This is a genomic window from Caballeronia sp. RCC_10 (assembly GCF_041360715.1).
Classification (GTDB): Bacteria; Pseudomonadota; Gammaproteobacteria; order Burkholderiales; family Burkholderiaceae; genus Caballeronia; species Caballeronia grimmiae.
In genome coordinates, this window is the sequence record NZ_JBFUPT010000001.1 from 226,781 (window position 1) to 340,455 (window position 113,675).

A 113,675-nucleotide genomic window follows, 5' to 3' on the forward strand; every position below is an offset into this window, starting at 1 on the left:
TCGGTGCTCTTGAAGTCTTCGATGCCTTCCAGAAAGCCCGTGTGATTCAGCGCCTGCACTTCCGCATAGCCGAATTCGCGCACCTTGCCGAGTTCGACCTTGCCGCCGAGCTGGTCGGCCATCGTCTGCATGCCGTAGCAGATGCCGAGCACCGGCACGCCGAGGTCGAAGACGATCTGCGGCGCACGCGGCGACTTCGCCTCGGTGACCGAGTTCGGCCCGCCCGACAGGATGATGCCCTTCGGCGCGAACTCGCGGATGAAGGTTTCGTCGACGTCGTACGGATGAATCTCCGAGTAGACATGCGACTCGCGGATGCGCCGGGCGATCAGTTGGGTGACTTGAGAGCCGAAATCGAGAATCAGGATTTTGTCGTGCATGGCTGCGGGCAAAGGCTAAGTGAACGAATGAGGTGTGTGCCGACAAGCCGTGCGTTCGCGCGGCTTGTCGCCAATAAATCGACGGCCGGCGCGAAGGCCGACCGTACTTGTGTTTCCTGCTTGCGCGCGTCGATTCGACGGCCTGGCCGTCCGCGCCGTGAGTCTGTGCGTGCGCGCGTTCAGCGCGGTGCTCCGCTCGCCGGATCGGGAACGACGCGCCCCGTCAGCGGATCGACGCGCCGGCCCGTGGCCGGATCGATTTCCCCGCTGATGACCGGATCGATGCGTTTTCCCGTGACCGGATCGATTTCGCGGCCCGTCTGCGGATCGAGCGTGCGGCCCGTCACCGGATCGACCATGCCGGCTTCCGTTCGCATGCGCGTGGCCGAAGCTGGCGCGGCGGCATCCACAGGACGGCCCGCCGGATCGACCGCGCGGCCGGTGACCGGATCGATTGCGGTGACGTCGGGAGCGCGTGCCATCGGACGAGCCGCGGTATCCGGCGGCGTCGGGACGGTGACGACAGGCGGGCGCGTTGCATCGCGCGTTTGCGCGGCCTTCTTCTCCGCGCGTTCCGCCGATGCCGCGCCGACCGCCGCCGCACGTTCGCGCCGCCGCACCGCCGACGCCAGCCGCACACTGCCGAGCCCCAGCACGACGAGCACGATACCGATGAGCGCCGCGCTCACCTGGCCGAAGCCATCGACCTGGGGCGTGCGCAGTCCCAGCAGCCAGACCAGCGCGATGACGCCCGAGAGCCACTCCACATGGCCCGACGCCTTCGCGGCCGCCGCGGTCAACGCGCCGTCGATCGCCGCGTGCAGCGACAGCCACGCGAACCCGATCAGCGCGACGCCCAGCAACTGCCCGGCGAACGCGGGTTCGACGCGCATCGCGCCGAGTTGCAGCGCATCGAAAAGACCGGCCCAGGGCGTCAGCAGGAACAGCACGCCGAACACCACGAAAATCAGGGCATTGACGACGAGCACGGCGCGCAGCAACGGTTTCATGATGGGTCCACCAGGGTTATCGACGCACTCACCGACGAATGAGCCTGCGCATTAATCGACGTGATAATTCGGCGCTTCCTTCGTGATCTGGACGTCATGCACGTGCGATTCACGCATGCCGGCCGCCGTGATCTGCACGAACTCCGCCTTCTCGTGCAGTTCCGCGATGGTGCGGCAGCCGCAATAACCCATGCTCGCGCGCACGCCGCCGACGACCTGGAACAGGATGGCGTTCACCGAGCCCTTGTAGGCCACGCGGCCTTCGATGCCTTCCGGCACGAGCTTGTCGATGTTCGCCGAGTTGTCCTGGAAGTAGCGGTCCGCCGCGCCGTCCTTCATCGCGCCGACCGAGCCCATGCCGCGGTACGCCTTGTACTGGCGGCCCTGGAACAGGAACACGTCGCCCGGCGATTCCTCGGTGCCTGCGAGCATGCTGCCCATCATCACGACGTTCGCGCCTGCCGCAAGCGCCTTCGAGACGTCACCCGAGAAGCGCACGCCGCCATCCGCGATGACCGGCACGCCGCTGCCGCGCAGTGCTTCCGACACGTTCGCGATGGCCGTGATTTGCGGCACGCCCACGCCCGCGACGATTCGCGTCGTGCAGATGGAGCCCGGCCCGATGCCGACCTTCACCGCATCCGCGCCGTATTCGACGAGCGCCTTGGCCGCCGCCGCCGTCGCGATGTTGCCGCCGATGACCTGTACGCGCGGATAGTTCTGCTTCACCCAGCGCACGCGCTCGAGCACGCCCTGGCTGTGACCGTGCGCGGTATCGACCACGATGACATCGACGCCCGCCTGCGCGAGCAGATCGACGCGCTCTTCGTTGTCCGGACCCACGCCCACGGCCGCGCCGACGCGCAGCTTGCCGTCTTCGTCCTTGCAGGCGTCCGGGTTTTCGGTCTGCTTGGTGATGTCCTTCACCGTCATCAGGCCGCGCAGCTCGAATGCGTCGTTGACCACGAGCACGCGCTCGAGGCGATGGCTGTGCATCAGCGCCTTGGCTTCGGCGAGCGACGTGCCTTCCTTGACCGTCACGAGACGCTCGCGCGGCGTCATGATGTTGCGCACCGGCTCGTCCAGCCGCTCTTCGAAACGCAGGTCGCGGTTCGTGACGATGCCGATGAGTTGCGCGCCCTCCACCACCGGGAACCCGGAGATGCCATGCTGCTGCGTCAGCGCGATCACGTCGCGCACGCGCATTTGCGGCGGCACGGTGATCGGATCGCGGACGACGCCGGATTCGAAACGCTTGACCTTCGCGACTTCGCGCGCCTGTTCTTTCGCGGTGAGATTCTTGTGGACGATGCCGATGCCGCCCATCTGCGCCATTGCGATGGCGAGCCGGCCTTCGGTGACCGTGTCCATGGCTGCGGACACGAGGGGCATATTCAGGGAAATGTTGCGAGTCAGCTGGGATTTCAGGCTGGTGTCGCGCGGGAGAACGCTGGAGAACGCGGGCACGAGGAGCACGTCATCGAACGTGAGTGCTTTCTGGATCAGACGCATGGCAAATCCTATGGGCGCAAAAGCAGATTATACCGATAGTTCCCCGGGTTTTCACTGTCTGGACAGCAGCTTACGTGATTCCCCTGCAAAGATCGGGCCTCGATGCGGCGGCGTCGCGGTGCAGCTTTCGACAAGACGCCGCGCCGGGGGTGCGTGCTAACCTGCGCCGTCGATTGGATCAAGGCAGGGAGTCGGGCAATGCAGCGCGGTGTGATGTACGGAATGCTGGCAGGGGCCATCTGGGGTTTCATTTTTCTCGCGCCGCGCCTGTTGCCGGACTTTTCACCGCTGACGCTGAGCGTCGGGCGCTACCTGATGTACGGCGCGGTGTCGCTTGCCGTTGCGCTGCCGTTCGCACGGCGGCTGCTGGCCAAGCTGACGCGGGCCGATCTCATCGCGCTGGTCAAGCTTGCGCTCGTCGGCAACCTGCTCTACTACATGCTGCTCGCGAGCGCGGTCCAACTCGTGGGCGTGGCGCCGTCGTCGCTGATCGTCGGGATTTTGCCGGTGACGGTCACGCTCGCCGGACGGCGCGACCACGGCGCGATCGAACTAAAGCGCCTCGTCGCCCCGCTTGCGCTGGTGGTTACGGGCATCGCGTGCATCAACCTCGACGTCTTCAGCGACGTGCTTCTCCATCACACCGACGCGCCCGCCACGAGCGTGTTGACGCGCGTCGCCGGGCTCGCGTGCGCAGTCGGCGCGCTGGCTTCGTGGACGTGGTACGCGGTCGTCAACGCGCGCTATCTGCAGGCGAATCATCACTTCGACGGCAACGAATGGTCCGTGCTGTGGGGCATCGTGACGGGCCTGCTCGGGGCGATGCTCGGCGCGGTCATGTGGATGCTGCCTGCGGGCACGGTCCAGGCGAGCGTGCCGGATGCGCGCTGGCACGTGTTCTGGATCGTATGCTTCGCGCTCGCGACGGGGGGATCGTGGCTCGGCAACATGCTGTGGAACGCGGCAGCGAAACGCTTGCCGCTGACGCTGTCCGGCCAGATGATCGTGTTCGAAACGCTGTTCGCGCTGCTCTACGCTTTCATCTACGACGGCCGGTGGCCGCGTGTGCCGGAATTGTTGGCTATCGTGCTGCTGGTCGTGGGCGTGAGCTGGTCGGTGCGGCAACATAGCGTCGAGCCGGCTGCCGCGCCCAAGGAAGCGCCGGCGCATTGAAGCGGCGGTCGATCAGCGCGAATCCTTCGACTGCCACTTCCGGCCTTCGATTGATCCGGACTTGCGCGCCTTGTCGACGCGCCGCTGGCGCGCGGTTTTCGGATCGACCTTGAGCGGCCGATAAATTTCCACGCGATCCAGATCCGTGAGCGTGGCGTCCAGCGGTTTGAGCTTGCCGAACACGCCGACCTTCTGCGTCGCCAGATCGATTTCCGGGTGTTGCTTCAGCACGCCGCTCGCGTCGATCGCCTCGCGCAGCGTCGCGCCGTCGCCGATATCGACGTGCGCATAGAAGCTGTCGCCGCCGGGCAAGCCGTAGCAAACATCGATACGCAGGTTCATTTCTTGCCGTAGCGCTGGTCCGCGCGCTTGACGAAGGAGTCCACGAAGGTGTTCGCGATATGACTGAACACCGGCCCGATGAGCTTCTCGAGAATCAGGTTCGAGAACTCGTAGTGCAGCGCGAATTCGATCTTGCATGCGTCCGCGCGCAACGGCGTGAAGCGCCAGTAGCCCGTGAACTTCTTGAAAGGGCCGCTCAGGAACTCCATATCAATGTGCGTCGGGCGTTTCTGCACATTGCGCGTAGCGAAGTGCTGCTTGATGCCCTTGAAGCTGATGTCGATCTTCGCCTCCATGCCGTTCTCGTCCTGGCGTCCGATCTCGACACCGCCGCACCACGGCAGGAAGTTCGGGTAGTCGGCGACATCGGTGACGAGGTCGAACATTTCTTCCGCCGAATGACGGATCAACACGGTTTTCTGAACGTCGGCCATAAGGGCGCAGCGGGTGGCTTGTTGGGGTGGCGGCGAATGCGGCCCGCGAAGACGGCTTCGTCTGTCAGGCGGCGCGCTGCTAAAATCGTGATTTTAAACGAGTTGGGCACTTTCCATTCATGAGCATCATTGACAACAGAAAAGCGTTCTTCGATTACTTCATCGAAGAACGCTACGAGGCCGGTCTCGTGCTCGAAGGCTGGGAAGTCAAGGCGCTGCGCGCGGGCCGCGGGCAGATCAAGGAAGGCTATGTCGTCATCAAGAACGGCGAACTGTTCCTGATCGGCACGCACATCAGCCCGCTGCCCGAAGCTTCGAAGTTTGCGAATCTCGATCCGGTGCGCACCCGCAAGCTGCTGCTGCATCGTGAGCAGATCGACAAGCTCATCGGCAAGGTCGAGCAGCGCGGTCATACGCTCGTGCCGCTCAACTTCCATTACAAGGAAGGCCGCGTGAAATGCGAGATCGGCCTGGCCAAGGGCAAGAAGCTTCACGACAAGCGGGAAACCGAAAAGAAACGCGACTGGGAACGCGAACGCGCCCGTCTGATGCGAACGGCAGCGCGGTAATACAAGTCGGGGCGCTATCGAGCGCCCCGATTGCTTTCAGGCTCCGTCAGCTCTTTCGGATGAGGCCGCCGCCCTCGCCCTTCACGATCGCCAGCGCCGACGCGATCATCGAACTCATGTCCGACATGTTGCCGGGCACGATCAACGTGTTGCCGGCCTTCGCGAGGTTGGCGAACGCCCCGACATACTGCTCCGCCACCTTGAGGTTCACGGCCTCCATGCCGCCCGCCGTCTGAATCGCCGCGCCGATCTTCTCGATGGCCTGCGCGTTCGCTTCGGCGACCGCAAGAATGGCCGACGCTTCGCCCTGCGCCTGATTGATCGCCGCCTGACGCTCGCCCTCGGACTTCTGAATCGCGGCTTCGCGCGCACCCGACGCCAGATTGATCTGCTCCTGCTTGCGCCCTTCCGATGCCGCGATCAGCGCGCGCTTCTCGCGCTCGGCGGTAATCTGCGCCTGCATCGCGTGGAGAATCTCCTTCGGCGGCGTCAGGTCCTTGATCTCGTAGCGCAGCACCTTCACGCCCCAGTTCGACGCGGCTTCATCGAGCGCATTCACGATGCTGTGGTTGATGTACTCGCGTTCCTCGAAGGTCTTGTCCAGTTCGAGCTTGCCGATGACCGAGCGCAGCGTCGTTTGCGAAAGCTGCGTGATGGCGATCACGAAGTTGGACGATCCATACGACGCCTTCATCGGATCGGTGACCTGGAAGTACAGCACGCCATCCACCTGAAGCTGCGTGTTGTCGCGCGTGATGCAGACCTGACTCGGCACGTCGAGCGGAATCTCCTTGAGGATGTGCTTGTACGCGATGCGATCGACGAACGGCAGCACGATATTGAGACCCGGCGTGAGCGTCCCGTGATAGCGGCCCAGCCGCTCGAGCACCCAGGCGTGCTGCTGGGGAACGATCTTGACCGTATTTACAACGATCACGATGGCGATCACGAGCAGGATGGCAGCGAAAATCATGATGTGGCTCCTTCAATTCTTGTCGATAAAACGGTGTTCATCGCTTGGCCGCGACCACGAGCCGGCTGCCCTCCAGCGCAGTGATGCAGTACAAGCGAGCGCCTTCGGACTCGCCCGGCGCCAGTTCGACGTCCCACTCCGCCCCGCGATACATCGCGCGGGCGCGGCGGTCATGCCATTGCGCGACTTCCACTGTCGCGCCGATGTCGAGGTTGACGGCTGTATCGCGTGAAGCGTCGCGCCGCTTCCAGCTTCCGAAGCGCGAACGCCGCAGGAGGACCACCGCCACCAGCGCCACGAGCGCCGCGACGCCCAACTGCACGTGCAACGCAAGCCCCACGGCGAACGCGATGCCTCCCGCCAGCAACCCCAGCGCGATCATCAGCAGATAGAACGTGCCGGTGAACAACTCCGTGACGATCAACACGCCCGCCGCGATCCACCAGATCAGTCCATTCAACGCCATGCCAGTCTCCAAACAAAAACACCCCGGACGAAAAGGTCCGGGGTGTTTTTTATAGCATGCCGCACTTATCCGTAAGCAAGCGGAAAGGCGCGGTTACGACTCATTTTGACAAGGTCTTTGCCAACTGCTGCCATGTGTCGATGATCGTGTCCGGGTTCAGCGACATCGATTCGATGCCCTGCTTCGCCAGCCACTCGGCGAGATCCGGATGATCTGACGGACCCTGACCGCAGATGCCGACGTACTTATTCAGCCGCAGACACGTCTCGATGGCGCGCTTCAGCATGAACTGCACCGCCGGGTCGCGCTCGTCGAAGTCGGCGGCGAGCAGTTCCATGCCGGAGTCGCGGTCGAGCCCGAGCGTCAACTGCGTCAGATCGTTCGAGCCGATCGAGAAGCCGTCGAAGCGTTGCAGGAACTCTTCAGCGAGGATTGCGTTGGACGGCACTTCGCACATCATCACGAGCTTGAGGTCGTTGACGCCGCGCTCCAGACCGAACTTTTTCAGCAGTTCCACCACGCGATCCGCCTGCTTCAGCGTCCGCACGAACGGCACCATGATCTGGACGTTGTCGAGGCCCATCTCTTCGCGCACCTTCTTCAGCGCGATGCATTCCATATGGAACGCCTCGGCGAAGTCTTCCGCGATATAGCGCGACGCGCCACGGAAACCGAGCATCGGATTCTCTTCGTCCGGCTCATAGCGCGAACCGCCGATCAGCTTCTTGTACTCGTTCGACTTGAAGTCCGACAGACGCACGATGACGGGCTTCGGATAGAACGCCGCCGCGATCGTCGCGATGCCTTCCGTCAGCTTGTCGACGTAGAACGCACGCGGCGACGCATGACCGCGCGCCACGCTTTCGACCGCCTTCTTCAGGTCGGCGTCGATGTTCGGGTACTCCAGAATCGCCTTCGGGTGTACGCCGATGTTGTTGTTGATGATGAACTCGAGCCGCGCGAGGCCGACGCCCGCATTCGGCAACTGCGCGAAGTCGAACGCGAGTTGCGGATTGCCGACGTTCATCATGATCTTGACCGGAATCTTCGGCAGTTCGCCGCGCTGGACTTCGGTCACTTCGGTTTCGAGCAGGCCGTCGTAGATCTTGCCTTCGTCGCCTTCCGCGCACGACACGGTGACGAGCGCGCCGTCCTTCAGGAGGTCGGTGGCGTCGCCGCAGCCGACCACCGCCGGCACGCCCAGCTCACGCGCGATGATCGCCGCGTGACACGTGCGGCCGCCGCGATTCGTGACGATGGCCGCTGCGCGCTTCATCACCGGTTCCCAGTTCGGGTCGGTCATGTCCGCGACGAGCACGTCGCCCGGCTGCACGCGTTCCATCTCCGACGGATCGTGGATCACGCGCACGGGGCCCGCGCCGATCTTCTGGCCGATTGCGCGGCCCGTGGCGATGACGTTCGACTGGCCCTTCAGCTTGAAGCGCATCTCGGCCTTGCCCGCAGCCTGGCTCTTCACCGTTTCCGGGCGCGCCTGAAGAATGAACAGCTTGCCGTCGCGGCCGTCCTTGCCCCACTCGATGTCCATCGGACGCTGGTAGTGCTTCTCGATGATCACCGCATACTTCGCGAGCTCGATCACGTCTTCGTCCGAGATGGAGAAGCGGTTGCGCTGCTCGTGCGCGACGTCGACGGTCTTAACGCGGCCCGGCTCGCCCGGCTGCGTGAATTCCATCTTGACGAGCTTCGAACCGATGGAGCGGCGGATGATCGGATACTTGCCCTGCGCGAGCGTGGTCTTGAAGACGTGGAATTCGTCCGGATTCACCGCGCCCTGCACGACGGTTTCGCCGAGCCCGTAGCTCGACGTGATGAAGACGGTGTCCTTGAAGCCCGACTCGGTGTCGATGGTGAACATGACGCCCGCAGCGCCGACGTCCGAGCGGACCATGCGCTGCACGCCCGCCGACAGCGCGACTTCGGCGTGGGTGAAGCCCTTGTGGACGCGATAGGAGATGGCGCGGTCGTTATAGAGCGACGCGAAAACGTGCTTCATGCGATCGAGCACGTCTTCGATGCCGACCACGTTCAGATAGCTTTCCTGCTGGCCCGCGAACGATGCGTCGGGCAAGTCCTCGGCGGTCGCGGACGAACGCACGGCGAACGAAAGCTCTTCGGGCGAACCCTTTTGCAGGACTTCGAATTGACGGCGGATTTCGTCTTCGAGACGCGGCTGCATCGGCGCGTCGACGATCCACTGCCGGATTTCCTTGCCCGCTTCGGCAAGCGCCTTCACGTCGTCGACGTCGAACGTCTCGAGACGTCTGGCGATGCGATCGGTCAGGTCGTTGTGCTGGAGGAAGTCGCGGAATGCGAGCGCGGTCGTGGCAAAGCCCGTCGGCACGCTGACGCCGGCTTCGGAAAGCTGGCTGATCATTTCGCCGAGCGACGCATTCTTGCCACCGACGATTTCCACGTCGGTCATTCGCAACTGCTCGAATGGAACTACATACGCCTGATCCTTTGCGACATCGTTCGCAACATTGACTGCGTTAGTCATACAAGCCCCTAAGGTGGATGGAATTCACGATCGCACGAGTGGGCTCACATGCGGCGGCGCTCATTGGAAGCACCGCCGCATCTCGTACAACCTGTTTGATAAGCCTTCGCGAAAGACATGCGCTCGTGCGGACCACGCACGGGGCAAAGAGAAGCGGCCGTCCGAATGTGCTCTAAAACGTGGATTTCTGCCAGAAATTCCACGAAATGACCGCGATTCGACCAAAATCCGACTCAAATTGTCCGCAATTGCTTATCGAACAGGTTGCCGCTATTCTACCGTGTCGATTATCGAATTTGTCTTAGCAGGGACAGTAATTCCACGGCAAAATCGAGGTGTTTCACGCCTCTTGGTTCGCCTGCGCACATGCACGGGCCGCTCAATGTAACACAGCGGCTTGCACCCGCGCCGCGTCGCCGGCGTTACCGTTTGAGCACGTTCAATGCAACACGTTCCCTTCTGATCACCCGCCGATGCCGCCCTCCGTATTCATCGTTTCCGACGGTACCGGGATCACTGCCGAAACCTTCGCGCATTCGATCCTCGCCCAGTTCGACCAAAAATTCCGGCTCGTCCGCGTGCCGTTCGTTGATTCCATCGACAAGGCGCATGCGACCGTCGAGAAGATCAACGAAGCCGTATCGCTCGACGGCCGCCGACCGATCGTCTTCACGACGCTCGTCGACAGCGCGTCCAATGAGATCGTCAAGCGCTGCAATGCGCTCGTGCTGGACATGTTCCAGACCTTCATCGAGCCGCTCGAGCACGAGCTGGAGATCAAGTCGACGCACGCGATGGGCCGCGTCCACCAGAACGCCGATACCGAGGAATACAAGAATCGGATCGAGGCGATCAACTTCTCGCTCGCGCACGACGACGGGCAGTCAAACCGCAATCTCACCGAAGCCGATGTGATTCTGGTCGGCGTATCGCGCAGCGGCAAGACGCCGACGAGCCTCTATCTGGCGATGCAATACGGCGTGAAGGCGGCGAACTATCCGCTGATTCCGGAAGACTTCGAGCGCGGCAAGCTGCCCACGCCGCTGCTGGATCATCGCGAGAAGATGTTCGGGCTGTCCATCGACCCGCAGCGCCTGGCTGAGATCCGCAACGAGCGGCGGCCGGGCAGCAAGTACGCCGCGCTGGAGAATTGCCGCTACGAAATCAACGAAGCGGAAAGCATGATGAAGCGTGAGGGCGTCAAGTGGCTGTCGTCGACGCACAAGTCCATCGAGGAAATCGCCACGACGATCCTGCAGGAGATCAAGCCGGAGCGGCCTTCCTACTACTGATCAGGCGATCAGGCGCGCTGCTGGCGGCACTGCTCGAATAGACAGATTGCCGCCGCAGCCGCCACATTCAGCGATTCCATGCCCCCTGGTTGCGGGATGGTCACGCGATGCGTCACGGCATCGCGCCAGACCTGCGACACGCCCGCGCCTTCGTTTCCGAAGACCCACGCAAGCGGCGACGAGAGATCGCAATCGTAGATGGCCACGGCGCCGTGCGAATCGGTGATGGTCACCGGCACGTTGAGGCGCGCGATGAGATCGGACGGTTCGACGTCCTCGAAGATATCGAGCAGAAAGTGCGCGCCCATCCCCGAGCGCAGCACCTTCGACGACCACGCATACGCCGTCCCCGGCGCGCAGAACACGCGCGTGACGCCTGCCGCCGCTGCGCTGCGCAGAATGGAACCGACGTTGCCCGCGTCCTGAACGCCGTCGAGAACCACGCACGTTTCACTCACGCGTTCGGGCAACGCCGCGCCGATCTTCTCCACCAGCAGCAACATGCCGACGCCGTGCACGACGCTAGAAAGCTGGCCAAAGAGCGCATCGGGCAAGACGACCACACGCCTTTCCTCGATGCGCGCGACGATATCGCGCGCTTCGGCATGCGTCAGCGCGCCTTCCGTGACGACGCAGGTTTCCGGCTGACCGGCGGTATCGAGATAAGCGGCTGCGAGATGCAGACCTTCGAGCAGTGCGTGGCCGCTTCGCCGCTGCTGGGCGGTGGAGCCAGCGAGCGCCTTCAGACGCTTGTAGAGCGGGTTGTCCCGCGAAGTGATGGATTTCACGTTGATTCGGTGCGGTCGGCGGTCAGAACGCGAGGGCATCCGAGTCCCCGCCGAGCGTCTCGGCGGCGTGCAGCACCTCGGGCGCGATGTCCGGCAGCACGGAGCCGAAGAACAGGGTATGCGCTTCCCGCACCGGCGCAAACGACCGGCGATGATGCTCGCACGGCCCATGCTCGCGCAGCGCCTTCAGATGCTGTGGCGTGCCGTAGCCCGAATGCGTGGCGAAACCGTACACGGGATATGTCTCGTGCAGTTCGACCAGCATGCGGTCACGCGTGACCTTGGCGAGAATCGACGCGGCCGAGATTTGCTTGATGAGCGCGTCGCCGCCGATTACAGCTTCACTGCGGATCGACAGCGTCGGGCAGCGGTTGCCGTCGATCTTGACGAGCGTCGGCGCGACGGCCAGCCCTTCGACGGCGCGCTTCATCGCGAGCATGGTCGCGTGCAGGATGTTGATGGTGTCGATTTCCTCGACGCTCGCCGACGCGATGCAGTAAGCCAGCGCGCGATCGACGATCTTCTCGTACAGCTCCTCGCGCTTCTTCGCGCTCAGCGCCTTGGAATCGTCGAGGCCGTTGATGCGCGGCCTGGCTGGATCGAAGATCACCGCCGCGGCCACGACCGGCCCCGCCAACGGGCCGCGCCCGGCTTCATCGACGCCGCAGATGATGTCCAGTGGCGAGCTGAAATCGAGCCCGTTCTGCGTTTTCTGTTGACTGGCCTGACGCGCCATTACCGCGCCCCTCGTGTTTCCAGCACCCGCGCGACCGCTTCGGCCGCTCGCTGCGACGTATTCTGGCGCAGCGCGATGTGCATATCGGTGAAGATTTCGGTCAGGGTACGGCGGTTCGCGTCGTCGTTCAACTGTTTCAACGTCGCCTCGGCGAGCGCTTCGGGCGTCGCGAAATGCTGCAGGATTTCCGGCACGACGAAGCGCCCCGCCAGAATGTTCGGCAAGCCGACATACGGCAGATAGCCCTGCCGCTTCATGATCTGGCCCGTGAGCCAGGGCACCTTGTACGAGATGACCATCGGCTTCTTGAGCAGCGCCGCTTCCAGCGTCACGGTCCCGCTTTTGACGAGGATGGCGTCGGCGGCGGTCATCGCGGTTTGCGCGCGGCCATCGGTGATGGTGAGCGACAGATGCGGATGCGCGTCCACGAGCGGCTGCAGCAATTCACGCAGCGCCGGGTTCGCCGCGGGCATCAGGAAGCGCACGCCCGGCTCGCGAAGCTGCATCAGCTCCATGGCATCGAAAAACGTCGGCCCGATCAGCGCGATTTCCGAGCGCCGGCTGCCGGGCAGTACGGCGATCACCGGACCACCTTCCGCGATACCCAGTTCACGCCGCGCGCCCGCGACATCCGGTTCGAGCGGGATGTCGTCGGCAAGCGGATGGCCGACGTAAGTCGATGCGACGCCCGCTTTTTGCAGCAACGCGGTCTCGAACGGGAACACGCACAGCATGTGATCGACGGCCTTCACGATCTTCTTGATGCGCCCACCGCGCCACGCCCAGATGGACGGACACACGAAGTGCACGGTCGGAATGCCCGCCTCGCGCAGCGGCTGCTCGAGGCCGAAGTTGAAGTCGGGCGCGTCGACGCCGATGAACATCGACGGCGGCTCCGCCAGCAACTGGCGCTTCAGTTCGTTGCGAATGCCGAGAATCTCGGGGATGTGCTGCAGCGCTTCGACGTAGCCGCGCACGGTCAGCTTGTCCATCGGCCAGTGCGCCTCGAAGCCCGCCGATGTCATGCGCGGCCCGCCGATGCCGCTATAGCGCGTGTCAGCGGGCAGGCGGGCTTGCAGACCCTTCAGCAGCGATGCCGCGAGCAGATCGCCGGAGGGTTCGCCCGCGACCATCGCGATGCGCGGGGCAGTGGTGATCAACGTCATCGAAATGCGCGTTCAGCGGATGATGCCGCGCTGCGACGCCGCGATGAAGTCGGTGAAAGCCTTCACGGGCGCGTCGCCCTCGCCGCCCGCCACGCTCAGGTCGCGCAGCTGCGCCTTCGCGTCTTCGAGCGACAGGCCGCTCTTGTAGACGATCCGGTATGCGGTGCGCAGCGCGGAAATCGCCTCGGGCGTGAAACCGCGCCGGCGCAAGCCTTCGACGTTGATGCCGTGCGGCTCCGCCTTGTTGCCGGCGGCGATCACGAACGGCGGCACGTCCTGCACGAGCGCGGAAGCGCCGCCCAGCATCGAATGCGCGCCGATGCGCACGAACTGATGCACGCCCGACATGCCGCCGACGATCGCGTGATCGCCGACCGTCACGTGCCCCGCCAGTTGCGCGTTGCTCGACATGATGACGCTGTTGCCCAGCCGGCAGTCGTGGCCCACGTGAACGTAAGCCATGATCCAGCAATCGTCGCCGATGGACGTCAGGCCCTGGTCCTGCACCGTGCCCGTATGCAGCGTCGTGAATTCGCGGATGGTGTTGCGGTCACCGATCTCGAGACGAGTCGGCTCGTCCCTGTACTTCATGTCCTGCGGCCGCCCGCCGATCGACGCGTAATGGCCGATGCGGTTGTCGCGCCCGATCGTCGTGTGGCCCTCGATCACGCTGTGCGAACCGATGGTCGTGCCCGCGCCGATGACGACGTGCGCGCCGACGATCGCGTACGGCCCGATCTCGACGGAATCGTCGATTTGAGCGCCCGGCTCGATGATCGCGGTGGGGTGAATGGTGGTCATGCGCCTCGCCTCTGAATGCTGTGTGTCGCCACGCCGTGTTGCGAACGTGCTGCGTTCCCTACGCTTGCGCCGCTTATGCGCTGGCGTCCGTGTTCTTCACGGTACACATGAGCTCGGCTTCGGCGGCGGTCACGCCATCCACTTCGGCGCGCGCCTTGAACTTCCAGATGCCTCGCATGTACCGCTCGAAGTTGACGTTAAGAATCAGTTGATCGCCCGGCTCCACCACACGCTTGAAGCGTGCGCCGTCGATGCCGACGAAGTAGTACAGCGTCGTCGACGGGTCGTGCGGCTCTTCTGCGAACGTCAGCAGCGCGGCGGTTTGCGCGAGTGCTTCGAGAATCAGCACGCCGGGCATCACGGGCCGCGTCGGGAAATGTCCCTGAAAAAACGGCTCGTTGATCGTCACGTTCTTCAACGCTTTGATGCTCTTGTGCGGCTCGAGTTCGAGCACGCGATCCACGAGCAGGATCGGATACCGATGCGGCAGCAGCGTGAGGATCTTGTGGATGTCGAGGTTGATTTTTTCTGTGCTCATGGTCGTTCTGCTCGCGCGCGTGTCCTGCGCGGTAGTGACTGCGGGCGTCAGACGCCCGCTTCAAATTCGTGCTTCCAAGGCCGTTCGGTTCGAACAGGCACCCGGTTGCGACTTGATGCTGCCGGGCGTTCAGGCCTCGCCGTTGTTCTTGTCGGCCAGCGCCGTTTCCAGTGCCTTGATCCGGTCGCGCAGCTTGTCCAGATTGCGTACCAGCGCGGCGCTCTTGTTCCAGTCCGCGTGGCTGACGGCCGGAAACGCGCTCGTGTACATGCCGGGCTTCGTCAGAGACTTCGATACACCCGATTGCGCCGTGACGATCACGTAATCCGCCAGCGTCACGTGACCCGCGATGCCTACCGCTCCGCCGATCATGCAATGCTTGCCGATGTTCGTGCTGCCCGCGATGCCCGCGCAACCCGCGATCACCGTGTAAGCGCCGATGCGGCAGTTATGGCCGATCTGCACGAGGTTGTCGAGTTTCACGCATTCTTCGATGATCGTATCGGCCATTGCGCCGCGATCGATCGTCGTGTTCGCGCCGATTTCGACGTCGTCGCCGATCTGCACCGCGCCGACTTGCGGGATCTTCACCCAGCTTCCGGTGCGCGCATCGCCCTCGCCGACGAAATCGGGCGCGAAGCCGAAACCATCCGCGCCGATCACCGCGCCGGCATGCACGATCACGCGCGCGCCGAGCCTGCAACCATGATAGACCGTGACGTTCGGATACAGATGGACGTCGTCGCCGAGCGTGACGCCCGCGCCGACGGATACGCCGGCATCCAGCCTGGCGCGTTCGCCGACGACCGCGCCCGCCTCTACCGTCGCGTGCGGCCCGATCACCGCGCTCGCCGCGACCTTGGCGGCCGGATCGACGTACGCGCTCGGATGCACGCCCGGCTTCGCCTTCGGAGCCGACAGTTCGATGAACGCCTGCGCCACGCGCGCAAAATACGCGTAAGGATTAGGCGTCACGATGAAATTGCTGCCTTCACGCGGCGCCGCGAGTTTGTCCAGATCCGCCCGCGAAATGAGGACCGCGCCCGCGCGGGTCGACTCGACCTGCGGCAGGTATTTCTGATTCGCTAGAAACGCGAGTTGCGTCGGGCCGGCCTTGTCGAGCGGTGCGAGGCCTTCGACGCGATGCGCGCCTTCACCCACCACCTCGCCGCCAAAGCGCCTGACCAGTTCGTCGAGCGTGATCGCCATGCCTGATGCCATGCGTGTGAAGACTCCTCGTCAGTTCGAGCTCGTGCCGCCGCTCTGGCTCGCCGCCGCGAGCGCCTTCAGCACCTGATCCGTAATGTCGATACGCGGACTCACGTACACCGCTTCCTGCACGATCAGATCGTAGTGCTGTTGTTCCGCAATCTGCTTGATGACCTTGTTCGCGCGATCCAGCACCGCCGCGAGTTCCTCGTTGCGGCGCTGGTTCAGGTCTTCGCGGAATTCGCGCTGTCTGCGCTGAAAGTCCGCGTCGAGCTGCGCGAGATCGCGCTGACGCGCTGCGCGGTCGGTCGGGGCCATGGACGGGCCGTTCTTGTCGATGTTGTCCGACATCGACTTGAGCCGCTGCGCCATGTCCTGCAAAGCCTTGTCGCGCTTGGAGAATTCCTGCTCCAGCTTGGACTGGGCCGCCTTCGCCGCCGACGACTCGCGCAGGATGCGGTCGGAGTTGACCGCAGCGATGCGCGCTTCCTGCGCGTTCGCTTTCGCGACGGCACCGAGGCCGAGAAACATCGACAACGCAAGCGCCAGCGCCATATGTTTCGAGAGCTTACCGGTTCGCAAAGTGTTCCTCACGTTACGTCGAAATGAATGAAGTCCGCGTTCGCAGCCTGATGCAGGCGCTTAAAACGCCGTACCGATCTGGAACTGGAACTTCTGATACTGGTCGCCATCGTGTTTCTGCAGCGGGAAGCCGAGGCTCAGCTTGAGCGGGCCGATCGGCGAAATCCACGCAAGACCCACACCGTAGCCGTAGCGCAGACCGTTCGCGCCGCCGCTCGTGCCACCCTGGTTCGGATCGCCCCAGACGTTACCGGCGTCGAGGAAGGTGAAGACGCGCAGCGTGCGGTCATAGCCCGTGCCCGGCAGCGGGAACGTCAACTCGATATTGCCGACCGCCATGCGCGAGCCGCCGATCGGGTCGTTCGTCTTGGTGTCGCGCGGGCCCAGCGAGCTCGGCGAGTAACCGCGCACCGAGCCGATACCACCCGCATAGTAGTTCTTGAAGATCGGGTACGTCTGACCTTGCAAGCCCTTGCCGTAGCCGCCCTGCAAGTTGAAGCCGAGCACGAAGCCGCGCGCGAACGAGTAGTAATACTGGAACTGCGCGTCGAACTTCGCGTACGTCGTGTTGCCGAGCGGCGTGCCGTATTCCGCATTGGACTGCAGATAGTAGCCGCGGCTAGGCACGAGCGCGCTGTCGCGATTGTCGCGCGACCAGCCGATCGTCAGCGGATAGTTGTTCACTACGCGGCCGAATTCCTTCACGTAGTTGATGTACGACTGCGGCGTGGACGAATCGACGTCCATCGTATTCTGTTCCGCGCCGACGCCGAAGAACACCGTGTCCTGCTCGGAGAACGGGATGCCGAACTTCGTGTCCGCGCCCATCGTCACGATCTTGAAGCTCGAATCCGTCGAGTAGTAAAGCGGCTGATACGTGCGGTAGTACGCGTCGGTAATGCGCTTGATGCCGTCGATCGTAAAGTACGGATCGACCTGCGTGACCGTCAGCGTGCGGTAAGTCTTCGCGGTGTTCACGTTGACCGCGAGGCTGGTGCCCGAGCCGAACACGTTGTCCTGCGAGACGCCCGCCGAGAGCACGACCTTGTCCGTCGACGAGAAGCCCGCGCCCAGCGTGATTGCACCGGTCGGCTTTTCGGCCACCTTGACGTCGACATCGACCTGGTCGTTCGTGCCTTCGACCGGCGTCGTGGTGACGTCCACGTCCGTGAAGTAGCCGAGACGATTGACGCGGTCCTTCGACAGCGCGAGGCGGCTCGAGTCGAACCACGAGCTTTCGAGCTGGCGCATTTCGCGGCGCACCACTTCGTCGCGGGTGCGCGTATTGCCGACGATATTCACACGCCGCACGTACACGCGGCGGCTCGGCTCGACGTTCAGCGTCAGCGCAACGGTGTGATGCGCCTGGTCGATTTCCGGCTGCGCGTTGACCTGAGCAAACGCGTAACCATATTCGCCGAGCTTGTCGACGATCGCCTTCGTAGTCGCCTGAAGCTTTTCTGCCGAGAACAGCTGCCCGGACTTCACCGTGATCAGCTTGTTCAATTCGGCTTCGCGGTTGAGCAGATTGCCCGACAGCTTCACGCTGCTGACCTTGTACGGCTCGCCTTCGTGCACGGCGACCGTCAGGTACATGTCCTTCTTGTCCGGCGAGATCGACACCTGCGTGGAATCGATGCTGAACTCGAGGTAACCGTGATTCAGGTAGTAAGAGCGGACGTTTTCGAGGTCGCCGGTCAGCTTTTCCTTCGCGTAAAGATCGCTCTTCGTGTACCACGAGAACCAGTTCGGCGTAGACAGCTGCATTTCGCCGAGCAGCGTGCCCGAGCTGACCGCCTTGTTGCCGACGAAGTTGATCTGGCGAATCTTCGCGCTCGGGCCTTCGGCGACCGAAAAGAGAATCGACACGCGATTGCGGTCGACCGGCGTGACCGTCGTGGTGACTTCCGCCGCGTAATAGCCGCGCGTCAGATATTGGCGCTTCAGTTCCTGCTCGGCCTTGTCGAGCAGCGACTTGTCGTACGAGCGGCCCTGCGACAAACCGACCGAGCGCAGCGCCTTGGTGATGGTGTCCTTGTCGAACTCATGCAGACCGGAGAACTCGATGTTCGAGATGGCCGGACGTTCCTGCACCTGCACGACCACCACGTTGCCCTCAGTGGCGATCTGCACATCGTTGAAGAAGCCCGTTGCGTACAGCGCGCGAATCGCTTCGGAGGCCTTGTCGTCAGAGAACGTGTCGCCTTGCTTGATCGGCAAATAGGCAAATACGGAGCCCGGCTCGATCCGTTGAAGACCTTCGATACGGATATCCTGGACGACGAACGGCGTGGTGGCGTGTGCCGCCATGCCCGTTGCGGCGAGCGCCGCGGCCACAGCCGACTTAGGAACAAAGCGATGAGGTTTGAACAACGTGCTTCCCCAGTATTTAAAGCTGCATTCGTTCCGGCGGTCGCTCGTATCGCGACGCCAGAGATTATCAAAGTGGATCAAAAACGGATGAGGCGAGTCAGGTCGTTGAACAGCGCAATCATCGACAGAGCGACGATGCAGACGAGGCCCGCCCGTTGCAGAACCAGCTGCCAGCGATCGGACACCGCCTTGCCGGTAACGGCTTCAACCAAATAATATAACAGATGCCCACCGTCCAAAACGGGAATCGGTAACAAGTTCAATACACCGAGACTGATGCTAACGAGGGCAAGGAAAGAAATAAATGCCGTCGCGCCGAGACGCGCGCTCTTGCCGGCGTAGTCCGCAATGGTCACCGGTCCTGACAGGTTCTTGAGCGACGCTTCGCCGACGATCATCCGCCCGAACATGCGCAGCGAATAGACACTGATGTCCCACGTGCGGTTCACGCCGAGACGCAGGCTTTCGACCGGACCATAGCGCACGTCGACGGTCGGCAACTGATTGGCGAGCGCAGCGCCGATGCGGCCGATGTCCCGCCCCGTCGATGCATCGCGCTTGACGTCCGGCACGATCTGCACCGTATCGCGCTTGATCTGGCTGCCTTCGCCGCGCTCGATGACGAGCGCGACGGGCTTGCCGCCATGCGCCTTCACGTAGTCGATGAAGCGCGTCGCATTGTCGACCCGGCGGCCGTCGATGGCGCGCAGTTTGTCGCCGGCGATGAGCCCGCTTTTTTGCGCCGCGCTGCCCGCCTCCACGCCCGCCACCGTCAGCGTGCCGCCGCCCGGCGTGAAGCCGAGCTTGTCCATGAAGTCCTGCTCGGCGTCCGCTTCCGTGATGCCTGTGACGGTCAGCGGGAAATCGAACGTGCCTTCGCGGGTCTTCGCCGTCAGCACGATCCGCCGATGATCGAACGACGCATCGAGCAGTTTCCAGCGCAGATCGGACCACGAACGAATCGCCTGCGTGTCGCCGCCCTGCGAATTACGCATCGAGAGGATCTGCTCGCCGCCCTCGAAGCCGGCGCGGCCGGCCGCCGTACCGGCGGCCGGCGTGGCGACGATGGCCTGCGGCTCGGTGACGCCGCCCGCGAATACCGCCGCAAAAAGCGCGATGGCCAGCAGGAAGTTCGCGATCGGGCCCGCCGCGACAATCGCAATGCGTTTCAGCACCGGTTGGCGGTTGAACGCGCGCGGCAGGTCTTCCGACGGAATGCTGCCTTCGGTTTCCCGCTCGTCCAGCATCTTTACGTAGCCGCCGAGCGGCAGCGCGGAAATGGTCCATTCGACGCCGGTCTTCTTGCTGACCCAGCGCACCAGCGGCTTGCCGAAGCCGACCGAGAAACGCAGCACCTTGACGCCGCACATTCGTGCGACGCTGTAGTGACCGAATTCGTGGACGACGACGAGCACGCCAATCGCGACGACGAAGGCGACGATTTCGGTCAGGAAGTTCATGACGGCCTCAATGGGCGATGGGTTCGGCGCCCGGCGCGCGCGCGGTGAGCGCTTCGACGAAGTCGGATGCCAGACGGCGCGCGTCCGCATCGGCGGCGAGCACGTCGTCGAGCGATGCGGCGCTGGCGTTCGGCAGCGCGTTCAGCACCCGCTCGACCACGCCGCCGATCGCCATGAAGCCGATACGGCGCGCCAGGAACGCTTCCACGGCGATTTCGTTCGCCGCGTTCAACGCCGCGCTGGCGATACCGCCCGCCTCGAGCGCGTCGATGGCGAGCGCAAGGCACGGGAAGCGCGCGAAGTCGGGCTTTTCGAACGTGAGCGACGCGATCTGCGCCAGGTCGAGCGGCGCGACGCCCGAATCCACGCGCTCCGGATAAGCCAGTGCATGAGCGATCGGCGTACGCATGTCGGGATTGCCAAGCTGGGCGAGCACCGAGCCGTCCGCGTAGGAGACCATCGAATGGATCACGCTTTGCGGATGAATCAGCACTTCGATGCGCGAGCCCGGCAGATTGAACAGCCAATGCGCCTCGATCACTTCGAGGCCCTTGTTCATCATCGTCGCGGAATCGACGGAGATCTTGCGGCCCATCGCCCAGTTCGGATGCTTGCAGGCTTCGTCGGGCGTGACATCGACGAGCGTCGCCGGTTCGCGGGTGCGGAACGGCCCGCCCGACGCGGTCAGAATGATCTTCGACACCCCGCCGTGCAGTTGCGCCTCGCTGTCCGTGCAAACGGGCAGGCACTGGAACACGGCGTTGTGCTCGCTGTCGACCGGCAGCAGGATCGCGCCGTTGTCGCGTACGGCGTCCATGAAAATCTGGCCGGACATGACGAGCGCTTCCTTGTTCGCGAGCAGAATGCGCTTGCCGGCGCGCGCTGCGGCCAGCGTGGGCGCAAGGCCCGCCGCACCGACGATCGCCGCGACCACCGTATCGCATTGCGCGGCGCGAGCGACGTCCACCAGCGCGTCGGGGCCGTGCGTCACCTCGGTTTTGCTGCCCGCCGCGCGCAACGCGGCAGCGACGCGCGAAGCCGTGTCGGCATCGCCGACGACGGCGACTTCCGGCTGAAAGCGCAGACATTGGGCGACGAGTTTGTCGCCGTTGCGGTGAGCGGTGAGCGCATAGACCGAGAACCGGTCCGGATGCCGCGCGACGACGTCGAGCGTGCTGTCGCCGATCGAGCCCGTGGAGCCGAGCAATGTAAGACGTTTTTGCATGGAATCTTCTCTGGCCGATCAGCCCAGCATGAGCAAGGCAATCGGCAATACAGGCAACAGTGCGTCGATGCGATCGAGAACGCCGCCGTGACCCGGCAGCAGCCCGCTCGAATCCTTGACGCCCGCCTGACGCTTCAGCAGCGATTCGAACAGATCGCCGACGACGCTGAACGCGACGAGCACGGTCAGCGCGGCGAGCGCGCGGACCCAGCCGAGATGTCCGACGAAAGCCGTGAACAGCGTCGGTGCGTAGACGCCTGTCGCGGCGGCGATGGACCCGATCGCCATCAAGGCGACCCAGCCGCCGAGTGCGCCTTCCCAGGTTTTGCCGGGGCTGATCGACGGTGCGAGCTTATGACGGCCCAGTGCTTTTCCGGCGAAGTATGCGCCTATGTCGGCCAGCCAGACGACTAGGAGAAGCGATAGCACGAACGCCACACCCATCATGCGCGCCTGAACGACCGCATGCCAGCAGGCGACGAACACGACAATTCCCGCGAACAGCAGAAACCCGCGCCACGCGCCGGCCGCCAGAACCGGCTTGCGGAAGAGCGCATACGGCCCCGCCAGCACCCAGAAGATCGCGGCCATCTGAAAGAGCGGTTTCGGAACGACGACGTAGGCGCTGAAAATCAGCGCGAGTCCCGCGACGAGCGCATACGCGACCGGACCGGCGCCGTTGAGCTTCAAGAGCCGGCCCCACTCCCACGCCGCGAACACGACGACGAAGCCGATGAGCGCCGCAAACGCCCCAATGGGCGCGAACAACGTGACCGGCACGAGGACCGCAAGCAGGACGATTGCCGTGATGACACGGGTCTTTAGCATGAAAGGGTGTCGGCCTTCTGCGATTGGGAAGCGAGTTGCGCGCTCGTGCGGCCGAAGCGGCGCTCACGGCCGCCATACGATGCGATCGCGCGATCCAGCGCGGCGGCATCGAAGTCGGGCCAGTAAATGTCGGTGAAATAGAACTCGGTGTACGCGAGTTGCCACAGCAGAAAGTTGCTGATGCGCTGCTCGCCGCCCGTGCGGATAAAAAGATCCGGCTCGGGCGCATAGGCCATCGCGAGATGCTCGGCGAACGATTCGTCATCGACGCGCGCGGGAGCGCCTTGTTCGAGCGACTGCGCGATGAGCTTCTTCGTCGCCTCCATGATGTCCCACCGTCCGCCGTAATTCGCAGCGATGGTCAGCGTGAGGCGCGTATTGCGTGCGGTCTTGGTTTCGGCGCGCTGGATGAGCGCGCGGATGCGGTCGTCGAACATGGAGACGTCGCCGACCACGCGCAGACGAATGCCGTTCGCGTGCAACTTGCCGATCTCGCGCTCGAGCGCGGTGACGAACAGGCGCATCAGGAAAGAGACTTCGTCGGTGGGACGGCGCCAGTTTTCCGAACTGAATGCGAACAGCGTGACGAATTCGACGCCGCGTCGCGCGCAGCTTTCGACGGTGGCGCGCACCGCATCGACGCCGCGCGTGTGACCGGCGACGCGCGGCAGACGCCGTTCGGTCGCCCAACGGCCATTGCCGTCCATGATGATCGCGACGTGGCGCGGGACAGCCGCGACATCGGGCACGCGAACGGTAGAGCTGGTATAGGTCATGGCCGCTGAATCTTGTTATCGACGGGGGTGAAACGCCAGCCCGGAGTCACGGGGACACGAGCTGGCAGGACCGGCTACGGCCTCACACCGTCATGATTTCGGCTTCTTTCGTCTGAACGAGCTTGTCGATTTCGGCGACGAACTTGTCGGTGAACTTCTGGACGTCATCGCTTGCGCGGCGCTCGTCGTCTTCCGAGATTTCCTTGTCCTTCACGAGCTTCTTGAGTTGCTCGTTCGCGTCGCGGCGCAGATTGCGCACGGCGATCTTCGCGGACTCGCCTTCGCTCTTGACGACTTTCGTCAGTTCGCGACGGCGCTCTTCGGTCAGCGCGGGCATCGGCACGCGGATCAGGTCACCCTGCGTCGCCGGGTTCAGGCCCAGATCCGATTCGCGGATCGCCTTCTCGACGACCGGCACCATCTTCTTTTCCCACGGCTGCACGCCGATCGTGCGGGCATCGACGAGCGTCATGTTCGCGACTTGCGAGATGGGCACGTTCGAGCCGTAGTAGTCGACCTGGATGTGGTCGAGCAGGCCGGTGTGCGCGCGGCCCGTTCGAATCTTGGCGAGATCGGCCTTGAATGCTTCGATCGACCGCTGCATCTTCTGGTCGACGCCCTTTTTAATGTCAGCCACACTCATTTGAACCTCCAAAACCTTGGTTTACTGGTGATGCAGGCGCCTTCGCGATCTTCCGGCGCGATTCACGCCGGGTGCGGGCGGCGCCCGGTTACGCAAGAGTTTACACGTGGACGAGCGTACCTTCGTCGTCGCCTTGCACGATGCGCTTCAGCGCGCCCGGCTTCGTGATCGAGAACACGCGGATCGGCAGCTTCTGGTCGCGGCACAGCGCGAATGCGGTAGCGTCCATGACCTGCAGATTGCGGCCGATCGCCTCATCGAAGCTGATCGTGCTGTAGCGCGTGGCGCTCGGATCCTTCTTCGGGTCGGCGGAGTATACGCCATCGACCTTCGTCGCCTTCAACACCACTTCGGCGCCGATTTCCGAGCCGCGCAGCGCGGCGGCGGTATCCGTCGTGAAGAACGGGTTGCCCGTGCCGGCCGCGAAGATCACGACCTTGCCCTCTTCCAGCTGGCGAATCGCACGGGGCCGGATGTACGGCTCGACCACCTGATCCATGCGCAGCGCCGATTGCACGCGCGCCTCGATACCCGCGTGGCGCATGGCGTCCTGCAGCGCGAGTGCGTTCATCATCGTGGCGAGCATGCCCATGTAATCGGCCGTCGCACGGTCCATGCCGGCTGCACCGCCCGCGACGCCGCGGAAAATGTTGCCGCCGCCGATCACGACGGCCAACTGTGTTCCCAACCGCACCACTTCAGCGACGTCCGCCACCATCCTTTCGATCGTTGCGCGATTGATGCCGAAGGCATCGTCGCCCATGAGGGCTTCGCCGGAGAGTTTGAGGAGTACGCGTTTGTAGGCTGTGGGCATATGAGGTTCCGATCGCGCCGAGGAGGGTTGCAACAACGTAGAACTGTAGGGGTGAAACATTACTTACCGCAAGCGGCCCGCATCGCGTCGACGGGCGCGGCGCATACGGGAAAACCCGAACTTGCCGCGCCCGCCTCGCTGCGAACCGGATCGCAAATTTCGATGCGGCGACAAGTCGCCGCCGGTACAACGGGTGATGCACGGCGCGCATCGTCGTTCGACGACGCGCGCCACGGGCCAGTTATTAGCTCTGCTTGGCCGCCGCGACTTGCGCAGCAACTTCAGCCGCGAAGTCGTCCTGACGCTTCTCGATGCCCTCGCCCACCACGAACAGCGCGAACTTCTGCACCGACGCGTTGGCTGCCTTCAGCATCTGCTCGATCGTCTGCTTGTCGTTCTTCACGAACGGCTGGTTCAGCAGCGACACTTCCTTCAGGTACTTCTGGATCGAACCGTCGACCATCTTCGCGACGATCTCAGCCGGCTTGCCCGATTCGGCTGCCTTCTGCTCGGCGATGCTGCGTTCCTTCGCGATCAGATCGGCCGGCACTTCGTCCGACGACAGCGAGACCGGCTTCATTGCGGCGACGTGCATGGCGACGTCCTTGCCGACTTGCTCGTCGGCGCCGGTGAATTCGACCAGCACGCCGATGCGCGTGCCGTGCAGGTACGCGGCCAGCTTGTTCGCGGTCTCGAAGCGCACGAAGCGGCGGATCGACAGATTTTCACCAATCTTGCCGACCAGCGCGAGACGCACCGCGTCGACCGTCGTGCTTTCCAGCGGCAGCGCCGACAGCGCGGCCACGTCAGCCGGGTTGCTCTTCGCGACCAGTGCCGCGATGCCCTTGGCGAACGCCATGAAATCGTCGTTCTTCGCGACGAAGTCGGTTTCGCAGTTCAGTTCGACGAGCGCGCCCACGCCGCCTTCGACGTGCGCGACGACGATGCCTTCGGCCGTCACGCGCGATGCCGCCTTGCTCGCCTTGTTGCCGAGCTTCACGCGCAGCAGCTCCTCAGCGCGCGCCATGTCGCCGTCGGCTTCCGTCAGCGCCTTCTTGCATTCCATCATCGGCGCATCGGTCTTCGCGCGCAGTTCTGCCACCATGCTTGCGGTAATTGCCGCCATCATTCGCTCCTTGAGTCTGTTTGATACGTGCCGCCGGCAGAAAGCGCCCACGGCTGAGGTGTTTCAGGATCGCGCCGGCTTAAAAAAAAGGGGCCTTTCGCAAAGCCCCCTTTTGCACCGGCCACAGGGCTCGATTACGCCTCTGCGTTGACCTCGACGAACTCGTCGCCTTCGCCGCTGCGCACGGCCTGAACGACGTCGTTCACCGCGTTTGCACGGCCTTCGAGGATTGCGTCGGCCACGCCTTCCGCGTACAGCGCAACAGCCTTCGACGCGTCGTCGTTACCCGGGATGACGTAGTCGATGCCTTCCGGCGAGTGGTTCGTGTCGACCACGGCGATGACCGGAATGCCGAGCTTCTTCGCTTCGGTCACGGCGATCTTGTGGTAGCCGACGTCGATGACGAAGATTGCGTCAGGAATGCCGCCCATGTCCTTCACGCCGCCGATCGACTTTTGCAGCTTGGCGATTTCGCGTTCGAACAGAAGCGCTTCCTTCTTGCTCATGCGCTCGGTTTCACCCGATTCCACGGCCGCTTCCATGTCTTTCAGGCGCTTGATCGAAACCTTCAGCGTCTTGAAGTTGGTCAGCATGCCGCCGAGCCAGCGGGCGTTGACGAAAGGCATGCCAGCGCGCGCTGCTTCTTGCGCGATGGTGTCGCGCGACTGGCGCTTCGTGCCGACGAAAAGAATCGTGCCGCGGTTCGCTGCCAACTGGCGCACGTACTTCAGCGCGTCGTTGTAGAGCGGCAGGGTCTTTTCGAGGTTGATGATGTGAATCTTGTTGCGATGACCGAAGATATACGGGGCCATCTTCGGGTTCCAGAAGCGCGTTTGGTGACCGAAGTGGACACCGGCTTCCAGCATTTGACGCATCGTGACTGCCATGAAAATTCTCCGCGAGGGTTGGGTCTTAAGCCGGCTGCCGCATCCCGCGCTCTATGGACGCGCGAGACACCCTGGGTGCGCCGGCTTGAGTTTCAAAAAACGTCGGCGGTTTGTGAATGACCGTGTACCGGCCACAACCGACGCTTCCAAGTCTTCGGTTCGGTCAAGCGCCTGCTGACGAGCAGGAACGACACAGACCGAGACTTAGCCCATGAGTATAGCATGTGACGATTACGGGGCTCAAGCCGCGCGAAGCCCCGCTCGCGCCTCGTCACCGCCCCGGCAGGCAGGCCGCGGCCCGCCCGATGGCCCTGCGGTCCTTATCTCAAAGGTGCGATAATGCCGGTTTGGCGGCTTCCGCCCGCCCTTCACGCAATCCGCGCATCACGAGCCAACCCATGTCCATTACGCTGAAAAACGATCACGATATCGCGCAGATGCGCGTCGCCTGCAGGCTCGCCAGCGAAGTGCTCGATTTCATCACGCCGCATATCGTTCCGGGCGTGACCACCGAGGAACTCGACCGCCTGTGCCATGACTTCATGGTGAACGAACAGGGCACGGTTCCCGCCCCGCTCAATTATCAGCCGCCGGGTTATCCGCCGTATCCGAAGGCCACCTGCATCTCGGTCAACGACGTGATCTGCCACGGCATTCCGAGCGAGAAGGTGCTGAAGAACGGCGATGCGCTCAATATTGACATCACGGTCATCAAGAACGGCTATTTCGGCGATACGAGCCGCATGTTCATCGTCGGCGAAGGGTCGATTCTCGCGAAGCGCCTCGTGCAGACGACGTTCGACTGCATGTGGCTCGGCATCGACCAGGTGCGGCCGGGCGCGCATCTCGGCGACATCGGGCACGCCATCCAGAAGCACGCGGAAGCGCAAGGCTACAGCGTCGTGCGCGAATATTGCGGCCACGGCATCGGCCAGGTGTTCCACGAAGAGCCGCAAGTGCTGCACTATGGGCGTCCGGGCACGGGCATCGAGTTGCAGGCGGGCATGATCTTCACCGTCGAGCCGATGATCAACGCCGGCCGCCGCGACATCCGCACGATGCCCGACCAGTGGACCGTCAAGACACGCGATCGCAGCCTGTCGGCGCAATGGGAGCACACGGTGCTCGTCACGCCGACCGGTTATGAAGTGCTGACGGTATCGGCGGGGACGCAGGCGCCGTCGCAACTCATCGCGGCCACGGCCTGATTCCCGGTGTTCCTCGCAATCGCCCCTTCCTTCACGCCGATCGAATCGACTCATGAGCGTTCCCGTCGTCGCCGCCACGCCCTGCGAAACGCTGCGCACCGTCTATAAGACGGCGAAGGCCGCGCTCATCGAACGCTTCAAGATTGCCACGACCGTCGAACCGCTGATGCACGCGCTGGCCCGCATCACCGACGACGCCCTCAAGGGCGCCTGGTCGGCCTGCGAGATGCCGGCGGACGCCGCGCTCGTCGCGGTCGGCGGCTACGGGCGCGGGGAGCTGGCGCCCTATTCCGACGTCGACATCCTCGTGCTGCTGCCCGATGCCCCCGCGCACGCCGACGACGCCGCGCTGAACGCGCGCGTCGAGCGGTTCATCGGCATGGCGTGGGATTTGGGGCTGGATATCGGCAGCAGCGTGCGGTCGGTGGGGCAATGCATCGCCGAGGCGGGCAACGATGTCACCGTGCTCACGTCCCTGCTCGAAGCGCGGCGCATCTGCGGCGACACGCGGCTCTTTCAGCGCTTCTCGGACAAATACGGGCAGACGCTCGATCCGCGCGCATTCTTCCAGGCGAAGGTCCTGGAGATGCGGCAGCGCCACGCCAAGTTTCAGGACACGCCGTACAGCCTCGAGCCGAACATCAAGGAAAGCCCGGGCGGGCTGCGCGACCTGCAGCTGATTCTCTGGATCACGCGAGCGGCGGGCTTCGGCTCGAGCTGGCGCGAACTCGATGCGCGCGGTCTCGTCACCGAACGCGAAGCGCGCGAATTGCGCCGCAACGAAGCGTTCCTCAAAACCTTGCGCGCGCGCCTGCACGTGGTCGCGAAACGCCGGCAGGACATCCTCGTTTTCGATTTGCAGACGCCGCTTGCCGAGAGCTTCGGCTTCAAGGCGACGGCCGCGAAGCGCGCCAGCGAGCAGATGATGCGCCGCTACTACTGGGCGGCCAAGGCGGTCACCCAGCTTGCGACCATCCTCATTCAGAACGTCGAGGCGCAGCTTTTCCCATCGACATCGGGTATCACGCGCGTGCTCTCCGACCGGTTCGTCGAGAAGCAAGGCATGCTCGAAATCGCCGACGACGATGTCTTCGAGCGCGAGCCGCACGCCATTCTCGAAGCCTTTTTGTTGTACGAACAGACGCGCGGCGTGAAGGGCTTGTCGGCGCGCACGCTGCGCGCGATCTACAACGCCCGAGAGCTGATGAACCGCAACTGGCGGCGCGATCCCGAGAATCGGCGGCTCTTCATGGAGATCCTGAAGCAGCCCGAAGGCATCACGCATGCGCTGCGGCTCATGAACCAGACGAGCGTGCTCGGGCGCTATCTGATCAACTTCCGGCGCATCGTCGGCCAGATGCAGCATGACCTGTATCACGTCTACACGGTCGATCAGCACATCCTGATGGTGCTGCGCAATCTGCGCCGGTTCGCGATCGCCGAACACGCGCACGAATATCCGTTCTGCAGCCAGTTGATGGGCAACTTCGAGCGCCCGTGGGTTCTCTACGTCGCCGCGCTGTTTCACGATATCGCAAAGGGCCGCGGCGGCGATCATTCGACGCTCGGCATGGTCGACGCCCGCCGCTTCTGCCGCGAGCACGACATCGGCGGCGAAGACACGGAGCTGGTCGTATGGCTCGTGCAGCAGCATCTGACGATGAGTCACGTCGCGCAGAAGCAGGACACGAGCGATCCCGAGGTCATCAAGCAGTTCGCGTCGATCGTCGGGACCGAGCGGCGGCTGACCGCGCTGTATCTGTTGACCGTTGCCGACATTCGCGGCACGAGCCCGAAGGTCTGGAACAACTGGAAAGGCAAGCTGCTCGAGGACCTGTTCCGTGCGACGCTCGCGGTGCTCGGCGGCGCGCAGCCGGACGCGCATTCGGAACTGAAATCGCGACAGGAATCGGCGCTTGCACTCCTGCGACTGGAAACGGTGCCGGAAGGCGCGCAGCGCCGGCTTTGGGAGCAACTCGACGTCGGCTATTTTCTGCGGCACGATCCCGCCGATATCGCGTGGCAAACGCGCGTGTTGTACCGGCATGTCGAGAGCGAACAGCCGATCGTGCGTGCGCGGCCCTCGCCGATCGGCGCGGCGCTGCAAGTGCTCGTGTATGTGAAGGACCGGCCCGATTTGTTTGCGGGCATCTGCGCGTATTTCGACAGGAACGGCCTGTCCGTGCTCGATGCGCGCATCACCACGACGCGTCACGGCTACGCGCTCGACAACTTTCTCGTGGCGCATCCGGACCATGATGGAAGTTATCGCGATATCGCCAATCTCGTCGAACAACAATTGAGCGGACGGCTGACGGACGAAAGCATCTTGCCGGAGCCGTCGAAGGGCCGCGTATCGCGGCTCGTCCGCACTTTCCCGATCACGCCGCGCGTGGACTTGCGTCCCGACGAGCGTGGCCAGTACTACATCCTGTCCGTGTCGGCGAACGACCGGCAGGGCCTTCTTTATTCGATCGCGCGCGTTCTGGCGCAACACCGGATCGGCGTGCAGGCGGCGCGCATCAACACGCTCGGCGAACGTGTCGAAGACGTGTTCTTGCTCGACGGCAAAAGCCTGTCGTCCAACCGTACCCAGATCCAGGTCGAAACCGAACTGCTGCGCGCGATCGCAGCCTGAGACTTTATGCGCGTCAAACTGACAGCCAAACATCCGCGTCCGACATCAACGACGCGATCGCCGGTCCGTTCCGGCAGTTCCACCGGACGCAAGACCGTGCGCGAGACTGCGCCGGAGCAGGCGCTGGTCAAGCGCGGAAAGCCTGCCGAGGCGCGGGCGACATCGGCAAAACGTGGCGATGCGTCGGGAGAGCGCGGTTCGTTTAAGCCGCGCGGTGACGATTCGCGTTCGGGCCTCGGCGATCGCGGTCCGCGTGGCGATGAGCGACGTCCGTTCAAGCCGCGCGGTGACGATGCGCGTCCGAGCTTTGGCGATCGTGGTCCGCGTGGCGAAGAACGTCGCACATTCAAGCCGCGCGGTGACGATTCGCGTCCGAGCTTTGGTGATCGCGGTCCTCGTGGCGAAGAACGTCGCACATTCAAGCCGCGCGGTGACGATTCGCGTCCGAGTTCTGGTGATCGTGGTCCGCGCGGCGGTGATGCGCGCCCGAGTTTTGGTGATCGCGGTCCGCGTGGAGACGAGCGACGTCCGTTCAAGCCGCGTGGCGATGATTCCCGTCCGAGCTTTGGTGATCGCGGTCCGCGTGGCGAAGAACGTCGCCCGTTCAAACCACGCGGCGACGACTCCCGCCCGAGCTTTGGTGATCGCGGTCCGCGTGGCGAAGAACGTCGCCCGTTCAAACCACGCGGCGATGATTCGCGTCCGAGCTTTGGTGATCGCGGTCCGCGTGGCGGTGATGCGCGCCCGAGCTTTGGCGATCGCAGTCCGCGCAGCGACGAACGTCGCCCGTTCAAACCGCGCGGCGACGACTCCCGCCCGAGCTTTGGTGATCGCGGTCCGCGTGGCGAAGAACGTCGCCCGTTCAAGCCGCACGGTGACGATTCGCGTCCGAGCTTCGGCGATCGCGGTCCGCGTGGTGATGAGCGACGCCCGTTCAAACCGCGCGGCGATGAATCGCGTCCGAGCTTTGGTGATCGCGGTCCGCGTGGCGAAGAACGTCGCCCGTTCAAACCACGCGGCGATGATTCGCGCCCGAGCTTCGGCGATCGGGGTCCGCGCAGCGAAGAACGTCGCCCGTTCAAACCGCGCGGCGATGATTCGCGCCCGAGCTTCGGCGATCGCGGCCCGCGTGGCGAAGAACGCCGCCCGTCGAAGCCGCGCGGCGATGATTCGCGCCCGAGCTTCAGCGATCGCGGCCCGCGCAACGACGATCGTCGCCCGCCCAAACCACGCGGCGACGACTCCCGCCCGAGCTTCAGCGATCGCGGCCCGCGCAACGACGAACGACGCCCGTCCAAACCGCGCGGCGATGATGCGCGCGCAAGCTTCAGCGATCGCGGCCCTCGCAGCGACGATCGTCGCCCGTCCAAACCACGCGGCGACGACTCCCGTCCGAGCGTCGACACCCGCACCACGCGCAACGCCGATCCGCAAGCACCGCATACCGATCACGCCCCCCGCCCCCACCAGGACGGCCTCGTCCGCCTGTCGAAGGTCATGTCGGAACTCGGCCTATGCTCGCGCCGCGAAGCCGACGAATGGATCGAGAAAGGCTGGGTGCTGGTCGATGGCCAAGTGATGGACACGCTCGGCACGCGCATCCGCCCCGGTCAGAACATCGAAGTCCTGCCAGCCGCGCATTCGGCGCAGTCGCAACTCGTCACGATCCTGCTGCACAAGCCGGTCGGGTACGTGTCGGGGCAAGCCGAGGACGGCTACGAGCCGGCGGTCACGCTCGTCAACCCGTCGAATCACTGGGAAGAGGACCGCTCGGGCATCCGTTTCACGCCAGGCCATCTGCGCACGCTCGCACCGGCCGGACGTCTCGACATCGACTCGACCGGGCTGCTCGTGCTCACGCAGGACGGCCGCATCGCGAAGCAACTGATCGGCGGACATTCCGAAGTCGACAAGGAATACCTCGTGCGCGTGCGATTCGGCGAGCACGCCACCGACATCGACCGACAGTTCCCCGAGGAAAAACTCGCCTTGCTGCGACACGGCCTCGAACTCGATGGCGTCCCGCTCAAAACCGCGCAAGTCAGCTGGCAGAACGGCGAGCAGCTTCGCTTCGTGCTGCGCGAAGGCAAGAAGCGGCAGATTCGCCGCATGTGCGAGCTGGTCGGCCTGGAGGTGATCGGGCTGAAGCGCATCCGCATGGGACGCGTGATGCTCGGCGCGCTGCCGCCGGGACAGTGGCGCTATCTCGCGGCGAACGAGGGCTTCTAACCCGCTGGTCCGTGCTCGCAGCGTCGCAAAATCGCGACACTCGACGATAAAAACGGCGCGATCGGTCATCCGGTCGCGCCGTTATTTTTTGTTCGCTTTTTGGCTAAAGAAAATGACTTGTCGATCCGTTAGGCAGGATATGCGCGAGGACGCAGATTCCGGCAGACGCGCGGGGTTTCAGCGGGCGATGGATCGCTCTCGCTCGAGCAAAAGCATTCGGCATTGAACGGCAAGGAGGACATCGTCATGGCAGTAGAGATCATCGTTCGTGAGACGAAAACCGGACTGGAAATCGTCAGCGGCCGCCGACGGCTCCACGCGCTGCTCGCCCTGCAGGATGAAGTGGTCGTGACGAGTCCCGGCATCGGCGAAATGGTGATCGCCCGCTTGCCCGATGGCCGCCTGCAAGGGTCCGCCAAACCGGAGCACGTCGCATTGTTCCGGCGGCACGACACGAGCGGCAATCCGAAAACGTTCGCGTAATAAAAAACCCGCTCGCAACGAGCGGGTTTCGGCGCTTGAACCGGCCATGCGACGATGCTGGCGCGGCTTCGGCGTTCAGTCGTCGCGCGCCGGATCGAGTCCGGGAAACAGCACGTCCGTGTAGCCGAACTTCGAGAAGTCGGTGATGCGCATCGGATAGAGCTTGCCGATCAGATGATCGCACTCGTGCTGCACGACGCGCGCGTGGAATCCGTCGGCGAGCCGTTCGATCGCCTGGCCGTACTGATCGAAGCCCTGATAGCGGATCATCGAGTACCGCTGAACCGCGCCGCGCAGCCCCGGCACGGACAGGCATCCTTCCCAGCCCTCCTCCATGTCGTGCCCGTTCGGCGTGATGATCGGGTTGATGAGCACCGTCTCCGGCACGGGCGGCGCGTCGGGATAACGCTCGGTATGCCCGAAGCCGAAGATGACCACCTGCAGGTCGACGCCGATCTGCGGCGCGGCAAGACCCGCGCCGTTGGCGTCGCGCATCGTGTCGAACATGTCCTGCACGAGCGTGTGCAGTTCCGGCGTGTCGAAATGTTCGACAGGCTGAGCGATGCGCAAAAGCCGCGGATCGCCCATTTTCAGGATTTCTCGGATCATGGAGTGACTCCTTCCAATAGCTTCTTCATGCCGTCTTCGTCGACAACGGGAACCCCGAGTTCCTCCGCCTTCGCGAGCTTGCTGCCCGCGTCCGCGCCCGCCACGACGTAGTCGGTCTTTTTCGATACGGAGCCGGCCACCTTCGCGCCGGCCGCTTCGAGCATTTCTTTCGCTTCCTCGCGCGAGAGCGTCGGCAGCGTGCCCGTCAGCACGACCGTCTTGCCCGCCAGCGCGCCCTGCGGCGCACGCGGCGCGGGCGGCCCTTCCGGCCACGACACCTTCGCGCGCAACTGCTCGATCACGTGCTGGTTATGCGCTTCGCTGAAGAAATTGTGAATGGCTTCGGCGACCACCGGGCCGACATCGTTGACTTCCAGCAATTGCTCGACGGACGCCGCGATGATTGGGTCCAGCGATCCAAAATGCTTCGCGAGATCCTTGGCCGTCGACTCTCCCACATGCCGAATGCCGAGCGCGTAGATGAAGCGCGCGAGCGTCGTGTGCCTCGCCTTTTCGAGCGAATCGAGCAGGTTCTGCGCGGATTTGTCGGCGAAGCGATCGAGCGCCGCGAGCGTCGAGAAGCCCAGATTGAAGAGATCGGCCGGCGTGCGAACCAGATTCTCTTCGACTAGCTGGTCGATGATCTTTTCGCCGAGGCCGTCGATGTCGAGCGCGCGGCGCTGCGCGAAGTGCCACAGCGCCTGCTTACGCTGCGCCGGGCAGAACAGGCCGCCCGTGCAGCGCGCGATGGCTTCGTCCGGCAGCCGTTCGATCTTCGAGCCGCACACCGGGCATTCGGTCGGCATGACGAACTCGCGGGCATCGTCGGGACGCCGGTCGAGAATCGCGCCGACCACTTCGGGGATCACGTCGCCCGCGCGCCGCACGATGACCGTATCGCCGATACGGATGTCCTTGCGGCGCACTTCGTCCTCGTTGTGCAGCGTGGCGTTCGTGACCGTCGCGCCGCCGACGAATATCGGCGCGAGGCGCGCGACCGGCGTGATCGCTCCCGTGCGGCCGACCTGCACGTCGATCGCGAGCAATTGCGTCAGCGCTTCCTGCGCCGGAAACTTGTGCGCGAGCGCAAAGCGCGGTGCGCGCGAGACGAAGCCGAGCTTGTCCTGTTCATCACGACGATTAACCTTGTAGACAACGCCGTCGATGTCGTACGGCAGCTTGTCGCGCTTCTCGCCCGTCTGGCGGAAGAAGCCGAGCAAGCCTTCCGCGCCCTCGACGACCGCGCGCTCCGCATTCACCGGCAGCCCCATTTCCTTGTACCAGTCGAGCAGCGCGGCGTGCGTGTCCGGCATTTCCGCGCCTTCGAGCACGCCGATGCCGTACGCGAAAAACGACAGCGGCCGTTGCGCCGTCATCTTCGGGTCGAGCTGACGCAAGCTGCCCGCCGCCGCATTGCGCGGATTGGCGAACTCGCGGTGGCCGGCATCGCGCTGGCGTGCGTTCAGGCGATCGAAATCGCGCTTGAACATCAGCGCTTCGCCGCGCACGTCGAGCCGCTTCGGCACGTTTTTGCCCTTGAGCGTCAGCGGAATCGAGCGGATGGTGCGCACGTTCGCCGTGACGTCCTCGCCGGTCGCACCGTCGCCGCGCGTGGAGGCCTGCACGAAGCGGCCATCGTCGTAACGCAGGGAGATGGCGAGACCGTCGAACTTGAGTTCGCACGCGTACTGCACCGGCGACACGCCCAATGCATCCGAGACGCGCTTGTCGAATGCGGCGATGTCCTCGTCCGCGAAGCCGTTGTTGAGCGACAGCATCGGCACGTCATGGACGACCGGCGTGAAACCCTCGGCGGCCTGCCCGCCCACGCGCTGCGTCGGCGAGTCCGGCGTGACGAGCGCCGGATGCTCCGCCTCGATGCCCTGCAGTTCCTTGAACAGCGTGTCGTATTCGGCGTCCGGCAGTTCCGGCTGGTCGAGCACGTAGTATGCGTAGTTCGCGCGTTCCAGCTCCGTGCGCAGCCACGCGGCGCGCTCTTCCGGCCGGTCGGCGCTGGGCACGGCGGCCTGGGACTTCGCGGTGGCGGCGGATTCGGCTTTGGTCTTGGCGGACATGCGGCTTCTTGTAGAGAAAGGTAAATCAGTCAATCGACCGGTCGATTGTCTCAGAAGATCGGAAAATCGTGGCATCGGCCGGACGGCATAGGCCGATTGGACGTGCGGTCGCGCGCACCAACGGAAAGCGCCCCACGGAAGGGGCGCAGTCGAAGCGAACACGCGCGCCGCCGATGCAGCGCGTCGAGGACAAGGACGGTTACTGGCTGAAGAGCCTGCGCGTCGCGGCCGAGCCTGCCGGAATGCCCGCTTGCTCGAGCTTCGCGTACAGCGTCATCAACTGCTTTTCGATGGCGAGCAGCGCCGATTCGGGCAACGGCCGGCGCTGATCATCGACGACGCGCGCCCCGATGCGCTCCGACAGCGACTTCGCGTAGTCGCACATCAGGCGGAACGGCAGGATGTCCTCGTCCGCGACCGGCACGTCCAGCACCAGCGTGATCATCTGGCCGCCCTTGTAGGTGAGGTCGTCGCGCAGGAAATTGGTATCGCCGAATTGAAGCATGAACACCGGGTTCTGCTTCGCGTCGAGCTTGACGAAGCGCGTGCCGTCGCGCGACAGCAGCAAGCCGTCCTGCGACGCGACCGCCTGCACGTAGTTGGCCGACCACGGCGCGCCGTCGGAGAGAATGTTGATGGACAACTGCGCGTCGCACTGGGCGGCGAAGGCGTCGAGTTCGCGCGCCATGCCGACGGTTTCCATCATGTCGGGGAATTCGGGCGCGCCATCGACGGCGTCGGCGAGACGCTGCACGCCGGTCACGAACTCCGAGAATTCCAGTTCATTGAGCGGGCCGCTGCGATTCGCGAGCTGCGCCGCCGCGCGCAGTTCGTCGTAGCGCACGCCGTGGCGCAACAGTTCCCACGTGCTCTCGCCTTCCGGCTTGCCCTCGATCGTCACCGGCTTCGTCCCCGCGCGACGCAGCCGCTGCGCGAGCGGAATGACGCGGTCGCCCGCGATGGGCGCGGCGAGCCGCACCGGCACCACGCAGTCGATGCGTCGATCCACCACCGCCGGCGGCGTCGACGAAATGGTCGTCGCGGCGGGCATCACGGGTTCGTTGCGCTCGTCTTCGTCGATGATCGCGGATTCGTCGGCGACACCGTTCGCAGACGTGGCCTCGGCCTGCAGGTCGACGGGCGTATCCGCCGGAGCAACGGGCGGCGTCACAACAGCGTGCGTCTCTTCGGATGCCGCCACGCCGCCGAAACTCGGTTCGACACGCACATCGCGCGGCGCTTCGTCGACCGCATCGCCTGCCACCGGCTCACGTCGCGCCGGGCGCACCGGCTCGATGAACGGATGCTCGTCGTCGGTTTCCTGGCGGGCGAGCGCATCGGCGGCTTCATCAGGCATCGGACGCGGCATCTTGCGCCGCACCTTCGCGCTTTGCCACGCGTTGTACACCACCACACCGCCCACTACCACGGCTCCCGCTCCGATCAAACCGAGTGTCAACTCGTCCATGCACGCTCCACATTCTTTTGAGTTAGGAAGCGCCGCGCGATCTGTCGCACGCATCTGCCGCGTTCCGGCTTTCGCCGCCGCCTGCCCGATGCGCGCCACTCCGCGCCTGCGCGCCTGGCCGGGACATCGCCCGGCCGTCGTTCAATCATTCAAATTCGCATGACGCTACGGCGTCAGCCATTCTGCGCAAAGCCCGCAGCGGCTTCCATGTCCACCGCCACGATGCGCGATACGCCCTGCTCCTGCATCGTCACGCCGATCAATTGCTGGGCCATCTCCATCGCAATCTTGTTGTGCGAGATGAACAGGAATTGCGTCTTGACCGACATCGCCCGCACGAGATTCGCGAAGCGTTCGGTGTTGGCGTCGTCGAGCGGCGCGTCCACTTCGTCGAGCAGACAGAACGGCGCGGGATTCAACTGGAACATCGCGAAGACGAGCGCCGTCGCGGTGAGCGCCTTTTCGCCGCCCGAAAGCAGGTGAATCGTCGAATTCTTCTTGCCGGGCGGCTGCGCCATAACCTGCACGCCGGCATCGAGGATTTCGTCGCCGGTCATGATGAGCTTCGCCTGACCGCCGCCGAAAAGACGCGGGAACAGATCGCCGAAGTGACGGTTCACCTCGTCGAACGTGCCTTGCAGCAACGAACGCGTTTCCTGGTCGATCTTCTGAATCGCGTCTTCGAGCGTGCCGATGGCGTTGTTCAGATCGGCCGACTGCGCGTCGAGGAAGTGCTTGCGCTCGGTCGCCGACGCGAGTTCTTCGAGCGCGGCCATGTTGACCGGGCCGAGCGCGACGATCGCGTTGTTCAGGCGCGTGACTTCGCCCTGCAGATACGACGGCTTCATGTCCGGCGTGAGCTTCGCCTGCAGTTCGGCTTCGTCGACGCCCGCTGCCTGCAGTTGCTCGACGAACTGCTCGCCGCTAATGCGCGCCGCCTGCTCCTTCAACTGCAATTCGTTGATCCTGTCGCGCAGCGGCTGCAGCGAGCGCTCGGCGAAAAGACGCTGTTCGTCGGACTGACGCAGCCGCGCGGTCAGATCGTCCAGTTCGATGCGCGCCGCATGCAGCGATTCCTCGCGCGCCGCACGCACTTCGAGCGCGTCCTGCAAGCCGGTCTGCGCCGTCTGCTCGTTGATGGTTTCAAGTTCCGCGCGCGCATCTTCCAGCGCGCCCGCGACGCGTTCGCTCTGATCCTGCGCCGTCTCGATGTTGCGCTCGTATTCCGCGATCTTCGCGGCAAGACCGCGCACGGCGAAGCTCGCGTCGCTTGCGGCGCGCTCCAGTTCGCGCAACTCGTGGCGCGCGCTCGTGAGCGCTTCGTCGAGCGATTCGAACGCGAGCTGGTTGTCCTCGAAGCGCGCCTGCAACTGCGCGATTTCCGCGTCGTGCTGTTCGAACGCCGCTTCGGACTCTGCCCGCAGCGCGCGTTGCTCGTCGATCTGCGCGACGATTTCTTCCAGTTCCTCGCCGATCTGCGTGCTGCGCTGCGTGTAGCGCTCGTGCGCCTGCGCGAGCTTCAGCACGTCCAGTTGCAGCGCATGCACGCGCTGCGTCGCGCGCTCGGCGGCGGCGCGGGCATCGGCGAGTGCTTGCGATGCCTGAGTGTGTGCGGCATCGGCGCGCACCGCGTTGGACTTCGCTTCATCGGCGAGCAGCGCCTGCGCGCGCACCTGCCGCGTGAGATTTTCGATTTCCTGCGCGCGGGCCAGCATGCCGGACTGCTCGGAATCAGCCGCATAGAGCTGGACGCCGACGCGCGTCACCGTATGCCCCGCCTTCACGACGAACGCGCCGCCTTCCGGCAACTGCGAGCGCATGGCGAGCGCCTGCGCGATGTCGTCCGCGATGAAAGTCGCGCCGAGCCATTCGTTCAGCACCGCGCGCAAGCCCGGATCGTCGATGCGCACGAGCGACAGCAACGGCCGCAAGCCCTGCGGCGCGTCGAGCGGCTTGCCCGCGACGGGCGGCGAATAGAACGCGAGCTTGGCGGGCGGCGCGTCGGTGGCGAACGCCTTCACCCAGTCCAGATTCGATACTTCGAGCGCCGCGAGCCGCTCGCGCAGCACCGCTTCGAGCGCCGCTTCCCAACCGGCTTCGACATGCAGCTTCTTCCACAGACGCGGCAGCGCGCCGAGTTCGTGCTTGTCGAGCCACGGCTGAATCTTGCCTTCCGTCTGGACGCTTTCCTGAAGCTGCTTCAGCGCGGCAAGGCGCGCTTCCAGCTGGTGAATCTGCGCGCTTTCCGCCTGCACGCGCTCTTGCGCCGCGCGGCGTTCCGCGTCGAGGCGCGGCACGGTTTCCTGCGCATCGGCGAGGCGCGCCTGAGCTTCGGCGAGCACCTCTTCGTTCTCGGCAAGCTGCATCCGCAATTCTTCGAGTTGCGCTTCGTCGGGCGCGTCGAGGCCGCTCGCTTCGTTCTTCAGACGCTCCTGGCGCTGCTGCAATTGCTGAAGCTGCTGATCCGCGTTGCGCTGATGCGCCGCTTCGAGCTTGAGCGCCTGTTCCGCGCGCGCGATGCCCGCACGTTCCTCGTTCAGTTGCGCCTGTGCATCGCGCCAGCGGGCTTCGAGAGCGGGCAATGCGTCGTGCTTCGCGGCGGCGTTTTCTTGCGCGATGGCGGCCTTCTCTTCGCCTTCGGCCAGCGCTTCGGATGCGGTCTCGATCTCGTCGCGCGCCTTTCGCGCCTGCATCTGCCACTGCTCGCGCTGCGCACTGAGCGCGGCGATCTGCGCCTGCACGCGATTGCGCGACTCGACGATGAACTTGATTTCCGCTTCCAGCCGGCTCACTTCGGCGTTGGCTTCGTAGAGCGCGCCTTGCGCGCCCTGCATCGCGTCGCTCGCACTGTAGTGCGCGACACGAAGCGTTTCCAGTTGCGCTTCCACTTCCCGCAGACGCGCCGTCTGTGCTTCGAGTTCGACCTGCGCTTCGCGGATGGCGCGCTGCTGCCGCTCCGCCTCGTTGCCGGCTTCGTTCTTGCGCAACAGCCACAGCAGGCGCTGCTTCTCTTCGCCTTCGGCCTGCAGTTGCTTGTACTTGGTCGCGACGATCGCCTGCCCTTCGAGCTTCTCGAGATTCGTCGTCAGTTCGCGGACGATGTCCTCCACGCGCGTCAGGTTCTCGCGCGTATCGTGCAGACGGTTTTCGGTCTCGCGGCGGCGTTCCTTGTACTTCGACACGCCCGCGGCTTCTTCGAGGAACACGCGCAGTTCTTCCGGCTTCGCTTCGATGATGCGCGCGATCATGCCCTGTCCGATGATCGCGTAGGCGCGCGGACCGAGACCGGTGCCGAGGAAGATATCCTGAATGTCGCGGCGTCGCGCGGGCAGGTTGTTGATGTAGTAGCTGGAGGTGCCGTCGCGTGTCAGCACGCGTTTCACGGCGATCTCGCCGTAGGCGCTCCACTGTCCGGCGGCGCGGCCATCGGCGTTGTCGAAGATGAGTTCGACGCTGGCGCGGCTGCCGGGCTTGCGCGCGGTCGATCCGTTGAAGATGACGTCCTGCATCGACTCGCCGCGCAATTCGGATGCGCGCGATTCGCCGAGCACCCAGCGCACGGCGTCGATGATATTGGACTTGCCGCAGCCATTCGGCCCAACGACGCCGACGAGCTGGCCGGGAACCTGGAAATGCGTGGGATCGACGAAGGACTTGAAACCAGCGAGTTTGATCGAAGTCAGACGCACGGCGATATCGCTGTTTGGAGTGAAGGACGGAGGGTGAGTTGCAGACGGGCGGCGGCGCGGCCCATCGCGTGTATTCGTCTCATGCCCGCGAGAGCCTTTCCGCCCGGTCGCGAGCGGACACCATCATACCATCGCGCGTGTCGGTTTCTTCTCGCTCGCGGCCTCGAGCGACGGCGCGGGCGATGCTTCGACGACCTCCCGCGTCTGCCGATGCACCCACGCCGACAGCACGCACGCCGCCACGATGCACGCGCCGCCCGCCCACTCGCGCGGCCCCGGCACTTCGCCCGCGAAGAGCCACGACGACAGCGCCGTCACGACCAGTTCGAACAGCATGATGATCGACGCGCGATTGGCCGGCACGCGCGCCAGCCCGATCTGCACGATGACGTTGTTCACTGCCAGCACGACGCCCAGCCCGATCACGATGAACGCCACCGTGCCCATCTGCGATGCGGCGGGCGGCGTCGGCATCGGTTCGAAAAAGCTCACGAGCGTGGCGACGACGGCCGCGCCGCCGAAGATCACCGCCGTGCGCATCTCGGGCTTCATGCGGGGCATCGTTCGCGTGATCCTGACGACGAGCACGTTGCTCATCGCGAAGCCCATGCCGCCCATCAGGCCCGCCCACTCCGCGAGATTCGCGGGCAGCGGCATGCCGAGAGAGGGCGACCAGAGCATGGTCAGTGCGCCTGCGAGCGACAGCATCGACAGCGCGGCGTCGGCGCGCGTGAGGCGATCCTTCAGAATGAAATGCGCGAACACCGCCGTCCATGCGGGCGTCAAGTAGAAGAGCAGCAGCACGCGCATCACCTGACCGTGAATCGCGCCCCACACGAAACCGACGCTCGTCATGCCCGCCGCCAGCCCCAGCGCGACGAGCAGCCAGTGCCACGAAATCGTGCTGATCGCGCGTCGTCTCAGCAATAGGACGCACAGACACGCCGCGCCGCTCGTCGCCGCGCTGGCGACGGTGCCGGTGAGGCCCATCGACGCGAGCATGCGCATCGGATACCAGACGACGCCCCATACCGATGCACCGAGCATGATCGCGAGCGTCGGCAGCGCGTCGTGGAATCGGCGGGTCATGGCCGGGCTCCTGCGCCCGCTCGTTCGTTTCGGTGATGAGTCGTCATCTTGTCGTTCGTTGCCTCGCGGCCCTTTGCTGCAAAGGCGCGGGGTATAATCGTGCGCTTCGTCAGTGTCTTTATCGTGCCGCCGCAGCGGGTCTTCCAATGGCCTCGTCACGCCGGCACGCATGGCGCTTCGCCGCCGCTCCGATCGCCTGTTTTCCGTTCACTCGTCGTTCATCGCTTACCGGTCACGCCGTGAATCCACTTCTTCAGACACTCCAGCCGTATCCGTTCGAAAAGCTCCGCGCGCTCTTCAAAGGCATCGAGCCGCGCGCCGGGTTCACGCCGATCAGCTTCGGCATCGGCGAGCCGAAGCATCCGACGCCCGAGTTGATCCGCGATGCCGTCGTCAATTCGCTCGATGGCCTCGCGGCCTATCCACCGACGCTCGGAAGCGAACCGCTGCGCGAAGCCATCGCCGCGTGGGCTCGCGCGCGCTACGGTCTCGAATCGCTCGATGCGGCCACCGAAGTGCTGCCGGTGTCAGGCTCGCGCGAGGCGCTGTTCGCGCTCGCGCAGGCGGTCATCGACAGCCGCAGCACGCCTGAACTGCGCGAAGCCGAACCGCCGATCGTACTCTGTCCCAACCCGTTCTATCAAATCTACGAAGGCGCGGCGCTGCTCGCCGGCGCGCAGCCGTACTTCGTGAACAGCGATCCGGCGCGCAACTTCGCGTGCGATTACTCGGCCGTGCCCGACGACATCTGGGCGCGCACGCAACTGCTCTATGTCTGCTCGCCGGGCAACCCGACGGGCGCCGTGCTGACGCTCGACAACTGGCGCGAACTGTTCGCGCTGTCGGACAAGCATGGCTTCGTGATCGCGTCCGACGAATGTTATTCGGAGATCTACTTCGACGAAGCGCATCCGCCGCTCGGCGGCCTCGAAGCCGCGCGCCTGCTCGGTCGCGGCTTCGAGCGCCTCGTGATGCTGTCGAGCCTGTCGAAACGATCGAACGTGCCGGGCATGCGTTCGGGCTTCGTCGCGGGCGACGCGGCCATCCTCAAGCAATTCCTGCTGTATCGCACGTATCACGGCGCTGCGCTGTCCACCGTGTTTCAGCGCGCGAGCATCGCCGCGTGGCGGGATGAAACGCACGTGCGCGACAACCGCGCGAAGTATGTGAGCAAATTCAATACGGTGACGCCGATGCTCGCCGAGGTGCTGGACGTCCGTCTTCCCGACGCTGCGTTCTACCTCTGGGCGAACGTTTCGCGCACCGGACTCACCGATACCCAGTTCGCGGCGCGTCTCTACGCCGACTATAATGTGACGGTTCTGCCGGGCTCCTATCTCGCTCGTCCCGCGCATGGCACGAATCCCGGCGAAGGGTTCGTCCGCGTCGCGCTCGTCGCGGGCGTCGAGGAATGTGTCGAGGGCGCCCGCCGCATCGTCGAATTCTGCCGCACGCTCAAGTCCTGACGGGCGCTGCCGGTCCATCACTCCATCCTTGATATCACTATGTCGCAACAACTTCAGAGCATCATCGACAACGCCTGGGAAAACCGCGCCGAGCTTTCGCCGAAAGCCGCGCCGGCCGAAGTCCGCGACGCGGTCGCGCACGCCATCGAACAGCTCGACAAGGGCGCATTGCGCGTGGCCGAGAAGCGCGACGGCGACTGGGTCGTCAATCAATGGCTGAAGAAGGCCGTGCTGCTGTCGTTCCGCCTGGAAGACAACGCGCCGATGGCCGCCGGCGGATACTCGCAGTTCTACGACAAGGTGCCCTCGAAGTTCGCGAACTACACCGCCGAAGACTTCGCGGCGGGCGGCTTCCGCGTGGTGCCGCCGGCCATCGCGCGCCGCGGCTCGTTCATCGCGAAGAACGTCGTGCTGATGCCGTCGTACACCAACATCGGCGCTTACGTCGATGAAGGCACGATGGTCGACACCTGGGCCACCGTCGGCTCGTGCGCGCAGATCGGCAAGAACGTGCACCTGTCGGGCGGCGTGGGCATCGGCGGCGTGCTGGAGCCGCTGCAGGCGAACCCGGTCATCATCGAGGACAACTGCTTCATCGGCGCGCGCTCGGAAGTGGTGGAAGGCGTGATCGTCGAAGAAAACTCCGTCATCTCGATGGGCGTTTATCTCGGCCAGTCGACCAAGATCTACGACCGCGAAACGGGCGAAGTCACGTATGGCCGCATTCCGGCGGGCTCGGTGGTGGTCGCGGGCAATCTGCCGTCGAAGGACGGCTCGCATAGCCTGTACTGCGCGGTCATCGTGAAGAAGGTCGACGCCAAGACGCGCGCCAAGGTCGGCCTGAACGAACTGCTGCGAGGCGACTGATTTGGCCAAGACGACTGTCGTGTACGGCATTCCGAACTGCGACTCGGTGAAGAAGGCGCGGGTGTGGCTCGAAGAGCGCGGCGTGCCGTTCGAATTTCACGACTTCAAGAAAGCCGGCGTGAACGAGCAGCTGGTTCAGGACTGGTTGAAGGACGTGCCAGTCGATCAGCTCATCAACAAGCGCGGCACCACCTGGCGCGGGCTGTCGGACGTCCACAAGGCCGAAGCCGACACGACTGCCGGCGCGATCGCGTTGATGATTCACAAGCCGTCGATCATCAAGCGGCCGGTCATCGTCGTGAACGGCCGCGTGAAGACGCTCGGCTTCTCGGCCGAGCAGTACGAGACGCTCTTCGCGTGATGCGTGGCGATGGCTCTCACGGACGCCATCGCTCGCCTCGACGTAGAACCGCTTGCCGGCCGCCGCGCCGGCATTTTTTATCGCTGTCCAGAAGCAGGCCCAACCATGTCCGGCACTCTCTCCCTTACCGAAGCCCTGATCGCGCGGGCCTCCGTCACGCCCGACGATCGCGATTGCCAGTCGCTGATGATCGAACGCCTGTCCGCTGCCGGCTTCGTGTGCGAAACCATCGCGTCGGGCGGCGTCACGAATCTGTGGGCCGTGAAGCGCGGCACGGATGGCGCGGCGGCCAAACTGCTCGCGTTCGCCGGACACACCGACGTCGTGCCGACCGGTCCCGTCGAGCAATGGACTTCGCCGCCCTTTTCGCCGACCCATCGCGACGGCAAGCTCTATGGGCGCGGCGCCGCCGACATGAAGGCGTCCCTGGCGGCGTTCGTCGTGTCGAGCGAGGAGTTCGTCGCGAAGCATCCGGAGCATCGCGGTTCGATCGCGCTGCTCATCACGAGCGATGAAGAAGGCCCCGCAACCGACGGCACCGTGAAAGTTGTCGAAGCGTTGAAGGCGCGCGGCGAGCGGCTCGATTACTGCATCGTCGGCGAGCCGACTTCGAACGAAACGCTCGGCGACACGGTCAAGAACGGGCGGCGCGGCTCAATGACAGGCAAGCTCGTCGTGAAGGGCGTGCAGGGGCACATTGCATATCCGCATCTCGCGAAGAATCCGATTCATCTGCTCGCGCCCGCGCTCGCCGAACTCGTCGCCGTCCGCTGGGACGAAGGCAACGAATACTTTCCGCCGACCACCTGGCAGGTGTCGAACCTGCACTCGGGCACCGGAGCGACCAACGTCATTCCCGGCCAGGCCGAGCTGATTTTCAACTTCCGCTTTTCGACGGCCAGCACGGTCGAGGGCCTGCAAGGCCGCGTGAATGCAATCCTCGACAAGCACGCGCTCGACTACGATCTGACGTGGACCGTGAGCGGCCTGCCCTTCCTGACGCCGCGCGGCGCGCTGTCGGACGCGCTCGACAAGGCAATCCGCGCGGAAACCGGCGTGCAGCCGGAACTGTCGACCACAGGCGGCACGTCCGATGGCCGCTTCATCGCGCGCATCTGCGAGCAAGTGGTGGAATTCGGCCCGCCGAACGGCAGCATCCACAAGATCGACGAACATGTCGAAGTGCGATTCATCGAGCCGCTTAAGAACGTGTATCGCCGCGTGCTCGAAGAGCTGATCGCCTGAATTCATTCGTACAACAACAAGGAGCCTTCGATGGCGCTACCCTTTCTCACCGTGCGCGACCTGCTGCGTTTCGGCGTCTCGCGCTTCACCGAAGCGGGCCTCTCGTTCGGCCACGGCTCGACCAACGCCTATGACGAAGCCGCGTATCTGATTCTGCATACGCTGCATCTGCCGCTCGACACGCTCGATCCGTTTCTCGACGCGCGCCTGCTCGACAGCGAGATCGACGCCGTGACGCAGGTGATCGAACGCCGCGCGAAAGAGCGCGTGCCGGCTGCGTACATCACGCACGAAGCATGGATGCACGGCCAGCGTTTTTATGTCGATGAGCGCGTGATCGTGCCGCGCTCGTTCATCGGCGAATTGCTGCAGGACGGCTTGCAGCCCTACGTGGCCGATCCCGACCACGTCACGCGCGTGCTCGAACTGTGCACGGGCTCCGGCTGCCTTGCGATTCTCGCCGCGCAAGCATTCGAAAACGCCGATGTCGATGCCGTCGACATCTCCGCCGATGCGCTCGCCGTCGCGCGCCGCAACGTCGACGACTACGGCCTGCAAGACCGCGTGACGCTGTACGAAGGCGATCTGTACGCGCCGCTGCCCGAAGCGCGCTACGAGGTCATCATCACGAATCCGCCGTATGTGAACGCGACCGCGATGCAGTCCCTGCCCGCGGAATACCGCCATGAGCCGGAACTCGCGCTCGCAGGGGGCGACGACGGCATGGACATCGTGCGGCGCATCGTGCGCGACGCCAGCAAGTGGCTGACCGAGGACGGCGTGCTCGTCGTGGAAATCGGCAACGAGCGGGCGAACGTCGAGGCGGCGTTCGGCGGCCTCGATCTCGTCTGGCTCTCGACCAGCGCCGGCGACGACAACGTGTTCCTCATCCAGGCGGCCGATCTGCCCGCGCAAGTCTGACGCGCAAGGCGCGTTTCAGACCAGCAAGGTTCGGTAAGATGTCGCATCGCCGCCGACGCGGTGATGCATCATCCCCATCCGCGCGCCCGGGCGCGGGACGTATCGAACCTTGCGCACCCCTATGCAAGCAGCAGACTGGCTCCACGTCGGCACGCTCGTGATGGCCGCGCATGTGCTCGGCGTCATCGCCGCCGTGCACGCGGTTATTCACACGCGCACGTCGCAAGGCGCGGTCGCGTGGGCGGTGTCGCTCGTCGCGATGCCGTATCTCACGCTCATCCCCTACCTGTTTCTCGGCCGCAGCAAGTTCGCCGATTACATCGACGAGCGGCGGCTCGAATACGAAATTCTGCGCAACCGCACCAAGCCCGCCGAGTGGGACTCGCAGGAGCGCAGCGACGCGTCCGAAACCGGTATCGTGCCGCTCGATTCGCCCGGCGCGCGCGGCGAACTTTTGCCGGGGCCCGCCGACCATCTCGGCAATCCGACGATCCGCACGCTTCAGCGGCTATCCGGCATGCCGTTTCTGCGCGGCAATTCGGTGCGCGTGCTCGTCAACGGCGACGCCACGTTCTCCGCGATTCTCGAAGCGATCGAAGCCGCCGAGCGCTATATCGTCGTGCAGTTTTTCATCGTGCGCGCGGATGCGCTCGGCGACATGCTGCGCGATGCGCTCATCGCGAAGGCCCAGGCGGGCGTGCGCGTCTATTTCCTCTACGACAGCATCGGCAGCTTCGACTTGCCGCATCGCTACGTGCACGCGCTGCGTGCGGGCGGCGTGGAGGCGCATCCGTTCGCGACCAAGCGCAAGTTCGTGCACCGCTTTCAGATCAACTTCCGCAATCATCGGAAGATCGTCGTGGTCGACGGCAAGCGCGCGTTCGTCGGCGGCCACAACGTGGGCGTCGAGTATCTCGGCGGCAATCCGCGCCTTTCCCCGTGGCGCGACACGCATGTCGAAGTGCGCGGCCCGGCGATCGCGAGCATCCAGTTCGTCTTCACCGAAGACTGGTACTGGGCGACGCAGCGTCTTCCCGAACTCGGCCCCGCGCCGCATGCCGACGAGGACATGCACTGCATGGTGCTGTCGAGCGGCCCCGCCGACAAGCAGGAGACCTGCTCGCTGTTTTTCGTCGAGGCGATCAACGCGGCGCGCGAGCGCATCTGGATCACATCGCCTTATCTGATTCCCGACGAAGCGGTGTTCTCGGCGCTACGGCTCGCCGTGATGCGCGGCGTGGACGTGCGCATCCTGATTCCGAGCCGGCGCGATCATCGCGTGGTGTTCGCGGCCTCGCGGCTCTATGCGTACGATCTCGTGCAGGCCGGCGTGCGCATCTTCCGCTACAAGCCGGGCTTCCTGCATCAGAAGGTCGTGCTCGTGGACGACATCGCCGCGTCGGTCGGCAGCGCGAATCTCGACAACCGTTCTTTCAGGCTCAACTTCGAGATCACGGTGCTGACCGTCGATCATGCCTTCGCGAGGCAGGTCGAGAGCATGCTGCTCATCGACTTTGCGCACGCGTATGAGATCGACGAAAACGACTATCTCGCCTTCGCGTTCTGGCATCGGATGGCGATGCACGTCGCCCGGCTGTTTTCGCCGATTCTCTGACGCGCTACAGCAGCTTTTCGATATCGCCGGCGATCGCGTCCGGCTTCGTGATCGGCGCATAACGCTTCACGATATTTCCGTTCCGATCCACCAGAAACTTCGTGAAGTTCCATTTGATCGCCTCCAGCCCGAGCACCCCCGGCTCCTTCTCGGTCAGATACTTGAACAGCGGATGCGCGTTCGCGCCGTTGACGTCGATCTTCGCGAACATCGGGAAAGTGACGCCGTAGTTCTTCTCGCAGAAGTCGCCGATCTGGGCGGCATCGCCCGGCTCCTGCTTGCCGAACTGGTTGCACGGGAAGCCAAGCACCTCAAAGCCGCGCCCCGCCAGCCGCGTGTACAACTCCTGGAGTCCCTTGTATTGCGGCGTGAAACCGCACTCGCTCGCCGTATTGACGATCAGCAGCACCTTGTCGCGGTACTGGTCGAGGCTGACGGTCGCGCCGTCGAGCGTCTCGGCCGTGAAGCCGTAAATACCGCCGGTAGTTGAACTCATGGCATGTTCCCCGCTGGAAGTTGAATTCAGGCGATGCTACTACCGCCCGCGATTGCCCGCCATTGGCCGAACGGACGATCCCTGTGCAGAGGCGCGGCCGGTCTAAAATAGCGCTTTCCTCAAGCCCGCGCCCTTCGCCGCCATCCCGACGTGATCCGCTTCAACCAGTTCAGCCTGTCCCGCGGCACCAAGCCGCTTTTCGAAGAGACGAGCTTCACGCTCAACCCGGGCGAGAAAGCCGGTCTCGTCGGCGCGAACGGCGCAGGCAAGTCCACGCTCTTTGCCGTGCTGCGCGGCGAATTGCACGCGGACGGCGGCGACTTTTCGATGCCGCCGTCGTGGCGCATCGCGCACGTCGCGCAGGAGACGCCGGCGGTCGATCGCACCGCGCTCGACTACACGCTCGACGGCGACACCCACTTGCGGGCGATCGAAGCGCGCATCGCCGCCGCCTCTGCCGCGCACGACGGCGCCGCCGAAGCCGAAGCGCACGCCGCTTTCGCCGATGCCGACGGCTACACCGCGCCCGCCCGCGCCGAAACGCTTTTGCTGGGTCTCGGCTTCACGCTTGCGCAGACACGCGAGCCGGTGTCGAGCTTCTCCGGCGGCTGGCGCATGCGCCTGAACCTCGCGCAGGCGCTGATGTGCCCGTCCGATTTGCTTTTGCTCGACGAGCCGACCAACCACCTCGACCTCGACGCGATCGTGTGGCTCGAAGACTGGCTCGCGCGTTATCCGGGCACGCTCGTCGTGATATCGCACGATCGCGAATTTCTCGATTCGGTCTGTAACGTCACGCTGCATCTCGAGAACCGGCAGGTGAAGCGCTACGGCGGCAACTACAGCCAGTTCGAAATCCTGCGCGCGCAGCAACTTGCGCTGCAGCAGAGCGCATTCGAGAAGCAGCAGAAGACCGTGCAGCATTTGCAGAGCTTCATCGACCGTTTCAAGGCAAAGGCGACCAAGGCGAAGCAGGCGCAAAGCCGCGTGAAGGCGCTCGAAAAAATGGAACTGATCGCGCCGGCGCACGCAAGTTCGCCGTTCACGTTCGAATTCCGCACGCCAGATGCCGCGCCCAATCCGATGATGGTGATGGAAGGCGTGCGCTGCGGTTATCACGGTGATGACGGCGCCGAGATTCCGATCGTCGAAGGCGTCACGCTGTCGATTCAAAGCGGTCAGCGCATCGGCTTGCTGGGCGCGAACGGTCAGGGCAAGTCGACGCTCATCAAGACGCTCGCCGACACGCTCGAACCGCTATCCGGTCACGTGCGCCACGGCAAGGGCCTGCAGATCGGCTACTTCGCGCAGCATCAGCTCGAGACGCTGCGCCCCGACGATTCCGCGCTTCAGCATCTGGCGCGCCTCGCGCCCGACACGCGTGAGCAGGAACTGCGCGATTTCCTCGGCAGCTTCAACTTCTCTGGCGACATGGCGACCGCGAAGATCGCGCCCTTCTCCGGCGGCGAGAAGGCCCGGCTCGCGCTGGCGCTCATCATCTGGCAGAAGCCGAACTTGCTGCTGCTCGACGAGCCGACCAATCACCTCGATCTCGAAACGCGTCACGCGCTGACGATGGCGCTCGCGCAGTTCGAAGGCACGCTGATCCTCGTGTCGCACGACCGGCATCTGCTGCGGGCGACGACCGACACGTTCATGCTGGTCGCGAAGCATCGGCTGAATCCGTTCGATGGCGACCTCGACGATTATCGCGACTGGCTGTTGCAGCACGCCGCCGAAACGCGGGCGGCAGCGAAGGAAGCGAGCGGTGCGTCGTCAGCGGGCGATCCGCAGGACAGCGCGCTCAACCGCAAGGAGCAGCGCAAGCAGGAAGCGCAGGAACGGCAGAAGCTGTCGCATCTGAAAAGGCCGTTGCAGTCGCGCATCGCGAAGATCGAGAAGGAAATGGACACGCTGAACGCGGAGAAATCGACGCTCGATGCATTCGTCGCCGATCCCGCCAGCTACGACGCCGCGCTTAAGGCGAAGCTCACCGAGACGATTCGTCGTCAGGGCGAAGTGAATGCGCGGCTCGAAACGCTGGAAATGGAGTGGCTCGAAGCGCACGAGGAACTCGAACAGATCAGTTCATGACGCCTTCTCCTGCCCTCGCCGGCCTCCGCGTGCTCGATCTGACGCGGTTGTTGCCCGGTCCGGTCGCGACCTTGCGGCTCGCGGAACTGGGCGCGGACGTGCTGAAGATCGAGCCGCCAGGCGAAGGCGACTACGCGCGCACCATGCTGCAAAACGAAGCGGAGCGCCTGAGCGGGACGCCGAGCGCGTTCTATCGCATCGTGAATCGCGGCAAGCGGACGATGACGCTCGATCTCAAGACCGAAGCGGGCCGCGCCGAGCTCATCGACCTCGCGCGTGACGCCGATGTGCTCGTCGAGAGCTTCCGGCCAGCGGTGATGGCGCGGCTGGGCGTCGGCTACGAAGTGTTACGTCAGATCAATCCGAAGCTCGTCTATTGCGCGATTACGGGCTTCGGAAGCACAGGCCCGTTCGCGGACAAGGCGGGCCACGATATCAATTACATCGCCTATGCGGGCGTGCTCGATCAGCTCGCGGCGCCCGATGGCACGCCCGTCGCGCCGAACTTCCAGCTGGCGGACTTGCTGGGCGGCGCGCTTTGCGCCGTGACCGAGATGCTCGCGGCCCTCTGGCATGTCGCGCGAGGCGGCGAGGGGCGTCGAATCGATGTCTCCATGACTCACTCGGTTCACGCGTTCAACGTAATGGCGCACGTCGCGCTCGCGCGTGGCGATGAACCGGGCACGCGCGCGGGCGCCGGCTTGCTCAACGGCGGCGTGCCCTGCTACGGCGTGTATCGAACGCGCGATGACCGGTTCATCGCGGTCGGCGCCCTGGAACTGAAGTTCTGGCAGACGCTGTGTCGCGCGCTCGGCCGCCCGGAATGGGCCACGCGGCACTGGAGTCTCGGGCAGGCTATCGGTGGCGCGGATGCAGCGGAATTGTCGGCGCAACTGGCCGCGTGCTTCCGCGAGCGCACGCGCGATGAATGGATCGCGCGCCTGGAACCGCTCGATTGCTGCGTGGCGCCCGTGCTGACGCCGGCCGAAGCGGCGGCGCATCCGCTTTTTCGCGGCTAGATCAGCCTAACGGCGCGGCAAGGTCTGACGCGGCTGACGCTCGTCGTCGACGAGCACATGCTTGCGCCCGGTCACATGGCGGCGAATGACGGCGACGACTTCGTCCTCGGTGACGTCCGCAGCCACGACGCGACGCGAAATCTGCCCCTCGCCGTCGATCCATTCGATGATCCGGCACCCGCTGCCCCACGGTTGCTGCAAGGGCGGCGACACGCGACATCCGCGCAGATGAAACGCGGGCTTGGCTCGCATTGTTTTGGCGTGCTTCAAAGCGTGGTCCTCTCGATGCTTCCGGCGCGTCGCAACGAAGCAGCCGGATCCGTAGCCTTAGGAGGATAGGCAAAGCACGCACGCGTTGGGTTACACGCGATAAGGGGTTTTTTACGGCGCGTTACGCGGGGTCCGATCCTTCAGCGCAAGTCATTCGAGGTCGCGCACACGGTCGATTGCTTCCTCGATGCGGTCCACGGCAATAACCTTCAGCCCGTCGATCGCCTGCTTCGGCGCATTCGCCTTCGGAATCAGCGCGACGGAGAAGCCGAGCTTGGCGGCCTCCTTCAGGCGATCCTGTCCGCGCGGCGATGGGCGAATTTCACCGGCAAGCCCGACTTCGCCAAACGTGATGAGCCCCTTCGGCAGCGGCTTGTTGCGCATGGACGAATGAATCGCGAGCAGGACGGCGAGATCGGCGGCGGGTTCCGTGATCTTCACGCCGCCCACCGCGTTGAGGAAAACGTCCTGATCGAAACACGCGATGCCCGCATGCCGATGCAGCACCGCCAGCAGCAACGCAAGCCGGTTCTGTTCGAGCCCGACCGCGAGCCGCCGCGGATTCGGCACATGCGCGGTATCGACGAGCGCCTGCACTTCGACGAGCAGCGGCCGCGAACCTTCCTGCGTGACGAGCACACACGAGCCCGCGACGCTTTGCTCGTGCTGTGACAGAAAGAGCGCCGACGGATTCGCGACGCCGCGCAAGCCCTTCTCCGTCATCGCGAACACGCCGAGTTCGTTGACCGCGCCGAAGCGGTTCTTGAACGCGCGAACGAGCCGGAAGGACGAGTGCGTATCGCCCTCGAAGTAGAGCACCGTGTCGACGATATGCTCCAGCACGCGCGGCCCCGCGAGACTGCCCTCTTTCGTCACGTGGCCGACCATGATGATCGCCGTGCCTGTCTGCTTCGCGATGCGCGTCAGTTGCGCCGCGCATTCGCGCACCTGCGCGACGGAACCCGGCGCGGAGGTCAGCGCTTCGGAGTAGATCGTCTGGATGGAGTCGATGACGGCAACTTCGGGACGCTGTTCGTCGATGGTCGCCTGAATCTTCTCGAGCTGGATTTCGGCGAGCAGGCTGAGATCGGCGGCGGCGCTTTCGTTCGCGCCGATCAACCCCAGCCGCTGCGCGCGCAATGCGATCTGCGCACCGGATTCCTCGCCGCTCACATACAGCGCCGGACGCTCGCGTGCAATCTCGGCGAGCGATTGCAATAGCAGCGTCGATTTGCCGATGCCCGGATCGCCGCCGATCAGCACCACGCCGCCCGGCACGAGCCCGCCGCCCAGCACGCGATCGAACTCGCCGACGCCGGTCGTGAAGCGCGGCACGTCCGACGCTTCGATATCCGCGAGACGCTGCACCGTCGAACTCTTGGCGAGCGCCTGGAAGCGATGCGCCGACGGCGCCTGCTCCGCCGACTCCACCAGCGTGTTCCACGCCCCGCACGCCGCGCACTGCCCCGTCCACTTCGGCGACTGCCCGCCGCATTCGCTACAGATATAGAGCGTCTTCGCCTTTGCTGCTTTTGCCACGTATTGCCTTGTCAGAAATTCGATTCGATTCGATTCGATTCGTTTGCGCGCCGACGACCCGGCCTCACTCCGCCCGCACCGGCACGCGTTGCGCGATCGCGCACATCAGCTCGTACCCGATGGTGCCGCACGAGCGCGCGACATCGTCGATCGGCAGGTTCGTGCCCCACAACTCGACGCGCGAGCCGATGCCCGCGTTCTGGCACGGCGTCAGATCGACGGTGAGCATGTCCATCGACACGCGGCCGACGAGCTTCGTCATCACGCCGTCGACGATCACCGGCGTGCCTTCCGGCGCGACGCGGGGATAGCCGTCCGCATAGCCGCACGCCACCACGCCGATACGCATGGCTTGTCCCGCGCGATACGTCGAGCCATAACCGATGCTTTGCCCCGGCTGCACCGTCTGCACGGCAATCAGTTCCGAGGAGAGCGTCATCGCGGGCTTGAGGCCAGTACTGGCGATATCGGCCGTCACGCCCGATGGCGACGCGCCGTACAGCATGATGCCGGGCCGCACCCAGTCGAAATGCGCGGACGGATGCCACATCACCGCCGCCGAATTGGACAGGCTGCGCGCCCCCGCGATGCCCTCCGCGCCACGCTCGAACGCCTCCAGTTGATGCGCGATGCCGCGCTCGCTGTCGGCGTCGGAGAAATGGGTCATTAGCGTGATCTGGCCGATCCCCTGACAGGCGCGCGCCCGCTCCCACGCGGCGCGAAAGCGCTCGGGCGTGTAGCCGAGGCGGTTCATGCCGCTATTCATTTTCAACTGAATATTCACCGGCTTCGACAGGCGCGCCATTTCCAGCATGCGCAGTTGTTCATCGCAATGCACGGCCGTGGTCAGGCTGTAGCGGTCGATGACGTCGATATCCGTTGGCCGAAAAAAGCCTTCCAGCAGAAGAGTCGGCCCGGCCCAGCCGAGTTCGCGCAACTTTGCGGCCTCTTCGAGGTCCAGAAGGCCAAAGCCGTCCGTTGCGCGAAGTCCGGGGAACGCTCGCGCCAGTCCGTGGCCATATGCATTGGCCTTGACGACAGCCCAGATCTTGGATTTCGGCGCGTATTTGCGCGCGATGGCGAGGTTGTTGGCGAGTGCGGGCGTATGAATGGTTGCTGAAAGGGGGCGCGGCATGAGCGTTTGGGTGGAATCACGGTTCGGGCGGAAAGACGCAAGCATACGCCAGCGGAGCGAGCGGCTGCTTCGTCGATCAAGACGCCTTGTGAATCAGGACCTTATGAAGAATCCCGCGCGCGGAGGCCTTTACGGATCAACCGTGTCACGCGCGATCGAGATTACTGCTAGTCAGAATGCGCCTATTTTCGTGTTATAAAGCCCTGCGCACAACCCATTTCGAACGGCATAAGCCCGAACGCATGACAGCAAGCATGACCAGCGTCCGGGGCGGATCACCCGCAGTGAGGAAAGCTTCGGATCAGATGAAAAAAGGTTTTTACACCATCATGGCCGCGCAGTTTTTCTCATCGCTGGCCGATAACGCATTACTGATCGCTGCCATTGCACTGCTGAAAGACCTTCACGCGCCGAACTGGATGACGCCGCTGCTGAAGCTCTTCTTCGTGCTGTCCTACGTGGTTCTCGCGGCATTCGTCGGCGCTTTCGCGGACTCGCGGCCCAAGGGCCATGTGATGTTCGTGACCAATTCCATCAAGGTGCTGGGTTGCATCACGATGCTGTTCGGCGCGCATCCACTGCTGGCTTACGGCATCGTCGGTTTCGGCGCGGCGGCATATTCGCCCGCGAAATACGGCATTCTCACCGAACTTCTGCCGCCCGACCGCCTCGTGGCGGCGAACGGATGGATCGAAGGCACCACGGTCGGCTCTATCATCCTCGGCACCGTGATGGGCGGCGCGCTCATCAGTCCGCACGTCGCCAGTCATTTGCTGGGTCTGAATATTCCGCGCATCACCACGCCGGCCGAGGCCGCGATGCTTGTCATCATGCTGATGTACGTCGTCGCCGCAATCTTCAACCTGCGCATTCCCGATACCGGCGCGCGCTATCCGAAGCAGGAAACGCGGCCGATCAAGCTCATCACCGATTTCGCCGACTGCTTCCTGACGCTCTGGCGCGACAAGCTCGGCCAGATTTCGCTCGCCGTCACGACGCTCTTCTGGGGCGCGGGCGCGACGCTGCAGTTCATCGTGCTCAAATGGGCGGAAGTGTCGCTCGGCATGACGCTTTCGCAAGCGGCCATCCTGCAGGCGGTGATCGCGGTCGGCGTCGCGGTGGGCGCGGTGCTCGCGGCGGCGCGCGTGCCGCTCAAGCGCTCGCTGTCGGTGCTGCCGGTCGGCATCATGATGGGCATCGCCGTCATGCTGATGGCGTTCTACACGCGGCATCTCTTTCCGGCGCACTGGGGCATCTACTTCGGCAAGATGCATTTCCCCGGCTATCTGCTGGTCGCGTATCTCTTCCTGATGATCGTCGGCGGCCTGTCCGGCTTCTTCGTCGTGCCGATGAACGCGCTCTTGCAGCATCGCGGACACGTGCTGCTGTCGGCCGGGCATTCGATCGCCGTGCAGAACTTCAACGAGAACCTGTCGGTGCTGGTGATGCTGTGCCTGTACGCGGTCCTCGTGTGGCTCGACGTGCCGATCCAGTTCGTCATCGTGCTGTTCGGCTCGTTCGTGTGTCTGATGATGTACTTCGTCATGCGCCGGCATCAGGCGAATCAGCGCGCGTTCGATTCCGTCGCGCTGATCGGCGAGGCGCGGCACTGACGGCATCGCGTGACGCCGGGTAGTCTTCACTCATCATGCAATCAGCCGATCTCTTCTCCTTCGTCACGCGCGTGCGCGATCAAGCGCCGCTCGTGCATTGCCTGACGAACCTCGTCGTCACGAATTTCACCGCGAACGTGCTGCTGGCTGTCGGCGCCGCGCCGGCGATGGTCGTCGCACGCGAGGAAGTCGCCGAATTCGCGCCGCTTGCCCATGCGCTGTCGGTGAATCTCGGCACGCTCGATTTGCCGCAATCGCGGGCGATTCGCGCCGCCGTCGACGCCGCCAATGGCGCGGGCAAGCCCTGGGTGCTCGATCCAGTGGCCGTCGGCCCGCTCGCCTTTCGCACGCAGTTCGCGCTCGAATTGCTCGATGCGAAGCCGGCGGTGATTCGCGGCAACGCGTCGGAGATCATCAGCCTGTCGGGCGGCACGGCGAGCGGGCGCGGCGTGGACAGCACCGCCGCCACCGACGCCGCCCTCGACGCCGCGCAAGTGCTCGCGCTGAATACGCAGGCCGTTGTCGCGGTGACGGGCGAAACCGACTACATCACCGACGGCCGCCGCGTGATCGCGCTGTCGAACGGCTCGCCGCTGATGACGCGCGTGACGGGCGTCGGCTGCGCGCTGTCCGCGACGGTCGCGGCATTCGCCGGCGTTGCAGCATCGCGCGACGAGCGCTTCATGGCGACGGTCGCCGCCATCGCCTATTCGACCGTGGCCGGCGAACTCGCCGCACGCGACGCGGCCTTGCCCGGCAGCTTCGCGGTCGCTTTACCTGGACCGGCTCGCCTCTCTGGACGCGCACGCGTTCGACACGACGCTCGTGCAGCGCGACGTCGCGCTTTCCTGACATGCGTTCTTCCTTCGACCTCTCGCTCTACCTCGTGCTCGATCCCGTGCAGTGCGGCGGTCACGAGGCCGCGCTCGACGTGGCGCGTGCGGCGCTGGACGGCGGCGCGACGGTCGTGCAACTGCGCGCGCCGGAGTGGCACAAGCGCGCGTGGCTGGCGCTGGCGCTCGACCTCTTGCCGCTGACGCGCGCCCACGGCGTGCCGCTCATCATCGACGATCACGTCGACATTGCCCTTGCCGCCGGCGCGGATGGCGTGCACGTCGGCCAGCGTGATCTGCCGGCGGACGTCGCGCGGCGGCTGATGGGGCCGGACGCGCTGATCGGCCTGTCGGTGTCGAGTCCGGGTGAAGTGGCGCAGGCAAACGCCATGCAGGGCGTCGTCGACTATCTCGGCGCGGGGCCGGTCTACGCGACGCCCACGAAAACCGACGCCTCCGCGCCCTGCGGCATCGACGGCCTCGCCGCACTGTGCGCTGAAGCGCGCTTTCCGACGGTCGCGATCGGCGGCATTCAGGCGCACAACGCCGCCGACGTGATGCGCGCGAAACCGGCGGGCCTCGCGGTCGTATCCGCGATCTGCAAGGCCACGAATCCGCGCGAAGCCGCGGCGGCACTGCGCGCGACGATCGACCGCGCACGAACTTGATCCTTCCGATGACTTCGACCAAACGCATTCCCAACGCGCTCACCATCGCCGGTTCCGACTCGGGCGGCGGCGCGGGCATTCAGGCCGACCTCAAGGCGTTTTCGGCGCTCGGCGCGTACGGCGCGAGCGTGATCACCGCGCTCACCGCGCAGAACACGCGCGGCGTGACGGCGGTCCATGCGCCCGATCCCGGCTTCGTCACGGCCCAGCTCGACGCCGTGTTCGGCGACATTCGCATCGATGCGGTGAAGATCGGCATGCTGGCGAACGCGGGCATCGTGCGCGCGGTGGCGGATGCGCTGCGGCGGCATCGTCCGGTGCATGTCGTGCTCGACACCGTGATGATCTCGAAGAGCAATCATGCGCTGCTCGCGCCGGAAGCCGTCGCCGCGCTGCGCGACGAACTGCTGCCGCTCGCAACGCTCGTCACGCCGAATCTGCCCGAAGCGGCGGCCTTGCTCGGCGTGGAAGCCGCCATCGACGAAGATGCGATGGTGCGACAGGGCGAAGCCTTGCTCGCCGCGGGCGCGCGTGCGGTGCTGATGAAGGGCGGGCATCTCACCTCTTCGGACAGCCCCGACTGGCTGATCGAGGCTTCGGGCGCGCTGCGGCTTTCCGGCGCGCGCGTCGCGCTGAAAAACACGCACGGGACGGGCTGCACGCTGTCATCGGCAATCGCCGCGCTGATCCCCCAAACGGACGATCTGGGGACCGCGACCGCCGAAGCGAAGCGTTATCTCACCGGCGCGATCGAGGCGAGCGCGCGGCTCGACGTGGGTCATGGCGTCGGCCCGGTCCATCATTTTTATCGCTGGTGGTAAGCGCCGGAGCCGCGCCGATTACAGCGCCGACGCCGCGAACGCCCGCGCCCGCTCCGGCCAGTCGTCCGGCACGATGAATCCGCGCGATTCCTCCGTCCAGCCGCCCGCGCCGTCGCGGACGTAAGAGGCGACCATCGTCGGCGCCACGGCGGCCTGCAGGGATGCGTGAATCGCGGCGGCTTCGGCCATCAGCAATTCGGCATCGCCGGCTTGCAGGCGGCGCGATGCGAGCCACGCGAGGCGCGGTTGCACGACCCACGCGCGGGCGTCGTCGATTGCTTCGTGCCCGGCCCGCCACTCCGACGCCGTCAGCCACCAGCCGCGCACATGCCGCTCGCCGGTTTCGGGTGCGGGCATCACGGCATCGTCGTGATAGAAAAGCCGTCCCTTGATGAACAACTGCGCGTCCCACGGACCATCGAGCTTGAGCGCCGCGAATTCCGCACGCGTGGTCAGCGCGAGCTGATGCGTAAGCAGCCGCCCATATTTCAAATCGAAGCGGTCCTGCAGATTCGGCCCGACGTAATCGGACAGGCGCGCCGTCGCCGACGCGCCATCGCCGATATGCAGGTAAAACTTCACGGCGAGTTCCCAATGCACGCGCGCGCCGTCCGCCGTTTCGAGCAGAAAATCACATTCGCCGATGGTGCGCCGCTGCTGCCTGAGCGGGACGTTCGCCGCAACGAGACGCGCGGCGGGACCGTGCGCCAGGAAGAATTCGAGCAGGCTCTCCGCATAGATGCCGAGGCGCGTGGACCTGGGATTGCGTGAGCGGACATGCAGCGGATCGGGCGCGGCGTCGAGCGTGTGCAGCCAGGTGAGCGTGGCCTCGCGCTCGGCGGACGATGCAAACGGCTGCGCGAGTTTCGCGCCGGCTTCGTCGGCGCGCAGCAGATCGGGCGCGAAAAGCAGCCACGCCAGGTCACGCACGGTCGCGTCCTCGAATTGATCGACGAGACGCGACAGATCGCTCATCCCCGCGCGCCCTTCTCTGCTCCCGGTTCCACGCCGAGTGCGGCGAGCGCTTCCTGATGGGTTTTGCGCGCAAGGCACAGATCGGCCCAGGCCTTCGCCTTGTCGGGCAGGCTGCGCAGCAGATACGCCGGGTGATAGGTGACGACGACCGGCACCCCGCGATATTCGTGAACACGCCCGCGCAGCGACGCGATGCTGCCGTCGCTCTTCAACAGGCTCTGCGCGGCGAAACGCCCGAGTGCGACGATCACTTTCGGCTTCACGAGTTCGACCTGACGCTGAAGATACGGCTCGCAGCGCGCAACTTCGTCGGGTTCGGGATTGCGGTTGCCGGGCGGCCGGCACTTGATCACGTTGGCGATGTAGACATTGGATTCACGCGACAGCGCGAGCGAACGCAACATGTTGTCGAGCAGCTTGCCCGCCTGACCGACGAACGGCTCGCCCTGCTTGTCCTCGTTCTCGCCGGGCGCTTCGCCAATCAGCATCCAGTCCGCCTCCCGGTCGCCGACGCCGAAGACCGCGTTCGTGCGGCGCTCGCAGAGGCGGCATCGTTCGCAGTTCGAGACGCGCTCCGCGAGCGGATCCCAGTCGAGCGTATGGATGTCGTCGGCGGCGTCGGGCGCGACGGGCGGCTCGATAGAGGGCGCTTCGTCAGTCCAGGGGAGATCGTCGTAGGCTTCGAAGGGCGGCGCGTCGAAGTCTTGCGGCGTGGCATCGAAGCGTTGGGGGACGGACGATTGCGACGCTGGCGGCGCTGGCGGCGCTGGCGGCGCTGGCGGCGCGGCTTCGAGTGTGCGCGGTTCGTTCGTTGTCGATTTGCGTTGCGGCGTCAACGGCGATTCGACGTCGCGTGCGTCCGGCAACGGGGCGGCTGATGCCTGTCCGGTCGCTGGTGTCGAAACCCGGGCGACCGTGGAGCGCGACTGATCCGAGCCGGTCGCATCGGTCGATTCGTTCGGCGCCGCGTGCTCGCCCGCTGGCGCCGAAATTTGCGCATCCGCCGGCATGTCGCCCAACGCCAGAGCCGTCGTCTGCGCCGTGTCAGCGCGGGCCGGACTCTCGCCCGACCGCCGCCGCACCCAGACCGGCCCGAATCCCAACTCCTCGATCAGCAATTCATCCAGCGCCATGCGCACTCTCCTTGAACGAAAGACGCATGACGATTGCGTCCTCGCGCGACCGATGCCGCGCGGGATAGTAATTCTTGCGACGCCCGATGGCCGTGAAGCCGAAGCGCTCGTAAAGCTGAATCGCCCGCGGATTCGACGGCCGCACTTCGAGCAGCATGCCGTCCAGCTTCTCGGCGTGCGCGATGCGCACCGCCTCGCGCAGCAGCGTCAATCCCGCGCCCGCACCCTGGGCCGCCGGCGCGACGCAGAGATTGAGCAAGTGCATTTCATCGACGACCGGCATCAGCACGCAATAGCCGACGAGCGTTCCCGTCACATGACGAAGGCATACGCCGTAATAACCGTTGCGCAAGGAATCCTGGAAATTGCCGCGACTCCACGGAAACTCGTAGGCGAGTCGCTCGACGGCGGCGACTTCGTCGAGATCGGCTTCGGTCATCGGCGTCAGATACCGATCCGCGAGCAGCACGCCGCTCACCGGAGCGCCTCCTCGCGGGCGGCGTCGGCGTCGCGCTTGCCGGCGGCGGCGCGCGCTTCCGTCCGCTCGGCCGTCGTCTGCGCGACCTTGTTGCGCACATAGTCGGGCGCGGCCAGTTCCGGCGCGACCGCACGCCCGGCGCGCAGCGCGCGCAAGCCCAGCAGCGCGACCGGCAATGCGTGAGGCAGCGCGTTCCGGTCGACATGCGCGGCGGCGGCGAGCGCCGGCAGACGGTCGCCGAAAGCCGCGGCCGCGTTGCCCGCGAGCGCGAACGGCGCATCGGGGAGCGGCAGCGCAGCGGGAGCATCGAGCGATGCCGGATGCACGACGCGCCAGTCGGCGGTATCGGCGTCGAATGCGTAGTCCGCCCAGTACACCTCGTCCATCCGCGCGTCGAGGGCCGCCAGCACACGCGGCGGCAGCGACGGATCGGCGAGGCGCGCGGCTTCCGCGCACGCGAGCAGCGTGCTGACCGGCACCACCGGCACATTCAGCCCGAACGCCAGCCCTTGCGCTACGCCGGTCGCGGTGCGAAGGCCGGTAAAGGAGCCCGGCCCCGCGCCGAACGCGATCGCGCTGCAATCGGCCAGAGCGAGGCCGGCTTCGTCGAGCAACTCGCGCACGGCCGGCAAAAGGCGCGTGCTCGATACCGCGCCGGTGGCTTCATGGCGGAGCCAGACACGCGTATCGCCGCTTTCATAGTGAGGCGCGGATCGGGAGGATTGCTGCGAGGCGGGATCGTCGAGCAGCAGCGCGACGGAGCAAAATTCCGTCGACGTATCGAGAGCGAGCAGGATGGTGCGGGTCATGGCCGGTATTGTAATGCGGGACGGGCCATGCTTTCGCACGATGCTTGCGGTCGAACCCTTCGCGATTCGAGGAAAGCCTCGACAGGCGAAGCGCGTATCGCTTGCTAAGATCGTCGGCCCATTCCGATGCACAGGACACGACGCATGACCGACATCGACCGGCAATTCGCCCAGGCTCAAATCGACGTGAAAGAACTGCGCGAGCGCCCCGGCAATCTGACGCTCCTGCGGCTCTATGCGCTGTTCAAGCAGGCGAGCATCGGCGACGTGCAAGGCGAAAAACCGGGTTTCACCGACATCGCCGGGAAATACAAATACGAAGCGTGGTCGGCGCTGAAAGGCACGCCCGTCGATACGGCCAAGCAGCACTACGTCGAACTCGTCGAGTCGCTCAGGCGCGGCGAAGCAAGCTGACCGAGGCGCGCTGGCGTCCCCGCCGTCGATGCCCTTCGATGGCGCGGAATGCGTCAATATGTGGCGCGGTGCAGCAAATTCCGTTATACTAGCGTTTCAGCAGCGTGACTGTCGTTTGCATGTATAAAGCATGCGCCGCTCATGAATGCCGCTTCGTAGCGTTTTGCTCCAATCCAGTTTAGAAACTGTCCCTTCCCTGCTAGGCCGCAGCGCAATTTGCGCGCTGTTTGTTCCGCGGCCCGTCATGCATCAGGCTGACGTCAGTGCTCCCCGAGCCTGCCGTATCCGATACAGCTTCTAACAACATTACTCGCCTTCTGTTTGCGCGAGTTGCCCCCGTTTTTCGATTTGCTCGCTGTTTCTTCGCTCGCTGAATCCAACGACTTGGGTATGCCGATTGGCGCCGACGCCTTATCTTCCGTTTCAAGGATCGACATGACTTCGAGTATTACCCCTAGCCCGTTGGACAACATCGCAGCACAGACGCTCGGCACCGCCCCTATCGTGGACGCAGTTGCAGCCGCAGCAGTCGCAGCCCCGGCCGTCGAAGCGCCCGCCGGCCCGACTTTCGAATCGCTCGGCCTTTCCGCCGACATCATCACCGCGCTGACCGCCGCTGGCTATCAGTCCCCGACGCCCGTGCAGCAGCGCGCGATTCCCGCCGCGCTGGCCGGCCGCGACCTGCTCGTCTCGAGCCCGACGGGCTCCGGCAAGACCGCGGCGTTCATGCTGCCGGCCATCGAAAAATTCTCGCAACTCGAAAAGCTCCAGGCGCAAGAACCGCGTCAGCCGCGCGATCCGAACGCGCGTCCGGGCCGCCGTCCGCAGCCGGTCGCACGTCCGCAACTGCTCGTGCTCACGCCGACGCGCGAACTCGCAATGCAAGTTTCCGCCGCCGCGACCACGTATGGCCGTCACCTGCGCCGTCTGCGCACGGTGAGCATTCTGGGCGGCGTCGCGTATGGCCAGCAATTGATGCTGCTCGCGAAGAACCCCGAAATTCTCGTGGCGACGCCGGGCCGTCTCATCGACCATCTGGAACGCGGCCGCATCGACCTGTCGAACCTCAACATGCTCGTGCTCGACGAAGCCGACCGCATGCTCGACATGGGCTTCATCGAAGACATCGAGACGATCGTCGCCGCTACGCCGGCCACGCGTCAGACGCTGCTCTTCTCCGCGACCATCGACGGCAAGATTTCGTCGCTGACGGGCCGTCTGCTGAAGGACCCGGAACGTATCGAGATCGTGCAGAAGCTCGAAGCGCGCAACAACATCGCGCAGACCGTGCATTACGTCGATGACCGCGATCACAAGGATCGCCTGCTCGACCACCTCTTGCGCGATTCGGAGCTGGATCAGGCCATCGTTTTCACCGCCACCAAGAGCGACGCCGACCTCATCGCCAATCGTCTCGCCGGCGCCGGTTTCGAATCGGCTGCGCTGCACGGCGATCTGCCGCAAGGCGCGCGTAACCGCACGATTCGCGCACTGCGCGAGCGTCGCGTGCGCGTCCTGGTGGCGACGGATGTCGCCGCCCGCGGTATCGACATCCCCGGCATCACGCACGTCTTCAACTACGACCTGCCGAAGTTCGCGGAAGACTACGTGCACCGCATCGGCCGTACGGGCCGCGCGGGACGCAGCGGCACGGCCGTGAGCCTCGTGCACCACGCGGAAACCGGTGCGCTCAAGCGCATCGAGCGCTTCGTGCGTGCACCGCTGCCGGTGAACGTCGTGGTCGGTTTCGAGCCGCGCAAGTCGGCGCCGAAGGGCGGTTTCGGCGGCCGTGGCCGTCCGGCCGGCGGTAACGGCGGACGCCGCTTCGGCAGCGGCAGCAGCAACGGCGGTGGCCGCGGCTATGGTGCGAGCAACGCCAGCGGCTACGGCAACAAGTCGAGCACGGGTTCGCGTGACGGCGGCGGCTATCGCGGCGCGAGCACCGGCGGCGACGCCGAAGGCGGCTATCGCGGCGGCAACCGTGACGGTGGTTTCGGCCAGCGCGACGGCTACAGCGCACGCCGCAACGACGGTCCGCGCGCACCGCGTCGCGGCAACTGATCGTTGACGACGTAGAGCCGAGGTGGCGTCAGACGCCACCTCGCGCTGCCAAACAAGAAAACCGATGCCTCGCGCATCGGTTTTTTTTCGTCCGTCACCACATTTCACGGTGCGCAACGGCTTTTTGTTTCGCAAAAGTTTTGCTGCGCGGCACAACCGCAGCACTTGCAGCATGGGAAAAGGCGTTTCTCCATGCAAAATGCTCGCCGTAACTGATTGTTTATTCATAGAAACTTTCCTGCCAGATTTCTCCCGAGAACGCTGTCTCCTATCGTTGCACTCGCTTAGACTCTTATATAAGAGTTGAGCAAACGCAGACCGCCAAGCTCGGCGCCTCACTGCTCAGTTCGCAAGAAGCATCGATACCAGTTCGTCGTACAGCCAATCTCAAGGAGAAACGCCATGACCTCCCGTCAACAACAAGCTCAGCAACTCCATCAGCAATGGGAAACCGATCCGCGCTGGAAAGGCATCAAGCGCGGTTACTCTGCGGAGGACGTCGTGCGTCTGCGCGGCTCGGTGCCGGTCGAGCACACGCTCGCGCGACGCGGCGCGGAAAAGCTGTGGTCGCTGATTCACGATGAGCCGTTCGTCAACGCGCTCGGCGCACTGACGGGCAATCAGGCGATGCAGCAGGTGAAGGCCGGCCTCAAGGCCATCTATCTTTCCGGCTGGCAAGTGGCCGGCGACGCGAACATCGCGGGCGAAATGTATCCGGACCAGTCCCTGTATCCGGCGAACTCGGTGCCGCTCGTCGTGAAGCGCATCAACAATACGTTCACGCGCGCCGATCAGATCCAATGGTCGGAAGGCAAGAATCCGGGCGATGAAGGCTATATCGACTACTTCGCGCCGATCGTCGCCGATGCGGAAGCGGGTTTCGGCGGCGTGCTCAACGCCTTCGAACTGATGAAGGCGATGATCGAAGCCGGCGCAGCGGGCGTGCACTTCGAGGATCAACTGGCATCGGTCAAGAAGTGCGGTCACATGGGCGGTAAGGTGCTCGTGCCGACGCGCGAGAACGTCGCGAAGCTGGTCGCCGCGCGTCTCGCCGCGGACGTGTGCGGCACGCCGACGCTGCTGGTCGCGCGGACCGATGCGGAAGCCGCCGATCTCGTGACATCCGACGTCGACGACAACGACAAGCCCTTCCTCACCGGCGAGCGCACGGTGGAAGGCTTCTACCGGACGCGGCCGGGTATCGGCCAGGCAATTTCACGCGGTCTCGCCTACGCGCCGTACGCTGATCTCGTGTGGTGCGAGACGGGCAAGCCGGACCTCGAATACGCGAAGCAATTCGCCGAAGCGATTCACAAGGAGTTCCCGGGCAAGCTGCTGTCGTACAACTGCTCGCCGTCGTTCAACTGGAAGAAGAATCTGGACGATGCAACCATCGCCAAGTTTCAGCGCGAACTCGGCGCGATGGGCTACAAGTTCCAGTTCATCACGCTCGCGGGCTTCCATGCGCTCAACTACTCGATGTTCAACCTCGCGCACGGCTATGCGCGCACGCAGATGAGCGCGTTCGTCGAGTTGCAACAGGCCGAGTTCGCCGCCGCCGACAAGGGCTTCACGGCGGTCAAGCACCAGCGCGAAGTCGGCACCGGCTACTTCGACGCGGTCACGCAGACGGTCGAGCGCGACGCATCGACGACGGCGCTGCACGGATCGACGGAAGACGAGCAGTTCTTCGACAAGAAGGTCGCGTAATAGCGGATGGCTGGTTAAATCAGGGAGAGCGGTGAAAGCAGCGGCGGTTGCGGCGCGTAGTTGGAAGCGCGTCGCGGCCGCCGCTCGACGACATCATCGGTACACGATGACCGGAATCTTGGTGTGCGTGAGCACGCGCTGGGTTTCACTGCCGATCAGCAGACTTCCGAGCCCGCGACGGCCGTGCGAGGCCATCAAAATGACGTCGCAGCCGTTCTGTTCCGCCGCGTCGATGATGCCGATGTACGGCGCGGCTTCGATGCTCGTCACGCTCGCGCAGGGAACGCCGGCGCTTTCAGCCGCGCGTTCGACGGCGCGCAGGTGTTCGCGCGCTTCTCGATCGGCGCGGGCGTGGAAGTCGTCGGGCGGCTCGACGGCGACATCGGCGAAAGGGGAGTATGGATACTGCGGCAGGCACGCGTACGCGGTGATGCGCGCGCCGACGGACTGCGCGAGATCGATGGCGCCGTCGATGGCTTTCTGCGACAGCTCGGAGCCGTCGGTCGGTACCAGGATGTGCTTGAACATGGCGTCCTCCTTCGGAACGTCGGGGCACGGTTCAATTGTAGTCAGGCAGGGAACCGCGCGACAGGTTCATATGCATTGGCCGGTGCGACTTAGGGGGCTGTGCCTGGACGCCTTCGCTTTCGAACCGGTGTTTGTTGAAATGGACAAGCGCGAATGGGATGAGATCGGCTAGCTGAATTCATCGCGGAGAGCAGGGTTCGATCGCGAGAAATCGGCGCCTGTGCCGTACGTTGGACGCGCGCCAGCGTCGGCGCGCGCCGCTTGGCCGGGGAGTTGTCGAACGGAATTGATTCACGCTGCGCGTCGCCGTGTTTCCGCTAACGACGCAGCACGATAGATCGAAGCGATTCACGATCTGTTCGACGGCCTCGTGCTAGTCCAGCGAGGCTTTCGCGATGACCGCGCGGAACGTCCGACGTGCGCCGCAATGCGGTCGTCGAGCGCGTTTTTAGTCACTTGCAGGCGCGTGCAGCGCGAAACGATTTCTACCATCGCGACCTGAGCGCATCGGCAAGCCAAGCGGGACCGGTTCGAAGCGCGCCGCGATTGCATCGAGCTTTTGCCGTTCGAAACTGCAGACGCGAGCAAGTACGCAATCAGCAACCCGAGTCCGATTCGTCGAACTGCAGTTTATCCATAGGATTCCGTAGCAATCGCGCCGACATACAAGCCAGATCCACCCTACTCACCCGGCCAACCTACTCCCCCCAATACCCCGAAGCGTGGTACGTATGCTTGAGCAAATCGAGAAACAGCCGTACTCGCAACGGCAAATGCCGGCGCTGAGGAAACACCGCATGGATGCCGATAGGCGGTGCGGCGAACGCATCGAGCACGCTCACGAGCCGTCCAGCGCGGATATCCTCGCCCACTTCCCACCACGATCGCCACGCAAGTCCGCGACCTTCCAGGCACCATTCGTGAAGCACCGCGCCGTCCGAGCATTCCATCGTGCCGGATACCTTGATCGTCACGACTTTGCCGTCCTGCTGAAACATCCAGCCGCGCTGCTGGTTCGCCGACGCCCCCAGCGCAAGGCAATTGTGATGCGCGAGCGCAGCCAGATTCGTCGGCTTGCCGCGTTTCGCCAGATAGTCCGGCGACGCGACGCACACGCGCCGGTTTTCGCCGAGCTTGAGCGACACGAGCGACGAATCCGGCAGTTCCCCGAGCCGCACCGCGCAATCGAAGCCCTCGTTGACAAGGTCGACCATGCGGTCGGTCAAATCGAGACTCACGGACACATCCGGATGCAAGGTCGTGAACTTCGGCACGAGCGGCGCGACATGACGCCGGCCGAAGCCAGCCGGCGCGGACACGCGCAAATGCCCGCTCGCCTTGACGCCGCCCGCCGACACGCTCGCTTCCGCGTTCTGCATGTCGTTGATGATGCGCTGACAGTCTTCGAGAAACGCCGATCCTTCGAAGGTGAGCGTGATCTTGCGCGTCGTGCGGACGAGCAGCTTCACACCGAGCCGTTCCTCCAGGGCATCGATCCGCCTGCCGATGACAGCCGGCGCAATGCCTTCCGCCTGCGCCGCAGCCGAAAGACTGCCTTTCGCGGCGACGGCCGCGAACGTCTCAATCTGCTTGAACCGATCCATGCACTTTCTTCTTCGATACCCGATGTCCGGGCACAGATTAGGTGGCTAAAAGTAAAAGATCAAGTGATCCGGCGATGCTTTTTCCATCACTTCGATCACCAATAGAATTCGTCCCGACCTCTTCCAGGAGCGCAAGGCTATGTCGGCCATAACGACACACGCATCGTCATCCGGTTCATCCGGACTTCCCCGAGCCGTTATCTTCGACGCCTACGGCACGCTGTTCGACGTGCATTCCGTCATCGCGGCCGCCGAGCAGCTATTCCCCGGCAACGGCAGCGCGCTTTCGCAGCTCTGGCGACAGAAGCAGATCGAATACACGCAACTGCGCACGCTCGCCGATCCGTCCGGCGGTCGCTACGTCCCGTTCTGGAACATCACGATCGACGCGCTGCGTCATGCCGCCGCGCGCCTCGGCTTGGCGCAAGCGCTGACGAGCACCGCCGAAAAGCGTCTGATGGACGAATACGCGTGCCTGTCCGCGTTCCCCGACGCGCTGGCCGCACTCGACGCACTGCGCGAGCGCTTCGGCCTTCCGCTCGCGATCCTTTCCAACGGCAATCCGCCGGTGCTCGACATCGCCGTGAAAAGCGCCGGCATGACGGGCCTGTTCGATCACGTCCTCTCCGTCGATGCCGTCCGCGCGTACAAGCCCGATGCCCGCGCCTATGAACTCGGCACGCGCGCCTTCGGCATCGCCCGAGCGGCGGCGCGCGAGATCGTGTTCGTGTCGTCGAACGGATGGGACGTCGCCGGCGCGGCGTGGTTCGGCTACACGACGTTCTGGCTCAACCGCGCCGCCCTGCCAGTCGAGAACCTCGGCGTCGTCCCACATCGCGAAGGACGCGACATGAGCGAGCTCGTCGCGTTCATCGAAGGGGCGTGAGCGCCGCATCGCATTGAAAGTACAACCACCACGCAAGACCGTCTGACCGACCAAGGAGAAAACACATGACGCAAACGTCGAATCCGCTCTCGCTGCCCGAAGGCATGGCAATCTCGGCCGATATTCAGCCCGGCTTCGAAACGATCCTCACGCCGGAGGCGCTCGCCTTCGTCGCGATGCTGCATCGCCGCTTCGAGCCGCGCCGTCAGGAACTGCTGGCCGCGCGCATCGAACGGACGAAGCGGCTCGATGCGGGCGAGCGTCCCGGCTTCCTCGAAGAAACGAAGGCCATCCGCGAAGGCGACTGGACTGTTGCGCCGCTGCCGCAGGATCTGCAGTGCCGCCGCGTGGAAATCACGGGGCCGGTCGAACGCAAGATGATCATCAACGCGCTCAACTCCGGCGCCGATTCGTACATGACCGACTTCGAGGATTCGAACGCGCCCGTCTGGGAAAACCAGATTGCCGGTCAGATCAATTTGAAGGAAGCCGTGCGCCACACGATCTCGCTGGAACAGAACGGCAAGTCGTACAAGCTGAACGACAAGGTCGCGACGCTGATCGTGCGCCCGCGTGGCTGGCATCTCGATGAAAAGCACGTGACCGTCGACGGCCAGCGCGTCTCCGGCGGCATCTTCGACTTCGCCCTCTTCCTGTTCCACAACGCGAAGGAACTGATCGCACGCGGCAGCGGCCCTTACTTCTATCTGCCGAAGATGGAAAGCCATCTCGAGGCGCGCCTGTGGAACGACATTTTCGTTGCGGCGCAGGAAGGCATCGGCATCGCACGGGGCACGATTCGCGCGACCGTGCTCGTCGAAACCATCCTCGCCGCTTTCGAGATGGACGAAATCCTGTACGAGTTGCGCGAACATAGCTCCGGGCTGAACGCAGGCCGCTGGGATTACATCTTCTCGGCAATCAAGAAGTTCAAGAACGATCCGGACTTCTGCCTCGCGGACCGCTCGCAGATCACGATGACGGTGCCGTTCATGCGCGCCTACGCGCTGCAATTGCTCAAGACGTGCCACAGGCGTAACGCGCCGGCCATCGGCGGCATGGCTGCGCTGATTCCGATCAAGAACGATCCCGCCGCGAACGACAAGGCGATGGGCGGCGTCCGCGCCGACAAGGCCCGCGACGCCACAGACGGTTACGACGGCGGCTGGGTCGCGCATCCGGGACTCGTTCCGATCGCGATGGAAGAGTTCGTCAAGGTGCTCGGCGACAAGCCCAACCAGATCGGCAAGCAGCGCGACGACGTGCAGGTGACGGCGCACGATCTCCTCGATTTCCGCCCCGAAGCGCCGATCACCGAAGCGGGCCTGCGCAACAACGTGAACGTCGGCATCCACTATCTCGGATCGTGGCTTGCTGGCAATGGCTGCGTGCCGATCCACAACCTGATGGAAGACGCCGCTACCGCCGAAATCTCGCGCTCGCAGGTGTGGCAGTGGATTCGCTCGCCGAAGGGCAAGCTGGACGACGGCCGCAAGGTCACGGCGTCGATGGTGCGCGAGATCGTCATCGACGAACTGGAGAAGGTGAAGCTGAGCGTCGGCGGCTCGGGAAGCGACACGAAGCCGTATGAGCGCGCCGCGAAGATTTTCGAGACCATGTCGACGTCGGAGCAATTCACCGAGTTTCTGACGCTGCCGCTTTACGAGGAAATCTGATCGCGGGGTTGCTTCGCACGATGAACGGCCCGCGGGCCGTTCGTCCATGCGAGCCGCGTCACGGAGAGCGCACGGCGTGTGCTACATTGCGCATCGTCTTTTTCAACGATTCAACCGTGGAGCGCACTCACCGTGCGAACGACAGCATGAGCAATATCCAGCTCGATATCGAATGGACCGACGCGGCATCGCGCAAGATTGAAAAACTGATGCCCCGCAACGCCGATAAGGACGCATTTCTGGCGCTGCCGCCGATCGAATGTCTGCCGATGGAAGGCGACGTGCTTTTCCTTGGGCCGGACGGAAAGCAGCAGCCGTTCATCGTGGCGGAGCGTCAGTATCACCATGACGGCGAAGCGGACTGGACCATCATCCTCATTCTCGACGTCCCGCAGGCCACACATTAAGCCTGAGTCTTAGCGCCGCGCGTCATAGCAGTTTGCTTGCGACATGCACTTCGCCGTGCTCGACGAATTCGGGCGCCTTTGCGCGAAACGCCTGGATATGCGCCGTCTTGCCGTGCTCTTCGAGCGCGGCTTCGCTTTCCCAGCGTTCGACGAAAATAAAGCGGCGCGGCTCCTTGATATCCCGATGCAGGTCGTATTGCAGCGCGCCGGCCTCCTGGCGCGTCGGCTCGACGTTGGCTTCGGCCAACTGTCTGAGTTCTTCTTCCTTACCCGGCTTGGCGACAAAAATAGCGACGACGGCGACTTCTTGCACGAGCGATTCTCCTTGTTTTCAGTAATACGTTAAAACCGAAGCATAAACGCGCGCCAGAAAAACTGCCTGAAGCGCATATCGTCATGACAAGAAAAAGCCCGCGCTTTTTTAGAAGCGCGGGCGAAAGCCGTCGCCCTACGAGGATAGGCGACGGGGCCATCGGGGCTCGCGTGACGAGCCAATGTTCGGGATAGTTGTTTCGATCACGGCTTTGTCAGAGCCGCGCGGCGCAGTCGTCTCGCCATGCACGCAATGTAATGGTCGCGCGCCAATTTTTATAAGCTATTGCGCACATTCGACGATAGAAACAATCGTCAGCGCAATATATGTGTGCGGTTTATATCAGGCGCGCCTCGCTTAGTAGCGCAACTGCGATTCGCGAGTTCGCGCGCGGTGAATGCAAGGCGAAAAAAACCGCCCCGTGTAGAGGCGGTTTGCATGCGATACAACGTTGGGTATCGACGCCAGCGGCTTAGCTGATCTGACCGGCGAGGAGCGCCATGATTTGACGCGCTTGCGGCGAAGCATCCACTTCGCCCTTGTCATCGACGATGGCGACCCGCGTCTGCCCTTCGGTGATCGCGCGGACGTTGACCTGATACTGCTTCGCGATGATTTCCTTGCGCCCGTGAAAAACCTGGCTCCAGAAGCCTTGCTCGCGCGCGGTCTTGTCGTTCGGATCGACGTAGCGCACGTAATAGACGCCACGGGCGCGGTCGCGATCGTCGACGGTGAAGCTCGCGCGGTCGAGCGCGATGCCGACGCGCAACCACGCGCGGTCATACGCTTCGGGCAGCGTCAGTTGCGACGATGCCGCTTCCGGCACCGCTTCGTTGCGGATGGCGCTATTGCCGGCGTTGGCGGCGTTCTGCGCAGCCACGGCGGCGGCTTTCGAATCGCCGCCCTTGGCGGGCTGTGCGTTGGCTGTGTTAGCCGATTGCGCGCCCGCGTCCGCAACGCCCGATGCCGTCCGCGAGTCCGCCAACGCCAGTGACGACATCAGCCGCTTCAGATATTCGTTTTCCAGCGCGGGATCGTTGGGCCGCGCCTGCCACTGGCTCGAATCGTTGTTGACGCCCGTGAGCGCCTCGCGCATGCCCTTCTGGCTGATGAACACGTACGTGCCGCCGCTCGGCGCGGCTTCGAGACGCGTGCGGTACTTGTTGCGCTCGGCGGTGACATACGAGTTGCCGGTGGCCTTCGCGAGCGTGTCGCGGATCAGCCCGTCCGAAATCTGCGGATGCGTTTCGTTCCAGTCGGTTTCCATCACGCCCTTGTCACGCGAATCGACGACCAGCAGGAACCCCTGCTCTTGCCAGAAGCGGCGAATTTGCGGCCAGACCTGGTCCGGCGAACGGCCGTCGACGACGAGCCAGCGTTCCGCGCCGTCGCGCTGAATGCGCATGCCCGATACGGGCGGCACCACAGTGGGCGCATTGGGCGCGACTTTCTGAACCTGCTGGAGGTCGGAAAGCGATGCCTGCCCGCTTTGCGGCGGCAGCGAACGCTGATCGCCCGCTTCGTCGAGAAGGTTCGGCGGAATGGCGAGCGACGACTGCTTCGAGCGCTGATCGCTCTTGTAGTTGATCGCGGTGGGCGAGGAAGTGCCGCAGCCCGCCACGATCCCGGCCACCGTGAGAAGCGCAGCCATCCGCTTGGTCACACGAAAATCTGTCATGTCTGGAAAGTCCTTCCGCTACGCCACGGGGTTTGTCCGTGGATCAACCCAGCATTTTACCGGTCCGGCGGACCGACGTGCAAAAAGAGGCATCGAATGCCCGCCCGTGGCGCGTTCGTCTCGCCGAACACTGAGCTTCGTCAACTGCCGAATACAAGCGATTGGCCGTCGGCAACGTCTGAAGTCACTGTCCACGTTCGTAATTCACTGCACGGTTTGATGAATCATGCACGCCGCTTCATTTTGACAATTTATGACATTCGAGACAATCGTCGCGCCGCTCTTCCGGAATCGCGCAAAGCCTTGTTTTCAGGCGCTTCTTTCCCGCCCACGATCATTTTGAGGCGAACTGGCGACGCGGCTAGCCCGTTTCGTCCGGCGCCTAATTCCTCTTAGAATCCAATCTCAAAAATAGGAATAATCCCAAGAAGTCGGAAAAGAGAGTGCAAAAACTAAGACATCCTCATCAGATGGCCGGGGCCGCCATCGTGATGACCATCCTGTTGAGCGCAAGCTCGCTTTCCCATGCACAGCTCGGCGCGACGGGGACCGCCGTGGATGCATCCGATGGAACCGTCATGCATCGTTCCGAAAGCGGACTCGTGACGTATCGCGAGACGACCGACGCGCACGGAATCGTCGTGCGTCAGTACGTCGATGCCACGGGCGCGGTGTACGCGGTGTCCTGGCGCGGGCCGGCGATGCCCGACGTGCAGACGCTCCTCGGCGCGTATTTCCAGCGTTTCAGGGACGGCGCGAGCGCGTCGGCGGGCGATGCCGGGCTGCACACGGCGCGCGTCGCGGACGGCGACCTCGTCGTCGAAAACCACACGCGGCTGCGCGAGTTCAGCGGCCGCGCGTGGCTCGCGAGCGCGTTGCCGTCAGGGGTGTCGGCGGCGGATATCGAATAAGCGCGGGGAGACCAGACATGACCATCCGCAAGCTCTCTTCCGCTGCCGCCATTGCGCTGTGCGTCCTGCTTCACGGATGCGGCGGCGGTGGCGGCAGCAGTTCCGACGCCAGCACGGCAGCGCCCGCCAGCGCACCGGCCACCGCCAGCACGCCGCTTCTGGCGAGCGCGCCCGCCCCGGCCAGCAACGTCGTCGTGCAGTCGACGACGCCGAACGTGCAACCGATCCGCGTCGCCGCGATCGCCACCGGCACACGCAACATGCTGCAGACGAGCGTGACGCTGTGCGCGCCCGGCACCGATAAATGCCAGACCATCGACAACATTCAGGTCGATACCGGCTCGCAGGGACTTCGAGTTCTTGCATCGGTGCTCGATCGGTCGATCGCACTGCCGCTCGTCGCGGGCAACGCGGCGAGCACGGTGATGGCGGAGTGCTCCGTGTTCGGCTCCGGCTATACGTGGGGCGCGGTGCGGCAGGCCGACATCCGCCTCGCCGGGCAACTCGCGAGTTCGACGTCGGTCCAATTGATCGCCGATACCGCCGTGCCCGGCGCGGCGACCGATTGCAGCCAGTCGGGTCTGCCGATGCTCGACGCATCGAAGCTCCGTGGCAACGGCATTCTCGGCGTCGGCCCGTTCACCGCCGATTGCGGCGGCGGCTGCGCGAATTCCGCGATGCCGCGCTGGTACTACAGCTGCACTTCAGCCGGATGCACGGCGAGCGCGCTTGCGACCGCGCAGCAGGTGACGAATCCGATCGCGCGCTTCGCCGCCGACAACAACGGCGTGCTGATCGAGTTGCCGGCGGTGCCGCCGGAGGGCGCATCGTCGGTGGCGGGGACGATGACCTTCGGCATCGGATCGCAGGCGAACAACCTGCTCGGTGCCGCTACGGTGCTGAAGTCCAACTCGATCACGGGCTATGTGTCGACGAGCTTCAGCGGCAACCAGTACGGATCGAGCTTCATCGATAGCGGATCGAACGGCCTGTTCTTTCCCTCCGCGACGCTCGTGACCTGCGGCGCGTGGTTCTGCCCGGCGACGCCGCAGGGACTGAGCGCAACGCTCATTTCGATGACGGGCGTCACCGCCGGTGTGTCCTTCAGTGTCGCGAAGTCGACCACGCTCTTTGCCACCAGCAATTACGCGTTCAACAATCTGGCCGGGCCTGCGAACGGCTTCTTCGATTGGGGACTGCCGTTCTTCTACGGCAGGCGCGTGTTCACCGCGCTCGAAGGGCGTCCGACGCCGGCGGGAACCGGGCCGTACTACGCGTTCTAGACGTGCAAAAGCCGTCTTTCGATCCCTCGAAAGACGGCTTTCCTGGCGAACCTGACGATCCGCCCGAGCCTTTATTGCCCGCCCGCCTTGCTTTCCTCGTCGAAAATCTTCTGCGCAAGATGGAACGCCGAGTTCGCCGCCGGCACGCCGCAATACACCGCCGTCTGCAGCAGCACTTCCTTGATCTCGTCTTGCGTCACGCCGTTGTTCTTCGCGGCGCGCAGGTGCAGCGCGAGTTCTTCGCTGCGGTTGAGCGCGACCATCATCGCAATGGTGATGAGGCTGCGCGTATGGCGCGGCAAACCATCACGCGTCCAGATTTCGCCCCATGCATAGCGCGTGATGAAGTTCTGAAACTCGGTCGTCAGTTCGGTGCGATTCGCAAGCGAGCGGTCCACGTGCGCGTCCGACAGCACCGCGCGGCGCACGTTCATGCCCGCTTCGTAACGTTCGTCGTCAGTCATTGTGCTTCTCCGAGGAAGTCGAGCACGGCGCGCGTGTACGCATCGCGCTTCTCGATGTTCGACAGATGCGCCGCGTCCAGTTCGACGTAGCGCGAGCCATCGATATACCCCGCCAGTTCGCGGCCCTGCTCCGCCGTGGTCGAGAGGTCGTGCGTGCCCGCGATCACGAGCACCGGCAGCGCGATGGTCTTCGCTTCGTCGCGCAGGTCGGCGTCGCGGATGGCTTCGCAGTTCGACGCGTAGCCGTCGCCCGATGTGTGGCGGAAGACGTCGCGAATGTTGGCGAGCGCAAGCTGCTCGCGCTCGATGAACGGCGCGGTGAACCAGCGCGCGATGACGGCATCGGTGAGCGCGGCCATGCCGCCTGCTTCGCGTGCTTTCGCGGCGCGCGGCGTCCACACGGCGTCCGATCTGATCAGCGCCGCCGTGTTCGACAGCACGACGCGCGAGAGCCGCTGCGGATGGCGCGCGGCGAGGCCGATGCCGGTCAGCCCGCCCATCGACAAGCCGCAGTAATGCGTGCGCTCGATGCCGAGATGATCCATCAGCCCGATGACATCGCCGATCAGCTGGTCGATGGTGTACGGGCCTTGCGGCGCGTCGGAATGGCCGTGGCCGCGCGTGTCGTAGCGCACGACGCGATACTGCTTCGCGAACGCTTCGATCTGCGGCGTCCACATCGATACGTCCGCGCCGAGCGAGTTCGACAGGACGAGCCACGGCGCATCGTCGCCGGCGGTCGAATCGATGCGATAGTGAATGCGGGTTCCGTTGACTGCGGCGAGTGGCATGTTGATGGTGCTCCTTCTTGTTGAATGGCGCAGGCGTCGTCAGGCGCTCGCGCGATACTGGTCGAGCGCCGCATCGACGAAGGCTTGCGCCTGACCGACGTAATTGGCCGGATCGAGCAATGGCTTCAGTTGCTCGGGCGATAGATGGCGCGCGACGGTTTCATCGGCGGCGAGGACGTCGTACAGCGACTGGCCGTTCGCGACCGCTGCCTTCGACGCGCGCTCGACCAGCTTGTGTGCGTCCAGCCGGCCGATGGCATCGCCGAGCGCGAGCATCACCGCTTCGCCGAGCACGAGTCCGTTCGTCGCGTTCAAGTTCGCCGCAAGGCGATCGGCGTTCACTTCCAGTCCCGGCACGATGCCCTTCACGTTCGCGAGCGCCCCGGCGGTCAGTCGCGCCAGATCGGGCAGCGCGTCCCATTCGGCCTGCCAGCCGCCGAGCGCGCGCTCGTGCTCCTGCACCATGCCGGCGAAGACCGTCGCGACGAGGTTCGGCGCGCGCGTCGCTGCCGTCAGCACCGCCGCGCAGCCCACGGGGTTGCGCTTGTGCGGCATCGTCGATGAACCGCCCTTGCCTGCCGCCGCCGGTTCGGCCACTTCGCCGAGTTCCGTCTGCATCATCAGCGAGATATCGCGGGCGATCTTGCCGAGCGTGCCCGTCAGCATACCGAGAAACGATGCGGCCTCCGCGATGCGATCGCGCTGCGTATGCCACGGCAGCGCGGGCAGTGGCAGGCCAAGGTCATCGGCAAGCGCCTGCGCGGCCGGCAGCGCCTTGTCGCGCAGGCTCGCGAGCGTGCCCGCCGCGCCGCCGAATTGCAGCACCAGCGCGCGGCTACGCAACTCGACGAGACGCGCGCGATGCCGCGTGGTCGCATCGAGCCATTGCGCGAACTTCAGGCCGAGCGTGATCGGCAACGCCTGCTGCAGCCAGGTGCGGCCGATCATCGGCGTCGCGCGATGCGTCTGCGCCTGCGTGGCAAGCGACGCGGACAGCTCGCGCAAATCGGCATCGATCAGATAGAGCGCGGCGCGAAGCTGGAGCACGACGCCCGTATCGATGATGTCCTGGCTCGTCGCGCCCCAGTGCACGTACTTCGCGGCTTGTTCGTCGCGTGCCTTCACGACGGCCGTCAGTTGCTTGACGAGCGGAATCGCGAGATTGCCGCCGGCGGCCGCGCCGGTCATCAGCGCGGCGGCGTCGATGTGGTCGGCGTTGCACGCGGCGACGATCGCATCGACGGCGTTCGCCGGAATCACGCCCGCTTTCGCCGATGCCCGCGCCAGCGCCGCTTCGACGTCGAGCATCGCCTGGACGGTCGCGCGCGGCGACCAGACCGCGTTGGCTTCGGCGTTGCCGCAGATCAGATCGGTGAGCCGGCCGGTCGATGAGAACATGCGATCAGACCCGCTCGATGATCATCGCGATGCCTTGTCCCACGCCGATGCACATCGTGCAAAGCGCGTAGCGGCCGCCGGTGCGATGCAACTGATACGTCGCCGCCGTCACGAGCCGCGCGCCCGACGCGCCCAGCGGATGACCGAGCGCGATCGCGCCGCCGTTCGGATTGACGCGGGCATCGTCGTCGGCGACGCCGAGCATGCGCAGCACCGCGAGCCCTTGCGACGCGAACGCTTCATTCAGCTCGATCACATCCATCTGGTCGATGGTCAGCCCCAAGCGCGCAAGCAGTTTTTGCGACGCCGGCGCCGGACCGATACCCATGACGCGCGGCGGCACGCCCGCCGTCGCCATGCCGAGAATGCGCGCGCGCGGCGTGAGGCCGTGCCGCTTCGCGCTTTCCTCATCGGCGATCAACATCGCGACCGCGCCGTCGTTGACGCCCGACGCGTTGCCCGCCGTCACCGAGCCGTCCGGACGCACGACGCCCTTCAGCTTCGCGAGCGCTTCGAGCGTCGTTTCGCGCGGATGCTCGTCCTGCGTGACGACGATCGCATCGCCCTTCTTCTGCGGAATCGTGACCGGCGTGATTTCCTGCGCGAGCGTGCCGTCCTTCTGCGCACGCGATGCCTTCTGCTGCGAGCGCAGCGCGAACGCGTCCTGATCGGCGCGGCTCACCTTGTAATCGTCGGCGACGTTCTCGGCGGTTTCGGGCATCGAATCGACGCCGTATTGCTTCTTCATCAGCGGATTGACGAAGCGCCAGCCGATGGTCGTATCGAAAATTTCGGCCTGACGCGAGAACGCGGTCGCGGCCTTGCCCATCACGAAGGGCGCGCGGCTCATGCTTTCGACGCCGCCCGCGATCAGCAATCCCGCTTCGCCCGACTTGACCGCACGCGCCGCGATGCCGATTGCATCCATGCCCGAGCCGCACAGGCGGTTGACCGTCGATCCCGGCGTGCCGACCGGCAGCCCGGCGAGCAGCGCCGACATGCGCGCGACGTTGCGATTGTCCTCGCCTGCCTGATTCGCGCAGCCGTAGATCACTTCCTCGACCGCTTCCCAGTCCACTTCCTTGTTGCGCTCGACGAGCGCGCGCAGCGGCACCGCGCCGAGATCGTCGGCACGCACGGACGACAGCGCGCCCGCATAACGGCCGATCGGCGTGCGGATCGCATCACATACGAATGCTTCTTTCATCGGTTGCTCCAGTTCTGTGTAGTGTCTCTCAGGCTGCTTCGGAGATCGGCGCGTACTGCAGCGGGACCTTGGCGAGCTTCTGCAATTCATCGAACGACAGGCCGTCGACGATCTCGCGCACGACGAAGCCTTCCGGCGTCACGTCGAACACGGCCAGGTCGGTATAGACGCGGTCCACGCACTGCACGCCCGTCACCGGATAGGAACACTCGGCCACGAGCTTGCTTTCGCCTTGCTTGGTGAGCAGTTCCATCATCACGTAGACCTGCTTTGCGCCGATGGCGAGATCCATCGCGCCGCCGACAGCCGGAATCGCGTCCGGCGCGCCGGTGTGCCAGTTCGCGAGATCGCCCTGGGCCGACACCTGAAACGCGCCGAGCACGCAGAAATCGAGGTGGCCGCCGCGCATCATCGCGAAAGAATCAGCGTGATGGAAGAACGCGCCGCCCGTCAGCAGCGTCACATGCTGCTTGCCGGCATTGATCAGCTCGTCGTCTTCCTCGCCCTTCGCGGGCGCGGGGCCCATGCCGAGCAGGCCGTTTTCGCTGTGCAGAAAGATCTCGCGATCCGCCGCGAGATGATTGGCGACGAGCGTCGGCACGCCGATGCCGAGGTTCACGTACGCGCCTTCCGGAATGTCCGCGGCCACGCGCTTGGCCATTTCGTCACGAGTCAGTTTCTTCATGGCTTTTCGTCCTTTCAGGCAGCGAGTTCAGCTTGATGCACCGCTTGCGGCACTTCCACGACGCGCTGCACGAAAATGCCCGGCGTCACGATGTTTTCAGGGTCCAGTTCGCCGAGCGGCACGACTTTCGACACCTGGACGATGGCCGTCTTCGCGGCGCTCGCCATGATCGGCCCGAAGTTGCGCGCCGTTTTACGATAGACCAGATTGCCCCAGCGGTCGCCCTTATATGCCTTCACGAGCGCGAAGTCGGCATGGAGCGGCGATTCGAGCACGTAATGCTTGCCGTCGATCTCACGCGTCTCCTTGCCTTCCGCGAGCTTGGTGCCGTAACCGGTCGGCGTGAAAAATCCGCCAATGCCAGCGCCCGCCGCGCGGATGCGCTCGGCGAGATTGCCCTGCGGCACGAGTTCGAGCTCGATTTCGCCGGCGCGATACAGCGCGTCGAACACGTGCGAATCGGTCTGGCGCGGAAACGAGCAGATGATCTTGCGCACGCGCTTCGCGTTGAGCAGCGCGGCGAGGCCCGTATCGCCGTTGCCTGCATTATTGTTGACGATGGTCAGTTCACGCGCGCCCTGCTCGATGAGCGCGTCGATCAGCTCGGACGGCATGCCCGCCGTGCCGAAACCGCCGATCATGATGGTCGCGCCATCGTGGACGTCGGCCACCGCCGACGCGAGCGAATCGAAAATCTTGTTGATCATTGCGTTGTTCTCCTGTGACGAGAACCGGCTCGTCGCCGTGGTCATCGCCTTGTGAAGCCGTCAGCGCGCATTTCGCGCTCTAAGCCGGGGTATACCCGCTGCCGTGCCCTCTTGCATCGGAATGTTCGTCATGCGAACATGGATTCGTTTAGCGAACATCGGCATGTTAGTCCCGCGTTCGTTGCGGTGTCAACGAAGCCCGCGCCTTTCGCGGGTTTGTACCGAGTCTCCTCACCTGAATTCATGGACACTTTCCCTTCGGATGCGCAAGACGCCCCTTCCCGTCCAGGCGATGCCTATGTGCAATCGTTCGCGCGCGGACTCTCGGTCATCCGCTCGTTCGATGCGAACCGCCCCGCGCAGACGCTGACCGAAGTCGCCGCCGCTGCGGGTCTCACGCGCGCCGGCGCACGGCGCATCCTCCTCACGCTTCAGACGCTCGGCTACGTCGAGGCCGACGGGCGGCTTTTCCAGCTCACGCCGAAGATCCTGGATCTCGGCTTCGCCTATCTCACGTCCATGCCGTTCTGGAATCTCGCCGAACCGGTGATGGAAGACCTCGTCGAGCAGGTGCACGAGAGCTGTTCGGCGGCCGTGCTGAATGGCGCGGAGATCGTCTATGTGCTGCGCGTGCCGACGCACAAGATCATTACGCAGAATCTGTCGATCGGCAGCCGCCTGCCCGCGTTCTGCACGTCGATGGGCCGCGTGCTGCTGTCCGCGCTCGACGACGATCGCCTCGACGCGTTGCTCGATGCCAGCGATATCGTCGCGCGCACGCCGCATACGATCGTCGATCGCGGCGCGCTGAAGGAAGCGATTGCGGCGGTGCGCCGCCAGGGCTGGGCGATCGTCGATCAGGAACTGGAGGAAGGCCTGATTTCGATGTCCGCGCCGATCCGCGACCGGCAAGGGCGCATCATCGCCGCGCTGAACATCAGCGGCAACGCGCAGCGCAAGAGCGCGAAGCAGATGGTGAAGGCGTTTCTGGATCCTTTGCAGGACGCGGCGCAGCGCGTGTCCGAGATGGTCGCGCGACGCGGCTGATCGCACATGGACGAACTCGATCTGAACCTGATCCCGTTCCTCGTCGCGATCGCGGAAACGCGCAACGTGAGCCGCGCCGCCGAGCGGCTTGGTGTGAGTCAGCCGCGCGTATCGACGGCGCTCGGGCGGCTGCGCGAATACTTCAACGATCCGCTATTCGTGCGGACTTCGCGCGGCATGGAACCGACGCCGCGCGCACTGGCGCTCGTGCCCGCCGCCCGCGACGCGCTCGGTTGCATCGAGCGCGGCCTGCTCGACACCCAGCACTTCGATCCCTCCTCGAGCACCGATACATTCTCGATCGCGCTATCCGATGTCGGCGAAATCGTCTTCCTGCCGCGCCTGTTGCAGGCGTTCTCGAAAGATGCGCCCGGCGCGAATCTGCGCTCGGTGTCCGTATCGCATGAAGACGTGGAGCGCGGACTGGAAGCAGGCGAGATTGATCTTGCGGTCGGCTATTTTCCGGACCTGCGCGGCAACAACTTTTTTCAGCAGCGGCTCTTTTCGCATCGCTTCATTTGCCTGATGCGGCGCGATCACCCGTATGCGAACGAGCCGCTCACGCTCGAGCGCTTCGTCGAATGCGGACATGCGGTCGTGCGCGCCGAAGGACGAAGCCAGGAAGTGCTCGAAAACTATCTCGACAAGGAACGTGTCCGGCGGCGAGCGGTGCTCGAAACGCCGCACTTCATGAGCCTGCCGTTCATTCTCTCGCGCACGGATCTGATCGCGACGGTGCCGCACGCGATCGGCTTCGCGTATGTCGCGGAACACGCGTCGATCACGCTGGCCGAGCCGCCGCTACCGTTGCCGCGCTTCGATCTTCGGCAGCACTGGCATCGCAAGTTCCACAACGATCCGCGCACGACCTGGCTGCGCGGCGTGGTCGCGTCGCTCTTCAACGACGCGCTCGACGAATGGCCGAAGTGAGCGTTCACGGATGGATTGGCGCTAACATCGCCGTTTTCTTCCTGCGGGAAAGTGACCGATGGATGCGCTGACCAGTTTGCGCGTGTTCCGCGAAGTCGTCGACGCGGGCAGCTTCGTAAAGGCCGCCGAGCGCCTCGACATTTCGACCGCGATGACGAGCAAGCATGTCGCCAATCTGGAACGGCAACTCGGTGTGCGTCTGCTTCACCGCACGACGCGCCATCTGAGCCTGACCGAAGCGGGCAGCGTCTATTACGAGCAGTGCAGCGAAGCGCTGGACATTCTGAAGGCGGCCGAGGCGGCGGTCGGTGTGCAGACCGCGCAGCCGCAAGGCGTGCTCAAGGTGACGGCGCCCGGCTGGTTCGCGAATCGGCGGTTCGCGGACTTGCTCGTTGCGTATCAGGCGCGCTATCCGGGCGTGCTCGTCGATCTGCGGCTGGAGAACCGCTTCGTCGATCTCGTCGAAGAAGGCTACGACATGGCGCTGCGTGCGACGTGGGAGCCGTCGCCTTCGCTGATCGTGCGGCCGCTGTGCAAGATGCCGTTCGTGCTAGTGGCATCGCGTGCGTATCTGGACCGACATGGCGAGCCGCGCCATCCAGACGACATCGCGCGCCATCGCCTCATCCTGCCGACTTATACGAACATCGAGTCCGTCACGCTGACGGGCCCGGATGGCGAAGTCGTCGTAAAAAATCACGCGGTGCTGAAAACCAACGACAGTTCGATGCTGTTGCAGCTTGTCCACGCCGGCATGGGACTCGCGTACGTTCCGCAGTGGATGATCGATCAGGAACTGGCGTCGGGTGGGCTCGTGCATCTGTTGCGGCAGTACACGGCGTTCGCGCCATCGGTGTACGCCGTCTACACGAGCCGCAAATACATGACGACGAAGGTCCGCACGTTCATCGACTTTCTATCCGAATCGCTGGGCGATGGGCCAAATTGTTAGGATTACTCCTATTCAAGCGTCCTGCACCTCATGTGAAGATCGCGCCGGCGTCCGCTTGCCCGGACCGGCTCATTCTTCTTTGCACGAGGCATCACGCAATATGGACTTCCCCTGGATTCCGTTGTTTTTCAACTTCTTGCTGCTGGGCATCGTGCTGTTCGTTTGCCGCACGATCAATGCAAGTCACGGCAAATTGCTGTGGAACGGCGCGCTGATTTACTTCGTCTTCTGCTTTCTGGCGATGGTTCTGGATTTCACGCTGACGATGGTCTTCGCGTCCGCGAGCTTCCATGACCATACGCAGTATGAAACCGTCGCGTCGCGCATGGCGTGGGCCGGGCGTGTCTTCGGCTATCTCGCTCCGTGCGCGGTGTCGCTCGTGATGGGCCTTCTGTTCCGCAAGCGTCAGCAGTCGCCTGCATCGCCCGCGCGGGCGGTTGTCGGCACGGCGAAAGCGGTCGCGCGCGGCGAGGCATCGGCGGCTGTGGCGTCGTGATGTGCTTCGTCGACCTTGGCGGGTCGAAAGTGGATTTGGCAACGTTTGCCGCAAAAATCGCCGCAGCAGTTCTACTATTCGATTCGCTCTGATATACTTTCGCTCTTTCGGGGCGTAGCGCAGCCTGGTAGCGTACCTGCATGGGGTGCAGGTGGTCGGAGGTTCAAATCCTCTCGCCCCGACCAAAGTTGAAAGCCCACGCGAGTTTTAGCTCGCGTGGGCTTTTTGCTTTTCACCCGCTGCTTCAAACCGCCAGGCTTCTTTCCGGAGACGCCAAAACAACGGTTTTTGCTTGCCTGCCAGCAACTTAAGTTCTATTCTTCGCGTGACACTTAAGGAGCGGCACAGCAATGCCTTCGTCAGCTCGCGGCCCGATATCGCGACGCCGAGTCCAGCCTGATCGTCCCTCATCCACGCTGCGCGCAGAGATCGCAAGATGGTTCAGCGCGGCAAGTGCTGCGCGCGTCACGCGCTTTGGCCGCATTTATCCCGGCGGCAGCCGTTACGTCTGCGTCAGCGCACGCAATGAGCATCGTGGCGGGTTTTATGCCCTCTATTTCTTCCATCATGGCGTCGACGATTGGCGCACCTATCCGCCCTCTGGCGTCGGGCCGAGCATCGTCTATTGGTCGTCGGATGCCGGGCCTGCGCAAAGCGCACGCGTCGCGCCAGGCTAACGCTTGCCGTCAAGACGAAAAAAAACCGCGATACGTGATCGCGGCTTTTCGTGTCACCCGCCGAGCAAGTCGATGACTTGCGATATCTCTTTACGCAGTTGCTCAACATCGACCGCCGGTTGCTGCGCGTCCGCTGCGGCTTGAGCGTCGGCACCGGTGGCTTCGTCATCGATCGGGCGCCCTTGAGAATCTAGCCGGTTGCGCGCGCCATTTATCGTGAAGCCCTGCTCGTACAGCAACTCGCGAATGCGCCGGATCAGCAAGACTTCGTGGTGCTGATAATACCGACGATTACCCCGCCGCTTGACCGGCCTGAGTTGCGTGAACTCCTGTTCCCAATAGCGCAGCACGTGCGGCTTGACACCGCACAGCTCGCTGACTTCGCCAATCGTGAAGTAACGCTTGGCGGGGATCGGAGGCAAGACGACTTTTTCCATCGTCGATCAACCATCGTTTGAGTGATGTCGATTGAAGCGCGGCGGCCGAACTGCAGGAGCGCCCATCGGCGCATGGAACACGTCAACGAGTGAGGCTCGTCTCCGCGCCTGTTTCGACCAACGCCTTCAGTTTCTGGCTTGCATGAAAAGTGACGACCCGCCGCGCCGCGATCGGAATGGCTTCGCCGGTCTTCGGATTGCGTCCAGGGCGCTGAGGCTTGTCACGCAACTGGAAATTGCCGAAGCCGGACAGCTTGACGCTGTCGCCGCTTTCAAGCGCGTCGCGGATCACCTCGAAGAAGGCTTCGACCATGTCCTTCGCTTCGCGCTTGTTGAGGCCGACGTGGTCGAACAGCATTTCCGCCAGTTCGGCCTTGGTGAGCGTCGGCGTATCGTTCGGCATCGCGCCCGAAGCGGTGCTGTCTCGGGTCATGGCGCTGCGCTGCGCCGAAAGAAGGGCTTCGAAATCACTCGAGTTCATTTGGTTCATATCGGTAAAACGGCGCGAAACATGATTTGACTTGGCGATCCCTGCGGACGGGCCAACTGGGCTATCCGCGCAACCGCGCGCCGTGTACTCGAGCCAGGCGATCCACCAGCGTTCTGATCGCCGTGTCGACTGTTTCGTCCTGAAGCGTGCCGCCAGTATCTTGCAACGTTACACGGAAGGCAAGACTTTTCTCATGCTCCCCCAACCCACCGGAAGTGTTTGATTTTGGACGGAATTCATCGAAAAGCGCAACCCGGGTAACGTGCTTGCAAGCGGGCTCGGAACGGGCGTTTTCGAGCTCGTCGAGCAGTGCTTGCACCGGTACCGACTGGTCGACGACGATCGCGATATCGCGCCGCACCGGCGGGAATTTCGATACCTCCGACGGCACCGGCAGCGGGCGTTCCATCAGAGCGTCTGCTTCGATTTCGAAGAGGATCGGCGCCTGCGGAAGGTCATATTTTTGCAGCCAGCGCGGATGCAATTCGCCGATCCAGCCAACCGCGCGCCCCGCCACTTCGATGCGCGCGCTGCGCCCCGGATGCAGCGCCGGATGCTCGGCCTTCACGAAGCGCGGGACGACCGGCGCGAAGAGCGCTTCGACATCGCCCTTCACGTCGAAGAAGTCGACGTTGCGCGATGCCGCGCCCCACTGCTCCTCGATCGCCGGACCGTATGCGAGACCGCCGATCATCTTCGGCTGTGCGAAGCCTTCGACCGTCAGTTCACCCGCCTTCACCGATGGATCGCGCAGGAAGACGCGCCCTGCTTCGAACACGCGGATGCGGTCCGCGCGGCGATTCAGGTTATAGCGCAACACGCCGATCAGGCTGCCGAACATCGTCGTGCGCATGACCGAGAGCTGGCTCGCGATCGGGTTGATCAGCTTCACCGGGTTGTCGTTGCCGGCGAAGTCCTTCTCCCATTCGGCATCGACGAAACTGAAGTTGACCGTTTCCGCATAGTCGCGCGCGGCCACGGCATGACGCAGCACATGGATCGAGCGCTTGGTCTCGTTCGTGGGGCGCATTTCGCTCGCCGCCACCGGCGGGCGCGCCGGAATCTTTTCGAAGCCGTAGATGCGCGCGACTTCCTCGATCAGGTCTTCCTCGATCTCGATGTCGAAGCGATACGGCGGCGGCGTGACATGGAACGTATCGCCATCGCGCTCGAACGCGAGGTTCAGTCGCGTGAAAATCTGCGCGATCTCGTCCGCCCCGATATCCACGCCGATGATGCGATGTGCCCGTGCAACGCGCATCGACACCGGACGGCGCTCCGGCACGTTCAGGATCTGATCGTCGACGGGACCGGCTTCGCCGCCGCAGATGTCGAGAATCAGTTGCGAGATGCGCTCGATATGCTCGACGGTCGTCGAATAATCGACGCCGCGTTCGAAGCGATGCGCGGCATCCGTCGAGAAATTGTACTTGCGCGCACGGCCGCGGATCGCGTCCGGCCACCAGAACGCGGCTTCGAGATAGATGTTCGTGGTGTCGAGCGAGACGGCCGTGCTGTCGCCGCCCATGATGCCCGCAAGGCTTTCGACGTGAGAGTCATCCGCGATGACGCCGACGGTTTCATCGAGTTCGACGGTGCTGCCGTTCAGGAGCTTGAGCGACTCGCCCTTTCTGCCCCAACGCACTTCGATTCCGCCGTGAATCTTGTCGAGATCGAACACGTGCGTCGGACGGCCGAGTTCGAGCATCACGTAGTTGGAAATATCGACGAGTGCCGAAATGCTGCGCTGGCCCGAACGTTCGAGGCGCTCGACCATCCATTGCGGCGTCTTGGCGCGTGCGTTCACGCCGCGAATCACGCGGCCCGAGAAGCGTCCGCACAGATCCGGCGCGAGCACCTTGACCGGCAGTTTCTCGTCGAGCGTGACCTCGACTGATGGCATGTCCAGCGCCTTCAGCGGCGCGCCGGTGATGGCGGCCGTCTCACGCGCGACGCCGAACACCGAGAGGCAGTCCGCCTTGTTCGGCGTGAGCTTGATCTCGAAGACGGTGTCGTCGAGATTGAGCGCCTCGCGGATGTCCTGGCCGACCTTCGCATCGGCGGGAAGGATCAAGAGACCGCTGTGATCTTCCGACAGCTTCAGTTCGCGCGCCGAGCACAGCATGCCCTGGCTGTCGACGCCGCGCAGTTTCGTCGGCTTGATCGCGAACGGCTCACCGCCCGCTTCGGCCGGCGGCAGCACCGCGCCGATCAGCGCGACCGGCACCTTGATGCCCGGCGACACATTGGGCGCGCCGCACACGATGTTCAATTGCTCGCCCGTGCCGGCATCGACCTGACAGACGTTGAGCTTGTCGGCGTTCGGATGCTTCGCCACTTCCAGCACTTGCCCGACGACGATCTTCGTGGTCGGCGGCGCCACCGGGCGCAGGTCTTCGACCTCGAGACCGGCCATCGTGAGCGCGTGCGCGAGTTCGCCGGTGGAAAGCTTGGGATCGACGAAGCTACGGAGCCAGGATTCGGGGAATTGCATGTGTGTCTACGTTCGAAATGTTTGGAGTCTCTCGTTCGGCCGCCTTCGCTTCTTTCGCAGCCGAACGCCGCGGGACGTGCGTCTTTAAGCGAACTGTCGCAGGAAACGCAGATCGTTTTCGAAGAACAGGCGCAGGTCCTGCACGCCGTAACGCAGCATCGTGAGACGCTCGAGGCCGCTGCCGAATGCAAAGCCGATGTAGCGCTCGGGATCGAGGCCCATGTTGCGGATGACGGTCGGATGCACCTGGCCCGAGCCCGAAATCTCCAGCCACTTGCCCGCGTTCTTGCCGTGCTCGAACATCATGTCGATTTCGGCGGACGGCTCCGTGAACGGGAAATACGAAGGACGGAAGCGCACGAGAATGTCGTCGCGCTCGAAGAATTTCTTGAGGAAGTCGGTATAGACGCCCTTCAGATCCGCGAAGCTGATGTTCTCTTCGATCCACAGGCCTTCGACCTGGTTGAACATCGGCGAGTGCGTGGCGTCGCTGTCCACGCGATACGTGCGGCCCGGCACGATCACCTTGATCGGCGGCTTGTTCATGCGCGCGTAGCGCACCTGCATCGGGCTCGTATGAGTGCGAAGCAGCAGCGGACGACCTTCGGCGTCCTTGCCGTCGACGTAGAACGTGTCCTGCATCGAACGCGCCGGATGGTTCTCCGGGCTGTTCAGCGCGGTGAAGTTGTACCAGTCGGTTTCGATCTCGGGGCCGTCGGCGACGTCGAATCCGATGCTGCCGAAAATCTGCTCGACGCGTTCCCACGTCCGCATCACCGGATGAAGCGTGCCGACGCCCGCGCCGCGCCCGGGCAGCGTCACGTCGATGGCTTCCGCCGCGAGCCGCTGATTCAGCAGTGCATCTGCCAGCGCCTGACGGCGCGCATTGAGCGCCGCTTCGACCTTTTGCTTCGCGACGTTGATGCGCGCGCCTTCGGTTTTCTTCGCGTCGGGATCGAGCTTGCCGAGGCCCTTCAGCAGTTCGGTGAGCGCGCCGGACTTGCCCAGGAAGCGCGCTTTCTCGTTTTCGAGCGTGGCGGCATCGTTGGCGTTTTCAAAGGCGCTTTTCGCGTCGGAGACAATCTGGTCCAGATCCATTGATCCCATCTTTTCAACGTCGAAGTTCTAACTGAATTACGGTTTTGCGCGTGCCCTGCCGCGTGTGCTCAAGTCATGCGCAAAACCGTCCGTCCAACGAAAACGGGGCTCGGTGAGAGCCCCGTTTTCTGCTTGAGCGCCGCCGTTGTTACGGCAGCGTTCAGGCAAACCACGCAGTACTAATTTCGCAATTAGGCTGCAACGGCGGCTTTCACCTGCTTGACGATCGCAGCAAAAGCAGCCTTGTCGAACACAGCCATGTCAGCCAGCACCTTGCGGTCGAGTTCGATCGAAGCCTTCTTCAGGCCGTTGATGAACACGCTGTACGTCATGTCGTGCTGACGCACCGCCGCGTTGATACGCGTGATCCACAATGCGCGGAACACACGCTTCTTGTTGCGGCGATCGCGGTAGGCGTACTGGCCTGCGCGCATGACCGCCTGCTTGGCGATGCGATAGACGTTATTGCGACGGCCGCGGTAACCCTTGGCCAGACGGATGATCTTCTTGTGACGGGCCCGTGCGGTAACCCCACGTTTTACTCGAGGCATGTTGCGCTCCTTGGAGTGTTAGTTGAGGTTAGGCGAACGGCAGCATTGCGCGGACGGAGTTCAGATCGGAATCATGAACAGCCGTGGAGCCACGCAGATGGCGTTTGTTCTTGGTGGTTTTCTTGGTAAGAATGTGGCGCTTGAAGGCCTGACCGCGCTTGACGGTACCGCCCGGACGCACCACGAAGCGCTTTGCAGCACTCTTCTTGGTCTTCATCTTCGGCATGAAACTACTCCAGTTTATTAGATGGTCATGGGTGTGCGGCTGATCCCGCCGTACTGGCCAGAACCGCTTTCCGCCCTTCGAAACCCACGCTCCACTTATGTGCAGACAACCTTCTCAGGCTGCCGCTTTTCATGAGCGGCGCCGTTGATACGACGCCTCTCTGAACTTTCCGGCGATGCCGCGCTGCCGCCTTTTGCGACGGCGCGCGATCCATCGTCTCGCTGCTCGTGCTTACTTGGCCGCCTTCTTCTTGGGCGCCAGCACCATGATCATCTGGCGGCCTTCCATCTTCGGCATCTGCTCGACCTGACCGACTTCGTCGAGATCCGTCTTCAGACGTTCGAGCATACGCATGCCGATTTCCTGATGCGCCATTTCGCGACCGCGGAAACGCAATGTGATTTTCGTCTTGTCGCCGTCTTCGAGAAAGCGCGTGAGGTTGCGCAGCTTGACGTTGTAGTCACCGTCATCCGTGCCGGGGCGGAATTTGACTTCCTTCACCTGCACGATCTTCTGCTTGAGTTTCGCCTCGTGCTGCTTCTTCGCTTCCGAATACTTGAACTTGCCGTAATCCATCAAACGGCAGACAGGCGGCGAAGCCTGCGGCGCAATTTCGACGAGATCCACGTCGAGCTGTTCCGATTGACGGAACGCATCGGCCAGTTTCACGATTCCGAGCGGCTCGTTGTCCACTCCGACCAAGCGCACTTCCGGTGCAGTAATTTCACCGTTGATGCGATGTGACGACTTATCAGTAGCGATGTTACGTTTCCTCTAAAAATGAAAAACAAGCCGCGCTGCGAGTGACTTACTTGAACGCCCGCACTTCCTGCTGCAGACGTTCGAGGAATGCGTCGACCGGCATCACGCCCAGATCGACACCGCCACGAGCACGCACGGCTACGGTTTGCGCCTCACGCTCCTTGTCCCCGACAACCAGCAAATACGGGACCTTTTGCAGCGTGTGCTCGCGTATTTTATAGCTAATCTTCTCGTTGCGCAAATCGCTCTCGACTCTAAGCCCTTGTTTTTGCAACGATTGGGTCAAAGACGCCGCATATTCGGACTGACTTTCGGCAATATTGAGCACGACGGCCTGCACCGGCGACAGCCACGGCGGCATTGCGCCGGCGTGATGCTCGATCAGAATGCCGAGGAAACGCTCCATCGAGCCGACGATCGCGCGGTGAAGCATGACCGGACGGCGACGGCTGTTGTCCTCCGACACGTACTCCGCGCCGAGGCGCTCCGGCAGCACCATGTCGAGCTGCAGCGTGCCGCACTGCCACGAACGGCCGAGCGCGTCCTTGATGTGGTACTCGATCTTCGGACCGTAGAACGCGCCCTCGCCCGCAAGCTCTTCCCACTGCAGGCCGCAAGCGGTCAACGCTTCCCGCAGACCCTGCTCGGCGCGATCCCATATTTCATCGGTGCCCGCGCGCTGCTCGGGACGCAGCGACAGTTTGATGTCGATGTGATCGAAGCCAAAGTCCTTGTACACGCTCATCGCGAGCGTATTGAACGCAATCGACTCCGCGATGAACTGGTCTTCGGTACAAAAAATGTGTGCGTCGTCCTGGACGAAGCCGCGCACGCGCATGAGGCCGTGCAACGCGCCCGACGGCTCGTTCCGGTGGCACGAACCGAACTCCGCGTAACGCAGCGGCAGGTCGCGATACGAGCGCAGACCGTGATTGAACACTTGCACGTGACCGGGGCAGTTCATCGGCTTGATGGCGTAGTCACGCTTTTCCGATTCGGTCGTGAACATGTTTTCACGATAGTTCTGCCAGTGACCCGATGCTTCCCACAGCGAACGGTCCATGACCATCGGAGTCTTGATTTCCAGATAGCCGGCCTCGTTCACGCGACGGCGCATGTACTGCTCGACCTGCTGCCACAGCGACCAGCCCTTCGGATGCCAGAACACCATGCCCGGCGCTTCGTCTTGCAGGTGAAACAGGTCGAGTTGCTTGCCGAGCTTGCGGTGATCGCGCTTTTCCGCTTCCTCGAGCATGTGCAGGTACTGATCCTGGTCTTCTTTTCTGGTCCAGGCAGTGCCGTAAATGCGCTGCAGCTGCTCGTTCTTCGAGTCGCCGCGCCAGTACGCGCCCGCGACCTTCATCAGCTTGAAGACTTTCAGCTTGCCCGTGGACGGCACGTGCGGGCCGCGGCACAGATCGATGAAGTTGCCGTGCGAGTACAGGCGAATCTCGTCGCTTTCCGGAATCGACTGGATGATTTCGGCCTTGTACGCCTCGCCGATGCTCTTGAAGTACTCGACCGCTTCATCGCGCGAAACGACACGGCGCGACACCGGCTCGTTCTTCTGCGCGAGCTCCTGCATGCGCTTCTCGATCTTCTCGAGATCTTCGGGCGTGAAAGGACGGTTGTACGCGAAGTCGTAATAGAAGCCGTTGTCGATGACCGGCCCGATGGTCACCTGCGCCTCGGGGAACAGATCCTTGACCGCGTACGCGAGCAAGTGCGCGGCGGAATGACGAACGACATCTACACCTTCCGGGTCCTTGTCCGTGACGATGGCAAGCGACGAATCCTGGTCGATGACGTAGGAGGTGTCGACGAGTTCGCCATTGAGCTTGCCGGCGAGCGCCGCCTTGGCCAAGCCCGCCCCGATCGATGCCGCGACTTCCGCGACCGTCACCGGGTGGTCGTATTGGCGGACCGACCCATCAGGCAATCGTACCGAAACCATTTCGTTCTCCAAGACGCCGGCCGAGGCCTGGCGAGTTCGACTAAGCACTGCCCCGCGATATCGATATCAGAAACCGAGGGACAAAAAAAATGCGGCCCCGCTATCGAGGGGCCGCATTCACTTTTCACACATACCGCAAAATAGAAAAGGGCAGAAGGCGAAAGAGGTCCTCGACTAGCGTCGCTCCGAATTTGTTTCGGTCAACGTTCGAAGTGCCATTTCGCTGTTCGCCTTTTGCGCCGAAGCGCTTTTGCGGAGTGAAACTTCGTGAACCAAGATTCGCCGAAGTTTCGTTTTCGTTGGTAGGCTCGATTGGACTCGAACCAACGACCCCCACCATGTCAAGGTGGTGCTCTAACCAGCTGAGCTACGAGCCTGAAAGAAGTGAGATTATATGGAGCGTTTCGAATCTTGGCAAGTGTTTCTGCGCAATGAAATGAAAAAGATTCGTCGATCGTTCACTTCGACGCGCAATATCGCTCATGCGCGCCGCGATGCGCGAATCACGCCCTGCACCTCACCGAGCACCGTGCACGCGCGCTGAATCTGCGCCGAATTCGATACCTCCACCGTGAATTGCATGTAGGCGATATTCCGGCGGCTCTGGCTCTTCACGCCGATCACGTTGATCTTTTCACGCGCGAACACTTCCGAGATATCGCGCAGGAGCCCTTGCCGGTCCGCCGACTCCACCGACAGATCGACCGGATATACCGACGATCCGCGCCCGTTCATCACCTCGGCCGACCAAGTCGTATGCAGCACGCGTTCGGGCGAACGCTGCGCCATGCGCTGGAACGTCGTGCAGTCCGCGCGATGAATCGACATGCCTTTGCCGCGCGTCACGAAGCCCGCGATCGGATCGGGCGGCGCGGGACGGCAGCAGCGCGCGAGTTGCGTGAGCAAGGCATCCACGCCGACGACCAGCACGCCCGTCGATGCCCCTTGCGCCACGCTCTGCCCGCTGCTGCGCTTCTCGAACTGCGCGGGCGCTTCCGGCTCGGGCTCGGGCGGCGGCGCATCGGACAACGCGTGCTCGATGTTGCGCACGCTGAACTCGTCCTTCGCGACGACCGCGTACAGATCTTCCGGCGCCTTGAAGCCGAGCTTGGCCGCGAGCTGATCGAGATTGACCGACGTCTTGCCTTCGCGCTGCAGCGTCTTTTCGACGATCGCCCGGCCCTGCGCCACGTTCTCCGCCGCGTCGACCGTGTTGAACCACGCGCGCACCTTCTGCCGCGCGCGCGGGCTGTGCATGTAGCCAAGCTGCGGATTGAGCCAGTCGCGCGAGGGTCCGCCTTCCTTCACCGCGATGATCTCGACCGTCTGCCCGTTCTGCAGCGGCGTGTTGAGCGGCACCATCGCGCCATCGACACGCGCGCCCCGGCAGCGATGCCCCAGCTCGCTATGCAGGTGATACGCGAAATCGACCGCCGTCGCGCCGTGCGGCAACGCCACCACGCGAGCCTGCGGCGTCAGCACGTAGATATGGTCGTCGTCGAGCGTGGCGTCGCGCAGATGCTGCCAGCCCGGATGCTCGCCTTCGACGTCGTCCTTCCAGGCGAGAAGCTGGCGCAGCCACGCGATCTTCTCGTCGTATTTCTCGCTCGCCGTCACCTGCCCCGCGTAGCCGCGCGCGCCCGCCTCCTTGTACCGCCAGTGGGCGGCCACGCCATACTCCGCGAACTGATGCATTTCGTGCGTGCGAATCTGCACTTCGAAGGCGCGGCCATCGTCGCCGACGACAACCGTATGCAGCGACTTGTAGCCGTTCGGCTTGGGCCGCGAAATATAGTCGTCGAATTCGCGCGGCACCGGCTGCCACAGGTTATGCACGATGCCGAGCACCGTGTAGCAATCCTTGATGTCCCCGACGATCACGCGAAACGCGCGCACGTCGTTCAGCTCGGCGAAGTCGAGTTCCTTGCCGCGCATCTTCTTCCAGATGCTGTAGATGTGCTTCGGCCGGCCGCTCACTTCGGCCTTGATGTGCGCGGTGTCCAGTTCCTTCTGCAGCCGCGCGATGGCCCCGGTCACATACGATTCGCGCTCGACGCGCTTCTCGTCGAGCAGCTTCGCGATCCGCTTGTACGTGGCGGGGTCTTCGAAGCGGAACGACAGGTCCTCGAGTTCCCACTTCAGTTGCCAGATGCCGAGACGGTTCGCGAGCGGCGCGTAGATTTCGAGCGTTTCGCGCGGCACGTCGGGCGATGGCTCCATCTTGTGCGCAGCGTAGTAGCGCAGCGTCTGCAGCCTGGACGCGAGCCGGATCAGCACCACGCGAATGTCCTGCGCGAACGCGAGCAGCATCTTGCGCAGCGATTCGACCTGCGCGCGCCGTGCCGCCTGCGCATCGCGGGTGTTGTCGGACACCGCGGCGAGCGTCGCGCGCGAGCTGACGGAGCCGAGACGCAGGAGTTTGCGTACATCGCCGACGAGCCGCTGCACTTCCGTCCCGAAGCGCTCCGCGATGACCTTCTCCGGATCGTCGAGATGAGGCGCGAGCGCAAACAGCGCGGCGGCGGCGATCGCGTACGGATCGACGTTGAGCGTCTGCATGATGCGTGCGGTGCCGGCAGCGTGATCCACCAGCAACTCGCCGGTCGAGACCCGCGCGTCCTTCGCGTGCTCGCGCACGAACGCGAGCGCGTCGTCGATGGACGGCTCCGGCAGCGTGTCGGCGAGGACGGCGGTTTCGGTCATACGGATAAAGCGACTGCTATCGGTTCATTGACGGCTCAGCTGCGTTGAGCCGCCACCACCACGACTTCGACGAGGCAATCGGGGTTCGCCAGCTTCGCCTCGACGGTGGCGCGCGGCGGCGTGTTGCCCGGCGCGACCCATGCGTCCCACACGGCGTTCATGCCGGCGAAATGCACCATGTCGGAGACGTAGATTTGCACGGACAGCAGATGCGACTTGTCGCTGTTCGCCTCTTCCAGCAGGCGGTCGATGTGGCCCAGCACTTCGCGCGTCTGGCCGGTGATGTCCTGGTTCGTGTCCTCGGCGATCTGCCCGGCGAGATAGACGGTGCCATTGTGAATCGCGATCTCGGAAAGCCGTGCGCCGACGTGGTGACGAGTGACTGCCATGTGTATGTCGATCCTTTGAAGTGGTTCAAGAACAAGACCGAGCGTCAGGCGCTCAGCCCGATATTATGCCCCGCTGGCATTGTTTTCGAGAAAGAACGCCCGGGCGGTGGCGATCTGATCGTCCGCAAGAAAGGCGGGCGCGTGGCCGGTATTGGGCACTTCCACACTCGACACCGCCTGCCCCGTCTCCATCATCTTTCGCACCGTCTCACGCGAAAGCAGGTCAGAGCTTTCGCCGCGCACGACCAGCACCGGCGTCGCGATTGCCGCGAGCGAGCGCCACATGAACGCCTCGCCGGCCGCGTTCTGTTCCTCCGTGGTCGCGGAGAACGGCGCGGCGATGCCGGGGTCGTAGCGGAAGGTCCACGCGCCATCGCGCTCGTGCAGCAGCGGGGTGTTGATGCTCGTCCATTCGTCCCCGGTCAGCGGGCCGAACGATGCCGCGAGCTTCGCCGCATGCCGCACGCCTTCATCGAGCGATGCGAACCGCGCCGGCTTGCCGAGGTATTCGCGGATGCGCTCCAGCGCAACCGGTTCGATATGCGGTCCTACATCGTTGAGCAGCATCTTGCGGATCGGCGTGCCGGGCAGCCCGCCGAGCGCCATGCCGATGAGCCCGCCCATCGACGTGCCGAACCAGTCGACCGTTTCGACGTTGAGCCGCGCGATCAGCGTCACCATGTCGGCGACATATTGCGCGACGCCGTAATAGCGCGAGTCCGCGAGCCAGTCCGACAGGCCGCGCCCGACGACATCCGGACACACCACGCGATACTCGCTCGAAAACGCCTTGGCGAGCCGGTCGAAGTCGCGGCCCGAGCGCGTAAGGCCATGCACGCACAGTAGCACGCGCGGGTTCGCCGGATCGCCCCATTCCGTGTACGCGACGCGATGCAGCCCCGCCGGACTCGCGCACTGCACGAATCGCTGACGCGGCTCGTCGAGCGTGTAATGCGATGCTTCGGCAACGATGGATGCGCTCATGGAATTTCCTCGTGGAAGGTGTCGGAACGATTGTAAAGCGCCCGGCTCGCAGCCGAACGTGCGTTAGCCGAACGGCCGATGTCCGGCGCTTGGCGCAGGCCCGCAAAAAGCAAAACGGGCGAAGCCTTGCAGCCCCGCCCGCTTCTTACGACGCTATATCGCCTCGTCAGCTCACGCTGCTGACATCGAGCGGCGCGCCCGTCTTGCGCTGGATTTCGTCGACGGTGACGCCGTCGGCCAGTTCGACGAGCTTGAGGCCTTTTTCGGTCACGTCAATGACGCCGAGATCCGTGATGATGCGATCGACCACACCCACGCCCGTCAGCGGCAGCGTGCACGCTTCGAGGATCTTGTGCTGATCGCCCTTCGCGACATGCTCCATCAGCACGACGACGCGCTTCACGCCCGCGACGAGGTCCATCGCGCCGCCCATGCCCTTGATCATCTTGCCGGGGATCATCCAGTTGGCGAGATCGCCGGTCTTGCTGATCTGCATCGCGCCGAGGATTGCCAGGTTGATGTGGCCGCCGCGAATCATCGCGAACGAATCCGCCGACGAAAAGATCGACGAGCCCGGCAGCGTCGTCACTGTCTGCTTGCCGGCATTGATGAGATCGGCGTCGACTTCTTCGTCATACGGCGACGGGCCGATGCCGAGCAGTCCGTTCTCCGACTGCAGCCACACTTCGACGCCCTGCGGCACGTGATTGGCAACGAGCGTCGGCAAGCCGATGCCCAGATTCACGTAGAAGCCGTCCTGCAGTTCCTTCGCCGCGCGCGCGGCCATCTGGTCACGAGTCCAAGCCATGGTCATTCTCCTTTCGCGCGGACGATGCGTTGTTCAATGCGCTTTTCCGGATGCGCATTCAGGACGAGCCGTTGCACGAAGATGCCCGGCGTGTGGATCGCGTCGGGATCGAGCTCGCCGACTTCGACGATCTCCTCGACTTCCGCGACGGTGATCTTGCCGGCCATCGCGCACATCGGATTGAAGTTGCGCGCCGTGCGGCGATAGATCAGGTTGCCCGACTTGTCGGCCTTCCACGCCTTGACGAGACCGACGTCCGCCGTCAGCGAATGTTCGAGCACGTAGTGGTTCTCGCCGAACTGACGCGTTTCCTTGCCGTCCGCGATCACCGTGCCGTAGCCGGTGTTGGTGAAGAACGCCGGGATGCCCGCGCCGCCCGCGCGCAGCTTCTCCGCGAGCGTGCCTTGCGGCGTGAATTCGAGTTCCAGTTCGCCGGCGAGATATTGCCGCTCGAACTCCTTGTTTTCGCCCACGTACGACGAAATCATCTTCTTGATCTGGCGCGTTTCGAGCAGCAGGCCAAGCCCGAAGCCATCGACGCCCGCGTTGTTGCTGATGCAGGTGATGTCCTTCACGCCCGAGTCGCGCAGCGCCGCGATGAGCGCTTCAGGGATGCCGCACAACCCGAATCCGCCGACGGCGAACGTCTGCCCGTCCTTGACGATGCAATCGAGCGCTTCTTTCGCGCTGGGATAGACCTTGTTCATCTGTTCGTCCCTTCCATGTGTGAACCCGACTGAAAACCGTTTTTTTCTCCGCCGTCCGGATCGATCCGGCGGCGTTTTGATTGGCGAAAAGAGTACGCTGCGCAGTCCATCCGGCACAATACGCAAAAATACATAAGTCATTGCCCGCGCGCGTTGGTTCCTCGAGCGGCCGGGCGCCCGATTCCACATGCGTGCACTGGATTATCAAACCGCGTTTCACCTCGCGCCCGTCGGCCTCGTGCTCTCGCGGGAGCGGATCATCGAGGATTGCAACGAGCAGGTCTGCGCGATCTTCGGTTTCGAGCGCGAGGCGCTGATCGGCCAATCGTTCGAGGTGCTGTATCCGACGCCGGACGAATTCGCGCGCATCGGCGAGCGCATCGCCGCGCACATCGTGGATCGCGGCACGTATGGCGACGATCGCATCATGAAGCGCTCGAACGGCGAACTGTTCTGGTGCCACGTCACTGGCCGCGCGCTGGATCGCGCCGCGCCCCATGCGGCCGGCGTGTGGACGTTCGAGGATTTGAGCGCGACACGGCGCGTCGCGATCGAACTGACGCCACGGGAACGCGAAATCGCTGCGCAGCTCGTGACGGGCAAGACCAGCAAGCAGATTGGGCGCGTGCTCGACATCAGCCCGCGCACGGTCGATATCTACCGCGCGCGCCTCATGCGCAAATACGACACGGGCAATGCAACCGAACTGCTGCAGCGGCTGCTCGGCAACTGAACGGGCCGCTGCCGTGCCCGGTTACTGCGCGACGGGCGCGCCGGTCTCGATGATCTGCCGCAACAGATCGGGAAGCGGCACCGACTTCCCCGCCGCATAGTCGATCCACACGATCTTCGCCGCGCCCCGCGCGTAGAGCACGCCGGGCGCGTCCGCGCGATACAGCTCGAAGCGCGTATCGAAGCTGCTGCGGCCGGGCTTGCCGGCCGACATCCGCGCCACCACGTCGCCGGGATAATGCAGTTGCTTCAGGAACTCCATCGACGCATTGACGATCACCGGCCCCTGCCCTTCGCCGTTGCCGCCCGCGATGCCGATTTCCTCGAACCACGAAATCCGCGCCTGCTCCATGTAGCGGAAATAGACGGTGTTGTTGACGTGGCCGAAAGCGTCCATGTCGCCCCAGCGGATCGGCATGGACATCTCGAAAACGGTGTGAAAGTCGCTGTCGTTGCTTGTGTTGCTCATCGGGTGATCGTTCCAGTGTCGAAAAAGGCGTCGCGCCGCGGCACTGGAAAAAGCAACCCGTGCGCCCGGCGCGTCAGAGCGAGAAACCGTCGTCCGCCGATATCACCGAGCCGTTCATGAACTGCGATTCGTCCGCCGCGAGCAGCAGCAGCAGGCCGTCGAGGTCCTCGGGGGAGCCCACGCGGCGGCGCGGCAGCATCGAAACGAGCCGCTGGCCCTGTTCGGTCTTCCAGTGATGATGGTTGATCTCGGTATCGATATAACCCGGGCAGATCGCGTTGACGTTGATGCCGTGGCGGCCCCATTCGAGCGCCATGGCCTTGGTCATCTGCACGACGGCGGCCTTGCTCATCGAATAAAGGCCGATCTGCGGGAAGGCGCGCAGGCCCGCCACCGACGCCACGTTGATGATGCGGTAAGCCGGCTTGGCCGCGCCGTTGCCGCGCATGATCATGCGCTTGGCCACTTCCTGCGCGACGAAGAACGCGCCGCGCACGTTGGTGCCGAAGACGAATTCGAAGTCGGCGGGCGTGGCCTCCGTCAGCTTTTGCGTTGTCGAGACGCCCGAGTTATTGACGAGAATGTCGATGGTACCGGCTTCCGTCTCGGCGTGCGCAACCGCCGACTTGACGCTCTGATAGTCGGTCACGTCGAGCGCGACGACATGCGCCGCGCCGCCCGACGCCTCGATTTCCGCGCGCAGTTCCTTCAGGCGCTCCGTGCGGCGGCTGGCGAGCACGACTTTCGCTCCCGCCTGCGACAACACCTGCGCGAAACGCTTTCCGAGTCCACTGGACGCGCCGGTGATCAGCGCGACCTTGCCTTCCAGGTTGATCGAACGGCCCATTGTGCTTCCTTGTTGTACGGTTGATTCAGCCTCGGCGGATGCTCCGTCAGCGCGATGCGCGCCGCCGCGGCACTTGGCGAAGATACCCATACCACGGCATCACGCAAATTAGTACGATCGTGCCAAATGAGTGACCTTCGGTTGCAGCCCGCCTGACGTTCGCTGACAATACGCGATCTTGAAAGGCCATTCTAACGGTAGAGAGGAGCATTGATGACCCCGGCGAGCCTTATCGAGCAGTACGGTCCCCGCGAATCGATGGAATACGACGTCGTGATCGTCGGCGGCGGGCCAGCCGGTTTGTCGGCTGCCATTCGCCTGAAGCAACTGGCCGAGGAACGCGGCGTCGAAATCGGCGTTTGCGTGCTGGAGAAAGGCTCGGAGATCGGCGCGCACATTCTGTCAGGCGCGGTCATGGACCCGCGCGGTCTGTCCGAGCTGATCCCCGACTGGAAGGAAAAAGGCGCTCCGCTCGACGTCGAGGTAACGGAGGATCGCTTCCTGTTCCTGTCGCCGACCGGCGCGAAGCAGGTGCCCAACTGGCTGCTTCCCGACAACTTCAAGAACCACGGCAACTACGTCATCAGTCTCGGCAACGTCACGCGCTGGCTGGGACAACAGGCCGAAGCGCTCGGCGTCGAAATCTTCCCCGGTTTTCCGGCAGCCGAAGTGCTCTACGGCGACGACGGCGCGGTAAAAGGCGTGATCACCGGCAACATGGGCATCGGCAAGGACGGCGAGCCGACCGAGAACTTCCAGCTCGGCATGGAACTGCACGGAAAGTACACGATCTTCTGCGAAGGCGCGCGCGGGCATCTCGGCCGTCAGCTGATGGAGAAGTTCAAGCTGAACCAGAACGCCGATCCGCAGGTTTACGGCATCGGCATCAAGGAGCTGTGGGAGATCGATCCGGTCAAGCACAAGCCGGGGCTCGTCATTCATACGGCCGGCTGGCCGCTCGATCCCGACACCTACGGCGGCTCGTTCCTCTATCACATGGACAACAACCAGGTGGTCGTGGGCTTCGTCGTGGGGCTGGGCTATTCGAACCCTTATCTTTCGCCGTTCGAAGAATTCCAGCGATACAAGACGCATCCGTCGATCCGCGCGTTCCTCGAAGGCGGCAAGCGCATCTCTTATGGCGCGCGGGCAATCACCGCGGGCGGACTGATGTCGCTGCCGAAGCTCGTGTTTCGGGGCGGCGCGCTTGCGGGCGACGACGCCGGCTTCCTGAATGCATCGCGCATCAAGGGCAGTCATGGCGCGATCAAGTCGGGCAAGATGGCCGCCGAAGCCGCGTTCGAGGCCGTTCAGGCTGGCCGTCAGGGCGACGAACTCGGCGCATATGCCGAAGCCTTCGACAATTCATGGCTCAAGACCGAGCTTTACCGCGCGCGCAATTTCAAGCAGTGGATGAGCAAGGGCCTGTATCTCGGCACCTTCATGGTCGGGCTGGAGCAGAAAGTGATGGGAGGCAACGTGCCGTGGACGCTGCATCACCAGCATCGCGATCACGAGATGCTGAGGCCCGCGTCGCAATGCAAGCCGATTGTCTATCCGAAGCCGGACGGCAAGCTCACGTTCGATCGTCTCTCGTCCGTGTTCATTTCGAATACGAATCACGAGGAAAATCAGCCGCCGCATCTGACGCTGAAAGATCCGAGCGTGCCGGTCAACGTCAATCTGCGCACGTATGCGGGTCCCGAAGCCCGCTATTGCCCGGCTGCGGTCTACGAATTCGTGAAAGCGGAGGACGGCGGCGAGCGCCTGCAGATCAACGCGCAGAACTGCGTGCACTGCAAGACCTGCGATATCAAGGACCCGACTCAGAACATCGTCTGGGTGACGCCGGAAGGCGGCGGCGGGCCGAACTATCCGAACATGTAAACGACAAAGGGCGCCGGTTGATGAAACCGGCGCCCTTTTCTCTTTCCTGGCGATTACTTGCCCGGCGCGTGCGCCGCGATTTTCGGCGTGCCGACGACGACATCGCCGCATTGCGCGCGATGCCGCAGCGCGTGATCCATCAGCACCAGCGCGAGCAGCGCTTCGGCGATGGGCGTCGCGCGAATGCCGACGCACGGATCGTGTCGACCGAAGGTTTCGACGGTCGCGCTCGCGCCCGCCTTGTCGATGGAGTGGCGCGGCGTGCGGATGCTCGACGTCGGCTTGATTGCAAGCGACACCGTGATGTCCTGCCCGCTCGAAATGCCGCCCAAAATGCCGCCGGCGTTATTGGTCGCGAAGCCTTCCGGCGTCATCTCGTCGCCGTGCTGCGAGCCGCGTTGGGCGACGCTCGCGAAGCCCGCGCCGATCTCGACGCCCTTCACCGCGTTGATGCCCATCATCGCGTGGGCGATGTCGGCGTCCAGTCGATCGTAAAGCGGCTCGCCCAGTCCCACGGGCACGCCGCTCGCCACGACTTCGATGCGCGCACCGACCGAATCGCCATCGCGGCGAAGGCTGTCCATGTACGCTTCCAGTTCGGGCACGACATCGGCGTTCGGCGCGAAGAAAGGATTCTCCGGCACGTGGCTCCAGTCGACGAACGGAATCGGGATCTCGCCCAGCGCGCCCATATAGCCGCGCGTCTCGATGCCGAACTTCTCGCGCAGCCACTTCTTCGCGACGGCACCCGCCGCGACCGTCGGCGCAGTCAGCCGCGCCGATGACCGGCCGCCGCCGCGATGATCGCGCACACCGTACTTCTGCCAGTAGGTGTAGTCTGCGTGGCCGGGGCGAAAGGTCTCGACGATATTGCCGTAGTCCTTGCTGCGCTGATCCGTATTGCGGATGAGCAGCGCGATGGGCGTGCCGGTCGTCACGCCTTCAAATACGCCCGACAGAATCTCGACCTGATCCGGTTCCTGCCGCTGCGTGACGTGCCGCGACGTGCCCGGACGGCGGCGATCCAGTTCGAGCTGAATGTCGGCCTCCGCGAGCGCCATGCCCGGCGGGCAGCCGTCGATCACACAGCCGATGGCCGGACCGTGCGATTCGCCGAAGTTCGTGACGGTGAAGAGCGTGCCAAGGGTGTTGCCGGACATGAGCGTCGACCTGAAAAGAGTGTCGGGGAAACCGCCATTATGCCAGCGGCGCCGGGTTTATCGCCTTGCCCCGCGCAGCGCGGAGACGAGTTCGTGCAGGTGCTGTGGCGTTGCATCGACGGGCGCGATCGGCTCGCCGACCGCAAGCGTGAGCCGGGTCATCACGCCGCGCCTGATCGGGCGCGGCCATCGGGCGTCCTCGTGGCGCGAGAACACGCTGCCCCACAGTCCGCGCAGCGCCATCGGCACGACGGGCGCGGAATGGCGCCGCAGAATCTCCGAAACGCCATGCCGGAAAGGGTTGATCTCGCCAGTACGCGTGAGCTTGCCTTCCGGAAAGATGCAAACCAGTTCGCCTTCGTCCAGCGCGCGCTGACACGCCTGATACGCGCGTTCGAGCATGTCTGCGTCTTCGTGCGCGGGGGCGACCGGGATGGCCTTCACGTGACGGAACAGCCAGCCGATGAACGGCGTGCGGAAAATCCGATGGTCCATCACGAAGCGGATCGGGCGCGGGCTTTCGGCCATGATGACGACGGCATCGACGAAACTCACGTGGTTGCAAACGAGCACCGCCGCGCCCTCCGGCGGGATGCGCGCCGCGTCGACGAGCCGGATGCGATAGAACGTATGCACGAGAATCCACGCGATGAACCGCAGCAGGAATTCCGGCACGAGCGAATAGATATACACGGCGACCACCACGTTGAGCAGCGCCGTGACGAGAAACAGGCCGGGAATGCCGACGCCCATCGACGTGAGCGCGAGCGCCAGCAGCGCCGAGGCGATCATGAAGGCCGAATTGAGGATATTGTTCGCCGCGATGATGCGCGCCCGGTGGGTCGGCTGACTGCGCGCCTGAATCAGCGCGTAGAGCGGGACGCTGTAGAAGCCGCCGAACATCGCGAGCAGGAACAGATCCGCGAGAATGCGCCAGTGCGGCATCGCGAGCAAGAATTCCCTGACGCCGAGCAGATGCGACGCCGGCGCAATGCGATGACTCGCGAAGAACAAGTCGATGGCGAACACGCTGATGCCGATCGACCCCAGCGGCACGAGCCCGATCTCGACGCGTCGCTTGGACAGCCGTTCGCACAGCAGCGACCCCGTGCCGATGCCGAGCGAGAACGTCGCGAGCAGGATGGTCACGACATCCGGATTCGCGGACAGCACGTCTTTCGCGAAGTTGAAGAACGAGGTGAGGAACGTCGCGCCGACGAACCACAGCCACGAAATCCCGAGCAGGCTCAGAAAGACGGTGCGGTCGGACTTCGCGAGCCTGAGATTGCGCCAGGTTTCGGAAACCGGATTCCAGTTGATGCGCAAGTCCGGCTGCGACGCCGCCGACTTCGGCACGAACGCCGACGCCACGCGCCCGAGGACCGCGAGCGCCACACACGCGATCGCGAGCAGCAGCGCACCATGTTCGGACGCGCCCGCCGCCGCCCCGCCGACGATCGTCCCGATGAGGATCGCCACGAACGTGCCCATCTCGACGAGTCCGTTCCCGCCGACGAGTTCGGACGCACGCAGATGCTGCGGCAGATACGCATACTTGACCGGGCCGAACACGGTCGAATGCACGCCCATCAGGAACGTGCAGAGATACAGCAGCGGCGCGCTATGGAACAGAAAACCCGCGGCGCCGATCAGCATCACGACGATCTCGAAGCTCTTCACGAGGCGCGCGAGCACGGCCTTGTCGTACTTGTCGGCGATCTGGCCGGACGTCGCTGAAAACAGCACGAACGGCACGATGAAGATCGCGGAAATAAGGAACGCGGCGGTCTTCGGATCGACACCCGAGAAGCGCGCGGCCTGAAACGTCACGAGCGACGTGAAGCCGACCTTGAAGACGTTGTCGTTCATTGCGCCGAGGAACTGCGTCCAGAAGAACGGCGCGAAACGGCGCTCGCGCAGAAGGCCGAACTGACCTTCTCCGTCTTCGTGCGGGCGGCGGGAATGGCGCGCCGCCTTGTCTTGCGGGGCGTCCAGAGGATTGTCACTCATGACTATCGATGTAGTTGATCCGGTGTTGATCGCCATTGCGATCGAATCCGGATGGTAACGAAACGAGATGGCGAAGAAGAGCCCGCGCCGCGAAATGTGTCTTTACGTGCGATGGCTCCAGGCGAAAAAAAGCGCGCCGCTCGGGCGCACTGCGCATCGCCGGCTCGGGCATCGTCTGGGCGACGCCCCGAGTGTCAGCGAGCGTCCTGCTGCTCTTCCGGCCAGTCGCGGATATAAGCCTTCAGCATGCGATTCTCGAACCCCTGCTCTTCCACGACCGCGCGGGCCACGTCATAGAAGGAGATCACGCCCATCAGCGCGCGATTTTCCATGACCGGCAAGTAGCGGACATGGTGCTCGAGCATCATGCGGCGTACTTCGTTCACGTCCGTTTCCGGCGTGCAGGTGAGCGGGTGATCGTCCATGACCTTGCGGATGGTCGTCGCGCCGACGCCGCCGCCGTTATCGCGCAGCGTCAGGATGATCTCGCGGAATGTCAGCATGCCGACGAGATCGCCATATTCCATGACGACGAGGGAGCCGATGTCGTGCGCGGCCATGACGTTGATCGCGTCGGAGAGCGGCGTATCGGGCGTAACGGTGAAAAGCGCGTTGCCTTTCACCTTCAGAATGTCGCTGACTCGCATCACTTTCTCCTTGCGAAATGCCTGTCCAGATGTCAAAGCGTTTGTGAAACCATGGGTCGATGCTATCGGAAAGGCCCGCAAAAGGAAAGCGAGGCAAGCCCGCGTCAGCCTTTCGGACAAGGCTTTGCGGCCGGGCGCACGCGTTCACCCTAGTTCGCGCGCCCCAAGCCCGATGCTAGGATGACCGACCCCTATTCCGCCGGCGGCCAGGCGCCCCGGCCGACGACGATGCCAGCCAACCGTTTCGATACGCTCGCGCTGCATGCGGGCGCCGCACCCGATCCCGCCACCGGCGCGCGGGCCACGCCGATCTATCAGACCACCTCGTTCACCTTTCGCGACACCGACCACGCCGCCGCGCTCTTCAATATGGAGCGATCGGGACACGTCTATTCGCGCATTTCGAACCCGACGGTGGCGGTGTTCGAGGAACGCGTCGCGGCGCTCGAAGGCGGCGTCGGCGCGATCGGCACGGCGAGCGGTCAGGCCGCGTTGCATCTGGCGATCGCGACGCTGATGGGCGCAGGCTCGCATGTGGTCGCGTCGAGCGCGCTGTATGGCGGCTCGCACAACCTGCTGCATTACACGCTGCGGCGCTTCGGCATCGAAACGACCTTCGTGCCGCCGCACGACCTCGACGCCTGGCGCGCGGCGGCGCGGCCCAACACGCGGCTCTTTTTCGGCGAGACGCTCGGCAATCCGGGCCTCGACGTGCTCGATATCGCGGCCGTCGCCGAAATCGCGCACGCGCACGCCGCGCCCCTGCTCGTCGATTCGACCTTCACGACGCCTTACCTGCTGCGCCCGTTCGAGCATGGCGCGGACCTCGTCTATCACTCGGCGACGAAGTTTCTCGGCGGTCACGGCACGACCATCGGCGGCGTGCTCGTGGATGGCGGGACGTTCGATTTCGCGGCGAGCGGCCGCTTTCCCGAATTCACCGAGCCCTACGACGGCTTCCACGGCATGGTGTTCGCCGAGGAAAGCACGGTCGCGCCGTTCCTGCTGCGCGCCCGCCGCGAAGGACTACGCGATTTCGGGGCGTGCCTGCATCCCCAGGCGGCGTGGCAACTGCTTCAGGGCATCGAAACCTTGCCGTTGCGCATGGATCGGCATGTCGCGAATACGCGCAAGGTGATCGACTTTCTGCTCGGTTCGCCGGCAGTCGACGGCGTGGCTTATCCCGAACTGCCGACGCATCGCGATCACGCGCTGGCCGAACGTCTCTTGCCGCGCGGCGCGGGCGCGGTGTTCAGCTTCGACCTCCGCGGCGGCGTGCCGGCCGCGCGACGGTTCATCGAATCGCTGACGCTGTTTTCGCATCTGGCGAACGTGGGCGATGCGCGCTCGCTCGTGATCCATCCCGCCTCGACGACGCACTTTCGCATGGACGCCGCCGCGCTGCTCGCCGCGGGCATCGGGCCGGGAAGGATCCGGCTGTCGATCGGACTAGAAGACCCGGACGATCTCATCGACGATCTGAAACGCGGGCTGAAAGCCGCGCAGAAGGCCATCGAAAGTGGCGATTCGAATACCGCACCGCTCGGGAGCCGCGCATGATTCTCGATGTCGGGGGCCATCGCGCCTATGTCTACACCGGCGGCAAAGCCTTCGATCCGGCGCGTCCCGCGATCGTCTTTATTCACGGCGCGCAGCACGACCATAGTGTGTGGGCGTTGCAGACGCGTTACTTCGCGCATCACGGCTTCGGCGTGCTTGCGGTCGACCTGCCGGGCCACGGCCGCAGCGACGGCCCCGCGCGGCGCGACATCGGCGCGCTCGCGGACTGGCTGATCGACGTGCTCGACGCGGCCGGCGCGCCCCGCGCGATTTTCGCCGGCCACAGCATGGGCTCGCTCGTCGCGCTGGATGCCGCCGCGCGTTATCCCGAACGGGCCGCAGGCCTCGCGCTCGTCGCCACCGCCGCGCCGATGACCGTCTCCGATGCGCTCCTCGATGCCGCCCGCGAGCGCGAGCCGCAAGCGATCGGCATGGTCAACCAGTGGTCGCATTCGACGATCGCCGCGAAACCTTCGAGCCCCGCGCCCGGCTTCTGGCTGCAAGGGATGAACCAGCGGTTGATGGAGCGCATCGGCGCATTGGGCGAAGCGCAGCTCTTTCACACGGATTTCAGTGCGTGCAACGCCTACACCGATTCGCTCGAGCGGGCCGCTTCCGTGCGCTGCCCGGTGTGCGTGCTGAGCGGCAAGCGCGATGTGATGACGCCGCCGCGCGCCGCGCGCCCGCTCGTCGATGCGTTGCGCAAAGCCGGCGCATCGGTGCGGACGATAGAACTGGAAGGCGGCCACGCGCTGATGTCGGAAGAGCCGGATGCAGTCCTCGACGCGCTGTTTTCATTCGCCCTCGCCTGCGCGAAGCCGGCCTGAGCGCGCCGCTTGCACGCGTGTGCGCGCCGCCGCAGAATGGTTCTTGCTGACGTTATCGCGTCATGCGGAACATGTCGCACGGGAGGCCGTCATCATGGCGCACACCGCACACGGCGAGCATTTCGCCAGCTTCGCCGAGTTCTACCCGTACTACCTCGACGAGCATCGCAACCTGGTCTCACGCAGGCTGCATTTCATCGGCTCGCTCGGGGTTATCGGCTGCCTCGCGATGGCACTCGCGACGGGCGACTGGCTGTGGTTGCCGGCCGCCGTCGTCTGTGGATACGGCTTTGCGTGGATCGGCCATTTCTTCTTCGAGAAGAATCGTCCCGCGACGTTTCGCCATCCGCTCTATAGCCTGATGGGCGACTGGGTGATGTTCAAGGACATCTGCGTCGGAAAGATCTCGCTGTGAGTCGCCGCGCGTTCACGCGTTAAGCCGGCTGCTGCGGCATTGACGAAGACGGCGCTTCACGCAGTCGCGCATTGGCTTGCGCCTGCGTGCGCGCGGCGATCAGCGTGCTGAGCGAAATGCCGAGCTTTTCGTTTTCGAGCGCGTTCATCAGTGCGTCGCGGTCGATCTGGGTGGCGTCGAGGCACAATTGATAGTCGAGTTCCTCGCGGTCGATGACGAATTCCTGGAACAGCATCGTCAGCGTGATCTGGCTCGGATTGGCGATCAGCACGTAACGCGGCATGTGCGCGTCCTCGAGCCGGCCGATCCAGCCGAGCGAATCGAGGCGCGCGATCAGGCGCGTTGAAGTATCGACCTCGCATCGGACCATCTTCGACAATTGCAGCGCGGTGTAGCCGGGCTTGCCTTCGTCGCGTGCTTCGACGAGCCGCGCGAGGATTTCGAGGGCATCGAGCAGATCGCTGCCGGGAAACTCGCGCCGATGATATTGCCCGATGCGGATGGCGGGCAGCGCGGATGTCACCATTGCGCCGACGAGGGCGATCATCCAGCACAGATAGACCCACAGCAGGAACACCGGCAGCGACGCGAACGCGCCGTAGACGGCGGTATAGGTCGGAATGCTGCGCACGTAGAAGCCGAAACCGCGCTTGCTGATTTCGAAGGCGACGGCCGCGATCAGCCCGCCGACGACGGCATCGCGCCACTCCACCTTGCAGTTCGGCATGTAGACATACATGATCGTGAAGCCGAATACCGTGAGCGGCAGCGAAACGCCGGTCAGCAGCCATTCGACGACGGGCGGCATCAGGTTGTGCGAACCCGCGAACGCGACGGAATGCGCGAAGACGTACGACGAGATCGACAGGCTGCAGCCGAAGAGAATCGGCCCGAGCGTGATGATCGACCAGTAGACGAGCACGCGCTGCGCGAACGGTCGCGCCTTCTTCACGCGCCAGATGACGTTGAACGCGGACTCGACGGTCATCATGGTCATGACGGATGTCACGAGCAGGATGATCATGCCGACGGTCGTGAGTCCTTTTGCTTTCGATGCGAATTCGTTGAGGTACTTGAAGATCTGGCTGTTGATGGTCGCGGGCATCAGATGGTCCGCGAGGAAGTCCTGCAGCGACGCCTGGAACGAGGCGAAGATGGGGAACGCGGTGAACAGCGCGAAGGCGACGGTAGCGAGCGGCACGAGCGACAGCACGCTCGTGAACGTGAGGCTGCCGGCCACTTGCGCGACGCGATCTTCGCCGATGCGCCGCGCGACGAAACCGGCGAGGCGCTTGATTGCTGCGAGATCGATTGATAGGTGCTGCAAAACGTAATCTCCTGTCGGCCACAGTTGGCGCTTTAGCGCCTTACTGAGGCCCCATGCAAAGCTGTCGACCAGAGTTGGCGCTCTAGCGCCTTACTCTGGTCCCATGCAAAGCTGTCGACCGGAGTTGGCGCTTTAGCGCCTTACTCTGGTCCCATGCAAAGCTGTCGGCCACAGTTGGCGCTTTAGCGCCTTACTCTGGTCCCATGCAAAGCTGTCGGCCGGAGTTGGCGCTTTAGCGCCTTACTCCGGCCCCATGCAAAGCTGTCGGCCGCAGTCGGCGCTTTAGCGCCTTACTCCGGCCCCATGCAAAGCTGTCGGCCGCAGTCGGCGCTTTAGCGCCTTACTGTGGCCCATGCGACGCGGTCGGCCAGAGTTAGCGCTTCAGCGCCTTACTCCGGTCCCATGCAACGCGGTCCACCCGACTTGGCGCTTCACCGCGCCCTCCGATCTCACACAAAACCGCCTGTGAAACCGTCCCCCTCCGTCCAGGCAAATTTGCTGCCGTCCCGGCTACGCCGTCCCGCCACCAAATCCACCCCAATACCTATAATAGCCGTTCACTAAAAAGGCTTTATGAACGACATCCTCGTGCTTTATTACAGCCGCCACGGCGCGACGCGCGAACTGGCGCTCGCTATCGCCCAGGGCGTCGACAGCGTGCCCGGGATGCAGGCGCGCGTGCGCACCGTGCCGCCGGTCTCGACCGTCTGCGAAGCGACGCAGCCCGACATTCCCGCCGACGGCCCACCGTACGCCGAACTGCGCGATCTCGAAGAATGCGCGGGCCTCGCGCTCGGCTCGCCCACCCGCTTCGGCAACATGGCGGCATCGCTAAAATACTTTCTCGACGGCACCACGCCGCAATGGCTGTCAGGCGCACTCGCCGGCAAGCCCGCGAGCGTCTTCACGTCGACGGGCAGCCTGCACGGCGGCCAGGAAACCACCCTGCTCTCGATGATGCTCCCGCTCCTGCATCACGGCATGATGATCGTCGGCATTCCGTACACCGAATCGCGCCTCACGACGACGCAAAGCGGCGGCACGCCCTACGGCGCATCCCACCATGCGCGCACCGGCGACGACGCGTCCCGCCAGGGCATCACCGCCGACGAGAAAGCGCTCGCTATCGCGCTCGGCGCGCGGCTCGCCCGCACGGCGCGCGATCTCGTGCGCGGCGCGCAGGCCGGCTGACCGCGATGAACGCCCCAGCCGTCGATACCCCTGCACGCAGCGCATGCGCCATCGGCGCGATTGCGAGCCTCGGCGCGCTTATCGCGCTGTCGCTCGCCTGGGAATTGTGGCTCGCGCCATTGCGTCCCGGCGCGTGGGCGCTGGCGCTCAAGGCGCTGCCGCTTGCCTGCGCGCTGCCGGGCGTCGTCAGGCGCAACGTCTATACGCTGCAATGGGCGTCCATGCTCGTGCTGCTCTACTTCGCCGAAGGCATCGTGCGCGGCATGACGGATCCGGGCCTCTCCGCACGGCTCGCCTGGCTCGAAACGCTGCTTTCGCTGACCTTCTTCGTCTGCGCCATCGCTTACGTCGCGCCGTTCAAGCGCGCCGCTAAATTGCGCGCTCGAGCGCAGAACGGGCAGCGAAGGTGATGCTTTGTAGCACGAATCGGCCGAAGTGAGCCGCGCATCGCTCACGCCTATGCCATTCGGCAGAGGCTCGCGCGACGCCGTGCTGCGCGATACTGTCGTCTACGCCCCAACGCATTTTTTTTCTCGCTCATGACCGCTCCTGCCGCCTCTTTCGTCGACGCCTGCATCCGCCTTCTTGGTCCGTCCCACGTTCTGACCGACCCTCGCGACACCGAGCCCTACCTCGTCGACTGGCGCAAGCGCTATCGCGGCGATGCATGCGCCGTGCTGCTGCCCGCCGACGTGCACGAGGTGGCCGCCGTCGTGCGGCTCGCACACGAGCATCGCATCGCGATCGTCCCGCAAGGCGGCAACACCGGCCTCGCCGGCGGCGCGACGCCCGATTCCACCGGCGCGCAGGCGGTCGTGAGCCTGAAGCGGCTGAACCGCGTGCGCGACATCGATCCGCACAACAACACCATCACCGTCGAAGCGGGCGTCGTGCTCGCGGAAGTCCAGGCCCGCGCGGAAAGCGCACAGCGCCTCTTCCCGCTGAGTCTCGCGGCCGAAGGCAGTTGCACGATCGGCGGCAACCTGTCGACGAACGCAGGCGGCACCGGCGTGCTGCGCTATGGCAACACGCGCGAACTCTGCCTCGGCCTCGAAGTCGTGACGCCGCAAGGCGAAATCTGGGACGGCCTGCGCGGACTGCGCAAGGACAACACCGGCTACGACCTGCGCGATCTGTTCATCGGCGCGGAAGGCACGCTCGGCATCATCACGGCTGCGGTGATGAAGCTGCATCCCGCGCCGGTCGCGAAGGTGACCGCGCTCGCGGGACTCGCGTCGCCGCACGCCGCGCTGGACTTCCTGTCGATGGCCCAGCGTCACGCCGGTCCGCTTCTGACCGGCTTCGAACTGATGTCCGATTTCTCGATGCGCCTCGTCGGCCGGCATTTTCCGCAACTGCGCTATCCGTTCGGCGAGCCGCACGCGCAGACGGTTCTGCTCGAACTGTCCGACAGCGAAAGCGACGACCACGCCCGCGCCCTCTTCGAACGCATGATGGAAGACGCGCTGGCGGAAGGCATCGTCGAGGATGCGGTGGTCGCGGAGAATCTCGCGCAATCGCAGGCATTCTGGAATCTGCGCGAGCACATTCCGCTCGCGCAGGCGCAGGAAGGGCTCAACATCAAGCATGACATCGCCGTGCCGATTTCGAGCATCGGCCGCTTCATCGACGAAACCGATGCGATCATCGCGCAAGCCGTGCCCGGCGCGCGCATGGTCACGTTCGGCCACCTCGGCGACGGCAATCT

105 protein-coding genes, 2 tRNA genes and 1 pseudogene (2 of these 108 running past the window's edge) are annotated in these 113,675 nt (G+C 64.2%); 40 read left to right on the forward strand and 68 right to left on the reverse strand.

Annotated features, from left to right (window positions below):
- The 3 genes from guaA to guaB all read right to left on the reverse strand — a co-directional run.
- Positions 1–380, reverse strand: the beginning of a protein-coding gene (guaA, locus tag AB6804_RS01090; RefSeq protein ID WP_370884894.1) for a glutamine-hydrolyzing GMP synthase. 1,204 nt of this gene lie to the left of the window's left edge; the window shows 380 of its 1,584 coding nt (coding positions 1–380); it begins with the start codon at positions 378–380; the stop codon falls past the left edge of the window.
- Positions 381–559: 179 nt separating this feature from the next.
- Positions 560–1,390, reverse strand: a complete 831-nt coding sequence (locus tag AB6804_RS01095) for a hypothetical protein (RefSeq protein ID WP_370884895.1) — start codon at positions 1,388–1,390, stop codon at positions 560–562.
- A gap of 51 nt (positions 1,391–1,441) precedes the next feature.
- Positions 1,442–2,902 (reverse strand): IMP dehydrogenase, encoded by a 1,461-nt coding sequence (gene guaB, locus AB6804_RS01100; RefSeq protein ID WP_035969465.1) that lies wholly within the window; start codon positions 2,900–2,902, stop codon positions 1,442–1,444.
- A 198-nt stretch (positions 2,903–3,100) separates the two neighbouring features.
- Between guaB and AB6804_RS01105 the strand changes: the two genes are divergently transcribed.
- Entirely contained in the window at positions 3,101–4,075 is a 975-nt protein-coding gene (locus AB6804_RS01105) for a DMT family transporter (RefSeq protein WP_370884896.1), read from the forward strand.
- A gap of 12 nt (positions 4,076–4,087) precedes the next feature.
- On the opposite strand, the gene AB6804_RS01110 is transcribed toward AB6804_RS01105, so the two are convergent.
- Both AB6804_RS01110 and AB6804_RS01115 read right to left on the reverse strand, forming a co-directional pair.
- Entirely contained in the window at positions 4,088–4,417 is a 330-nt protein-coding gene (locus tag AB6804_RS01110; protein ID WP_370884897.1) for an RnfH family protein, read from the reverse strand.
- The gene (locus tag AB6804_RS01115; protein ID WP_035969473.1) at positions 4,414–4,851 is read right to left on the reverse strand and encodes a type II toxin-antitoxin system RatA family toxin; all 438 of its coding nucleotides are present in this window, start codon (positions 4,849–4,851) and stop codon (positions 4,414–4,416) included. Before AB6804_RS01115 ends, AB6804_RS01110 begins: the two co-directional genes overlap by 4 nt.
- A 119-nt stretch (positions 4,852–4,970) precedes the next feature.
- Here AB6804_RS01115 and smpB point away from each other — a divergent pair, with 119 nt between their 5' ends.
- Positions 4,971–5,420 (forward strand): SsrA-binding protein SmpB, encoded by a 450-nt coding sequence (smpB, locus tag AB6804_RS01120; RefSeq protein ID WP_035969475.1) that lies wholly within the window; start codon positions 4,971–4,973, stop codon positions 5,418–5,420.
- Positions 5,421–5,466: 46 nt separating this feature from the next.
- Here smpB and AB6804_RS01125 read toward each other — a convergent pair whose 3' ends face one another.
- From AB6804_RS01125 to ppsA, 3 genes are all read right to left on the reverse strand, one after another.
- A complete protein-coding gene (locus AB6804_RS01125; protein WP_370884898.1) occupies positions 5,467–6,393 on the reverse strand; it encodes an SPFH domain-containing protein in 927 nt (308 codons plus the stop codon).
- Between the two features lie 37 nt (positions 6,394–6,430).
- A complete protein-coding gene (locus AB6804_RS01130; protein WP_244792515.1) occupies positions 6,431–6,859 on the reverse strand; it encodes an NfeD family protein in 429 nt (142 codons plus the stop codon).
- A gap of 100 nt (positions 6,860–6,959) precedes the next feature.
- Positions 6,960–9,377: a phosphoenolpyruvate synthase gene (ppsA, locus tag AB6804_RS01135; protein WP_244792517.1), complete on the reverse strand. Its 2,418-nt coding sequence runs from the start codon at positions 9,375–9,377 to the stop codon at positions 6,960–6,962.
- Between the two features lie 473 nt (positions 9,378–9,850).
- Here ppsA and AB6804_RS01140 point away from each other — a divergent pair, with 473 nt between their 5' ends.
- Positions 9,851–10,669 carry a pyruvate, water dikinase regulatory protein gene (locus AB6804_RS01140; protein ID WP_035969481.1) on the forward strand — a complete coding sequence of 273 codons (819 nt, stop codon included), beginning with the start codon at positions 9,851–9,853 and terminating at the stop codon, positions 10,667–10,669.
- A gap of 8 nt (positions 10,670–10,677) precedes the next feature.
- Here the strand turns inward: AB6804_RS01140 and AB6804_RS01145 are convergent, their stop codons facing one another.
- The 16 genes from AB6804_RS01145 to rpsB form a co-directional block, all read right to left on the reverse strand.
- Positions 10,678–11,457 carry a TrmH family RNA methyltransferase gene (locus tag AB6804_RS01145; protein ID WP_370884899.1) on the reverse strand — a complete coding sequence of 260 codons (780 nt, stop codon included), beginning with the start codon at positions 11,455–11,457 and terminating at the stop codon, positions 10,678–10,680.
- Between the two features lie 22 nt (positions 11,458–11,479).
- A complete protein-coding gene (gene rnhB / locus AB6804_RS01150; protein WP_370884900.1) occupies positions 11,480–12,193 on the reverse strand; it encodes a ribonuclease HII in 714 nt (237 codons plus the stop codon).
- Positions 12,193–13,359, reverse strand: coding sequence for a lipid-A-disaccharide synthase (gene lpxB / locus AB6804_RS01155; protein WP_370884901.1), 1,167 nt, complete (start codon positions 13,357–13,359; stop codon positions 12,193–12,195). The genes rnhB and lpxB overlap by 1 nt, the downstream gene beginning before the upstream one ends.
- Before the next feature lie 12 nt (positions 13,360–13,371).
- Positions 13,372–14,160 (reverse strand): acyl-ACP--UDP-N-acetylglucosamine O-acyltransferase, encoded by a 789-nt coding sequence (gene lpxA, locus AB6804_RS01160; RefSeq protein ID WP_035969491.1) that lies wholly within the window; start codon positions 14,158–14,160, stop codon positions 13,372–13,374.
- Between the two features lie 73 nt (positions 14,161–14,233).
- The gene (gene fabZ, locus AB6804_RS01165) at positions 14,234–14,698 is read right to left on the reverse strand and encodes a 3-hydroxyacyl-ACP dehydratase FabZ (protein ID WP_035969493.1); all 465 of its coding nucleotides are present in this window, start codon (positions 14,696–14,698) and stop codon (positions 14,234–14,236) included.
- Between the two features lie 129 nt (positions 14,699–14,827).
- On the reverse strand, positions 14,828–15,907 hold the full coding sequence (lpxD, locus tag AB6804_RS01170; RefSeq protein WP_370885395.1) for a UDP-3-O-(3-hydroxymyristoyl)glucosamine N-acyltransferase: 1,080 nt from the start codon (positions 15,905–15,907) through the stop codon (positions 14,828–14,830).
- A 30-nt stretch (positions 15,908–15,937) separates the two neighbouring features.
- The gene (locus AB6804_RS01175) at positions 15,938–16,462 is read right to left on the reverse strand and encodes an OmpH family outer membrane protein (RefSeq protein WP_370884902.1); all 525 of its coding nucleotides are present in this window, start codon (positions 16,460–16,462) and stop codon (positions 15,938–15,940) included.
- 87 nt (positions 16,463–16,549) lie between these two features.
- On the reverse strand, positions 16,550–18,862 hold the full coding sequence (gene bamA, locus AB6804_RS01180; RefSeq protein ID WP_370884903.1) for an outer membrane protein assembly factor BamA: 2,313 nt from the start codon (positions 18,860–18,862) through the stop codon (positions 16,550–16,552).
- A 77-nt stretch (positions 18,863–18,939) separates the two neighbouring features.
- Positions 18,940–20,322: an RIP metalloprotease RseP gene (rseP, locus tag AB6804_RS01185; protein ID WP_370884904.1), complete on the reverse strand. Its 1,383-nt coding sequence runs from the start codon at positions 20,320–20,322 to the stop codon at positions 18,940–18,942.
- Between the two features lie 7 nt (positions 20,323–20,329).
- Entirely contained in the window at positions 20,330–21,547 is a 1,218-nt protein-coding gene (locus AB6804_RS01190; protein WP_370884905.1) for a 1-deoxy-D-xylulose-5-phosphate reductoisomerase, read from the reverse strand.
- Positions 21,548–21,565: 18 nt separating this feature from the next.
- Entirely contained in the window at positions 21,566–22,375 is an 810-nt protein-coding gene (locus AB6804_RS01195; RefSeq protein WP_370884906.1) for a phosphatidate cytidylyltransferase, read from the reverse strand.
- A complete protein-coding gene (gene uppS, locus AB6804_RS01200; RefSeq protein ID WP_035969502.1) occupies positions 22,369–23,151 on the reverse strand; it encodes a polyprenyl diphosphate synthase in 783 nt (260 codons plus the stop codon). The genes AB6804_RS01195 and uppS overlap by 7 nt, the downstream gene beginning before the upstream one ends.
- Positions 23,152–23,233: 82 nt before the next feature.
- Entirely contained in the window at positions 23,234–23,794 is a 561-nt protein-coding gene (gene frr, locus AB6804_RS01205; protein WP_035969503.1) for a ribosome recycling factor, read from the reverse strand.
- Between the two features lie 100 nt (positions 23,795–23,894).
- Entirely contained in the window at positions 23,895–24,608 is a 714-nt protein-coding gene (gene pyrH / locus AB6804_RS01210) for a UMP kinase (RefSeq protein ID WP_035969505.1), read from the reverse strand.
- Between the two features lie 244 nt (positions 24,609–24,852).
- Positions 24,853–25,734, reverse strand: coding sequence for a translation elongation factor Ts (tsf, locus tag AB6804_RS01215; protein WP_370885396.1), 882 nt, complete (start codon positions 25,732–25,734; stop codon positions 24,853–24,855).
- Positions 25,735–25,868: 134 nt separating this feature from the next.
- Positions 25,869–26,621, reverse strand: coding sequence for a 30S ribosomal protein S2 (rpsB, locus tag AB6804_RS01220; protein ID WP_035969508.1), 753 nt, complete (start codon positions 26,619–26,621; stop codon positions 25,869–25,871).
- A gap of 398 nt (positions 26,622–27,019) precedes the next feature.
- Here rpsB and map point away from each other — a divergent pair, with 398 nt between their 5' ends.
- From map to AB6804_RS01240, 4 genes are all read left to right on the forward strand, one after another.
- Entirely contained in the window at positions 27,020–27,829 is an 810-nt protein-coding gene (gene map / locus AB6804_RS01225; RefSeq protein WP_035969511.1) for a type I methionyl aminopeptidase, read from the forward strand.
- Between the two features lie 52 nt (positions 27,830–27,881).
- Positions 27,882–30,467, forward strand: a complete 2,586-nt coding sequence (locus AB6804_RS01230; protein ID WP_370884907.1) for a [protein-PII] uridylyltransferase — start codon at positions 27,882–27,884, stop codon at positions 30,465–30,467.
- A 6-nt stretch (positions 30,468–30,473) separates the two neighbouring features.
- Entirely contained in the window at positions 30,474–32,696 is a 2,223-nt protein-coding gene (locus tag AB6804_RS01235; protein WP_370884908.1) for a pseudouridine synthase, read from the forward strand.
- Positions 32,697–32,942: 246 nt separating this feature from the next.
- The gene (locus AB6804_RS01240) at positions 32,943–33,179 is read left to right on the forward strand and encodes a hypothetical protein (protein ID WP_244792543.1); all 237 of its coding nucleotides are present in this window, start codon (positions 32,943–32,945) and stop codon (positions 33,177–33,179) included.
- A gap of 75 nt (positions 33,180–33,254) precedes the next feature.
- On the opposite strand, the gene def is transcribed toward AB6804_RS01240, so the two are convergent.
- From def to AB6804_RS01265, 5 genes are all read right to left on the reverse strand, one after another.
- Positions 33,255–33,788 carry a peptide deformylase gene (gene def, locus AB6804_RS01245; protein WP_370884909.1) on the reverse strand — a complete coding sequence of 178 codons (534 nt, stop codon included), beginning with the start codon at positions 33,786–33,788 and terminating at the stop codon, positions 33,255–33,257.
- Positions 33,785–35,863, reverse strand: coding sequence for an NAD-dependent DNA ligase LigA (ligA, locus tag AB6804_RS01250; RefSeq protein WP_370884910.1), 2,079 nt, complete (start codon positions 35,861–35,863; stop codon positions 33,785–33,787). The genes def and ligA overlap by 4 nt, the downstream gene beginning before the upstream one ends.
- 199 nt (positions 35,864–36,062) lie before the next feature.
- Positions 36,063–37,331, reverse strand: a complete 1,269-nt coding sequence (locus AB6804_RS01255) for a cell division protein ZipA C-terminal FtsZ-binding domain-containing protein (protein WP_370884911.1) — start codon at positions 37,329–37,331, stop codon at positions 36,063–36,065.
- Between the two features lie 173 nt (positions 37,332–37,504).
- Positions 37,505–41,020, reverse strand: coding sequence for a chromosome segregation protein SMC (gene smc, locus AB6804_RS01260; protein ID WP_370884912.1), 3,516 nt, complete (start codon positions 41,018–41,020; stop codon positions 37,505–37,507).
- Positions 41,021–41,143: 123 nt separating this feature from the next.
- Entirely contained in the window at positions 41,144–42,109 is a 966-nt protein-coding gene (locus tag AB6804_RS01265) for a DMT family transporter (RefSeq protein WP_370884913.1), read from the reverse strand.
- 239 nt (positions 42,110–42,348) lie between these two features.
- On the opposite strand from AB6804_RS01265, the gene dapC reads away from it, so the two are divergent.
- The 6 genes from dapC (at position 42,349) to cls (ending at position 48,584) form a co-directional block, all read left to right on the forward strand.
- Positions 42,349–43,575, forward strand: coding sequence for a succinyldiaminopimelate transaminase (dapC, locus tag AB6804_RS01270; RefSeq protein WP_370884914.1), 1,227 nt, complete (start codon positions 42,349–42,351; stop codon positions 43,573–43,575).
- A 39-nt stretch (positions 43,576–43,614) separates the two neighbouring features.
- On the forward strand, positions 43,615–44,442 hold the full coding sequence (gene dapD / locus AB6804_RS01275) for a 2,3,4,5-tetrahydropyridine-2,6-dicarboxylate N-succinyltransferase (RefSeq protein WP_370884915.1): 828 nt from the start codon (positions 43,615–43,617) through the stop codon (positions 44,440–44,442).
- 1 nt (position 44,443) lies between these two features.
- On the forward strand, positions 44,444–44,803 hold the full coding sequence (locus AB6804_RS01280; RefSeq protein ID WP_035966936.1) for an ArsC family reductase: 360 nt from the start codon (positions 44,444–44,446) through the stop codon (positions 44,801–44,803).
- Between the two features lie 105 nt (positions 44,804–44,908).
- A complete protein-coding gene (gene dapE, locus AB6804_RS01285; protein ID WP_370884916.1) occupies positions 44,909–46,048 on the forward strand; it encodes a succinyl-diaminopimelate desuccinylase in 1,140 nt (379 codons plus the stop codon).
- Between the two features lie 30 nt (positions 46,049–46,078).
- Entirely contained in the window at positions 46,079–46,969 is an 891-nt protein-coding gene (gene prmB, locus AB6804_RS01290; RefSeq protein ID WP_370884917.1) for a 50S ribosomal protein L3 N(5)-glutamine methyltransferase, read from the forward strand.
- Positions 46,970–47,090: 121 nt separating this feature from the next.
- Entirely contained in the window at positions 47,091–48,584 is a 1,494-nt protein-coding gene (gene cls, locus AB6804_RS01295) for a cardiolipin synthase (protein WP_370884918.1), read from the forward strand.
- A 4-nt stretch (positions 48,585–48,588) separates the two neighbouring features.
- Here the strand turns inward: cls and AB6804_RS01300 are convergent, their stop codons facing one another.
- Positions 48,589–49,080, reverse strand: a complete 492-nt coding sequence (locus AB6804_RS01300; RefSeq protein ID WP_370884919.1) for a glutathione peroxidase — start codon at positions 49,078–49,080, stop codon at positions 48,589–48,591.
- Between the two features lie 150 nt (positions 49,081–49,230).
- Between AB6804_RS01300 and AB6804_RS01305 the strand changes: the two genes are divergently transcribed.
- Positions 49,231–51,174: an ATP-binding cassette domain-containing protein gene (locus AB6804_RS01305; protein ID WP_370884920.1), complete on the forward strand. Its 1,944-nt coding sequence runs from the start codon at positions 49,231–49,233 to the stop codon at positions 51,172–51,174.
- Complete coding sequence (locus AB6804_RS01310) at positions 51,171–52,193, forward strand: CaiB/BaiF CoA transferase family protein (RefSeq protein ID WP_370884921.1); 1,023 nt, start codon at positions 51,171–51,173, stop codon at positions 52,191–52,193. Before AB6804_RS01305 ends, AB6804_RS01310 begins: the two co-directional genes overlap by 4 nt.
- Positions 52,194–52,199: 6 nt before the next feature.
- Here AB6804_RS01310 and AB6804_RS01315 read toward each other — a convergent pair whose 3' ends face one another.
- The 3 genes from AB6804_RS01315 to alr form a co-directional block, all read right to left on the reverse strand.
- A complete protein-coding gene (locus AB6804_RS01315; RefSeq protein WP_174447233.1) occupies positions 52,200–52,445 on the reverse strand; it encodes a DUF2866 domain-containing protein in 246 nt (81 codons plus the stop codon).
- Between the two features lie 168 nt (positions 52,446–52,613).
- Complete coding sequence (gene radA / locus AB6804_RS01320) at positions 52,614–54,002, reverse strand: DNA repair protein RadA (protein WP_035966950.1); 1,389 nt, start codon at positions 54,000–54,002, stop codon at positions 52,614–52,616.
- Positions 54,003–54,066: 64 nt separating this feature from the next.
- Positions 54,067–55,137 carry an alanine racemase gene (alr, locus tag AB6804_RS01325; RefSeq protein ID WP_370884922.1) on the reverse strand — a complete coding sequence of 357 codons (1,071 nt, stop codon included), beginning with the start codon at positions 55,135–55,137 and terminating at the stop codon, positions 54,067–54,069.
- 305 nt (positions 55,138–55,442) lie between these two features.
- On the opposite strand from alr, the gene lplT reads away from it, so the two are divergent.
- The 4 genes and pseudogenes from lplT (at position 55,443) to thiD (ending at position 59,072) form a co-directional block, all read left to right on the forward strand.
- A complete protein-coding gene (gene lplT / locus AB6804_RS01330; protein WP_370884923.1) occupies positions 55,443–56,750 on the forward strand; it encodes a lysophospholipid transporter LplT in 1,308 nt (435 codons plus the stop codon).
- 35 nt (positions 56,751–56,785) lie between these two features.
- A pseudogene (gene thiM / locus AB6804_RS01335) lies at positions 56,786–57,466 on the forward strand (hydroxyethylthiazole kinase); the annotation flags it as partial.
- A 137-nt stretch (positions 57,467–57,603) separates the two neighbouring features.
- Positions 57,604–58,251 carry a thiamine phosphate synthase gene (gene thiE / locus AB6804_RS01340; protein WP_370884924.1) on the forward strand — a complete coding sequence of 216 codons (648 nt, stop codon included), beginning with the start codon at positions 57,604–57,606 and terminating at the stop codon, positions 58,249–58,251.
- 8 nt (positions 58,252–58,259) lie between these two features.
- Positions 58,260–59,072 carry a bifunctional hydroxymethylpyrimidine kinase/phosphomethylpyrimidine kinase gene (gene thiD, locus AB6804_RS01345; RefSeq protein ID WP_370884925.1) on the forward strand — a complete coding sequence of 271 codons (813 nt, stop codon included), beginning with the start codon at positions 58,260–58,262 and terminating at the stop codon, positions 59,070–59,072.
- Between the two features lie 18 nt (positions 59,073–59,090).
- Here thiD and AB6804_RS01350 read toward each other — a convergent pair whose 3' ends face one another.
- Genes AB6804_RS01350 through tsaB form a run of 4 tightly spaced genes read right to left on the reverse strand, consistent with a single transcriptional unit; the run spans position 59,091 to position 62,467 of the window.
- A complete protein-coding gene (locus AB6804_RS01350) occupies positions 59,091–60,047 on the reverse strand; it encodes a DUF1853 family protein (RefSeq protein WP_370884926.1) in 957 nt (318 codons plus the stop codon).
- A complete protein-coding gene (locus AB6804_RS01355; protein WP_370884927.1) occupies positions 60,044–61,180 on the reverse strand; it encodes a uracil-DNA glycosylase family protein in 1,137 nt (378 codons plus the stop codon). The genes AB6804_RS01350 and AB6804_RS01355 overlap by 4 nt, the downstream gene beginning before the upstream one ends.
- On the reverse strand, positions 61,167–61,658 hold the full coding sequence (rimI, locus tag AB6804_RS01360; RefSeq protein WP_035966969.1) for a ribosomal protein S18-alanine N-acetyltransferase: 492 nt from the start codon (positions 61,656–61,658) through the stop codon (positions 61,167–61,169). The genes AB6804_RS01355 and rimI overlap by 14 nt, the downstream gene beginning before the upstream one ends.
- A complete protein-coding gene (gene tsaB, locus AB6804_RS01365; protein WP_370884928.1) occupies positions 61,655–62,467 on the reverse strand; it encodes a tRNA (adenosine(37)-N6)-threonylcarbamoyltransferase complex dimerization subunit type 1 TsaB in 813 nt (270 codons plus the stop codon). The genes rimI and tsaB overlap by 4 nt, the downstream gene beginning before the upstream one ends.
- A gap of 144 nt (positions 62,468–62,611) precedes the next feature.
- Here tsaB and AB6804_RS01370 point away from each other — a divergent pair, with 144 nt between their 5' ends.
- The 3 genes from AB6804_RS01370 (at position 62,612) to aceA (ending at position 66,652) form a co-directional block, all read left to right on the forward strand.
- The gene (locus tag AB6804_RS01370) at positions 62,612–62,881 is read left to right on the forward strand and encodes an acyl-CoA-binding protein (RefSeq protein ID WP_370884929.1); all 270 of its coding nucleotides are present in this window, start codon (positions 62,612–62,614) and stop codon (positions 62,879–62,881) included.
- A 435-nt stretch (positions 62,882–63,316) separates the two neighbouring features.
- Entirely contained in the window at positions 63,317–64,942 is a 1,626-nt protein-coding gene (locus AB6804_RS01375; protein WP_370884930.1) for a DEAD/DEAH box helicase, read from the forward strand.
- 402 nt (positions 64,943–65,344) lie between these two features.
- Positions 65,345–66,652 (forward strand): isocitrate lyase, encoded by a 1,308-nt coding sequence (aceA, locus tag AB6804_RS01380; protein WP_035966980.1) that lies wholly within the window; start codon positions 65,345–65,347, stop codon positions 66,650–66,652.
- A gap of 93 nt (positions 66,653–66,745) precedes the next feature.
- Here aceA and AB6804_RS01385 read toward each other — a convergent pair whose 3' ends face one another.
- Positions 66,746–67,180 (reverse strand): universal stress protein, encoded by a 435-nt coding sequence (locus tag AB6804_RS01385; RefSeq protein ID WP_035966981.1) that lies wholly within the window; start codon positions 67,178–67,180, stop codon positions 66,746–66,748.
- Positions 67,181–67,878: 698 nt separating this feature from the next.
- A complete protein-coding gene (locus tag AB6804_RS01390; RefSeq protein ID WP_035966983.1) occupies positions 67,879–68,784 on the reverse strand; it encodes a LysR family transcriptional regulator in 906 nt (301 codons plus the stop codon).
- Positions 68,785–68,923: 139 nt separating this feature from the next.
- Between AB6804_RS01390 and AB6804_RS01395 the strand changes: the two genes are divergently transcribed.
- The 3 genes from AB6804_RS01395 to AB6804_RS01405 all read left to right on the forward strand — a co-directional run bounded on the left by AB6804_RS01395 (position 68,924) and on the right by AB6804_RS01405 (position 71,753).
- Entirely contained in the window at positions 68,924–69,670 is a 747-nt protein-coding gene (locus tag AB6804_RS01395; protein ID WP_370884931.1) for a haloacid dehalogenase type II, read from the forward strand.
- Positions 69,671–69,735: 65 nt separating this feature from the next.
- Positions 69,736–71,346 (forward strand): malate synthase A, encoded by a 1,611-nt coding sequence (gene aceB / locus AB6804_RS01400; protein WP_370884932.1) that lies wholly within the window; start codon positions 69,736–69,738, stop codon positions 71,344–71,346.
- Positions 71,347–71,492: 146 nt separating this feature from the next.
- Positions 71,493–71,753 (forward strand): hypothetical protein, encoded by a 261-nt coding sequence (locus AB6804_RS01405; protein WP_035967067.1) that lies wholly within the window; start codon positions 71,493–71,495, stop codon positions 71,751–71,753.
- A gap of 22 nt (positions 71,754–71,775) precedes the next feature.
- Here AB6804_RS01405 and AB6804_RS01410 read toward each other — a convergent pair whose 3' ends face one another.
- Positions 71,776–72,066 carry a putative quinol monooxygenase gene (locus AB6804_RS01410; protein ID WP_370884933.1) on the reverse strand — a complete coding sequence of 97 codons (291 nt, stop codon included), beginning with the start codon at positions 72,064–72,066 and terminating at the stop codon, positions 71,776–71,778.
- Positions 72,067–72,538: 472 nt separating this feature from the next.
- On the reverse strand, positions 72,539–73,744 hold the full coding sequence (gene bamC / locus AB6804_RS01415) for an outer membrane protein assembly factor BamC (RefSeq protein WP_370884934.1): 1,206 nt from the start codon (positions 73,742–73,744) through the stop codon (positions 72,539–72,541).
- 443 nt (positions 73,745–74,187) lie between these two features.
- Between bamC and AB6804_RS01420 the strand changes: the two genes are divergently transcribed.
- Together AB6804_RS01420 and AB6804_RS01425 are read left to right on the forward strand one after the other, a co-directional pair.
- Positions 74,188–74,655, forward strand: coding sequence for a DUF2844 domain-containing protein (locus AB6804_RS01420; RefSeq protein ID WP_370884935.1), 468 nt, complete (start codon positions 74,188–74,190; stop codon positions 74,653–74,655).
- A gap of 17 nt (positions 74,656–74,672) precedes the next feature.
- Positions 74,673–75,938 (forward strand): DUF3443 domain-containing protein, encoded by a 1,266-nt coding sequence (locus AB6804_RS01425; RefSeq protein WP_370884936.1) that lies wholly within the window; start codon positions 74,673–74,675, stop codon positions 75,936–75,938.
- Positions 75,939–76,009: 71 nt separating this feature from the next.
- On the opposite strand, the gene pcaC is transcribed toward AB6804_RS01425, so the two are convergent.
- Genes pcaC through AB6804_RS01455 form a run of 6 tightly spaced genes read right to left on the reverse strand, consistent with a single transcriptional unit; the run spans position 76,010 to position 81,190 of the window.
- Entirely contained in the window at positions 76,010–76,402 is a 393-nt protein-coding gene (gene pcaC / locus AB6804_RS01430) for a 4-carboxymuconolactone decarboxylase (RefSeq protein WP_035966990.1), read from the reverse strand.
- A complete protein-coding gene (gene pcaD / locus AB6804_RS01435) occupies positions 76,399–77,193 on the reverse strand; it encodes a 3-oxoadipate enol-lactonase (RefSeq protein WP_370884937.1) in 795 nt (264 codons plus the stop codon). The genes pcaC and pcaD overlap by 4 nt, the downstream gene beginning before the upstream one ends.
- Before the next feature lie 39 nt (positions 77,194–77,232).
- On the reverse strand, positions 77,233–78,591 hold the full coding sequence (locus AB6804_RS01440) for a 3-carboxy-cis,cis-muconate cycloisomerase (protein WP_370884938.1): 1,359 nt from the start codon (positions 78,589–78,591) through the stop codon (positions 77,233–77,235).
- 4 nt (positions 78,592–78,595) lie between these two features.
- The gene (pcaF, locus tag AB6804_RS01445; protein ID WP_035966996.1) at positions 78,596–79,798 is read right to left on the reverse strand and encodes a 3-oxoadipyl-CoA thiolase; all 1,203 of its coding nucleotides are present in this window, start codon (positions 79,796–79,798) and stop codon (positions 78,596–78,598) included.
- 28 nt (positions 79,799–79,826) lie between these two features.
- On the reverse strand, positions 79,827–80,483 hold the full coding sequence (locus tag AB6804_RS01450) for a 3-oxoacid CoA-transferase subunit B (RefSeq protein ID WP_035966997.1): 657 nt from the start codon (positions 80,481–80,483) through the stop codon (positions 79,827–79,829).
- A gap of 14 nt (positions 80,484–80,497) precedes the next feature.
- Entirely contained in the window at positions 80,498–81,190 is a 693-nt protein-coding gene (locus AB6804_RS01455) for a 3-oxoacid CoA-transferase subunit A (protein ID WP_370884939.1), read from the reverse strand.
- 243 nt (positions 81,191–81,433) lie between these two features.
- On the opposite strand from AB6804_RS01455, the gene AB6804_RS01460 reads away from it, so the two are divergent.
- From AB6804_RS01460 to AB6804_RS01480, 5 genes are all read left to right on the forward strand, one after another.
- Positions 81,434–82,237 (forward strand): IclR family transcriptional regulator, encoded by an 804-nt coding sequence (locus AB6804_RS01460; protein WP_370884940.1) that lies wholly within the window; start codon positions 81,434–81,436, stop codon positions 82,235–82,237.
- A gap of 6 nt (positions 82,238–82,243) precedes the next feature.
- The gene (locus AB6804_RS01465) at positions 82,244–83,167 is read left to right on the forward strand and encodes a LysR family transcriptional regulator (RefSeq protein ID WP_370884941.1); all 924 of its coding nucleotides are present in this window, start codon (positions 82,244–82,246) and stop codon (positions 83,165–83,167) included.
- 58 nt (positions 83,168–83,225) lie between these two features.
- Entirely contained in the window at positions 83,226–84,119 is an 894-nt protein-coding gene (locus AB6804_RS01470) for a LysR family transcriptional regulator (protein WP_370884942.1), read from the forward strand.
- A gap of 100 nt (positions 84,120–84,219) precedes the next feature.
- A complete protein-coding gene (locus AB6804_RS01475; RefSeq protein WP_370884943.1) occupies positions 84,220–84,615 on the forward strand; it encodes a hypothetical protein in 396 nt (131 codons plus the stop codon).
- Positions 84,616–84,723: 108 nt separating this feature from the next.
- Positions 84,724–84,800 (forward strand) — tRNA-Pro (locus AB6804_RS01480).
- Between the two features lie 22 nt (positions 84,801–84,822).
- On the opposite strand, the gene AB6804_RS01485 is transcribed toward AB6804_RS01480, so the two are convergent.
- The 15 genes from AB6804_RS01485 to AB6804_RS01555 form a co-directional block, all read right to left on the reverse strand.
- Positions 84,823–85,026, reverse strand: coding sequence for a hypothetical protein (locus tag AB6804_RS01485; RefSeq protein WP_370884944.1), 204 nt, complete (start codon positions 85,024–85,026; stop codon positions 84,823–84,825).
- A gap of 319 nt (positions 85,027–85,345) precedes the next feature.
- Positions 85,346–85,729, reverse strand: coding sequence for a MerR family transcriptional regulator (locus AB6804_RS01490; protein WP_370884945.1), 384 nt, complete (start codon positions 85,727–85,729; stop codon positions 85,346–85,348).
- Positions 85,730–85,811: 82 nt separating this feature from the next.
- Entirely contained in the window at positions 85,812–86,219 is a 408-nt protein-coding gene (locus AB6804_RS01495) for an integration host factor subunit alpha (protein WP_035967004.1), read from the reverse strand.
- 61 nt (positions 86,220–86,280) lie between these two features.
- The gene (gene pheT / locus AB6804_RS01500) at positions 86,281–88,713 is read right to left on the reverse strand and encodes a phenylalanine--tRNA ligase subunit beta (protein ID WP_370884946.1); all 2,433 of its coding nucleotides are present in this window, start codon (positions 88,711–88,713) and stop codon (positions 86,281–86,283) included.
- A gap of 84 nt (positions 88,714–88,797) precedes the next feature.
- Complete coding sequence (pheS, locus tag AB6804_RS01505; protein WP_370884947.1) at positions 88,798–89,811, reverse strand: phenylalanine--tRNA ligase subunit alpha; 1,014 nt, start codon at positions 89,809–89,811, stop codon at positions 88,798–88,800.
- A gap of 191 nt (positions 89,812–90,002) precedes the next feature.
- A complete protein-coding gene (gene rplT / locus AB6804_RS01510) occupies positions 90,003–90,362 on the reverse strand; it encodes a 50S ribosomal protein L20 (protein WP_008350196.1) in 360 nt (119 codons plus the stop codon).
- 28 nt (positions 90,363–90,390) lie between these two features.
- On the reverse strand, positions 90,391–90,588 hold the full coding sequence (gene rpmI / locus AB6804_RS01515; RefSeq protein ID WP_006052501.1) for a 50S ribosomal protein L35: 198 nt from the start codon (positions 90,586–90,588) through the stop codon (positions 90,391–90,393).
- A 231-nt stretch (positions 90,589–90,819) separates the two neighbouring features.
- Positions 90,820–91,350 (reverse strand): translation initiation factor IF-3, encoded by a 531-nt coding sequence (gene infC / locus AB6804_RS01520; protein ID WP_075583167.1) that lies wholly within the window; start codon positions 91,348–91,350, stop codon positions 90,820–90,822.
- A 46-nt stretch (positions 91,351–91,396) separates the two neighbouring features.
- On the reverse strand, positions 91,397–93,304 hold the full coding sequence (thrS, locus tag AB6804_RS01525; protein WP_370884948.1) for a threonine--tRNA ligase: 1,908 nt from the start codon (positions 93,302–93,304) through the stop codon (positions 91,397–91,399).
- A gap of 300 nt (positions 93,305–93,604) precedes the next feature.
- Positions 93,605–93,681 (reverse strand) — tRNA-Val (locus AB6804_RS01530).
- A gap of 103 nt (positions 93,682–93,784) precedes the next feature.
- Positions 93,785–96,007 (reverse strand): bifunctional (p)ppGpp synthetase/guanosine-3',5'-bis(diphosphate) 3'-pyrophosphohydrolase, encoded by a 2,223-nt coding sequence (locus tag AB6804_RS01535; protein WP_370884949.1) that lies wholly within the window; start codon positions 96,005–96,007, stop codon positions 93,785–93,787.
- Between the two features lie 35 nt (positions 96,008–96,042).
- A complete protein-coding gene (locus tag AB6804_RS01540) occupies positions 96,043–96,396 on the reverse strand; it encodes a RidA family protein (RefSeq protein ID WP_035967012.1) in 354 nt (117 codons plus the stop codon).
- Between the two features lie 63 nt (positions 96,397–96,459).
- Complete coding sequence (locus AB6804_RS01545; protein WP_370884950.1) at positions 96,460–97,380, reverse strand: alpha/beta fold hydrolase; 921 nt, start codon at positions 97,378–97,380, stop codon at positions 96,460–96,462.
- A gap of 166 nt (positions 97,381–97,546) precedes the next feature.
- Positions 97,547–98,188, reverse strand: coding sequence for a CoA transferase subunit B (locus AB6804_RS01550; protein ID WP_370884951.1), 642 nt, complete (start codon positions 98,186–98,188; stop codon positions 97,547–97,549).
- 2 nt (positions 98,189–98,190) lie between these two features.
- Positions 98,191–98,895, reverse strand: a complete 705-nt coding sequence (locus AB6804_RS01555; RefSeq protein ID WP_370884952.1) for a CoA transferase subunit A — start codon at positions 98,893–98,895, stop codon at positions 98,191–98,193.
- Positions 98,896–99,082: 187 nt separating this feature from the next.
- On the opposite strand from AB6804_RS01555, the gene AB6804_RS01560 reads away from it, so the two are divergent.
- Positions 99,083–99,628: a LuxR C-terminal-related transcriptional regulator gene (locus tag AB6804_RS01560; RefSeq protein WP_244792753.1), complete on the forward strand. Its 546-nt coding sequence runs from the start codon at positions 99,083–99,085 to the stop codon at positions 99,626–99,628.
- A 21-nt stretch (positions 99,629–99,649) separates the two neighbouring features.
- On the opposite strand, the gene AB6804_RS01565 is transcribed toward AB6804_RS01560, so the two are convergent.
- Together AB6804_RS01565 and AB6804_RS01570 are read right to left on the reverse strand one after the other, a co-directional pair.
- Positions 99,650–100,096 carry an acyl-CoA thioesterase gene (locus AB6804_RS01565; RefSeq protein ID WP_370884953.1) on the reverse strand — a complete coding sequence of 149 codons (447 nt, stop codon included), beginning with the start codon at positions 100,094–100,096 and terminating at the stop codon, positions 99,650–99,652.
- Positions 100,097–100,169: 73 nt separating this feature from the next.
- Positions 100,170–100,943, reverse strand: a complete 774-nt coding sequence (locus AB6804_RS01570) for an SDR family oxidoreductase (protein WP_309765088.1) — start codon at positions 100,941–100,943, stop codon at positions 100,170–100,172.
- 213 nt (positions 100,944–101,156) lie between these two features.
- On the opposite strand from AB6804_RS01570, the gene AB6804_RS01575 reads away from it, so the two are divergent.
- The gene (locus AB6804_RS01575) at positions 101,157–102,830 is read left to right on the forward strand and encodes a 4Fe-4S dicluster domain-containing protein (RefSeq protein WP_370884954.1); all 1,674 of its coding nucleotides are present in this window, start codon (positions 101,157–101,159) and stop codon (positions 102,828–102,830) included.
- 53 nt (positions 102,831–102,883) lie between these two features.
- Here AB6804_RS01575 and aroC read toward each other — a convergent pair whose 3' ends face one another.
- The 3 genes from aroC to AB6804_RS01590 form a co-directional block, all read right to left on the reverse strand.
- Complete coding sequence (gene aroC / locus AB6804_RS01580; RefSeq protein ID WP_370884955.1) at positions 102,884–103,990, reverse strand: chorismate synthase; 1,107 nt, start codon at positions 103,988–103,990, stop codon at positions 102,884–102,886.
- 57 nt (positions 103,991–104,047) lie between these two features.
- Entirely contained in the window at positions 104,048–106,000 is a 1,953-nt protein-coding gene (locus AB6804_RS01585) for an MFS transporter (protein ID WP_370884956.1), read from the reverse strand.
- Positions 106,001–106,194: 194 nt separating this feature from the next.
- Complete coding sequence (locus AB6804_RS01590) at positions 106,195–106,647, reverse strand: CBS domain-containing protein (RefSeq protein ID WP_035967026.1); 453 nt, start codon at positions 106,645–106,647, stop codon at positions 106,195–106,197.
- Positions 106,648–106,875: 228 nt separating this feature from the next.
- Here AB6804_RS01590 and AB6804_RS01595 point away from each other — a divergent pair, with 228 nt between their 5' ends.
- The 3 genes from AB6804_RS01595 (at position 106,876) to AB6804_RS01605 (ending at position 109,449) form a co-directional block, all read left to right on the forward strand.
- Positions 106,876–108,207, forward strand: a complete 1,332-nt coding sequence (locus tag AB6804_RS01595; protein ID WP_370885397.1) for an O-acetylhomoserine aminocarboxypropyltransferase — start codon at positions 106,876–106,878, stop codon at positions 108,205–108,207.
- Positions 108,204–109,034 (forward strand): alpha/beta fold hydrolase, encoded by an 831-nt coding sequence (locus AB6804_RS01600; RefSeq protein ID WP_370884957.1) that lies wholly within the window; start codon positions 108,204–108,206, stop codon positions 109,032–109,034. Before AB6804_RS01595 ends, AB6804_RS01600 begins: the two co-directional genes overlap by 4 nt.
- Before the next feature lie 94 nt (positions 109,035–109,128).
- On the forward strand, positions 109,129–109,449 hold the full coding sequence (locus tag AB6804_RS01605; protein ID WP_244792764.1) for an Mpo1-like protein: 321 nt from the start codon (positions 109,129–109,131) through the stop codon (positions 109,447–109,449).
- A 19-nt stretch (positions 109,450–109,468) separates the two neighbouring features.
- Here the strand turns inward: AB6804_RS01605 and AB6804_RS01610 are convergent, their stop codons facing one another.
- Positions 109,469–110,776 carry a YihY family inner membrane protein gene (locus tag AB6804_RS01610; protein WP_035967030.1) on the reverse strand — a complete coding sequence of 436 codons (1,308 nt, stop codon included), beginning with the start codon at positions 110,774–110,776 and terminating at the stop codon, positions 109,469–109,471.
- A 573-nt stretch (positions 110,777–111,349) separates the two neighbouring features.
- Here AB6804_RS01610 and wrbA point away from each other — a divergent pair.
- The 3 genes from wrbA to AB6804_RS01625 all read left to right on the forward strand — a co-directional run.
- The gene (gene wrbA / locus AB6804_RS01615) at positions 111,350–111,967 is read left to right on the forward strand and encodes an NAD(P)H:quinone oxidoreductase (protein ID WP_370884958.1); all 618 of its coding nucleotides are present in this window, start codon (positions 111,350–111,352) and stop codon (positions 111,965–111,967) included.
- Between the two features lie 5 nt (positions 111,968–111,972).
- Positions 111,973–112,377, forward strand: a complete 405-nt coding sequence (locus AB6804_RS01620) for a DUF2069 domain-containing protein (protein ID WP_370884959.1) — start codon at positions 111,973–111,975, stop codon at positions 112,375–112,377.
- Positions 112,378–112,506: 129 nt separating this feature from the next.
- Positions 112,507–113,675, forward strand: partial view of an FAD-binding oxidoreductase gene (locus AB6804_RS01625; RefSeq protein WP_370884960.1) — the 5' portion only. The gene runs 289 nt beyond the window's last position; the window shows 1,169 of its 1,458 coding nt (coding positions 1–1,169); the start codon lies at positions 112,507–112,509; its stop codon lies off the right edge, out of view.

Excerpts from the sequence above, each read along its gene's own strand:
- AB6804_RS01255 (WP_370884911.1), bottom strand. The coding sequence starts at position 37,331 with ATGGACGAGTTGACACTCGGTTTGATCGGAGCGGGAGCCGTGGTAGTG.
- AB6804_RS01095 (WP_370884895.1), bottom strand. The coding sequence starts at position 1,390 with ATGAAACCGTTGCTGCGCGCCGTGCTCGTCGTCAATGCCCTGATTTTC.
- AB6804_RS01575 (WP_370884954.1), top strand. The coding sequence starts at position 101,157 with ATGACCCCGGCGAGCCTTATCGAGCAGTACGGTCCCCGCGAATCGATG.
- alr (WP_370884922.1), bottom strand. The coding sequence starts at position 55,137 with ATGCCGCGCCCCCTTTCAGCAACCATTCATACGCCCGCACTCGCCAAC.
- AB6804_RS01450 (WP_035966997.1), bottom strand. The coding sequence starts at position 80,483 with ATGAAGAAACTGACTCGTGACGAAATGGCCAAGCGCGTGGCCGCGGAC.
- def (WP_370884909.1), bottom strand. The coding sequence starts at position 33,788 with ATGATCCGAGAAATCCTGAAAATGGGCGATCCGCGGCTTTTGCGCATC.
- cls (WP_370884918.1), top strand. The coding sequence starts at position 47,091 with ATGCAAGCAGCAGACTGGCTCCACGTCGGCACGCTCGTGATGGCCGCG.
- AB6804_RS01265 (WP_370884913.1), bottom strand. The coding sequence starts at position 42,109 with ATGACCCGCCGATTCCACGACGCGCTGCCGACGCTCGCGATCATGCTC.
- AB6804_RS01235 (WP_370884908.1), top strand. The coding sequence starts at position 30,474 with ATGCGCGTCAAACTGACAGCCAAACATCCGCGTCCGACATCAACGACG.
- AB6804_RS01535 (WP_370884949.1), bottom strand. The coding sequence starts at position 96,007 with ATGACCGAAACCGCCGTCCTCGCCGACACGCTGCCGGAGCCGTCCATC.
- pcaC (WP_035966990.1), bottom strand. The coding sequence starts at position 76,402 with ATGACTGACGACGAACGTTACGAAGCGGGCATGAACGTGCGCCGCGCG.
- tsaB (WP_370884928.1), bottom strand. The coding sequence starts at position 62,467 with ATGACCCGCACCATCCTGCTCGCTCTCGATACGTCGACGGAATTTTGC.
- AB6804_RS01565 (WP_370884953.1), bottom strand. The coding sequence starts at position 100,096 with ATGAGCAACACAAGCAACGACAGCGACTTTCACACCGTTTTCGAGATG.
- aroC (WP_370884955.1), bottom strand. The coding sequence starts at position 103,990 with ATGTCCGGCAACACCCTTGGCACGCTCTTCACCGTCACGAACTTCGGC.
- AB6804_RS01425 (WP_370884936.1), top strand. The coding sequence starts at position 74,673 with ATGACCATCCGCAAGCTCTCTTCCGCTGCCGCCATTGCGCTGTGCGTC.
- rseP (WP_370884904.1), bottom strand. The coding sequence starts at position 20,322 with ATGAACTTCCTGACCGAAATCGTCGCCTTCGTCGTCGCGATTGGCGTG.
- AB6804_RS01495 (WP_035967004.1), bottom strand. The coding sequence starts at position 86,219 with ATGAACCAAATGAACTCGAGTGATTTCGAAGCCCTTCTTTCGGCGCAG.
- lpxA (WP_035969491.1), bottom strand. The coding sequence starts at position 14,160 with ATGACCACCATTCACCCCACCGCGATCATCGAGCCGGGCGCTCAAATC.
- AB6804_RS01545 (WP_370884950.1), bottom strand. The coding sequence starts at position 97,380 with ATGAGCGCATCCATCGTTGCCGAAGCATCGCATTACACGCTCGACGAG.
- AB6804_RS01460 (WP_370884940.1), top strand. The coding sequence starts at position 81,434 with ATGGACACTTTCCCTTCGGATGCGCAAGACGCCCCTTCCCGTCCAGGC.
- AB6804_RS01570 (WP_309765088.1), bottom strand. The coding sequence starts at position 100,943 with ATGGGCCGTTCGATCAACCTGGAAGGCAAGGTCGCGCTGATCACCGGC.
- AB6804_RS01405 (WP_035967067.1), top strand. The coding sequence starts at position 71,493 with ATGAGCAATATCCAGCTCGATATCGAATGGACCGACGCGGCATCGCGC.
- pcaF (WP_035966996.1), bottom strand. The coding sequence starts at position 79,798 with ATGAAAGAAGCATTCGTATGTGATGCGATCCGCACGCCGATCGGCCGT.
- pyrH (WP_035969505.1), bottom strand. The coding sequence starts at position 24,608 with ATGCCCACAGCCTACAAACGCGTACTCCTCAAACTCTCCGGCGAAGCC.
- dapE (WP_370884916.1), top strand. The coding sequence starts at position 44,909 with ATGTCCGGCACTCTCTCCCTTACCGAAGCCCTGATCGCGCGGGCCTCC.
- rnhB (WP_370884900.1), bottom strand. The coding sequence starts at position 12,193 with ATGGCGCGTCAGGCCAGTCAACAGAAAACGCAGAACGGGCTCGATTTC.
- pheS (WP_370884947.1), bottom strand. The coding sequence starts at position 89,811 with ATGGATCTGGACCAGATTGTCTCCGACGCGAAAAGCGCCTTTGAAAAC.
- AB6804_RS01370 (WP_370884929.1), top strand. The coding sequence starts at position 62,612 with ATGACCGACATCGACCGGCAATTCGCCCAGGCTCAAATCGACGTGAAA.
- aceA (WP_035966980.1), top strand. The coding sequence starts at position 65,345 with ATGACCTCCCGTCAACAACAAGCTCAGCAACTCCATCAGCAATGGGAA.
- map (WP_035969511.1), top strand. The coding sequence starts at position 27,020 with ATGTCCATTACGCTGAAAAACGATCACGATATCGCGCAGATGCGCGTC.
- AB6804_RS01440 (WP_370884938.1), bottom strand. The coding sequence starts at position 78,591 with ATGTTCTCATCGACCGGCCGGCTCACCGATCTGATCTGCGGCAACGCC.
- AB6804_RS01115 (WP_035969473.1), bottom strand. The coding sequence starts at position 4,851 with ATGGCCGACGTTCAGAAAACCGTGTTGATCCGTCATTCGGCGGAAGAA.
- AB6804_RS01375 (WP_370884930.1), top strand. The coding sequence starts at position 63,317 with ATGACTTCGAGTATTACCCCTAGCCCGTTGGACAACATCGCAGCACAG.
- AB6804_RS01175 (WP_370884902.1), bottom strand. The coding sequence starts at position 16,462 with ATGGCGCTGGCGCTTGCGTTGTCGATGTTTCTCGGCCTCGGTGCCGTC.
- tsf (WP_370885396.1), bottom strand. The coding sequence starts at position 25,734 with ATGGCGGCAATTACCGCAAGCATGGTGGCAGAACTGCGCGCGAAGACC.
- fabZ (WP_035969493.1), bottom strand. The coding sequence starts at position 14,698 with ATGAGCACAGAAAAAATCAACCTCGACATCCACAAGATCCTCACGCTG.
- AB6804_RS01240 (WP_244792543.1), top strand. The coding sequence starts at position 32,943 with ATGGCAGTAGAGATCATCGTTCGTGAGACGAAAACCGGACTGGAAATC.
- wrbA (WP_370884958.1), top strand. The coding sequence starts at position 111,350 with ATGAACGACATCCTCGTGCTTTATTACAGCCGCCACGGCGCGACGCGC.
- lpxB (WP_370884901.1), bottom strand. The coding sequence starts at position 13,359 with ATGACGTTGATCACCACTGCCCCGCGCATCGCGATGGTCGCGGGCGAA.
- uppS (WP_035969502.1), bottom strand. The coding sequence starts at position 23,151 with ATGACCTATACCAGCTCTACCGTTCGCGTGCCCGATGTCGCGGCTGTC.
- AB6804_RS01475 (WP_370884943.1), top strand. The coding sequence starts at position 84,220 with ATGGACTTCCCCTGGATTCCGTTGTTTTTCAACTTCTTGCTGCTGGGC.
- AB6804_RS01140 (WP_035969481.1), top strand. The coding sequence starts at position 9,851 with ATGCCGCCCTCCGTATTCATCGTTTCCGACGGTACCGGGATCACTGCC.
- AB6804_RS01130 (WP_244792515.1), bottom strand. The coding sequence starts at position 6,859 with ATGGCGTTGAATGGACTGATCTGGTGGATCGCGGCGGGCGTGTTGATC.
- AB6804_RS01560 (WP_244792753.1), top strand. The coding sequence starts at position 99,083 with ATGCGTGCACTGGATTATCAAACCGCGTTTCACCTCGCGCCCGTCGGC.
- AB6804_RS01125 (WP_370884898.1), bottom strand. The coding sequence starts at position 6,393 with ATGATTTTCGCTGCCATCCTGCTCGTGATCGCCATCGTGATCGTTGTA.
- AB6804_RS01590 (WP_035967026.1), bottom strand. The coding sequence starts at position 106,647 with ATGCGAGTCAGCGACATTCTGAAGGTGAAAGGCAACGCGCTTTTCACC.
- AB6804_RS01490 (WP_370884945.1), bottom strand. The coding sequence starts at position 85,729 with ATGGAAAAAGTCGTCTTGCCTCCGATCCCCGCCAAGCGTTACTTCACG.
- AB6804_RS01540 (WP_035967012.1), bottom strand. The coding sequence starts at position 96,396 with ATGGCAGTCACTCGTCACCACGTCGGCGCACGGCTTTCCGAGATCGCG.
- AB6804_RS01300 (WP_370884919.1), bottom strand. The coding sequence starts at position 49,080 with ATGAGTTCAACTACCGGCGGTATTTACGGCTTCACGGCCGAGACGCTC.
- ppsA (WP_244792517.1), bottom strand. The coding sequence starts at position 9,377 with ATGACTAACGCAGTCAATGTTGCGAACGATGTCGCAAAGGATCAGGCG.
- AB6804_RS01485 (WP_370884944.1), bottom strand. The coding sequence starts at position 85,026 with ATGAGGGACGATCAGGCTGGACTCGGCGTCGCGATATCGGGCCGCGAG.
- ligA (WP_370884910.1), bottom strand. The coding sequence starts at position 35,863 with ATGTCCGCCAAGACCAAAGCCGAATCCGCCGCCACCGCGAAGTCCCAG.
- AB6804_RS01310 (WP_370884921.1), top strand. The coding sequence starts at position 51,171 with ATGACGCCTTCTCCTGCCCTCGCCGGCCTCCGCGTGCTCGATCTGACG.
- AB6804_RS01110 (WP_370884897.1), bottom strand. The coding sequence starts at position 4,417 with ATGAACCTGCGTATCGATGTTTGCTACGGCTTGCCCGGCGGCGACAGC.
- AB6804_RS01105 (WP_370884896.1), top strand. The coding sequence starts at position 3,101 with ATGCAGCGCGGTGTGATGTACGGAATGCTGGCAGGGGCCATCTGGGGT.
- AB6804_RS01465 (WP_370884941.1), top strand. The coding sequence starts at position 82,244 with ATGGACGAACTCGATCTGAACCTGATCCCGTTCCTCGTCGCGATCGCG.
- dapD (WP_370884915.1), top strand. The coding sequence starts at position 43,615 with ATGTCGCAACAACTTCAGAGCATCATCGACAACGCCTGGGAAAACCGC.
- rplT (WP_008350196.1), bottom strand. The coding sequence starts at position 90,362 with ATGCCTCGAGTAAAACGTGGGGTTACCGCACGGGCCCGTCACAAGAAG.
- AB6804_RS01455 (WP_370884939.1), bottom strand. The coding sequence starts at position 81,190 with ATGATCAACAAGATTTTCGATTCGCTCGCGTCGGCGGTGGCCGACGTC.
- AB6804_RS01600 (WP_370884957.1), top strand. The coding sequence starts at position 108,204 with ATGATTCTCGATGTCGGGGGCCATCGCGCCTATGTCTACACCGGCGGC.
- AB6804_RS01595 (WP_370885397.1), top strand. The coding sequence starts at position 106,876 with ATGCCAGCCAACCGTTTCGATACGCTCGCGCTGCATGCGGGCGCCGCA.
- frr (WP_035969503.1), bottom strand. The coding sequence starts at position 23,794 with ATGAGTGTGGCTGACATTAAAAAGGGCGTCGACCAGAAGATGCAGCGG.
- rpmI (WP_006052501.1), bottom strand. The coding sequence starts at position 90,588 with ATGCCGAAGATGAAGACCAAGAAGAGTGCTGCAAAGCGCTTCGTGGTG.
- AB6804_RS01555 (WP_370884952.1), bottom strand. The coding sequence starts at position 98,895 with ATGAACAAGGTCTATCCCAGCGCGAAAGAAGCGCTCGATTGCATCGTC.
- guaB (WP_035969465.1), bottom strand. The coding sequence starts at position 2,902 with ATGCGTCTGATCCAGAAAGCACTCACGTTCGATGACGTGCTCCTCGTG.
- pcaD (WP_370884937.1), bottom strand. The coding sequence starts at position 77,193 with ATGCCACTCGCCGCAGTCAACGGAACCCGCATTCACTATCGCATCGAT.
- rpsB (WP_035969508.1), bottom strand. The coding sequence starts at position 26,621 with ATGGCAGTCACGATGCGTCAAATGCTGGAAGCCGGTGTCCACTTCGGT.
- lpxD (WP_370885395.1), bottom strand. The coding sequence starts at position 15,907 with ATGGCGATCACGCTCGACGAACTGGTCAGGCGCTTTGGCGGCGAGGTG.
- AB6804_RS01390 (WP_035966983.1), bottom strand. The coding sequence starts at position 68,784 with ATGGATCGGTTCAAGCAGATTGAGACGTTCGCGGCCGTCGCCGCGAAA.
- AB6804_RS01605 (WP_244792764.1), top strand. The coding sequence starts at position 109,129 with ATGGCGCACACCGCACACGGCGAGCATTTCGCCAGCTTCGCCGAGTTC.
- AB6804_RS01190 (WP_370884905.1), bottom strand. The coding sequence starts at position 21,547 with ATGCAAAAACGTCTTACATTGCTCGGCTCCACGGGCTCGATCGGCGAC.
- AB6804_RS01585 (WP_370884956.1), bottom strand. The coding sequence starts at position 106,000 with ATGAGTGACAATCCTCTGGACGCCCCGCAAGACAAGGCGGCGCGCCAT.
- AB6804_RS01195 (WP_370884906.1), bottom strand. The coding sequence starts at position 22,375 with ATGCTAAAGACCCGTGTCATCACGGCAATCGTCCTGCTTGCGGTCCTC.
- AB6804_RS01230 (WP_370884907.1), top strand. The coding sequence starts at position 27,882 with ATGAGCGTTCCCGTCGTCGCCGCCACGCCCTGCGAAACGCTGCGCACC.
- AB6804_RS01385 (WP_035966981.1), bottom strand. The coding sequence starts at position 67,180 with ATGTTCAAGCACATCCTGGTACCGACCGACGGCTCCGAGCTGTCGCAG.
- aceB (WP_370884932.1), top strand. The coding sequence starts at position 69,736 with ATGACGCAAACGTCGAATCCGCTCTCGCTGCCCGAAGGCATGGCAATC.
- AB6804_RS01350 (WP_370884926.1), bottom strand. The coding sequence starts at position 60,047 with ATGAGCGATCTGTCGCGTCTCGTCGATCAATTCGAGGACGCGACCGTG.
- pheT (WP_370884946.1), bottom strand. The coding sequence starts at position 88,713 with ATGCAATTCCCCGAATCCTGGCTCCGTAGCTTCGTCGATCCCAAGCTT.
- AB6804_RS01395 (WP_370884931.1), top strand. The coding sequence starts at position 68,924 with ATGTCGGCCATAACGACACACGCATCGTCATCCGGTTCATCCGGACTT.
- AB6804_RS01315 (WP_174447233.1), bottom strand. The coding sequence starts at position 52,445 with ATGCGAGCCAAGCCCGCGTTTCATCTGCGCGGATGTCGCGTGTCGCCG.
- prmB (WP_370884917.1), top strand. The coding sequence starts at position 46,079 with ATGGCGCTACCCTTTCTCACCGTGCGCGACCTGCTGCGTTTCGGCGTC.
- AB6804_RS01355 (WP_370884927.1), bottom strand. The coding sequence starts at position 61,180 with ATGGCGCTGGATGAATTGCTGATCGAGGAGTTGGGATTCGGGCCGGTC.
- AB6804_RS01550 (WP_370884951.1), bottom strand. The coding sequence starts at position 98,188 with ATGGCTTGGACTCGTGACCAGATGGCCGCGCGCGCGGCGAAGGAACTG.
- smpB (WP_035969475.1), top strand. The coding sequence starts at position 4,971 with ATGAGCATCATTGACAACAGAAAAGCGTTCTTCGATTACTTCATCGAA.
- AB6804_RS01620 (WP_370884959.1), top strand. The coding sequence starts at position 111,973 with ATGAACGCCCCAGCCGTCGATACCCCTGCACGCAGCGCATGCGCCATC.
- AB6804_RS01470 (WP_370884942.1), top strand. The coding sequence starts at position 83,226 with ATGGATGCGCTGACCAGTTTGCGCGTGTTCCGCGAAGTCGTCGACGCG.
- thrS (WP_370884948.1), bottom strand. The coding sequence starts at position 93,304 with ATGGTTTCGGTACGATTGCCTGATGGGTCGGTCCGCCAATACGACCAC.
- thiD (WP_370884925.1), top strand. The coding sequence starts at position 58,260 with ATGACTTCGACCAAACGCATTCCCAACGCGCTCACCATCGCCGGTTCC.
- lplT (WP_370884923.1), top strand. The coding sequence starts at position 55,443 with ATGAAAAAAGGTTTTTACACCATCATGGCCGCGCAGTTTTTCTCATCG.
- thiE (WP_370884924.1), top strand. The coding sequence starts at position 57,604 with ATGCGTTCTTCCTTCGACCTCTCGCTCTACCTCGTGCTCGATCCCGTG.
- bamC (WP_370884934.1), bottom strand. The coding sequence starts at position 73,744 with ATGACAGATTTTCGTGTGACCAAGCGGATGGCTGCGCTTCTCACGGTG.